At 42.4% G+C, this 115,343-nt stretch carries 66 protein-coding genes, 3 tRNA genes, 3 rRNA genes and 3 pseudogenes (2 of these 75 running past the window's edge); 18 read left to right on the top strand and 57 right to left on the bottom strand.

Annotated features, from left to right (window positions below; all coding sequences use genetic code 11):
- The 5 genes from H8744_RS08490 to H8744_RS08470 all read right to left on the bottom strand — a co-directional run.
- A protein-coding gene (locus H8744_RS08490) for a translocation/assembly module TamB domain-containing protein (RefSeq protein WP_262434422.1) crosses the window boundary here: on the bottom strand, nucleotides 1-2,156 show its beginning. It extends 2,449 nt beyond the left edge of the window; only the first 2,156 of its 4,605 coding nucleotides appear in the window; it begins with the start codon at nucleotides 2,154-2,156; its stop codon lies beyond the left edge, outside the window.
- A 66-nt stretch (nucleotides 2,157-2,222) separates the two neighbouring features.
- Nucleotides 2,223-4,559 carry a hybrid sensor histidine kinase/response regulator gene (locus H8744_RS08485; protein WP_262434421.1) on the bottom strand — a complete coding sequence of 779 codons (2,337 nt, stop codon included), beginning with the start codon at nucleotides 4,557-4,559 and terminating at the stop codon, nucleotides 2,223-2,225.
- Between the two features lie 17 nt (nucleotides 4,560-4,576).
- Complete coding sequence (locus H8744_RS08480; RefSeq protein ID WP_262434420.1) at nucleotides 4,577-5,929, bottom strand: MATE family efflux transporter; 1,353 nt, start codon at nucleotides 5,927-5,929, stop codon at nucleotides 4,577-4,579.
- A 46-nt stretch (nucleotides 5,930-5,975) separates the two neighbouring features.
- Nucleotides 5,976-7,214: a M16 family metallopeptidase gene (locus tag H8744_RS08475; RefSeq protein ID WP_262434419.1), complete on the bottom strand. Its 1,239-nt coding sequence runs from the start codon at nucleotides 7,212-7,214 to the stop codon at nucleotides 5,976-5,978.
- Nucleotides 7,215-7,258: 44 nt separating this feature from the next.
- A complete protein-coding gene (locus H8744_RS08470) occupies nucleotides 7,259-8,107 on the bottom strand; it encodes a peptidylprolyl isomerase (RefSeq protein WP_262434418.1) in 849 nt (282 codons plus the stop codon).
- 89 nt (nucleotides 8,108-8,196) lie between these two features.
- Here H8744_RS08470 and H8744_RS08465 point away from each other — a divergent pair, with 89 nt between their 5' ends.
- From H8744_RS08465 to H8744_RS08450, 4 genes are all read left to right on the top strand, one after another.
- Nucleotides 8,197-9,570: a sigma-54-dependent transcriptional regulator gene (locus H8744_RS08465; RefSeq protein ID WP_369411066.1), complete on the top strand. Its 1,374-nt coding sequence runs from the start codon at nucleotides 8,197-8,199 to the stop codon at nucleotides 9,568-9,570.
- A 744-nt stretch (nucleotides 9,571-10,314) separates the two neighbouring features.
- Entirely contained in the window at nucleotides 10,315-10,539 is a 225-nt protein-coding gene (locus H8744_RS08460; RefSeq protein ID WP_262434416.1) for a hypothetical protein, read from the top strand.
- A gap of 76 nt (nucleotides 10,540-10,615) precedes the next feature.
- Nucleotides 10,616-10,864, top strand: a complete 249-nt coding sequence (locus H8744_RS08455; RefSeq protein WP_262434415.1) for a hypothetical protein — start codon at nucleotides 10,616-10,618, stop codon at nucleotides 10,862-10,864.
- A 192-nt stretch (nucleotides 10,865-11,056) separates the two neighbouring features.
- Nucleotides 11,057-11,620, top strand: a complete 564-nt coding sequence (locus H8744_RS08450) for a hypothetical protein (protein ID WP_262434414.1) — start codon at nucleotides 11,057-11,059, stop codon at nucleotides 11,618-11,620.
- 106 nt (nucleotides 11,621-11,726) lie between these two features.
- Here H8744_RS08450 and H8744_RS08445 read toward each other — a convergent pair whose 3' ends face one another.
- From H8744_RS08445 to H8744_RS08435, 3 genes are read right to left on the bottom strand one after another with little or no spacing between them, the layout of a single operon-like run.
- The gene (locus tag H8744_RS08445; RefSeq protein ID WP_262434413.1) at nucleotides 11,727-12,398 is read right to left on the bottom strand and encodes an RluA family pseudouridine synthase; all 672 of its coding nucleotides are present in this window, start codon (nucleotides 12,396-12,398) and stop codon (nucleotides 11,727-11,729) included.
- 9 nt (nucleotides 12,399-12,407) lie between these two features.
- Nucleotides 12,408-13,154 carry a 3-oxoacyl-[acyl-carrier-protein] reductase gene (fabG, locus tag H8744_RS08440; protein ID WP_262434412.1) on the bottom strand — a complete coding sequence of 249 codons (747 nt, stop codon included), beginning with the start codon at nucleotides 13,152-13,154 and terminating at the stop codon, nucleotides 12,408-12,410.
- 15 nt (nucleotides 13,155-13,169) lie between these two features.
- Nucleotides 13,170-13,760, bottom strand: coding sequence for a TetR/AcrR family transcriptional regulator (locus H8744_RS08435; protein WP_262434411.1), 591 nt, complete (start codon nucleotides 13,758-13,760; stop codon nucleotides 13,170-13,172).
- Between the two features lie 239 nt (nucleotides 13,761-13,999).
- Between H8744_RS08435 and H8744_RS08430 the strand changes: the two genes are divergently transcribed.
- A tRNA-Met gene (locus H8744_RS08430) sits at nucleotides 14,000-14,072 on the top strand.
- 239 nt (nucleotides 14,073-14,311) lie between these two features.
- On the opposite strand, the gene H8744_RS08425 is transcribed toward H8744_RS08430, so the two are convergent.
- From H8744_RS08425 to H8744_RS08395, 7 genes are all read right to left on the bottom strand, one after another.
- A complete protein-coding gene (locus H8744_RS08425) occupies nucleotides 14,312-15,745 on the bottom strand; it encodes a tetratricopeptide repeat protein (protein WP_262434410.1) in 1,434 nt (477 codons plus the stop codon).
- A gap of 19 nt (nucleotides 15,746-15,764) precedes the next feature.
- Nucleotides 15,765-16,712, bottom strand: coding sequence for a PstS family phosphate ABC transporter substrate-binding protein (locus tag H8744_RS08420; RefSeq protein ID WP_262434409.1), 948 nt, complete (start codon nucleotides 16,710-16,712; stop codon nucleotides 15,765-15,767).
- Between the two features lies 1 nt (nucleotide 16,713).
- A complete protein-coding gene (locus tag H8744_RS08415) occupies nucleotides 16,714-17,529 on the bottom strand; it encodes an energy transducer TonB (RefSeq protein ID WP_262434408.1) in 816 nt (271 codons plus the stop codon).
- A gap of 30 nt (nucleotides 17,530-17,559) precedes the next feature.
- A complete protein-coding gene (locus tag H8744_RS08410) occupies nucleotides 17,560-18,210 on the bottom strand; it encodes an ExbD/TolR family protein (protein WP_262434407.1) in 651 nt (216 codons plus the stop codon).
- 12 nt (nucleotides 18,211-18,222) lie between these two features.
- Nucleotides 18,223-18,828 carry an ExbD/TolR family protein gene (locus tag H8744_RS08405; protein WP_262434406.1) on the bottom strand — a complete coding sequence of 202 codons (606 nt, stop codon included), beginning with the start codon at nucleotides 18,826-18,828 and terminating at the stop codon, nucleotides 18,223-18,225.
- Nucleotides 18,829-18,855: 27 nt separating this feature from the next.
- Nucleotides 18,856-19,668, bottom strand: coding sequence for a MotA/TolQ/ExbB proton channel family protein (locus H8744_RS08400; protein ID WP_262434405.1), 813 nt, complete (start codon nucleotides 19,666-19,668; stop codon nucleotides 18,856-18,858).
- Between the two features lie 147 nt (nucleotides 19,669-19,815).
- Complete coding sequence (locus H8744_RS08395; protein WP_262434404.1) at nucleotides 19,816-20,250, bottom strand: DUF8440 family protein; 435 nt, start codon at nucleotides 20,248-20,250, stop codon at nucleotides 19,816-19,818.
- 378 nt (nucleotides 20,251-20,628) lie between these two features.
- Here H8744_RS08395 and H8744_RS18870 point away from each other — a divergent pair.
- A pseudogene (locus tag H8744_RS18870) lies at nucleotides 20,629-20,977 on the top strand (ISAon1 family transposase N-terminal region protein).
- Nucleotides 20,978-20,988: 11 nt separating this feature from the next.
- On the opposite strand, the gene H8744_RS08390 reads toward H8744_RS18870, so the two are convergent.
- From H8744_RS08390 to H8744_RS08365, 6 genes are all read right to left on the bottom strand, one after another.
- Nucleotides 20,989-21,114 carry a hypothetical protein gene (locus H8744_RS08390; protein ID WP_262434403.1) on the bottom strand — a complete coding sequence of 42 codons (126 nt, stop codon included), beginning with the start codon at nucleotides 21,112-21,114 and terminating at the stop codon, nucleotides 20,989-20,991.
- A gap of 366 nt (nucleotides 21,115-21,480) precedes the next feature.
- Nucleotides 21,481-21,591 (bottom strand): 5S ribosomal RNA (rrf, locus tag H8744_RS08385).
- Nucleotides 21,592-21,658: 67 nt separating this feature from the next.
- A 23S ribosomal RNA gene (locus H8744_RS08380) occupies nucleotides 21,659-24,543 on the bottom strand.
- A gap of 127 nt (nucleotides 24,544-24,670) precedes the next feature.
- Nucleotides 24,671-24,744, bottom strand: a tRNA-Ala gene (locus tag H8744_RS08375).
- Between the two features lie 77 nt (nucleotides 24,745-24,821).
- A tRNA-Ile gene (locus H8744_RS08370) sits at nucleotides 24,822-24,895 on the bottom strand.
- A 152-nt stretch (nucleotides 24,896-25,047) separates the two neighbouring features.
- Nucleotides 25,048-26,570 (bottom strand): 16S ribosomal RNA (locus tag H8744_RS08365).
- The 16S, 23S and 5S rRNA genes sit together here with 2 tRNA genes alongside, the layout of an rRNA operon.
- A gap of 700 nt (nucleotides 26,571-27,270) precedes the next feature.
- On the opposite strand from H8744_RS08365, the pseudogene H8744_RS18865 reads away from it, so the two are divergent.
- Nucleotides 27,271-27,866 (top strand): annotated as a pseudogene (locus tag H8744_RS18865) (transposase); the annotation flags it as partial.
- 135 nt (nucleotides 27,867-28,001) lie between these two features.
- Here the strand turns inward: H8744_RS18865 and H8744_RS19030 are convergent.
- Nucleotides 28,002-29,693 (bottom strand): helix-turn-helix domain-containing protein, encoded by a 1,692-nt coding sequence (locus H8744_RS19030; RefSeq protein ID WP_262434401.1) that lies wholly within the window; start codon nucleotides 29,691-29,693, stop codon nucleotides 28,002-28,004.
- Nucleotides 29,694-29,863: 170 nt separating this feature from the next.
- Here H8744_RS19030 and H8744_RS08350 point away from each other — a divergent pair, with 170 nt between their 5' ends.
- Together H8744_RS08350 and H8744_RS08345 are read left to right on the top strand one after the other, a co-directional pair.
- Entirely contained in the window at nucleotides 29,864-32,152 is a 2,289-nt protein-coding gene (locus H8744_RS08350) for a M6 family metalloprotease domain-containing protein (RefSeq protein WP_262434400.1), read from the top strand.
- A 146-nt stretch (nucleotides 32,153-32,298) separates the two neighbouring features.
- The gene (locus tag H8744_RS08345) at nucleotides 32,299-38,361 is read left to right on the top strand and encodes an autotransporter outer membrane beta-barrel domain-containing protein (RefSeq protein WP_262434399.1); all 6,063 of its coding nucleotides are present in this window, start codon (nucleotides 32,299-32,301) and stop codon (nucleotides 38,359-38,361) included.
- 125 nt (nucleotides 38,362-38,486) lie between these two features.
- Here H8744_RS08345 and H8744_RS08340 read toward each other — a convergent pair whose 3' ends face one another.
- Together H8744_RS08340 and mdh are read right to left on the bottom strand one after the other, a co-directional pair.
- On the bottom strand, nucleotides 38,487-40,178 hold the full coding sequence (locus H8744_RS08340) for a helix-turn-helix domain-containing protein (RefSeq protein ID WP_262434398.1): 1,692 nt from the start codon (nucleotides 40,176-40,178) through the stop codon (nucleotides 38,487-38,489).
- A 160-nt stretch (nucleotides 40,179-40,338) separates the two neighbouring features.
- Nucleotides 40,339-41,280, bottom strand: coding sequence for a malate dehydrogenase (gene mdh / locus H8744_RS08335; protein ID WP_262434397.1), 942 nt, complete (start codon nucleotides 41,278-41,280; stop codon nucleotides 40,339-40,341).
- A 323-nt stretch (nucleotides 41,281-41,603) separates the two neighbouring features.
- Here mdh and H8744_RS08330 point away from each other — a divergent pair, with 323 nt between their 5' ends.
- The 5 genes from H8744_RS08330 (at nucleotide 41,604) to H8744_RS08310 (ending at nucleotide 48,082) form a co-directional block, all read left to right on the top strand.
- Nucleotides 41,604-42,476: a DUF8429 coiled-coil domain-containing protein gene (locus H8744_RS08330; RefSeq protein WP_262434396.1), complete on the top strand. Its 873-nt coding sequence runs from the start codon at nucleotides 41,604-41,606 to the stop codon at nucleotides 42,474-42,476.
- 670 nt (nucleotides 42,477-43,146) lie between these two features.
- Nucleotides 43,147-44,619: a TolC family protein gene (locus H8744_RS08325; RefSeq protein ID WP_262434395.1), complete on the top strand. Its 1,473-nt coding sequence runs from the start codon at nucleotides 43,147-43,149 to the stop codon at nucleotides 44,617-44,619.
- Nucleotides 44,620-44,660: 41 nt separating this feature from the next.
- The gene (locus H8744_RS08320; RefSeq protein ID WP_262434394.1) at nucleotides 44,661-45,653 is read left to right on the top strand and encodes an HlyD family secretion protein; all 993 of its coding nucleotides are present in this window, start codon (nucleotides 44,661-44,663) and stop codon (nucleotides 45,651-45,653) included.
- 9 nt (nucleotides 45,654-45,662) lie between these two features.
- On the top strand, nucleotides 45,663-46,844 hold the full coding sequence (locus H8744_RS08315; RefSeq protein ID WP_262434393.1) for an ABC transporter permease: 1,182 nt from the start codon (nucleotides 45,663-45,665) through the stop codon (nucleotides 46,842-46,844).
- Nucleotides 46,844-48,082, top strand: coding sequence for an ABC transporter permease (locus tag H8744_RS08310; RefSeq protein ID WP_262434392.1), 1,239 nt, complete (start codon nucleotides 46,844-46,846; stop codon nucleotides 48,080-48,082). The genes H8744_RS08315 and H8744_RS08310 overlap by 1 nt, the downstream gene beginning before the upstream one ends.
- A 153-nt stretch (nucleotides 48,083-48,235) precedes the next feature.
- Here H8744_RS08310 and H8744_RS08305 read toward each other — a convergent pair whose 3' ends face one another.
- The 5 genes and pseudogenes from H8744_RS08305 to H8744_RS08285 all read right to left on the bottom strand — a co-directional run.
- Nucleotides 48,236-51,427, bottom strand: a complete 3,192-nt coding sequence (locus H8744_RS08305) for a 3-keto-alpha-glucoside-1,2-lyase-like domain-containing protein (protein ID WP_262434391.1) — start codon at nucleotides 51,425-51,427, stop codon at nucleotides 48,236-48,238.
- A 304-nt stretch (nucleotides 51,428-51,731) separates the two neighbouring features.
- Nucleotides 51,732-52,856, bottom strand: a complete 1,125-nt coding sequence (locus H8744_RS08300) for an aldose epimerase family protein (protein WP_262434390.1) — start codon at nucleotides 52,854-52,856, stop codon at nucleotides 51,732-51,734.
- Between the two features lie 14 nt (nucleotides 52,857-52,870).
- Nucleotides 52,871-53,854: a DUF4973 domain-containing protein gene (locus H8744_RS08295; RefSeq protein WP_262434389.1), complete on the bottom strand. Its 984-nt coding sequence runs from the start codon at nucleotides 53,852-53,854 to the stop codon at nucleotides 52,871-52,873.
- Between the two features lie 13 nt (nucleotides 53,855-53,867).
- Nucleotides 53,868-55,883, bottom strand: a complete 2,016-nt coding sequence (locus H8744_RS08290; RefSeq protein WP_262434388.1) for a RagB/SusD family nutrient uptake outer membrane protein — start codon at nucleotides 55,881-55,883, stop codon at nucleotides 53,868-53,870.
- Nucleotides 55,884-55,896: 13 nt separating this feature from the next.
- Nucleotides 55,897-56,871, bottom strand: a pseudogene (locus tag H8744_RS08285) (SusC/RagA family TonB-linked outer membrane protein); the annotation flags it as partial.
- Between the two features lie 177 nt (nucleotides 56,872-57,048).
- On the opposite strand from H8744_RS08285, the gene H8744_RS08280 reads away from it, so the two are divergent.
- On the top strand, nucleotides 57,049-57,792 hold the full coding sequence (locus tag H8744_RS08280) for a T9SS type A sorting domain-containing protein (protein WP_262434387.1): 744 nt from the start codon (nucleotides 57,049-57,051) through the stop codon (nucleotides 57,790-57,792).
- 212 nt (nucleotides 57,793-58,004) lie between these two features.
- Here the strand turns inward: H8744_RS08280 and H8744_RS08275 are convergent, their stop codons facing one another.
- The 10 genes from H8744_RS08275 to H8744_RS08230 form a co-directional block, all read right to left on the bottom strand.
- Complete coding sequence (locus H8744_RS08275; protein WP_262434386.1) at nucleotides 58,005-64,685, bottom strand: rhamnogalacturonan endolyase family protein; 6,681 nt, start codon at nucleotides 64,683-64,685, stop codon at nucleotides 58,005-58,007.
- A 21-nt stretch (nucleotides 64,686-64,706) separates the two neighbouring features.
- Nucleotides 64,707-68,006 (bottom strand): M6 family metalloprotease domain-containing protein, encoded by a 3,300-nt coding sequence (locus tag H8744_RS08270; RefSeq protein WP_262434385.1) that lies wholly within the window; start codon nucleotides 68,004-68,006, stop codon nucleotides 64,707-64,709.
- A 110-nt stretch (nucleotides 68,007-68,116) separates the two neighbouring features.
- The gene (locus tag H8744_RS08265) at nucleotides 68,117-70,660 is read right to left on the bottom strand and encodes a T9SS type A sorting domain-containing protein (RefSeq protein ID WP_262434384.1); all 2,544 of its coding nucleotides are present in this window, start codon (nucleotides 70,658-70,660) and stop codon (nucleotides 68,117-68,119) included.
- 186 nt (nucleotides 70,661-70,846) lie between these two features.
- Nucleotides 70,847-72,415 (bottom strand): tetratricopeptide repeat protein, encoded by a 1,569-nt coding sequence (locus tag H8744_RS08260; protein WP_262434383.1) that lies wholly within the window; start codon nucleotides 72,413-72,415, stop codon nucleotides 70,847-70,849.
- 248 nt (nucleotides 72,416-72,663) lie between these two features.
- The gene (locus H8744_RS08255; protein WP_008777670.1) at nucleotides 72,664-73,725 is read right to left on the bottom strand and encodes an IS5-like element IS1169 family transposase; all 1,062 of its coding nucleotides are present in this window, start codon (nucleotides 73,723-73,725) and stop codon (nucleotides 72,664-72,666) included.
- Nucleotides 73,726-73,796: 71 nt separating this feature from the next.
- On the bottom strand, nucleotides 73,797-75,938 hold the full coding sequence (locus H8744_RS08250; RefSeq protein ID WP_262434382.1) for a SusC/RagA family TonB-linked outer membrane protein: 2,142 nt from the start codon (nucleotides 75,936-75,938) through the stop codon (nucleotides 73,797-73,799).
- 27 nt (nucleotides 75,939-75,965) lie between these two features.
- Complete coding sequence (locus H8744_RS08245; RefSeq protein WP_262434381.1) at nucleotides 75,966-77,360, bottom strand: IPT/TIG domain-containing protein; 1,395 nt, start codon at nucleotides 77,358-77,360, stop codon at nucleotides 75,966-75,968.
- 182 nt (nucleotides 77,361-77,542) lie between these two features.
- Nucleotides 77,543-79,990 (bottom strand): alpha-L-arabinofuranosidase family protein, encoded by a 2,448-nt coding sequence (locus tag H8744_RS08240; protein ID WP_262434380.1) that lies wholly within the window; start codon nucleotides 79,988-79,990, stop codon nucleotides 77,543-77,545.
- Between the two features lie 11 nt (nucleotides 79,991-80,001).
- A complete protein-coding gene (locus H8744_RS08235) occupies nucleotides 80,002-81,324 on the bottom strand; it encodes a sugar porter family MFS transporter (protein WP_262434379.1) in 1,323 nt (440 codons plus the stop codon).
- A gap of 13 nt (nucleotides 81,325-81,337) precedes the next feature.
- Entirely contained in the window at nucleotides 81,338-83,407 is a 2,070-nt protein-coding gene (locus tag H8744_RS08230; RefSeq protein ID WP_262434378.1) for a pyruvate formate lyase family protein, read from the bottom strand.
- A 197-nt stretch (nucleotides 83,408-83,604) separates the two neighbouring features.
- Here H8744_RS08230 and H8744_RS08225 point away from each other — a divergent pair, with 197 nt between their 5' ends.
- Nucleotides 83,605-84,582 carry a GntR family transcriptional regulator gene (locus H8744_RS08225; protein WP_262434377.1) on the top strand — a complete coding sequence of 326 codons (978 nt, stop codon included), beginning with the start codon at nucleotides 83,605-83,607 and terminating at the stop codon, nucleotides 84,580-84,582.
- A 379-nt stretch (nucleotides 84,583-84,961) separates the two neighbouring features.
- Here the strand turns inward: H8744_RS08225 and H8744_RS08220 are convergent, their stop codons facing one another.
- The 8 genes from H8744_RS08220 to mnmA form a co-directional block, all read right to left on the bottom strand.
- The gene (locus H8744_RS08220) at nucleotides 84,962-86,068 is read right to left on the bottom strand and encodes an Mrp/NBP35 family ATP-binding protein (protein ID WP_262434376.1); all 1,107 of its coding nucleotides are present in this window, start codon (nucleotides 86,066-86,068) and stop codon (nucleotides 84,962-84,964) included.
- A 19-nt stretch (nucleotides 86,069-86,087) separates the two neighbouring features.
- Entirely contained in the window at nucleotides 86,088-86,843 is a 756-nt protein-coding gene (gene trmB, locus H8744_RS08215; protein WP_262434375.1) for a tRNA (guanosine(46)-N7)-methyltransferase TrmB, read from the bottom strand.
- 123 nt (nucleotides 86,844-86,966) lie between these two features.
- Nucleotides 86,967-87,557: a DUF975 family protein gene (locus H8744_RS08210; RefSeq protein ID WP_262434374.1), complete on the bottom strand. Its 591-nt coding sequence runs from the start codon at nucleotides 87,555-87,557 to the stop codon at nucleotides 86,967-86,969.
- Between the two features lie 32 nt (nucleotides 87,558-87,589).
- Nucleotides 87,590-88,609, bottom strand: a complete 1,020-nt coding sequence (locus tag H8744_RS08205) for a branched-chain amino acid aminotransferase (RefSeq protein WP_262434373.1) — start codon at nucleotides 88,607-88,609, stop codon at nucleotides 87,590-87,592.
- A gap of 49 nt (nucleotides 88,610-88,658) precedes the next feature.
- Complete coding sequence (xseB, locus tag H8744_RS08200; RefSeq protein ID WP_262434372.1) at nucleotides 88,659-88,868, bottom strand: exodeoxyribonuclease VII small subunit; 210 nt, start codon at nucleotides 88,866-88,868, stop codon at nucleotides 88,659-88,661.
- A 3-nt stretch (nucleotides 88,869-88,871) separates the two neighbouring features.
- Nucleotides 88,872-90,128, bottom strand: a complete 1,257-nt coding sequence (gene xseA, locus H8744_RS08195; protein WP_262434371.1) for an exodeoxyribonuclease VII large subunit — start codon at nucleotides 90,126-90,128, stop codon at nucleotides 88,872-88,874.
- On the bottom strand, nucleotides 90,125-91,480 hold the full coding sequence (locus tag H8744_RS08190) for a S8 family peptidase (RefSeq protein WP_262434370.1): 1,356 nt from the start codon (nucleotides 91,478-91,480) through the stop codon (nucleotides 90,125-90,127). The genes xseA and H8744_RS08190 overlap by 4 nt, the downstream gene beginning before the upstream one ends.
- 33 nt (nucleotides 91,481-91,513) lie before the next feature.
- Entirely contained in the window at nucleotides 91,514-92,605 is a 1,092-nt protein-coding gene (gene mnmA / locus H8744_RS08185) for a tRNA 2-thiouridine(34) synthase MnmA (RefSeq protein ID WP_262434369.1), read from the bottom strand.
- A gap of 286 nt (nucleotides 92,606-92,891) precedes the next feature.
- Between mnmA and H8744_RS08180 the strand changes: the two genes are divergently transcribed.
- Nucleotides 92,892-93,416, top strand: a complete 525-nt coding sequence (locus tag H8744_RS08180; RefSeq protein WP_262434368.1) for a hypothetical protein — start codon at nucleotides 92,892-92,894, stop codon at nucleotides 93,414-93,416.
- Between the two features lie 72 nt (nucleotides 93,417-93,488).
- Here H8744_RS08180 and H8744_RS08175 read toward each other — a convergent pair whose 3' ends face one another.
- The 3 genes from H8744_RS08175 to H8744_RS08165 form a co-directional block, all read right to left on the bottom strand.
- The gene (locus tag H8744_RS08175; RefSeq protein ID WP_262434367.1) at nucleotides 93,489-97,988 is read right to left on the bottom strand and encodes a carboxypeptidase regulatory-like domain-containing protein; all 4,500 of its coding nucleotides are present in this window, start codon (nucleotides 97,986-97,988) and stop codon (nucleotides 93,489-93,491) included.
- Between the two features lie 132 nt (nucleotides 97,989-98,120).
- The gene (locus tag H8744_RS08170; RefSeq protein ID WP_262434366.1) at nucleotides 98,121-99,827 is read right to left on the bottom strand and encodes a helix-turn-helix domain-containing protein; all 1,707 of its coding nucleotides are present in this window, start codon (nucleotides 99,825-99,827) and stop codon (nucleotides 98,121-98,123) included.
- 407 nt (nucleotides 99,828-100,234) lie between these two features.
- Entirely contained in the window at nucleotides 100,235-101,017 is a 783-nt protein-coding gene (locus H8744_RS08165; RefSeq protein ID WP_262434365.1) for a class I SAM-dependent methyltransferase, read from the bottom strand.
- A 125-nt stretch (nucleotides 101,018-101,142) separates the two neighbouring features.
- Between H8744_RS08165 and H8744_RS08160 the strand changes: the two genes are divergently transcribed.
- Nucleotides 101,143-102,024: an exodeoxyribonuclease X C-terminal domain-containing protein gene (locus tag H8744_RS08160; RefSeq protein ID WP_262434364.1), complete on the top strand. Its 882-nt coding sequence runs from the start codon at nucleotides 101,143-101,145 to the stop codon at nucleotides 102,022-102,024.
- A gap of 3 nt (nucleotides 102,025-102,027) precedes the next feature.
- Here H8744_RS08160 and ispF read toward each other — a convergent pair whose 3' ends face one another.
- The 7 genes from ispF to H8744_RS08125 all read right to left on the bottom strand — a co-directional run.
- A complete protein-coding gene (gene ispF, locus H8744_RS08155) occupies nucleotides 102,028-102,507 on the bottom strand; it encodes a 2-C-methyl-D-erythritol 2,4-cyclodiphosphate synthase (RefSeq protein WP_262434363.1) in 480 nt (159 codons plus the stop codon).
- Between the two features lie 101 nt (nucleotides 102,508-102,608).
- Entirely contained in the window at nucleotides 102,609-103,799 is a 1,191-nt protein-coding gene (gene porV, locus H8744_RS08150) for a type IX secretion system outer membrane channel protein PorV (RefSeq protein WP_262434362.1), read from the bottom strand.
- A gap of 80 nt (nucleotides 103,800-103,879) precedes the next feature.
- Nucleotides 103,880-107,584 (bottom strand): type IX secretion system sortase PorU, encoded by a 3,705-nt coding sequence (porU, locus tag H8744_RS08145; RefSeq protein ID WP_262434361.1) that lies wholly within the window; start codon nucleotides 107,582-107,584, stop codon nucleotides 103,880-103,882.
- Between the two features lie 47 nt (nucleotides 107,585-107,631).
- Complete coding sequence (gene porU, locus H8744_RS08140; protein ID WP_262434360.1) at nucleotides 107,632-111,369, bottom strand: type IX secretion system sortase PorU; 3,738 nt, start codon at nucleotides 111,367-111,369, stop codon at nucleotides 107,632-107,634.
- Nucleotides 111,370-111,541: 172 nt separating this feature from the next.
- Nucleotides 111,542-112,156, bottom strand: a complete 615-nt coding sequence (locus H8744_RS08135; protein WP_262434359.1) for a fumarylacetoacetate hydrolase family protein — start codon at nucleotides 112,154-112,156, stop codon at nucleotides 111,542-111,544.
- A complete protein-coding gene (locus H8744_RS08130) occupies nucleotides 112,156-112,818 on the bottom strand; it encodes a redox-sensing transcriptional repressor Rex (protein WP_369411064.1) in 663 nt (220 codons plus the stop codon). The genes H8744_RS08135 and H8744_RS08130 overlap by 1 nt, the downstream gene beginning before the upstream one ends.
- Before the next feature lie 100 nt (nucleotides 112,819-112,918).
- Nucleotides 112,919-115,343 carry the 3' portion of a DUF5686 and carboxypeptidase regulatory-like domain-containing protein gene (locus H8744_RS08125; RefSeq protein WP_262434357.1) on the bottom strand. It continues 188 nt past the right edge of the window, so only the last 2,425 of its 2,613 coding nucleotides appear in the window; its start codon lies off the right edge, out of view; it ends in the stop codon at nucleotides 112,919-112,921.

Here is a 115,343-nt window from a genome sequence, read left to right as displayed (position 1 = left end):
TAAGAAATATTTTGAGTAGACAGATACCAAGCCATCGGATTATCTCGGCCGGCCGAGAAAGAAAATACAGCGGTGGGAAGTGCCTTACGCAATTCAACATGGTTGAGTTCTTTATCATCAATCTGCCTCATCAACACATCAGCAAAATGAGTCGATTCACGAATCAAAGGTTCTAATCCGGCACGGGCACTAAGATTCAATTTTAGGTCACCGGAAGTCAAATGAGTAAACACACGATTCTTACGGACTTCTCCGGAAAACAGGAATGCCAGTTGCCTTTCCACCTTTATATTGTCAGTTGTTTTGCCTACCTTGGAATTTGTATTTGCAGACGGTTTGTTAAAACCGATACCAAAGAGTTTTTCGGTATCCAGATACGTAACATCCATATCCACTTTACCATCAGGATAGTTATGAGCCAAGTTGTATTCGGCATCCAATTTCATCTTTAGCAAAGGATTATCACTGGTGAGTTGCGCTGTCGCAACTGCTCCTTTCAACGTTCCGCTTAGGTCAATGCCGGAAATATGATAATTGGCATAATCCAACTGTCCGACAGAAGCTTGTACAGTGGCATAAGAACGATAAGAAGTAAAGTCCAGTCCACGCCCCTTAGCCGTTAGAGACGCTGTAAACCCATATATAGAGTCTTTCGGCAAAAAATGGTCAATCTGCAAATCCTCAATCTTAAGGTCGGCATTGTATACTTCCGTACTACTATTAAGCGCAGCGGAAAGATTTAACAAGCCTTCCTTCTCCTTTAGTTTAAGACGGGCGGTATATTCAGGCCCTTCCATCCCGAGCCGGGCATCAAGCTGCATACTGTCAGGAATTACAAGAGGTGCCCCCGGTTGCATATCAGCCAATGTAGTAAGGAAATTCAGATTTCCAGTTCGCATCTTCAAGTCAAGTGAAGCGGAACGGGTAAGACTATCCGTTATATTATAAAGTTCGCCACCACCGTCTACCGAGAAAGCCCCTGGCAGATCTATCTTAAAACGGGAAATCTGCATTAATTTCAGGTTACCTTCGGTTCCCGCCTGTATAACAAGCGGACGGAACGGATAAGCTTCCTTGAAAGCTTCAGGAAGAGAACCGGCAAAAAGCATGACATCCTGTTTTCCGATAAGGGCATTAAAGCGAGCTGTCAACCGTCCTGTAGTCGGAATATTCACCAATTCCCAATAAGTCTGGGCAGTAAGACTCATTTCCGAGTGGGGGGTCAACAAACGAAAATCCGGTACACGGATTACCGTACTGTCAGCATATACACGACCGGTAAGAGATGTGATGCTCAGGCCGGAACGCTCATTCATGGAAAATTCACGGATAGCGGCATTTATATCACGTCCTTTATAAAGGACAGAATCTATTCCGATACGAATATCCCGTAATGCGACATGTGCTGGATCAAACCCAGAGGTGGGTTCAGTGTTGCCCGTATCATAATTAACGGAAGTACCGCTAAGCAAGAAAGACGCCAAACTATAATACTGATTCTTAAGATCGGCAGAAACATCCTTGACAGCTGCCTCACCGACATGGGTTGCCAACCGCATGGAATCGCCCGGAAGCTGCATACTGAACGATACATTATCTAAATTAAGTGCATGCAGATCAATCTTCCAATTTACAGGAGTAGAAGCAGTATCGGCTTTTTCGGTAGCGGTTGTATCATTTAGAATAAGGCTGATGTGCGTGTCGGATAATTCAGTCCGGTTAATTATTGCAGACTCATTCTTTAGATCAACGCCATGGCTCTCCAGAAAAAAACGTCCTAACACACCACGTATTTGCATGCCGTCAATCAAATGAGCAGAATTAACTGAAACACGCTGCAAAGTAATATCATCCACTTCGACACGTCCTTTGAAAAGGGGCATCGCCTGTACACTTACATTCAAACTGCCCAGAGTAAGCAAAGTATCAGGAGCCTGTATGACTTCTACATCCCGCACTAAAAGGTTCAAAGGGAAACGAAGATCGATGCGGCCAACGTTTATCTCCATACCGGTAGCTTTGGAAGCAAATTCAGTAGCTTGCTTCCGCAAAAAATTCTGTACGGGAGGCACATACAGCAATACCATAAGTATTACAAACAACAATATAGGGGTGAGTATAATCCAGATCACCCATCTTATCCATTTTCGTTTCATTAAAACGTGAATTCAGTACTTAGTATAATTGGTACAAAGTAAAACAATTTTTTGCACAAAAAAGATTTATAGAGTAGCTAAATACTTTCCTGCTTCTTCAACGACCTGTCTCAAAAGAGGTAAAACCGTCATTGTGGTCTGCTTTACCTCATCAGACCAAACTTTTCCACGGCAACCTTCAAGTTTGGTTAGTAATAAAACAATTTGTGACGCTCCCATCATTGTGAAAAGCGGAAGAAGTTTATGGGCCAAACCGGCAATCACCTCCGAATCTTCCATCTGCAAAGAGTGTTCCATCCGATTTATATTTTTCCCCGTTTCCTCAACAAAACTGGATAGAATGGAACGCGACGCATCCGGATCATCCTCCGAAAAAGCAATCAGTGACTTAAAGTCAAATGCTGCCAAACGGGGGACTCTTGTATCATTACATTGTATAGAAACAGGATGGTAGTTATCTCCAACCCCTACCTTTTCAATAAGTTCCGCCACCGTAAAAGGTTTGTGCAAACAACCGGCAAAACCATATTCAATAAAAGCCGGTTCATCCATATCACTACGAGCAGTAACGGCAATCACCGGGATCGTCTTAGCCTGAGGAATATTGGAAGCGCGAAGCAATTTAAGCAGATCGAATCCGTTAATGGCTGGCATCTGCACATCTGTAAGCAAAACATCGAAATGATCTTCACGAAGATATTCTGTCAACTCGTCCAACTGTTCACAACAAACTGCATCAATTCCATGTTGTTGAAGCATGGCAGCCGTAAGGGTTAGTTGAATCTTGTCATCATCGATCAGAAGAACCCGTATAGGATACGATACTTTCATATCTTCTGTCGATGCATCAACCTTGTTCTCAGCCCGATCTCGCTTGGACTCAGAACTTGACCCTTTCCCGGAGATATATTCTTGCCCGCCCACTGGGAAAAGCGGTAAAACGACCGTAAAAGTACTTCCTTCCTCCAATACACTATGCACATGAATATTTCCTTCAAGCAATACAACTAATTTATGCACTATCGATAGTCCCAAGCCAAACCCTTCTTCGCCCTGGGCACCCGGAAGGCGCGTGAATTCCTGAAAGATACGTTCTTGATCCTCCGGTGCCATTCCCTTTCCCGTATCTTTGACATCAATACGCATACTGGAAGAATTATAACTAGCAACAATGGTTATAGAACCTTCAGACGTGAATTTTACGGCATTGGATAAAAGGTTATTCACAATCTGGCGGATACGGAGCGGATCACTAACAAAACGCCCATCCAATGAGGAATCTATCTCACAACAAAGTGCAAGACCTTTATGAGATGTGAGGGGTTCGAAACTGACCCGGATTTCTTCAAAAAGTTGTGAAGGGTTGAAAGTTACCCGATGTATTTCAGCCTTATTAAGATCGAGGCGGTGAAAATCAAGCAAATCGCTCACCAACCTCAATAAATGTTGTGAAGAGCTTTTCATGTTATCAAGATAGAATCGCTGACGTTCATCTCCAGTGAGCCGGGTCAGCAGATCTGTATACCCAATGATAGAACCGAGAGGTGCCTTAAAATCGTGGGTAATAGCAAGCATCAGCTTTTCACGGGCTTCAAGAAGTTCCTGCGCACGCTGGTTGGCCTCTTCCAATTGATGTCGATACCGGTTACTACGAGTTATATCTCTCCAAATCAGCAACAAGAAAAAAGCAGATAATAACACAGCACCAATCGCTATGCCTCCAATGGTTTGGGCGGATCGCTGCCGGATGTCCTGTGCCTTTTCCGCTTCATCCTGAGCCCGCTGCATCTCATTTAATTCATAACTTTTCACCAGACTGTCGATTCGGGCTGTCAACTGTGTATCCAATCGACGGAACTGTGTATTTCTGTGCCGAATAACCGTTTTCTTACGTGCTTTTTTCTGTTCACTGGCAGCCCGAAGCTTCTGATGTAAGGAATCGGCTGGATTATAAGCTTCAAGAATGGTATCGGTGGCAAATTCCAACGAAGTATTGACCAAGACTGCCGTATCTTGTTTAGAAGGGACAAAAGCTTCGGCCAACCGTTTGAAGAAGCCTTTCTTCTTGGGTTTGGTAATCAACGAATCCCGTTTCGTAATTACCCGATGCTGAACACGTTGCTGAGTAACAACAGAATCTTGTTCGGCAATGATCTCTTCTATTTCCCTTGCAGAAAGAAGACTATCGTTCGCCTCACTCAGTACACGCAACATTTGAATCGTATTACGATCCTTTTCGCGGAGGAGGATCAACAAGCTATCTGTCATCAGATTCTGTTGGTCATCGGAAGCAGCAAGTGTATCCATTTCCCTACGTACAAATATGAGGGAGAAGAAAAGAATAGCTAACAAAAGAGAATATCCAGCCGCTATCTTGAACTTGGTAAAACGGGAAGGAGTCATAACTATAAAACGTGAAATCAAGAGTGCAAAGTCCGGGTTTTATACCGGAAACGCAACCACAACATAACGCCTGCACTGGTCAATCCGAAAGGAAAAGCCATCCAAACCCCGACAGCTCCCCAGTTCAAAACAAAACCACAGAAATAGCCCACCGGCAGGGAAATAATGAAGTAAGCAATAAAAGCAATCAGCATCATAGGCTTTACATCAGAGATACCTCGCAAAGCATTGGCAAAATTGATCTGAAGTCCATCGCCAAATTGATAGACCAACATCGGAATGATCAGCAAGGCTACCAAGGCAGACACTTCTTCGTTATCAGTGAACCATCCGCCAAGGTAATTACGGAACAGAAATACGATGCCCCCTAATACCAACGCCATCGCCATGATAAGTTGGAATCCGGCATAAGCAGAGCGGCGCACATTTACCATATCCTCCTGACCTTTAAAATTACTTACCCGAACAGCGACCGCAGCACCCATACCGTAAAACATCATAAACGTGAACTGTGAAATAGCGCACATGATTTGATGAGAAGCAAGCGCGATCGTACCCAACCAGCCAATCATTACCGCGCTTAAGCTGAAGGAAGCTGTTTCCATGCCCATTTGAAAAGCCACCGGCCAACCAAGTGCATTCAAACGCATAAACATCGGACGAGACCATCCCAACCTGAAAAAGCCCACTTTGTAACGAAGAAAACAGCGGCTACCGAAAAATACAAGAGCAAACACCAATACCATCACAATGCGCGAAAAGAGGGTACTGATACCTGCACCTAACAACCCCAGTTCGGGACACCCCAACTTACCGTTTATCAGAATATAATTTCCAACAATATTAAGCACATTACCCCCTAACAATATCCACATGGCAGTCTTAGTATCCGTAATGCCATCAGTGAACTGCTTGAATCCATTAAACAGTAAAACAAAAACAATAGAAATAAGTAAAACGATATAATAAGGTTTGATCAAAGGCATCAGTTCTGCCGGTTGACCCAGGTGTTCAACATTCAGATAGAGAATGCCCATTATCAGCGTAAGCAGCAACCCTACCAATAAATTAGCCAGCAAACTACACCGCAAGGCCTGACCTGCAGGAGCGAACTTACGATTTCCATAAAAGCTCCCTACCACCGGAGTCAGTCCGTAGGAAAAACCTGTGCTAAATATAATGACCAAATTAAATACATTGTTCACAAAAGAAGCCGCACCCAATTCACTGGTACTATGGTGACCGATCATCAACGTATCGGCAAATCCTAAAACAATGACTCCAACCTGACCGATAACAATGGGAAGTCCCAAAAGAAACAAAGCTTTATAATGCCCTTTATAGGTATTATAGAAGGTTCTCAAATTCATATTCTCACAGCTGTTATTTTGTGTATCTTATTCCTACTTTCCAAATTCAATTCTCTGCACGGTAATGCAACACCACGCTATTATCTTCAACAAAGGCTTTTTGAGCGACTGACTGCAACTGGTCTGAAGTGACAGACCGGTAATGCTCTACTTCCTTTTCCATATCTTCCGCCTGCCCATTCAGTTCGAACCAAGCAAGATTGGTGGCCACATTCAGGTAGTTTATATTACCGAATATCTGGGTAGATTCAAATTTATTTTTTACTTTCTCCAATTCTTGTTCTACAACGGCCTCACGTTGCAGCATCTCCAATTCCCGACGCACTGCATTTTCTGCTTCTTCCAAGGAAACGCCTGCTGCCGGTTTGCCGGCAATATGAAACAGCCCGGCATCCACCGAACCGGCAATATAAGCATCAATGCTTGAAAATATCTGCTTATCCTGCACCAAGTGCTGGTTCAACCGACTGGAACGACCATTGCTCAAAATGTCCGAAAGAATATCAAAGGCATAATAATCGGGATGCAAACGGTCGCACATGTGATATGCCATAAAGAGGGAATCAAGCGGGACATTACGTTCAACCGTCATACGCCGCCCTTCGGTTTGCAAAGGCTCTTGCGGCAATTGGCGCACAGGCACGTCGCGACGTGGAATCGCCCCGAACCATTTCTCCGTAAGCATCACTGTTTCTTCGAACGAAATATTTCCCGTTACGGCAAGTACGGCATTATTAGGCGCATAATAACGAAAGAAAAATTCTTTTACCTCTTCCAGCGTTGCATTGGCAATATGCGACAATTCTTTACCGATGGTAGGCCATTGATAGGGATGCACTTTATAGGCTAGAGGACGTAAGAGATGCCCCACATCCCCATAAGGCTGATTGAGGCATCTCTGTTTAAACTCTTCCATGACCACCCCCCGCTGTACCTCCAGGCTTCGCTCGTTGAAATCAAGGCTCAGCATACGGTCGGACTCAAGCCAGAAACCGATTTCCACGTTCTGACGGGGCACGGTAAGGTAATAATTAGTGATATCGTTATTTGTCCAGGCATTATTCTCTCCGCCAGCCAACTGTAAAGGTGCGTCATAATCGGGAATATTGACCGAGCCACCAAACATAAGATGCTCGAAAAGATGCGCAAACCCTGTATGTTCCGGATGTTCATCGCGGGCACCTACATTATATAATATATTCAATGCCACCATTTGTGTACTGTTGTCCTGCGAATGCACCAACCTTAGTCCATTGCCGAGTATATGCCTGTTTATTTTCAACATCTTAATTCTCCACTTTTCACTATACCTTCTTCACTTTTCTCTACTCACTTCTCCACTTCGACTTTAATGATCTTCACATCTTCTTCGGGACGGTCGTTACGGTCTGTTTTCACATTCTGTATCTTATCAACGATGTCCATACCTTCTACAACCTCGCCAAATACAGTATATTCACCATCCAAATGTGGCGTGCCTCCTACTGTGGTATATGCCTCTACCTGCTCTTTGGTGAAACGGAACTCCGGCTGCTTGGCTGCCTCTTCTTGCGCCTGCGCAAACAATTTTTCCTGCAAATCGTACAATCCTTCTTCATTGTTCTCCTTGCGCATCTTATAGATTTCCTTCATATGTTTTTGAGCCAATGCATTGAAGAGAGTCGTCAGTTTGTTTTCGTTCATCTGTTTCTCCATATTAAGTAAAGTAGAATCATTATACACCTTTCCGGTTACGATATAGAACTGACAGCCGGAGGACTCTTTCTTCGGATTCACATTATCTCCCTGACGGGCAGCCGACAATGCTCCTCTCTTATGGAAATACTTCGGATAAACAATCTCTGCCGGAATCGTATAACCTACGTCACCGGCACCCAGCATCTTGCCTTTCGGTGCATTTTTTGAATCGGGATCACCGGCCTGAACCATGAAATCCTTTATGACACGATGAAACAACGTACCGTCATACATTCCTTCCTTTGCCAGCTTAATAAAATTATCCCGATGCTTCGGTGTTTCATTATACAACTTGACTTTGATATCACCAAGCGTCGTTTCAATTTTCAACATTGTTTCTTTCTGATTTTCCATATCTGAATCTTTCTTTTGTCCTGACTTACAAGAAGCCATACCCACGTAAGCCAGCACGGTTAATAGTATTAATAAATTCCTCTTCATAACACTTTCATTTAATTTAAGTTTGCAAATATACGATTTTAGTATAAAACCCCTTACCTTTGTCACTCACAAAAATGGCTAAAGCTGAGATCATGAAATCTATACTGATAATCGAAGACGATATTACCTACGGCATGATGTTGAAAACATGGTTAGGAAAGAAAGGTTTTGAAGTATCCTCGGAAAGTAACATAGCCCGGGCGAAGAAACATATCGACACGGAAATGCCTGACCTGATCCTTTCCGACCTTCGATTGCCCGACCAGGACGGAATCCACTTGCTGTCGTGGATGAACGAACGTGGTATGGATATTCCTTTGATCATAATGACCGGATACGCAGATATTCAAACGGCCGTACAAGCCATCAAACTGGGTGCCCGTGATTACATTGCCAAACCGGTTAACCCGGAAGAACTTCTTAAGAAAATATCCGAAGCTTTACAGAACAAAGAAGGTCATGCAGCCGTTCCCAGCAAACCAAACTCAAATAAAATGACTCCTTCACCACTTAAAGTTTCAAACTCGCCAACAGACAATCCTGCGTATTTGGAAGGTGAAAGTGATGCAGCCAAGCAACTCTATAATTATGTCGGATTGGTAGCTCCGACAAATATGTCCGTACTGATCAACGGTGCGAGTGGAACAGGAAAAGAGTATGTAGCCCACCGTATCCATCAGCTAAGTAAGCGCGCGGACAAGCCCTTTATCGCCATCGACTGCGGCTCCATTCCAAAAGAACTGGCAGCTTCCGAATTCTTCGGTCACATCAAAGGCTCATTTACGGGGGCACTGACTGATAAAACGGGGGCCTTCGTTGCAGCCAACGGAGGCACGATCTTTTTGGATGAGATAGGGAACCTCAGTTATGAAGTGCAGATACAACTTCTCCGTGCCTTACAGGAACGAAGAATACGCCCTGTTGGTTCCACACAAGAGATCACTGTTGACATACGTCTTGTGTCCGCTACCAATGAGAATCTGGAACAAGCCATCGAAAAAGGAACTTTCCGTGAAGACCTCTACCATCGTATCAATGAGTTTACGCTACGTATGCCCACCTTAAAAGAACGCGGAGAGGACATTCTACTCTTTGCCAACTTCTTTCTAGACCAAGCAAACAAGGAGTTGGATAAACAATTAATAGGTTTTGATGCAAAAGCTTCCCGACTGTTACTTGACTATCATTGGCCGGGCAACCTCCGGCAAATGAAAAATATCATTAAACGTGCCACACTCCTTGCCCAAGGCAGTTTTATCACTCCAATGGAGTTGGGGAGCGAACTATCAGAAACGCCTGTGCCGAGCAATAATATGGCGTTGAAGAACGAAGAGATTGAAAAAGAGCATATACTGGAAGCACTCAGGCAGACCGGGAATAATAAAAGTAAAGCTGCACAACTACTGAATATTGATCGGAAAACACTTTATAATAAACTGAAATTGTATGGGATAGAACTTTAGACGGATGCTTCAACAACCAGCATTTACCTAATCACACAGAGCCTAACCTATTTTCTTCTTGCTCCTCATCGGGAATATAAAACAGTCAATTGTTTAAGAAGATCTCGCAGTAACATTAACCCATACTTTAGCCATTTGAGAATTGTATTATATCGATGAGGGAGAAGATTCCCCCATATATCCTTCAGTGCGGTGGCGGAAACGAGATTATCCGATCATCCTCTTGCGGTAACACTTAGAGAAAATTTGTGACACAATCTTACCCCCGGACTGAGGGCATTCCACCTCGGTGATGAACACCCCCTTGATCACCGATGAAGAGGTCCTTCATCACCGAGGAAGGGGGCGTTGATCACCGAGGTAGAAACAGAGACTATTGCGCATTGATTATCAATTATTTAATTTTATCTATTTGATATAACCATACAGACATGGGATAGTGGAATTTATTGACATGCTCCAAATAGATGCTTTTGTATACATCTACAAAGGACATGACGCTTTCCACAACCACTTTTTACTCGATAGGGTAAGAATTACCCATCAAATCGTAGAATAATTCCACACTATTTCCCACAGTTTCCACACTTTTCCACGATGACAGCAAAAGAAAGAAAATACTATTGCAATGATAATAAGCGCATTAAGTTTCGATTGATATTCTGGCATACCCTTTGAATTAATTCTCCTGTATGCGTTCAGCAACAATGCCAACGATACAATAATTTAAATAAATATATAGTCATGAAAAAGTTAGTAATAGTAGTAGCAATGTTTATGTTTGTTTGTAGTGGTTCATTCCTTGCAATGGCTCAGGACCCTGTTAAGACTCAGCCTGCAACTGAACAAACAGAAGGCACAGAAGATTCAACAACTTCTGAGCCAGCAAAGGAAGAACCTAAAACAGAAGAACCGGCTCAAGATGCTCCAGCTCAAGATGCCCCGGCAACAGAAACTCCTGCTAACTAATCAATTATAAAACCTGTCCACCTTAACGAGAGAGAATTGAAACTTATAGTCTTAAGATTTTTAAAGCAATGAAATTATGAAAAAGCTAGTATCAGTAGTAGCAATGTTTATGTTTGTTTGTGGTAGTTCAACCTTTGCAATGGCTCAGGATCCTGTTAAGACTCAGCCCGCAACTGAACAAACCAAAGGCACAGAGGATTCAACAACTTCTGAACCTGCAAAGGATGAACCGAAAGCAGAAGAGCCGAAATCTAATGAACCGGCTCAGGACGCTCCGGCCCAAAACAAGCCTGAAACAGAAGCTCCTGCTCAGTCTGCCGAATAATAGTAAGCATACTAAACATAAAAAGTCATCCCTACTTGTCTATTCAAGGGATGACTTTTTTGTTTTACAAATATTCTCTCCAATTCGTTTCCCGTCCAGAAATAAATATGTATCTTGCCGACCTTTTAAGGGAGCAATAACCCGTCCATCTGTTTTTGCTCCCATTCGCAAAGCAATCAAAATTATAAGACTATGAAATATTTTTGTAAACAGAACAGATTTGCCCATTTGGCAATAGTAGTGACTTTATGCTGCTTCATTTTCGGAGCATGTAGCAACGATGACGATGATACCGATAAAAATCCTCCGGCACCGGATAAGGGTACACCGACTTTTAGCTTCTCATACAGCATAGGAGATGCCGAATTACTAAAGTATATCGATGTGACTATCATCAGCATAGATGCTTCTGGAAATCAAAAGACGGAAAAAGTTTCCTCCTTCCCTTGGACACAAACCAGCACAACGGATAATTTGCCTTGCACTGCCGGATACAGAGTAAAACTATCATTGAAAGAAGGGGCCGATCTGACAAAAGCCACCTATCCTATCAGCCAAGTATTAAATATAAATAACAGATATGGCGTAGTAAAAGACAACAGTGAATTATCCGGATATAACAGCACAAGCAGTTTAGCTTTAAAAGATGCTGCTACAGCAAAGCTAATCCTAGAAAGACATGCCCAAAGCGATTTCTTCTACACGCTCAACGAAGATGGTAAAGGAGGAGCCGCAACAGAAATACCACTAAAATAGATAGAAAGTTTACCGATTACAATTACAGGTTGACTCATAATAAATAGATTTGCACAGTTCCTACGATATGTACAAACCTATTTCTATCTGACAGAAATGACTATGGTCAAATCATCTCGAAACCGTTCCATAAATTCCCCTCCGGCACAGGAGCATCGAGTTCAATCAATTTCTTAGATACCGGATGAATGAAGCTCACATGACGCGCATGGAGACAAATGCTACCATCCGGATTCGATCGTGGAAATCCATATTTCAGATCCCCTTTAATAGGACAACCTATCTTCGCCAACTGGCATCGGATCTGATGATGCCGCCCTGTTTTCAAGTCTACTTCCAGAAGAAAATAATTCTGTGAACGCCCGATGAGACGGTAGTTCAGAATAGCTTTTTTACTATTTGGCACCTCCCTATCAGATGCGTAACTCTTATTTTGCCTTTCATTGCGTACCAGATAATGCACCAACTCCCCTTCCGGTTCTTTTGGAGCATTTTTCACAATAGCCCAATAAGTCTTTTTCACCTCACCATTCTTGAACATTTCATTCAATCGCGGAAGTGCCTTACTGGTTTTAGCAAAAACAACAAGACCGCTTACGGGCCGATCCAGCCGGTGAGTGACACCGATAAAGACATTTCCGGCTTTTGCATACTTCTCTTTCAAATACAGCTTGACAGTTTCTGAGAGAGGAGTATCGCCCGTTTTGTCTCCCTGAACAATCTCGGAAGCAGTCTTATTGACTACAATTATATGATTGTCTTCGTATATGACGGTCATACCGAAGAATTACATATTCATACCGCCATCTACCTGAATCACCTGGCCGGATACATATGAAGACATGTCAGAAGCCAAGAATGTTGCAATGTTAGCCACATCTTCGGGCGTACCACCACGACGCAAAGGAATCTTTTTTGCCCATTCAGCTCTTACTTCATCAGATAGTGCAGCCGTCATGTCGGTAAGAATAAATCCCGGAGCAATGGCATTCGCACGAATACCACGTGAACCCAATTCCTGTGCAATGGATTTGGCCAATGCGATCATACCGGCTTTTGAAGCAGCATAGTTGGCTTGCCCTGCATTGCCATGAACGCCCACAACAGATGCCATATTAATAATACTACCTGCCTTCTGACGCATCATCACCGGAGTACAAGCATGAATAAAATTAAAAGCAGATTTCAGATTGACGTTGATAACCATATCCCACTGTTGTTCGCTCATACGCATCATCAACCCGTCACGTGTGATACCGGCGTTATTTACCAGAATATCAATACGACCAAAATCTTTATGGATTTCTTCTACCACTTTAGCAGTATCTTCAAAATTCGCCGCATTCGAAGCATATCCTTTGGCTTTTACGCCCATTGCTTCTAATTCTCTTGCTGTGTTTTGTGCATTTTCATCGATCACCAAGTCAGTAAAAGCAATGTTTGCTCCCTCAGAAGCGAATTTTAAAGCGATAGCTTTACCAATACCACGAGCAGCACCGGTTACGATAGCTGTCTTTCCGTCTAATAATCCCATAACAAATTGATTTAATTAAATTTCTGTTCTATGTAATGCACCAAACACTATGTTGGCCACATATTTCTTACGGGTTTCCATATCCAAATCAGCTCCTATCTGGCCCCGGATATAAGGAACCTCAATACCTTTCACACAATAATGCACCAAATTAGCCGTCATATCGATGTCATCAATATGAAAAACGCCTTTGTCGTTGCCTTCTTGCAAAACGCCTTTGAAAAGCAATACTTCTTTGGTATCAAACTTCTTACGAACCTTCTCCACTCTCCATATATCACGGAAGAAGTACGCACGCAATGTACCATTCCTGTATACCACCTCTTTCACCGCATCCAACCGCGTGTAGATCATCTCAATAATCTTCTTGTCCGGAGAAATATCCTTATCAGCCACCCGTTTCATCATATCCGACAATATGTCCAACTCAGATTCCACAACTGCCAGATAAATCTCGTCTTTACTTTTAAAATAAGTATAAAGTGTTCTTCTACCTTTCTTAGATGCAAGCGCGATATCATTCATCGTGGTATTCTCAACCCCCATCTTGGCAAATAATTGACGGGCGACATCTACTAATCTGGCTTTTGTTTTTGATACGGTCATAGGTTATAAATTGCACATTGCTGAATAATTTGAGCAAAAGTAACTCTTTTCTTTCGACCAAACAAGAAAAAGACAAGATTATTAACAATTGTATATTAAAATACAAAAAAGCTGAAGGGGATATCCATACTCTATTAGTAATCAGCTGAATAATCTATTATTAATATCTTTTTAGAAAAAAACTTAGAGAATAATTTGTTTTATTCCAGAAAAGCCGTACCTTTGCACCCGTTAAACATCGCGGAGTGGAGCAGTTGGTAGCTCGTTGGGCTCATAACCCAAAGGTCATTCGTTCGAGTCGGATCTCCGCAACACACAGAAAGAGAAGCTTTTGCTTCTCTTTTTTATTTCTACCAAATAAATCTCGGATCAATGCGAAACTCAAGGACTAACGTGAAATCCTGAAGGATTTCTGGAATTGACATAAAAAGACTGAGGTATTTTGCAATTATATACAAATCAACCACTCCCTTCAATTTAGCAATAATAAAAAGAGAGGAGCTAAGATCACTCTCCACTCCTCCCAACACGACAAACAACTAAAATTATTACTATTTGATGCCATCCAATGCCCTTTTTGCGGTAGCATTAGCGGGGTCTATAGCCAGGATTTTATTCCAGTACTCTTTGGATTCGGGCAGTTTGTTTGCTACCAGATAATAATATCCAAGATAACTGTAACATTCAATCAGTGCGGAATTGTAACGCGGGTCGTTCTTGTCGGTCAAAAATGTGACCACCTCTTCATAATAAGGTTTTGCAAGACCTTGCGTCGTTTCCGGATCAAGTGCCGAATTAGTACGTGCGCGCCAGAAATTTCCCAAATAACTATCCGGTGCAGCTGCCGCAATTATAGTAAATACAGAATCGGCTGCTGCAAGAGCAGCTTTTCTCTCATCAAAACTTACGGTAAGCGTATCACTTTGTGTACCCTTTCCGTAATAAAGTTTACCTACCTGAAACTGTAAATCGGGTGTCTGCTCATTGGCAGGTAGAGATTGATAGTATTTTTGATAGGCCAGAATAGCATTCGTATAATCATTCTTTTGCTCATAGGCATCGGATATTTCACGCCATAATTCTGTCTTAGTATTATCCAACTCAATCGCCTTCTGATATTGAACAACTGCTTCATCATATTTCTTCAGCGCACTAAGTAGATGTCCATAATACATATAATCTAAATAAGAGTAATCCACCTTATCAGCTTCAGTAAAAAACACATCCGCTGCCTTTTCTGCTTCATCGAAACGTTTCAGATCTGTATAATTATACATTGCCAAACGGTTGAAAGCGGCATGATGAGCATTTCGCTTCAATCCCATATTAACTATTTCAAGAGATCTTTCAAACTTATGATTCAGGAAAAGGGCAAAAGCATATCTGACCATATCATCCTCCGTTGCTTCCGGTGTATCGATGAAACGTGCATAGGCATCAGTAGCCTTGTCGAAATCATTATTCATATAATACACTTCTGCGAGTTTCTTATCGGCAAGTATGTTAGAAGGATCAACCGACTTCAATTGTTCCAATTTTTCTATCGCTTGCTGTGGATTGGCACCTTTATAAATATCTGCCAGCTTAAGATAAGCCTGCTCATTCTTAGGATTAAAGTAAATAGCTTGCTCATACATCTGACAAGCCACACCAGTCTCTTTTTTCGCCAAAGCGATGTCCCCTTCCAACAGCGAAACAGCTGCAGACTTATTGTCCGCCTTCTTAGCAAGCGCCAGATATTCTTCTGACTCCGCCAAGTTCCCCGCATCCAAAAAGACACGTGCAACTGCTATCACCAATTCAGGGTTTTTCTTATTCTTTCCTTTCAATAATTGTTCTGCTTCGTCCGACGCCTGCCCCGGATCGGTTTGAACCAGACTCTTCATTCTGGCAAGTCCCGCTTGCCATTCGGCATCACTCGATTGCGCAAAAAGCGAACCGGTTGCTATAAATGCCCCTGCTAAAAAGATTTGAATTCGTTTCATTGTAATTGAATTTTAGTCATTATTCGTCTTTTACATCCACTATCCTTACAGGTTGAGTGGCCGGAACAAGTCCGGATTTCAATATAATCCGCTGCCCTCTGTCGGAAGTTAAAAAAGAAGCAAATCCCCAAGGCAATGAGTTACGAGGATCGTTCAATAAAATATAAATAGGCCGTGCCAAAGGATAATTTCCATAATACAAATAAGCTTGATAAGGTCGATAGCTGTTCTCAAGAGTAGCCTTCTGCTCAGCACTGACAAACATTATCCTGATTTCATCACGAAAAGAAAAATTCGTTGTATCACTTCGATTACCCAACCAGTTGACCCCAATTACCCCAATTGCATCGGGAGTTTGAGCTACATAATCGATCACTTGCTGGTTCGTCCGCAATGCTTTCACCTCCGTGGTTGAAAGAGATTTACCACCACAGATAGAATCTGTAGCAAATCGCACGGTACTTGAATTCCGATTGTCGAAAACTACCCGAATCTCCTTTAACGGAGATTTCGGGTAGATTTCCTTCCAGTTTTTAACTTCTCCGGTCAGTATTCTACGGATATCGTTTACGCTAATTAATGAATCAGGATTTTGACGGTTCACAATCAAAGCCAACCCATCAGTGGCCAACTTTATTTCCCGCGGGTAGAATTTACGACTGTGGAAAGAGTTCATCTCTTCTGCTGTCAATGTGCGAGTAGTAATGGCTAAACGCACGCTATCTTTCAAAAGTAAATTAACAGCATCCACTTCCGTGGTATAAAGAGGTACAATTCCAGCTAAAGGAAATGTTCCTTCAAATACATCGATCTCTTCTTGTACAATCGGTTGGAAGCTTTCGTCCGCAGCTATTTCTATTACCCCAGACGTATATGTATCCGTCAATCCGTCTTTGGGTTTGCGATTGCAAGCAGCCAACATACCCAAAACACAAATACCAATTAGCCAAAACTGTTTCTTCATCATTTTACTGCAACTTAAACATTACCGGTACCGTATATTTCACTCTCACAGCCTTACCATTCTGCTTGCCTGGTATCCAGCGAGGCATGCTCTGGACAACACGAAGAGCTTCCTTGTCCAAATAAGGATCGACTCCACGGGCTACGTGGGCTTCAGCTATTGTACCATCTTTTTCAACCACGAACTGAACAATAACTCGTCCTTCCGTTCCATTCTCCTGTGCCATAACCGGATACTTAATATGCTCAGAAAGGTATTTCATCAATTCGGTATTTCCACCGGGGAATGTTGGCATCTGCTCAACCATATCGAATACTTTCTCCGGTTCAGGTTCCGCCTGAGTCACTACCTGCTTGAGATCAGCGATATCTTTACCGTTTGCTTCATCATTACCTTTGACATCAGCAATGGAGATTGCAACTTTGGTTTCCGTCAGTTCATTCTGGCTTTTAATTTCATCATCTTCATGCACTTCTTCGTCCTTTTTGATGACAGGTGCCGTAAACTTGATGGAACTTTTCAATGCCGGTGGAGGAGGAGCAACCGGTTCTACCCGCTTCATTTCCTCCTGTTTCACTTCCGGTTCTTCCAATTGCGAAAGCGTGGTAACTTCGGTCATTACCTCTTTTTGCTTAGGAGTAGCAATCTTCACAAGCGTCGGGATACTGAAACCAACCAACGCAATAATCAAAACGATTAACATCGCCAAATTATGGCGTTTAGGTGAATCCTCGCGCATCTTGAAAGCACCATACGCCTTATTCTTGCCTTTGAATATCAGCTCACACCATTCAGGAGAGGTCAAATCTATTTTTGCCATTATATATATTCTTTTTAGGTGTTAAACTTATCATTCGGCAATATTCTGTGACAATTCACCTTTCGACTCATAATTCTTCATCAGAAATTGGTCGGCTTCGGCGATATCTGTAATCACATACTTACCAATATTACATATCTGCATTTCATCGAGAGCATCAATCAGATTCTTATAAGAAGCTTCATCCGTAGCCTTAATAATGACCGTAGGCGTATTCTTTCCACTTTTTATCTCGGAAAGCCGCTTTTTAAAATCTTCATCTGATATTTTAAGTTCCAATTTTTGTTGTTTCAGATCGTTCACTTCGCGAACAGCCGCAGCATTTTTCTTTAATAGAACAGCCCGCAAACCATCAGGTTTATATGTCGTCTCTTTCAACGAGCTATAATCCTTATAGTTAGGTTCACCTTCATAATAATAAAGTTTGTCATCACTACCTAGTAACAGCGTAATAGCTTGTGAAGCTTTCACTTTACTTTGCTGTTCTTCAGTGATATTTTTGTCGTTACTCGGCATACTTATTTCCATCGTCTGAGGTTTACTCAGAGAGGTACAAAGCATAAAGAATGTAATCAGCAACATGTTCATATCGACCATCGGAGTAAAGTCTACTCTTACAGCCATCTTTTTCTGTTTGCTGCCCTTCTTCTTTTTACCGCTTTCTTGTACTTCAGCACTCATAGTTTTTCATTTTTAGTTTTCAGAAGTAGTTTTCAGAGAAGTGATAAGATTGTATCTATTTTCTCTGAGGTCCTGAAGCGAGTTCATTACTTTTTTAATCACAGCATACGGAGTATCCTGGTCAGCCTTAATTGCAATACGCAAATCAGAATTTACAGCACGTGCATTGCGCACCCATGCCTTAAATTGATTGTCAAGACTATCACAAGGAATCCCTTCATTCTTCAATATAGCATCTTGCTTATCGGACGGCAAATCGAGAAAAGTTTTCATACTCTTCATCGGTACCCCAAAAGTAGGCGAAAGTGCAAATTTCTTCTCTTGTTCGGGAGTGAAAGTTATTCCGTATTCCTTAGCCATATTTTCCAGTACCTCCTTCATATCCGATTGTTTATCCATACTCATAAAAATCTTTCCTTTAGGATCAACCAAGATAGAAAGAATATTCTTTTCAGGAATCTTAATGTCAGAAACAGAAGACGGAGTAGTCACCTGTACCGGTTCCTTTTTTACGAACGTAGAAGTCAGCATAAAAAAAGTCAACAGCAATACCGTAACGTCACTCATCGCCGTCATATCGATGAACGTACTTTTCTTTTTAATTTTTGCTCTACCCATGATCTTAATTTTTAAGGGTTAGCACATTTATTTATGAGTTGCAGCAAATGTCTGCACAATAGAGAAGCCAACTTCATCAAGGCTATAAGTCAACTTATCAATCTTATTCGTGAAATAATTGTAAGAAATTACAGCCAAAGCACCAGTAAGAATACCAAAAGCTGTATTGATCAAAGCTTCAGAAATACCTTGTGAAAGTGCCATAGAATCGGCAGAGCCACCGGCAGCCAAAGCTGCAAATGAACGGATCATACCAATTACCGTACCAAGCAATCCCATCAACGTTCCCAGAGTTGTAATCGTACCGATGATAGGTAGGTTCTGTTCCATCATTGGAAGTTCGAGAGCTGTAGCTTCCTCAAGTTCTTTCTGAATAGCAACCAATTTCTGATCTTTGGACAAAGAAGAATCTTTATCCATTTCGTCATACTTTCTTAGTGTCGCAGTTACTACATTAGCAACCGAACCTCTTTGGTTATCACAGATTTCCTGCGCTTTCTGAAGGCTTCCGGTAGCTAATGCATTCTTAATGTTAGCCACAAACTTCACCAATGAACCTTTACCAAATGCAGAACGGAGAGCAAAATACCGTTCGATACTCAGTGCAAGCACGGTTAGCAACAATGTCTGAATAACCGGCACAATTACACCACCTTTATAGATGGTTCCTAGAAAATTACCAGGCAACGGATGATTATTAGGATCGTTGTTCATAAAATTGGACGGATTCCCTAACAAGAAATGATAGATACAAACGGCTATTATAAAGCAACATATAATAACCAGTCCCGCAGATTTAATACCTTTAAAAGAGGCATTCTTTTTTTGAGTAGTTTCCATAATCAGTTTTTTGTTTTTAAAGAATTTGTTATTTGATTGAAATAAAAAAATTCAACTACGAAAAGACATAGCGCACTCTAGGCTCTACAGTCTCATCTAAGAATGTGAAACTGTACAGCAAATGTACGTTACAATCAAAATGTGGAATTAAATAATAATACGTCTCAATGCGAAAATATAGTATTCGCAACCTAATAGAGCGTAATAAGAATCCTTATCAGAAGGATGGGATTTACTTTTGTCCAGAACTAACAAATTCTCTCTTAAACAAAGTTTCTGCAAGACATCTTTTAAGAAGTCAGAGACCTCAATAGAGCGGCGCAGACGCTGAAAGGAAGAAAAGGTTTCAGATACAGGTTTCACTCCCAATTCAACATCAGAACATGAGAGTGCCTGAATTTTATCATTGTATGAAATATCTCCGTCAAAGGTAGTAGTAACTCCATTAGAGGATGAAAAAGAGGATATTTCACAAACACAATTAGAAGACGAAGCTTCTGCGCTATTCAATGCGTTGCCTTTAATGCTAAATGACAGCATCAGCAGAACAAAAAATAATATGAACTTTACAGAAGTTTTCATCGTTTTAAATGTATTAATTAGACTTCTTACGAAATCGGGCATAAATATAATGACTAAAAGAATATGATGTAGTTTTTTTTACATCTTTTAATCATGTAATTCCCGACTTTATATATGTAACATAATTCAAGGTATTTTTGTTTTAACTAAAAGATTGTTTCTTTTAAATTTCATCAATACATTTAAGTATCAATATGGATAATGAAATTATTTGATGGAAACATATGCTATTAGTTGACATATCCCAAAAGGAAATTTGAAGAATTTACAAATCGCCACGTGTATGTTAAGGCATAATAATATATGGAACCAACGTAAAACCCTGAAGGGTTATATCAGAAAACTATTAAGTTTGCTTTTTTATCAATGTTTTATGTCATGGAAACAAATGGTTGCCGCCTCTTTCTTTACTTAAGGTAATTTAGATTACTTTGATCTTGTAAACGTGCAGGAACACACTGATGAAGTTATTATTTATCTTGAAGAAAAGCATGTGGTTCCCGAACAGTATTCTGGTTAGAATATCGAAAGCAAAGACTTTTATGATCCTGTCGTTGTTCAAGACTTTCTTCTTCACAACATGAAGCTTTTCCTTAACATCCATCGCCCCCGCTGGATATCGAAAAAGAGTAATAAGTATCTCAACTACAACTGGCGTATGCCCGCTGAAGGTACTCGGATGGCACAGAATCTTGCTTTCTTTAAAAGAGCCATACTAATATATTGATCATTATCCGATTAGTTGTAACCTGTTAGGTATTCTGTATGGGGTTGACGGAGAGCTGCTGGGACATCATCACCGTAATCGTCTAAGCGGTTATCTTTGTTGGAAGTAACTGGTTCACGCACAAGACTGGCGGTCATTTGAGAAAAATATCAGTGATTACGTCTGGCCTACCTCTCCTGTGGTGAACTTTATACCATATTCACTAATCAGGTAGGCTGTGGTGGTAGAGGCAGTATTATCACTATTATAAATCATACAGTGAGTTTTGTCCTGCTCAAGCTCTCACACCACCACCGTTATTAGCTGCGTAAGATTACCTTGGATATAGTTCCCATTATTTAACAGATAGTCCGCCATTACTTCCCTGCCACCAGTGTGAACGAGCAGTTCATTCCGTCGCGCCTTCCGGGCGTCTCCGGCCTCCCGCGGGGGGGGGGGCGACGGCGGCCCGCGGCAAAAAGAAAAGCCCCCCCGCGTCCCTTCAGGGGCGGGGGGGGGCGGCAAGACGGCGGCTACCTACTCTCCCACTGTTACGCAGTACCATCGGCGTGGCCGGGCTTAACTTCTCTGTTCGGGATGGGAAGAGGTGGAACCCCGGCGCTGTAGCCACCTGAATGAGGCGGACATGACGGAAAAGCAAACGAAGGGCGAACCCGCAGGGCGGGGCGGAAAGCGCCGGGCGGACGGAAGTGGACGGGCAATTAGTAGGGCTCGGCTGTGGTATTGCTACCTGTACACCTGCCCCCTATCGACGTCATCGTCTATGACGACCCTAAGAAATCTAATCTTGTGGCTGGCTTCGTACTTAGATGCTTTCAGCACTTATCCAGTCCCGACTTAGATACCCAGCGATGCACCTGGCGGCACAACTGGCAGACCAGAGGTCGGTCCAACACGGTCCTCTCGTACTAGTGTCAGAGCCACGCAAATTTCATGCGCCCACGATAGATAGAGACCGAACTGTCTCACGACGTTCTGAACCCAGCTCGCGTGCCACTTTAATGGGCGAACAGCCCAACCCTTGGGACCTTCTCCAGCCCCAGGATGTGACGAGCCGACATCGAGGTGCCAAACCCCTCCGTCGATATGAGCTCTTGGGAGGGATCAGCCTGTTATCCCCGGAGTACCTTTTATCCTTTGAGCGATGTCCCTTCCATGCGGAAACACCGGATCACTATGCTCTAGTTTCCTACCTGATCGACTTGTGAGTCTCCCAGTCGAGCGCCCTTATGCCATTACACTCTGCGGACGGTTACCAATCGTCCTGAGGGCACCTTTAGAAGCCTCCGTTACACTTTTGGAGGCGACCACCCCAGTCAAACTACCCGCCAAACAGTGTCCTCGCAGCGCGAGTTAGAACTCAAATAACCGAAGGGCCGTATTTCAACAGCGACTCCGCGGATACTGGCGTACCCGCTTCAATGTCTCCGGCCTATCCTACACATCAATTACCCAAATTCAATGTTAAGCTATAGTAAAGGTTCACGGGGTCTTTTCGTCCCATCGCGGGTAATCGGCATCTTCACCGATACTACAATTTCACTGAGCTCACGGTTGAGACAGCGTCCAGATCATTACACCATTCGTGCAGGTCGGAACTTACCCGACAAGGAATTTCGCTACCTTAGGACCGTTATAGTTACGGCCGCCGTTTACTGGGGCTTCAATTCAATGCTTCCCTTGCGGTGACATCTCCTCTTAACCTTCCAGCACCGGGCAGGTGTCAGGCTGTATACGTGATCTTTCGATTTTGCACAGCCCTGTGTTTTTGTTAAACAGTTGCCTGGACCTATTCTCTGCGCCCCGCCTCGACGGCGGGGACCCTTTATCCCGAAGTTACAGGGTCAATTTGCCTAGTTCCTTAACCGTGATTCACTCAAGCGCCTCAGTATATTCAACCCGACTACGTGTGTCCGTTTGCGGTACGGGTACCTCGAAGATTAAGTTTAGCGGATTTTCTTGGGAGTATGCTTACGCGCACTATTGGATTGTCCGTAAGGACGCTCCATACTATCAGGTTCGACTCAGACCCCGGATTTGCCTGGGATCATCGGCATCTACACCCTTCAACCAGCTATTCCGTCAGCTGGCGGCGCTGTCACTCCTCCGTCTCCACGTCACTCTTCAAGGTAGTACAGGAATATTAACCTGTTCTGCCATCGGCCTCACCCTTCGGCTGAGCCTTAGGACCCGACTGACCCTGATCCGATTAGCGTTGATCAGGAAACCTTAGTCTTTCGGCGAGGGGGTTTCCCACCCCCTTTATCGTTACTTATACCTACATTTGCTTTTCCACACGCTCCAGCATGGCTCGCGCCAAGCCTTCGACGCCGAGTGGAATGCTCCCCTACCGATACTTGCGTATCCCACGGCTTCGGTAAAACGCTTGATGCCCGATTATTATCCACGCCAAACTCCTCGACTAGTGAGCTGTTACGCACTCTTTAAATGAATGGCTGCTTCCAAGCCAACATCCTAGCTGTCTTAGCAATCTGACTTCGTTAGTTCAACTTAGCGTTTATTTGGGGACCTTAGCCGGTGGTCTGGATTCTTCTCCTTTAGGACACGGACCTTAGCACCCATGCCCTCACTCCCGGGGTAAAACTAATGCGCATTCGGAGTTTATCAAGACTTGATAGGCGGTGAAGCCCTCGCATCTTATCAGTCGCTCTACCTCACATTAGTAACCCCCGAGGCTGCACCTAAATGCATTTCGGGGAGTACGAGCTATCTCCAAGTTTGATTAGCCTTTCACCCCCACCCTCAGCTCATCCGGAAGCTTTTCAACGCTTATCGGTTCGGTCCTCCAGTTAGTGTTACCTAACCTTCAACCTGGCCAAGGGTAGATCACTTGGTTTCGCGTCTACTCCTTCCGACTTGACGCCCTGTTCAGACTCGCTTTCGCTTCGGCTGCGCGTCTCGAGACGCTTAACCTTGCCGGAAAAAGTAACTCGTAGGTTCATTATGCAAAAGGCACGCCGTCACGGCCAAAGGCCGCTCCGACCGCTTGTAGGCGCATGGTTTCAGGGACTATTTCACTCTTCTGTTCGAAGTGCTTTTCACCTTTCCTTCACAGTACTGGTTCGCTATCGGTCTCTCGGGAGTATTTAGCCTTGCCGGATGGTCCCGGCAGATTCACGCAGGATTCCTCGTGTCCCGCGCTACTCAGGATGCCACTAGGGTTCAGTTGGGGTCGTGTACCGGATTATCACCGTCTATGATCTCACTTTCCAGAGAGTTCCACTCGCCAACTTTCGTCCCACAACGTGGTCCTACAACCCCATGCATGCCGTGACATGCATGGTTTGGGCTCTTCCCCGTTCGCTCGCCACTACTAGGGGAATCATTGTTTATTTTCTTTTCCTGCGGGTACTAAGATGTTTCAGTTCCCCGCGTTAGCCTCCATCGCAGGATGGATAGTATCCCTTCAGGATACTGGGTTGTCCCATTCGGAAATCCGCGGATCAGGGGTCATTTGCACCTACCCGCGGCTTATCGCAGCTTATCACGTCCTTCGTCGCCTCCGAGAGCCAAGGCATCCGCCATGCGCCCTTTATTACTTCTGTCCGCCGCCGCGGGAGCGAGGACGCGTTCGCACACGTCAGCGCCACCCCGGACGGCTAATACTTTCAGCTTTTCGCTTTTCGTTTACTTTTGTACATCATGTCAAAGATCGTGTCCCCTCAGGGAATGTGGAGAATAACGGATTCGAACCGTTGACCCTCTGCGTGCAAGGCAGATGCTCTAGCCAGCTGAGCTAATCCCCCTTCTCAGAAGACGGCCGGGCGGGGTTCCGGACGGGGCCGGAGAGGACCCGAGGGGAAGGGCGTCGGCCTTCTGGAAGTAGTCCCAGGCAGAGTTGAACTGCCGACCTCTACATTATCAGTGTAGCGCTCTAACCAACTGAGCTATAGGACTAGTTCAACCCGGTCTGCGTAGACCCGGCTTCTGTTTTCTCTTGTTCATCTATGCCCGCAAAGAACACGGGCGGTCGATCATATCTATAAATAAACAAGTACAAGCAGGACAGGTAAAGAACCGGAAAGAGATAAAACGCGGCACCGCTCCAGAAAGGAGGTGTTCCAGCCGCACCTTCCGGTACGGCTACCTTGTTACGACTTAGCCCCAGTCACCAGTTTTACCCTAGGGCGCTCCTCGCGGTTACGCACTTCAGGTACCCCCGGCTCCCATGGCTTGACGGGCGGTGTGTACAAGGCCCGGGAACGTATTCACCGCGCCGTGGCTGATGCGCGATTACTAGCGAATCCAGCTTCACGAAGTCGGGTTGCAGACTTCGATCCGAACTGAGAGGGGCTTTGGAGATTGGCATCCCGTCACCGGGTAGCGACCTGCTGTACCCCCCATTGTAACACGTGTGTGGCCCCGGACGTAAGGGCCGTGCTGATTTGACGTCATCCCCACCTTCCTCGCATCTTACGACGGCAGTCCCCCCAGAGTCCTCGGCGTGACCCGTTAGTAACTGGGGATGAGGGTTGCGCTCGTTATGGCACTTAAGCCGACACCTCACGGCACGAGCTGACGACAACCATGCAGCACCTTCGCAGACGCCTTGCGGCCGTCCCGTTTCCGGGACGCTCGTCTGCAATTCAAGCCCGGGTAAGGTTCCTCGCGTATCATCGAATTAAACCACATGTTCCTCCGCTTGTGCGGGCCCCCGTCAATTCCTTTGAGTTTCACCGTTGCCGGCGTACTCCCCAGGTGGAATACTTAACGCTTTCGCTTGGCCGCTTGCAGTGTATCGCAAACAGCGAGTATTCATCGTTTACTGTGTGGACTACCAGGGTATCTAATCCTGTTTGATACCCACACTTTCGAGCATCAGTGTCAGTAACAGTCCAGCGAGCTGCCTTCGCAATCGGAGTTCCTCGTGATATCTAAGCATTTCACCGCTACACCACGAATTCCGCCCACCTCTGCTGCACTCAAGGCCCGCAGTATCAACTGCAATTCCGCGGTTGAGCCGCGAACTTTCACAACTGACTTACGAGCCCACCTACGCTCCCTTTAAACCCAATAAATCCGGATAACGCTCGGATCCTCCGTATTACCGCGGCTGCTGGCACGGAGTTAGCCGATCCTTATTCGTGCGGTACATGCAAAACGCCACACGTGGCGAACTTTATTCCCGCAAAAAAGGAGTTTACGACCCATAGAGCCTTCGTCCTCCACGCTACTTGGCTGGTTCAGGCTCCCGCCCATTGACCAATATTCCTCACTGCTGCCTCCCGTAGGAGTTTGGACCGTGTCTCAGTTCCAATGTGGGGGACCTTCCTCTCAGAACCCCTATCCATCGAAGGCTTGGTGGGCCGTGACCCCGCCAACAACCTAATGGAACGCATCCCCATCGGCGGCCGAAATTCTTTAGCCCGGGGGCCATGCGGCCCCCGGGCGCCATCGGGTATTAATCTTTCTTTCGAAAGGCTATCCCCGGGCCGCCGGCAGGTTGGATACGTGTTACTCACCCGTGCGCCGGTCGCCATCTTCCCATTGCTGGGAAATGCTGCCCCTCGACTTGCATGTGTTAAGCCTGTAGCTAGCGTTCATCCTGAGCCAGGATCAAACTCTTCATTGTAAAAGTATTGTCGAGACCCGGGGCATAAGCCCCGGGCCGTTCTTGCTCTGTCATGGATGCCGCGATTTATCAAGAAAACCACCGGAACCGGGCCGAAAAAAAACGGCCCGGGCCGGAAATGACGGTTCTTTATCTTGGACCCGGCCCACCGCCCAAAAGGGCGGGGGCCGGGATGTACTACTTGTATTGTTTATCAATATTTCAAAGAACTAACTGTCTCCTGACGGCCCGGAGGCCTCGTTTCAGAAAGCGGATGCAAAGGTAGGGGTTTTGTTCGAAACCACCAAATCCTTTAAGGTTTTTTTGCTTTCCCCTTCCCCAACCGCCTCTCTCTGCGAAAGGGAGGAAAAAGAAAGAAGGAAAAAACCGGGGGCCGCCCACTGCAAGGATGTCAAGAAACGAACGCTTTACCTCTCGAAAGCGGGTGCAAAGATAGGGAAAGGGAGGACAACTCCAAAACATAAAGGGAACTTTTTTACACAAAATGAAAAACTTTTTCGCAAGGGGCTGGGAAACAGGGCGATGAAAGGAAGGGGGAAGAAAGCGAAAGGAAAGGGGGACACATTATTATATTACAAGGGGGGATTATATCATAAGGGGGGGGGCAAGAGGACGCGCGGGAACCGCGACGGAGGAGGACCGAGAAAAAAAGGAAGGGAAAGGAAGAAAGAAGGGGGAAAGGCACAAGAACATAAAAAAACAGGGGAAAGACACAAACTTTTGGTTAAACGTACTTACAGACCTACAGGGCCTAGTGTTCAAGATACCTTTATTGCTTATGTCGATAATAGTTTAAAAGGCTTCCCTGATGCCATTCAAAGCGTATCCCTGATACCATAGTACATCTTTGCATAGCCCATCAGATACACCACTCAATCAAATACGTTGGCAGTAAACACCAGAAGGAGTTTCTCAAAGAATTGAAACGGGGCTATGAGGCTGGCAATAAGGATGCAGCAAAAACAGAACGGCTTAATCCGGATGAGAAATGAGGCGAAAAATGCCCAATCGTTATCAAATCATGACAAGATAACTAGGAGAGGTTTACTAAATATTTCCAGCTTACACCGGATATACACCGCATGATTTATACCATAAATACGGTTGAAGATTATCACTGCCAAATACGGAAAGTAACCAAAACAAGGGGTATTCCCTAACGACACCACACTTGAAAAGCTTGTTTACCTAGCTTATCACAACCGACGAAAGAAATGAACCATGCCATTAGCCAATTGGGGATCTATTGCGCAACAACTGGCGATAAAGTTTGAAAATAGATTTAATTTGTTGTAACTTTACGCTCGTCGAGAGTGCTACACCCCTTGAAGCTAGACGTTCCCCGACCGATGAGTCTGAAAAACAGAACATGCCCCAGTTTACTTTACACACCCAAACGATATTATCTCCCAAATATAAAAACAAAGCCAATCATCCTTCCTCCTCTTCTTCAATAATTACTTCCTTACGAGCCATTTTCTGATAAAGAGACGGAGTGATCCCAACATTCCTTTTAAAGGATACCACAAAATTGGTTACAGACTTGAAGCCAACATCCTCGGCAATAGCTTGAATAGTAAGGCTTCCATATTTTTCCGTATTCAGAAGTCTCTTACTAGCTTCACGAATGCGGTATTCATTTATAAAAGTTCTGAAATTCTTATTGTACGTATCATTAATTACCCATGAAACATACTTCGTATTTGAATTAACAAGTTTTGCCAACTGATTCAAGCTAAAATCCGGATTGAATACATAGGTACCATCCTCCATCACCTTAAGAATATCTTCTAATAACTTTTCAGTATGTTCAGTACTCAATGCAGGAGACAATTTCTTATCACCCATGTTCTCCATCTCTTTGGTATCCATCGCGTGTACCTCCTTACTTTCTCTCGCTTCTTCCACTTGCCGGCACTTTTTCAGCAGTTCCACTACCGACAGATATTTCTTTTGCATCTGCTTGTACTTCTCATCCGAGTCGATCAATTCACTATTCCGGTTAAAGAGAGTATGATATGCACGTTGCAGCATTTTATTCTGCCGAACAATGAAGAAGATCAATACCAAAACAATACAAAAGCAGACAGATACGACAATAATAATCCAACGCTGAAGATTTATCCGATCGCTCAACTTACCGATATATGTATTATTTTGTTGTTCTTCATATCGCACCAATTTGTTCTTTACCTTATTATACTCCCTTTGATTGATGGAATCAGAAAAAGAAATATATAAAGCCTGATAATGGTTCGCCAAAACACTATCCGAATTTAACCCATATAATTGGGACAACAATTTATAACATTCCGCCATTTGCATGGTATATCCTTTTCGTGCGGCAATCTCCTCGCTTTTCCTCAGACACTCTATTGCCAGCATGATTTCCCCCTTTTCCCTATATACATTACTCAGTTCCCTATATTCGGCAGCCACGAAACGCTCATCCAAGACTCGCTGACAGGCATACTCCAAGGCTTGCTTATGAAAATAAATCGCTCCGGAATAGTTTTCCTCTGTCTGTGCAATAAGTGCTTGATTGATCAAATTATAAAATGTATGCATCTCTATATCCTTAACAGGGAGTTTGATAAGCTTCTGATGACACTCTTTCGCCTTGTCCGGCTGTAACATATAACAATAGGTACTGATCATATTGGTGAGAAATTTCACTTGCATATCAAAATCATTGTTAGCCACACAACGATTATATCCTTTGTCGTAATAGAGCAATGCTGTCTCATAATCTTTGAAGAGCATGTAAATATTGCCAATATTTCCCAAGCAACGGTCATACAAAGCTTCATTCTTCGCCCTTTCGGAAGCCTCCAAGCCGAGTATATAATAATCAAGCGCCTGAATATACTGCTCTTCAATCTGGCAAATATTCCCTGCCGAACTGAATCCTCGGGCAAAAAGATTCGGATCGTTTAAAGGCTCTTTTTTATAAATAGGAACCAGCTTACTATAATTATCCAATGCCTCAATCCAGTTACTATCACGGTAACAGGCTTCTCCTTTTTGGAACCATACTTGGGCGGGACTTATATCTGCATCGACTCCCATTCCCCAAATTTGTACATTCAATGAAAGAGCTAAAAGTATAAGAAATAGTTTCACTGACATCTTTTTAATCTGTTTTCTGCAAATATAACCATTAATTCAGGATATAAAACAGCATTTTACTTTCAAAAACAACACCTTATTCAAGAATCGGTTGATTTTCCATTTTCAAATATTGCAGGTATCCGCTACATTTGCTTTCGGATTAACAACTAATCAGTTCCACAATGAAAAGCTATCTCAAGATCTTTATTCTATCAGTTGTCTTTTTAAGCAGCCACCAATCAATAGGGGCAATACCAGCTTATCCGTATCCCGTCACCATCACACAACCGGATGGAAGTAGCATCACTTTACGTCAGCATGGAGATGAATTTATGAACTACGTCACAACGGAAGACGGATATACAGTCATAAAAAACAAGAAGGGCTTTTATGTATATGCACAAGAAGGGAACGGATCTCTGATACCTTCAAACTACACAGCCAGAGACGAACTTCAACGTTCGCCAACGGAAAAGAGCTTCCTGAATGGGATAAGTAAATACATACATCCACCTTTCACCCATATTTCAAAAGAAGCAGCGAATAAGGCCTATACACGGAACGGGCTGTTACAAAAAGATGTCGACTTCGATTACAGCAAATTCAAAGGGCTAATCATATTAGTCGAATTCTCGGACAGAAAGTTTGAGCATGAAGATGCAAAAGACAGATTTACGGCTATGGTGAATCAAAGAAACTACACTGACAACGGAAGCACCGGTAGTGTCAACGATTACTTCTACGATAACTCCATGGGAAAGTTCAGCCCCACTTTCAATGTAGTAGGTCCGGTAGGCATCAACTATAGACAGACGGATGCCCGGCAAACGGAAAATGCCCATCAACTTGCTCAAGCAGCCTGCATAGCAGCCGATGAATTGGTGAATTATAAAGACTACGACTTAAACGGGGACAATCAGGTTGATATGATCTACTTCATTTTTGCCGGAGCAGGCTCGAACTTCGCAGGAAACAATACGAATTATTTATGGCCTCATGCCTCATCACTGCCATCCAACTTCACATTAGATAACGTCACTTTCGGCAGATATGCCTGTTCGGTCGAACTAAACGGCCTTGAAGGGTCGCATGTGCAAGACGGAATAGGTACAATAGTCCACGAGTTCAGCCATGTGTTGGGATTAAAAGACTATTACGATACCGACTATAGCAGTTCGGGAGGTGAAAGCGAACACCCCAATACCTGGTCGGTCATGGCATCGGGCAGCTATTTCAATAAAAGCAAAACTCCCTGTGGCTATTCACTGTATGAACGGTATGCACTGGGATGGGCAACTCCCCGTATTATAAACGAAAAAGGTACGTATACATTGACCGCCTTGAATAGTTCGAATGAAGGATTTCGCATTAATACGCCCATCAAGGAAGAGTTCTTCCTTTTGGAAAACCGGCAACAAAGCAGATGGGACGAGTATCTACCAGGGCATGGGATGTTAGTATTCCGGGTAGATTCCACCAATATAGATGCTTGGACATCGAACAAAATCAATATCGACCCTAAACATATGTATTATGAAATGTTGAGGGCACAGAAAGCCGTCCAAGGAAATTATGTCATCAATACAGGAGGAGACCCTTTCCCGGGAACCGGGAATGTTACTTCACTGACAAACCAAAGTTCACCTTCCATTTCGTCCTGGAGCGGGCTACAAACAGAAGTCATCCTTACGGATATCAGCGAATCAAGCGAAGGAGTTATACAGTTCAAGACGCAAACAGACATGCTCCAAACCTTGACCGAAGACTTTGAAGAGATGGATGTTACAAGCGGAAATGCCCGAAATATACAAGGTAAATTCAGTAAATGGGATTTCTCGAAAGCATTGGTACAAGCTCCCGGAACAGATAAAGCTAACGGAACAAAATCAATCGGCATATATAAAGGAGGAGAAATCAAAACTACCACTCCCGCAGAAAACAACATTCATTCCGTATCCTTCCAAGTATGGAATCCGACAAACGTGACCACTACCCTGAGACTTTATTACTCCACAAACAACGGTGTGTCATGGGTCCCGGCAACAAGCTCATCGGGCTCAGTATTAATGAATATAGCCTCGGGGGAGAGCCAAAATGTACTTTTCAATATCCAAAGCGGACAACCTACGGTCTACAAGATAAATATGACAGCCGGAAGTTCTTCCGTGGATGATATGAATTACATAGACGACTTTACTTTAAAATACAAAAGTGATAATCCACCTCAATCGATCATCTATACTGAAGATAATACAGAGGAGAGACTACAAGTCACCTTGAACGGAAGACATCTTACCGTCATAAGCCGCATCAATACAAATAGCAACGAACCCATCGTGAAGCTCTTTACAAGTAACGGAACATTGATCGACAGCCGGAAGCCCATAAACGGACTATCAGAATTCGATCTTCCACAAAAGGGACTTTATATCCTGCAACAAGGCAAAATAAGTCGGAAAGTTATCTATTAAATAGCTTTGCGGACATATAAAGAACTAATTAATATTGAAAGATTTTCAATACGACAGATAAAGAGGTCTGCTGCCGTTCATTGGGAATCTTACTGGGTATTGACCAATCTGACCTCACCAATCGTTATATGAAACAAAGTACTACTATGTGGAAACTACTTTTATGGGTATGCATGCTGTTTCCAACTTATGTGGCAGCCCAAAGTCAAACGGTGGCAAAGAGTATCGCAACTCCTGAACTGCCTTCTATAAAAAGGTTGGTGCCTATCAGAACGAACGACTTGAGACCTACCTCTCAAATAGAAAAAGCTGACAGGCACTCTGCCAAAACCATCGAACAGGGAACATTAACAATGAACGACCTGTTAGGAGCTTGGATTGCGCAATATCCTTCCTTAGTGCCCAACCAACTACCCGATGCAGGCAACTCAGTCACCATAACTAAAGTTGATGACAACACCATCCTGCTCAAGAACTTCTGGGACACAGGTGTCGATTTGAAGGCCAAAGTCGACTTCTCGCAAAATACGATAGCTATCCCTTACCAGAAAGCATTTACCCATAAGACTTATGGCGATTGTGACATCCGCTGGGTTACCGTTGTCGAAAAGCAGATTCAGGGAAGTAAAACGAAAGACATCATGGGAACAATCTCAAAAGACGGAATCGAATTTACAGACTCTTGGGGAATATTTGTGACCGCAGGAGAAAATGCAAACGGAATTTTCGGTGTATACCACGATTGCACCTTGATCAGAGGGAATGCCACCATGAGCTGCGATGAACGTGACAACAGCCACATTGAATACCCGGTATTGCTGACACAGAAATCAGACAACTTGCTGTCTGTACTAAATTTTGCCGACCACGGTAAGTCTATCGAAGTCATACTTAATGAAGACCAGTCCTTCTCAATAGCTTCACAACTGGCTTTCAGAAACAATTCCAACGAAGATTATTATACCTATGCCGTTGATTGGAATGCCGGAACCACCGGTGTCTTCATCTACGGAAATGGAGACGATCACACCTTAAACTGGGGTCCCTGGACGATCCAATCAGAGAAATATTACATCGGCAATCACATCAATGGTAAAATTACCACCGACATCACCATCAAATATCCCAAATTGCCGGTCGACACATTCGAAGGGGAAGGTACCGAAAGTAACCCTTATTTGATCAAAGGTAAAGATGAACTCGTATTGCTTGCCTACAGAGTAAATAATGATAAAGAACTGATTTATGGCAGTGCTAATAAACACACTAAATCTTATCTGGGTAAATATTTCAAACTGGCCAACGACATCGATTTGGAGGATTTCAGACTCGACCCTATCGGAAATGCTTGGTCGCAATGCTTTGCCGGAACCTTTGACGGAGACGGAAAGACGATCACCGGATTGAATCAGTCGATTAACAGCGGCATAGCCGGCCTGTTCGGTCGTGTAGATACAGCAGGTATCATCAAGAATCTCAGATTAGAAAAAGCCGATATCAAATCCTATGTTAAATGGACGGGGAGCATTGCCGGCTGGTGTCTGGGCAGTATCCAAAACTGTCAGGTATCGGGTACCGTACAGAATCAAGCCCAGTCGGTAACAGGAGGTATTGCCGGCAGAGCCACTAATATAAGTAATTGTAACTTCTCAGGAACGGTTATCGGTTTGGAAGGTTGTGTAGGAGGAATCGCCGGACAGATAGACGGTGAACTCAGTAATTCCTTCTCCGATGCCACAGTTATAGCCGCCTCCAACTCCGCCAGCATCGAATCCTGCGGAGGTCTCGTTGGCGCCCTGTACCTGGAACAAGCTTCAGTAACCAACTGCTACTTCGCTGGGACAGCGACCGTCGTTGGAGGTACACTATACTTAGGTGGCATCGTGGGCGATTGTTACAAAGGAAACATCAGTCAATGTTATAATGTAGGCACAGTAGCAGGTATCGGGTTGCAAGGTTCCACGGGAGGTATTACCGGTTATCTGATCGGAAACATAACCAATTGTTACAACAGCGGATATGTCAGCCAACCAGCTGGCAAAGCGGTAGGTGGTATCACCGGAGGCATCAATGACAACCGAAACATCATGACCGGGGAACTCGTAGCGCACTCCACCATCCGCAATTGCTATACAGTTGGCACGGTAGTAGCAGAAACCGCCGGATACAAACCCGAAACAGAGACACGTGAAACGATCGGAGCTATACAGCAAACGGCAGCACCCGTGATCGAGAATGTATATTATGACAAACAAATGATCGATTTCGGTTCCCAGAAATATGGTATGCTCACCCGGCAACTAACTTCCGCCTCAGGTCCCGAAGGATTCCCTGAAAGTGCATGGATATTTGCCGAAGGCTTCTACCCACGTTTGAAAGGCCTGGAAACAGGTGCCATTGCAGACTTGAGCGTATCGGCCATCTTATTGGATGAAACCACTCCTGACAATGTATATAAAGTGACCAAAGACTTCACCTTGAAATTAGGTGGTGAAAGCACCGCTGGATTCTATCTGGACGCTGGAAACGGACAGGGCCAGTTGTACAGCAAAGGGCATGCTGCATCCTTACAAGACGCAACAACCGTCCACCTCACCGGAAACGGAAAAGACACCTTATTTATAGCCAATGGCAAATATACAAGATCGTATATCCTTACCATTACTTCTACTAGCGATTTTGAAGGAGAAGGAACCAAAGCAAACCCATTCCTCATCAAAACCAAAGCCGACCTGATAAAACTGTCCGAACTCACCAGCCCGGAAGTGAAACAGGCTTACCGGGATACTTATTTCAAGATGACCAATGACATCGATCTCGAATACGATGAAGCATTCAAAGGCATCAACGTCGATCCAAAAGATTCCAACCACCAGTTCTACGGGCATTTTGACGGAGGCGGATTCACTCTCCACCGGATGAAACTAACAGGGGTAATATGGAAAACAACTCCGGAAGATTCGGAAGACGGCTGGGGTGTACCGGATAATTCTAACAGTAATCCATTCCTCGGATTTATCGGACGGCTCGGAAATGGAGGGTCACTCAGCAATCTGAACATAGCCAGCGATTGCACATTTGAATACTGGGCACTATCAGGTGCTTTCGTCGGTTCAAACTACGGAGGATTGATAGAAAACTGTAAGAACTATGCCGACATAACAGCTTATAGCGGAACTATCGGTGCGATTTGCGGCACAAATTCCCAATTGGGTGAAGGAACCGTCCGCAACTGTTATAATGCCGGAACCATCAGAGCCGGTTATAATTGCGCAGCCGGTATCATAGGAACCAATGCCGGAACTGTAGAAAATTGCCAGAATGACGGAACCATTATCGTAGAAAAACTATCGGCTTTCATGCCGACCGCTGCACGTACCGTAGCCGGTGGCATTGTCGGAACAATGAATGCTTATGGCAAAATTGCCCTCCAGAATAACGTAAACACCGGGACAATACAAGCCGAGAAGCGTGTAGGAGGTATCTGCGGTTATGTCAGCATGTCCGGTTCGAACGGAGATGTAACGATAGCCAATAACATCAATTACGGTACAATCATTACGGAGGACGTAGCTTCCCGCGGAGCATTCAGCGGAGAATTCAGTGCATCCTGCCAGTACGTACTCGACAATAATTATTATGACGGACAATTGCTCCCCTATGGCGGCTCAAACAACACCCGTTTTGAAGGGATCAACAGTGTAGCAACTTCCATCCTGACAAAAGGCGAACTTAGCAACTTCCCGGCTGAAATCTGGGAAATGAACGAAAACCGCTACCCGATACTGAAACTATTCGCCAACGAGGAGAAAGCTCGAGACGCTTCACAAATCATCGTACAAATCGCAACGGGCGAGAATGCAGGCAATCTGCAATCGGACATCACTTTACATGCTCCGGAAGGCTTTAGTTGGTCATTGAAACAAGGGAGTGCCTTTACGCTTGACGGATCGACGGTAAAAGTACCCGAATCGGTTGAGAAAGTAACTTACGACACTCTGATCGCCACTTCAGCCCATTTGACCAAGGCCATTATCCTGACCAAACTTCCGGCTGTTCCATTAGAAGGAATGGGTACGGCTGAAGCTCCTTACCTCATAAAGAGTGCCGAGGACTGGAATGCACTGGCGGAATATATACCGGTGACTTATCAAAACATGGAGGGTAAACATATCCGTCTTGCCAACGACATCGACTTCAAAGATAAGGCATTCACCCCGATGGCAGGGGATGGCATTACCGCTTTCGAAGGTAGCATGGACGGAAATGAGAAGTCGCTGAATAATATCAGCTTCAAAGATGACACCCAAGGTTATCTCGGTGTTTTTGGCCGTATCGGGGCAAAAGGCATGGTTTCAGACTTAACCATCGGTGAAGGTAGTATCTCTTCCACCAAAGCGCATGTAGGCGGATTGGCAGGTGAAGTAGCAGGCACGCTGAACAACTGCGTCAACCGGGCTAACGTATCGACCACCAGCAATTATGCTACCGGAATCGCTGCCATCGTAAAAACATCTGGAAAGTTGACCGGCTGTATCAATTATGGTGAGATCAACGCGCAGACCGGATATGCCGCTGGTATAGCCGCTGAAAGCGAAGCCGGTGTTTCTTTCGAAGCCTGTGGAAATGAAGGTAACATCGAAGGAACAACTACTTTGGGCGGAATTGTAGCCAAAGCGAATGCCGTATCCTGTTATGAATGCTATAATAAAGGAACTATCACCGCAAGCAAAGCCACGGCCGGAGGCATCATCGGTACGACAACGGGAAAAGAAGATATCCGTCTGACCGGCTGTTTCAATACAGCAGATATATCGGCAACGAACAATGCAGCCGGAATCATAGGAGCTTCAAGTAGCACATTATGTACCATCGATAATTGCCATAATGCAGGTAATATCACCACCAACGCCACCGGAAGTTCAGCCGGTACGGCCGGTATCATCGGAGTGGTAGCCCCCGCATCCATCATCAGCAATTGTTATAATACCGGTAACATCACAGCCGAAAAATGTGCCAACGTAGGAGGCATCACCGGATTCGCAGGCGCAGCTAAAGAAGAGACCCGCATTCAGATAAAGCAGTGTTATAACGAAGGCACAATCTCCGCATTGGCCAACAATGGAGGAGGCATATGCGGCAACATGACCAACTTTATGACTATAGAGAATTGTTACAACACGGGAAGCGTAGAAGGCACTACCTATATCGGAGGTATCTCATCCAATCTCGGAGGAGCCAACAGCATTATCAGCAACAGTTGGAACGCCGGAGCGGTAACTGCCCAGAAAAATGCGGCAGGCGGACTGTTCGGAACGGGTAATTATCCGGCTACGATCACCGGTTGCTCCAACATGGGGACGATCTCCAGTACGGGCGATGATGAGAAAACGTCCTGTCAGGTAGGAGGATTGGCCGGAATGTCGAAAGCAAGCTTCGTCAACTGCTACAATAGCGGCAGAATAGATGGAAAGAGCCAGATAGGCGGTTTAGTAGGACAAGCATTCAACGGCAGCATTAACCAAACGACCGGAGTCATCACTTACGGTACTTGTTTCGACCACTGCTACAATTCGGGTGAAGTGACCCGCCTCGATACATTATCCGGTAATTTTGTAGGAGACGTGAATGGAAAGACGTGGCAATACAATCTTGCCGAAGAAGTGTATGCCCTGAACGAACAATCCATGGCAATCGATTCTATCGGCACTCTGATAAGCAATGCCGAAATGGGGAAACTGGATCTGGGAACAGGTTGGCTGAACGGAGACGATTACACCTATCCGATGCTTGAAGGCAGCGTCAATGATTTCGCAAAGATATCCGCAGCGGTTGTCGTTCTTACCGATGAAGATACTCCGTCCAATGTGACACAAGATTTCTTTGTCGGAACTCCCGAGGGCATAGTTTGGAACAGTAGTTCCGAAGCAATCACGATAGATGGAAATAAAATCAGCGTAAAACCCGGCAAGCTCGAAGAGATCATCCTGACGGCAACCATCGGTGATCTCTATAAAGATATCAATCTCAAGCTGAATACGCCTACCGGCATTGAAACTACTGCCGACGGGAAAGTCGTTATCAAAAAGGAATATTACACCGTATCGGGAATCAAATTGATAAAAGAACAGCCGGAACGTGGCAACATCTATATCGTAGTGAGGACTTATGATGACGGGACCACTGAAAATGTAAAAGAAAGATATTGATACCTTCCCGGACACAATACCGGAATGAATGATAAAGAAAAGGCTGTTTGAAAAGCCTCGATACTTTCAAATCACCCTTACTTCAATGCAGTGTAGCAGAGTAAGGGTGATTTCACATCAACGCCTCACCCCTCTTCCTCTTCTTCATCTGCAATCTCCTTACGCGCCATTTTCTGGTAAAGAGACGGAGTAATGCCGACATTCTTCTTAAAAGCAACCACAAAATTAGCTACGGATTTGAATCCTATCCCTTCCGCGATAGCCTGAATGGTAAAGCTACCATATTTCTCCGCATTCAACAACCGCTTGCTGGCCTCACGGATGCGGTATTCATTCAAGAAAGTCCTGAAGTTCTTATTGTAGGTTTCATTAATGACCCATGAAACATATTTGGTATTCGAATTCACTAACTTTGCCAACTGATTCAAGCCGAAATCAGGATCAAAGATGTATGTTTCATCTTCCATCACTTTGAGAACATCCTCCAGCAACTTTTCAGTAAGTTCCGAACTCAGTGCAAGCGGCAGTTTTTTGTCCACCGATTCCTCTTCTACCTCTTTTGCCTGAGTCGCGGGAACCGAAGGCGGAAAGTCCTCCCTGTATTTCTTAAACTGTTCCGCCAACATACGATATTTCTGTTGCATCTGCCTGTACATCTCGTCCGAATCGATCAGTTCACTGTTCCTATTGAATAAGGTATGATAGGCTCGTTGCAATTTCTTGTTTTGGCGGAAAATAAAGATTATCAGAATCAAAACGATAAAAAAGCAGATAGTAACAAACACGATTATCCATCGCTGCATATTTATTTGTCCGCTCAACTTCCCGATAATGGAACTATTCTGCTGTTCCTCATATTTCACAAGCTTATTCTTCACCTTATTATATTCCTGTTGATTGACCGAATCGGTAAACGAAACATAAAGAATGCGGTAATGACTTGCCAAACTACTATCCTGTTTCAGACTATAAAGTTCCGACAACAGTTTATAGCACTCGATCTTCTGTAACGTATATCCATACCTTCCGGCCACTTCCTCCCCCTTTTTCAAACAGTCGATCGCTTGAGCCAGTTCCCCTTTTTCCCGGTAGGTATTGCTTAACTCCCTGTATGCGGCCACAACAAAACGTTTATCCAAAACATTTCGGTCGGCATACTCCAACGCCTGCCTATGAAAATAGACCGCACCCGCATAGTTTTTCTCTGCCTGGGCAATGATGGCTTGATTATAAAGATTATGAAAGGTCTGCATTTTCATATCTTTCATGGGAAGCTTCATTAGTTTCTGGAAATATTCTTTTGCCTTGTCCGGCTGGTGCATGTAGCAATAGGTGCTGATCATGTTGGTCAGAAACGTAACCTGCCGATCAAAATCTTTCGCGGTCACACAACGATCATATCCTTTGTTGTAATAGAGCAATGCCGTATCATAATCGTTAAAGGCCAAATAAATGTTACCGATATTTCCCAAGCAACGGTTATACACGCCATCGTCCCGCGCTCTTTCGGATGCTTGCAAACCCAAAATATAAAAATCGAGCGCCTGGATATACCGTTCTTTGACCTGGCAGATATTCCCGGCAGAACAGAATCCCTTGGCAAAAAGTCCGGGATCAATTTCAGGGTGTTGTTTGTACAGAGGAATCAATTTTTCAAAATAGTCCAATGCTTCCATCCAATTACTATCCTTGAGACACGCTTCCCCTTTCTGCATTAATATCTGTGCTGAACTGACCTCGGTTTCTGCTTCCATAGCCCACAACGGAATGTTCGGTAGAAGGAGCAATATTATAAAAAACAGTTTTATCGGCATCATTTACCCCGGTTTTTTCGCAAATATAGTCATTTATTCCATACAATGCCGTCTCAATCACCACCCAAAAAGATATCTTCGAAAATACGCCCCCCTTGAATGCAAAAGTGGCGGCTCCCTTATTCAGAGAACCGCCACCTGCGTTACTTATCTATCGATTAAATTAAAGAGCGCCTACTTCTTTCAAGGCAGCGTTAGTCTTGCGAACAGCAGCAGCACTTGCTTTGAACTTAGCCATTTCTTCTTCGTTCAACGGAAGCTCAACGATCTTTTCGATGCCGTTCTTACCTAAAATCACAGGAACTCCACAGCAGATATCGCTTTCTCCGTATTCACCTTCAAGAGCTACAGAGCAAGGAATCATCTTCTTTTGGTTGTGGATGATAGATTCGACTACAAACGCTCCTGCCGCACCCGGTGCATACCATGCGGAAGTACCCAGCAATTTAGTCAACGTAGCACCACCTACCATGGTAGCGGCAGCCACTTCGTTCAGTTTCTCTTCTGAAAGGAAATTGCTTACAGGCAGACCTTTGTATGTAGCAAAACGAGTCAAAGGAATCATAGTCGTATCACCGTGACCACCGATAACCATACCTTCTACTTCGTTAGCGTTGCATCCCAAAGCCTGAGACAAGAAATATTTGAAACGTGAGCTATCCAAAGCACCACCCATACCGATGATACGGTTTTTCGGCAACCCCAAAGCCTTCAATGACAAATAAGTCATTGTATCCATCGGGTTAGAGATAACTACGATAATTGCGTTAGGAGAATATTTCAAAACGTTTTCGGCTACGGATTTTACGATACCGGCATTCACACCGATCAGTTCTTCGCGAGTCATACCCGGTTTGCGAGGAATACCTGAAGTGATAACAACAACGTCAGAGTTTGCAGTCTGAGCATAATCATTGGTGCAACCTACAAGGGTAGTGTCAAATCCCAACAGTTGAGCTGTCTGCATCATATCCATTGCTTTACCTTCGGAAACACCTTCCTTAACGTCAAGCATTACTACTTCGTCTGCTACTTCATTGAAAGCGAGTACATTTGCACATGTAGCACCTACGTTACCTGCGCCTACTACGGTTACTTTTGACATAATATCTATTTTTTAAAAGTTGATAATTAGTTTCATCTTTTGTGTGGACAAAAGTACAACGATAATCGTTATTAAAGAAATATTTCCGCAATAATTTTAGTTAAAGGCAACCTTCCTTTCGGGGGATCGAACAAAGCGGGAAGATTAAAAAGCGACCCCGACAGGAGAAAAATCTTCGCGTCCTCTATGCGCTATCTGCCGAAATGATTACTTTTGCAGCAATTATTCATGAGCATACGCCTAAAGCGACAGCTTTTGACACGCCCTCATGAAAGATGGATCGGTATGAATTGAAGTACGAATTATCATCTAAACTATAAAATATGAATAAGAAAACCCTGCTTATAGTCGCCGTATCGGTACTGGTGATAGCACTTGTCGGGCTCACCTATCTGTTGTTCAACGAGAAGCAAAGCAATCGTGAACTTGTCGAAGAGTTTGCTTTGGAAAAGGAGGATTTGGAAAATGAATACACCCGTTTCGCCCAACAATATGATGAACTAAAACTGACTGTTTCCAACGACTCACTGTCCGTCTTGCTGGAGCAGGAACAGATAAAGACACAACGATTGCTCGAAGAACTTCGCACGGTGAAAAGCAGCAATGCCACCGAAATACGCCGGTTAAAAAAAGAGCTGGCATCGTTGCGCAAGATCATGATAGGTTACATCAACCAGATAGATTCACTGAACAAACTGACCAACCAGCAAAAACAGGTAATAGCCGAAGTAACCAAGAAGTATAACGATGCTTCGCGCCAGATAAGCAACCTGTCGGAAGAAAAGAAAAACCTGAATAAAAAGGTAACGCTGGCTGCACAACTGGATGCCACGAACATCTGGATAGAGCCGAAGAACAAGCGTGATAAAAAAGCGAAGAAGATAAAAGACGTGGTCAAATTCGCCATAGGTTTCACCATCGTCAAGAATATCACGGCAGAAACCGGTGAGCGTACACTCTACATTAACATATATAAGCCGAACAACGAGGTATTGACCAAAAATGCCGCCAACACATTTGAATACGAGAACCGGACACTTCCCTACTCCATCAAGAAGTATATAGAATATAACGGGGAAGAGCAACCTATCACCGTATATTGGAATGTCGAAGAATATCTATCGGCAGGCAACTACCGGGTAGACATCTTCGCTGACGGAACGCTGATCGGTTCGCAACGGTTCACCATGGAGTAAGCTGAAGGAAACAAGATTCCCCCTACCATCACATAGAAAGGTCGCTACAATCTTCTTATAGCGGCCTTTTTTAGTACAATGTTGCTTTATTGCCTTTAAAGCGCTGTTTCATTACCGTTGCAGCATCACTGTATTATCTTTGCAGCATCACTGTATTATCTTTGCAGCACCACTGCATTACCGTTGCAGCATTACTGTATTACCTTTGCAGTGCCACTGCATTACTGTTGCAGCATCACTGCATTACCTTTGCAGTGCCATTGCATTACGGTTGCGGCAGAACGCCTTGCCCGGACAAAGCCGGGATAATTACCGTTGTAGCACAACTGCTGCCCCCATCTACCGGCTAGAAAAGACAGCCTCATCAGCGCAAAATAAAATCTTCTCCCGGAGAATAATGAGTATTTTTGCAAAAGACAGTGAAATTTTCCAAGGAAATAGTTCTGTTTTCCCGGTATTCTCTCCTAAACAAGAAGTCCCGTCTAATATTTACTCAAAAAAAGCTTAAATCATTTTGCAGATTCATTGAAAGCCTCTACTTTTGTTTCGTTGTTTATGCAATTATCTAGATTCGACTTGACAGGAAAAAGCAGAAGAGACACCATAAACAACGCCAGTCTATTTTAGATTGTAAAAAAAGAAGTATCACCTTTATAATACGCAAGATGCAATGAAAAAAGTATTCATTCTGACAATTCTGCTAAGTGCTGCGTTTTCATCAAAAGCACAGAACGTTCTCAGCTTAGATAGTTGCCGTGCATTAGCCTTGGCAAACAACAAGGAGTTGCTCATCAGCAATGAGAAAATAAATGCAGCGCATTATCAGCGTAAAGCTGCCTTCACCAACTATCTGCCCAACATCTCGGCAACCGGTGCCTACATGCGTAACCAAAAAGAGTTTTCATTGCTGAATGATGCACAAAAAGGGGCGCTATCCGGTTTGGGGAACAGCATCAGCGGTCCGCTGCAACAGGCAGGACAAGTGATAGCACAGATACATCCCGAATTGGCTCCGCTCATCTCACAACTAGGAGGCGAACTTGTCCCCACACTCAACGGAGTGGGTGAATCATTGGTAGACGCTTTCCGCACAGACACGAGGAATGTCTATGCCGGTGCCATCACCCTGACCCAACCTTTGTATATGGGAGGCAAAATCCGGGCTTACAACAAAATAACCAGATATGCCGAAGAACTGGCACGGCAACAACACCACTCCGGTATGCAGGAAGTCATCCTAAGCACAGACCAGGCTTACTGGCAGGTTATCTCACTGGTCAATAAAAAGAAATTGGCTGAGGGATACTTGGAACTGCTTCAAAAGCTGGACAGCGATGTGGAGAAGATGATAGCAGAAGGAGTGGCAACGAAAGCAGACGGGCTATCCGTACGAGTAAAAGTAAACGAAGCAGAGATGACGCTGACCAAAGTAGAGGACGGCCTGAGCCTTTCCCGAATGTTGCTTTGCCAGCTATGCGGGCTCGACCTCGGTACACCGATTGTACTGGCAGATGAACAGATGGAGAACCTTCCTTTAGCAGAGACGAACACGCAGTTCGATATAAATACGGCATATGCCAATCGGCCCGAAATACATAGTTTGGAACTGGCGACGCAAATCTACAAACAAAAGGTGAACGTAACACGTGCCGAACACCTACCGTCCGTAGCATTAATGGGAAATTACATGGTGACCAATCCTTCCGTATTCAACAGCTTCGAAAATAAGTTCAAAGGGATGTGGAATGTGGGAGTAATGGTACAATTACCCATATGGCATTGGGGAGAAGGAATGTATAAAGTAAAAGCTGCAAAAGCAGAAGCCCGCATCGCCCAATATCAATTGCAGGATGCCAAAGAAAAAATAGAATTGCAAGTCAACCAAGCAGCCTTCAAAGTACACGAGGCAACCAAAAAGCTGACTATGGCAGAAAAGAACCAAGAGAAAGCGAATGAGAACCTGCGCTACGCCACCCTCGGGTTCGAGGAAGGAGTCATTGCCACCAGCAATGTATTGGAAGCCCAGACCGCATGGCTCTCGGCACAATCGGAAAAGATAGATGCCCAAATCGATGTCAAACTGACGGAAATCTATCTGAAGAAATCACTGGGAACGCTTAGCGAAGGAAGAAGGGAGAACTAAGAATTATAATCGTAATAACAATATAAAATCATAAAAATAAGATGAGCGCACAAAAATCACAGAACAGCAATATGCTGCTTGCATTTCTCACCCTGACGGGAGTGATCGCACTGGTTGCAGTGGTTGGTTTCTTCATGCTACGCAAAGGACCCGAGATTATTCAGGGACAAGCCGAAGTGGACGAATATCGCGTATCGAGCAAAGTACCGGGACGTATCCTCGAATTCCGCGTGAAGGAGGGACAGACTGTCCAAAAAGGGGATACGCTAGCATTGCTTGAAGCACCGGACATTGCCGCAAAAATGGAACAAGCACGGGCTGCTGAGGCTGCCGCACAGGCACAGAACGAAAAAGCAATCAAAGGAGCCCGTCAGGAACAAATACAAGCTGCCTACGAAATGTGGCAAAAAGCACAAGCTGCCGTTGAGATTGCCGAAAAATCATATAAAAGGGTGAAAAACCTGTTCGACCAAGGAGTAATGCCCGCACAAAAGCTGGATGAAGTGACTGCACAACGTAATGCAGCCATTGCCACCGAAAAAGCAGCCAAAGCGCAATATACCATGGCCAAGAACGGAGCCGAACGTGAAGACAAACTGGCAGCAGCCGCTTTGGTGGACCGAGCCAAAGGCGCGGTTGCTGAGGTAGAATCCTACTTGAAGGAAACTTTCCTCATTGCACAGGCCGGTGGAGAAGTCTCCGAGATTTTCCCAAAAGTCGGTGAACTGGTAGGGACAGGAGCCCCCATCATGAACATTGCCATCCTGAAAGACATGTGGGTGACTTTCAACGTGCGTGAAGATCTGCTGAAGAATCTGACAATGGGAGCTGAATTCGATGCCATCGTTCCTGCACTGGACAACAAGACAATCCGGCTGAAGGTGGATTACATGAAAGATTTAGGCACTTACGCTGCTTGGAAAGCAACCAAGACAACAGGACAATTCGACTTGAAAACATTCGAAGTACGTGCCCGTCCTTTGGAAAAAGTAGAAGGACTTCGCCCCGGAATGTCGGTAATCATAAAAAAATAAGTACGCAAAATGAAGGAAAGAGAAAAGAAATACAAGTCCCTGTGGCTGGTTATGAAGCGGGAATGCCGTCGCCTCGTATCCCGTCCGCTTTATCTCTTTTGCATGGTCATCGCCCCCCTGTTTTGCTACCTGTTTTTCACTACACTGATGGGGTCGGGACTGCCAACCAACTTACCCGTAGGAGCAGTGGACATGGACCAATCCGCCATCTCGCGCAACCTAATACGCAATCTGGACGCTTTCGGGCAAACGGCCGTAGTAGCTCGCTACGGAAATGTGAACGATGCACGTATTGCCATGCAAGAGGGCAAGATATACGGATTTTTCTATATACCGAAGGGATTGTCGGCCGATGCGCAAAGCCAACGGCAGCCAAAGATTTCATTCTACACCAACAACTCCTATCTCATTGCCGGCTCATTACTCTTCAAAGACATGAAAATGATGAGTGAGCTAGCGTCAGGAGCCGTAAGCAGATCAGCCCTTTATGCCAAAGGAGCTACGGAAGATCAAGCCATGGCTTTTCTACAGCCGATCGTCATCGACACACATCCGTTGAACAACCCATGGTTGAACTATTCCGTCTACTTGTGTAATACATTGGTTCCCGGGGTGTTGATGTTGCTCATCTTCATGGTTACCGTTTACTCCATCGGTACGGAAATCAAAGACCGCACGGCCCGTGAATGGTTGCGCGTGAGTAACAATTCCATTTACATAGCGCTGGCAGGGAAATTATTGCCTCAGACGGTGGTCTTTTTCATTATGGGCATATTCTATAATGTATATCTGTACGGCTTCCTGCATTTCCCATGCAACAGCGGCATCCTGCCGATGTTGTTCGCCACCCTTTGCCTGGTATTGGCCTCACAATGCTGCGGAATCGTCATGATAGGAACATTGCCCACGCTTCGCCTGGGGTTGAGCTTTGCATCGCTATGGGGAGTAATCTCCTTCTCGATTTCAGGATTCTCTTTCCCCGTGATGGCTATGCATCCTGTTCTGCAAGCGTTAAGCAATCTGTTCCCGTTACGCCACTACTTCCTCATATATGTAGACCAGGCACTCAATGGTTATAGCATGATTTACTCATGGCCGAACTACATGGCATTACTGATATTCATGGTGCTTCCGTTCTTGGTTGTCCACCGGTTGAAAGAAGCATTGATCTATTATAAATACGTGCCCTGATGAAAGAGATAACATTTAAAGATAAGATAAGACAAGGCATCAACGACTTGTTCTATATCTGGCTCAGAGAATTCCGTACGACTTTCCGCGACCAAGGTGTATTGATATTCTTTGTCTTGGTACCTCTGGTCTATCCGCTCATTTACGGTTTCATTTATACAAATGAAGTGGTGAGGGAAGTTCCCGCTGTTGCAGTGGATGCTTCTCATAGTTCTTTGAGCCGGGAGTATCTGCGCAAAGTGGATGCCACTCCGGACATCAACATCGTGACGTATTGTGCCGATATGGAAGAGGCCAGACAAATGTTGAAAGACCGCCTGGCATACGGCATCATCTATATTCCGTCCGAATTCAGCCGGGACATCGCGCAAGGTAAACAGACACAGGTAAGCATTTACTGTGACATGAGCGGGCTGCTCTACTACAAAAGCATGTTGCTTGCAAATACAGCGGTATCCCTGGATATGAACCGGGACATCAAAATAGAACGTGCCGGTAATACTACCGCACGGCAGGATGAGATTACCGGTTATCCCATAGAATATGAAGATATTGCCTTGTTCAATCCGACAAACGGTTTTGCAGCATTCCTGATCCCGGCAGTACTCATCTTGCTAATCCAACAGACGCTTCTCTTGGGTATCGGCTTGTCGGCCGGAACTGCCCGTGAGAACAACCGTTTCAAAGATTTGGTACCCATCAACAGGCATTACAACGGGACCTTACGTATCGTTATGGGAAAAGGGCTGAGTTATTTCATGGTCTATTCACTGGTATCGGTATATGTGCTATGCGTCGTCCCACGCATCTTTAGCCTCAATCAGATCGGTCACCCCGGAACACTTGCTTTGTTTCTGATTCCCTATCTGTCGGCTTGCATCTTTTTTGCCATGACGGCTTCCATCGCCATCCGAAATCGTGAAACGTGCATGTTATTGTTCGTATTCACTTCCGTCCCCCTGTTGTTCATATCGGGAATCTCTTGGCCAGGTGCTTCCATACCGGCATTTTGGAAATATTTCTCTTATATCTTCCCGTCCACATTCGGCATTAATGGTTTCGTACGCATCAATAATATGGGAGGAACGCTGAGTGAGGTATCTTTTGAATACAAAGCGTTGTGGCTACAGGCAGGATTCTACTTCCTGACGACCTGCTTCGTGTATCGTAGACAGATATTAATGAGTCGCAAACATGTCATCGAGCAATACAAGAAAGTACACGACCGGATGAATTAGTTTGCATTAATTAACTTACCGAGAGTTGCCCTATTACGAGCATTTCGTAGATTTGCATCATAATTAAGCTCTCTCTTAATTATTATACTTTAACAAAAAGAAGCGCCCATGTTGAGAAACAGGGCGCTTCTTGCATATTATAAGAGGATTAGCTTATCGAACGATAACCTTATATACCTTTGTACCATCAACTGTCCGCAAAGCGACCAAATAAGCGCCTGCCTGACAGTTCACCGATGCTTCACCGGAAGCAGCAACTTTACCTTTAGCAATGCTGGCTCCTGCCAATGAGAACACTTCATACGGAGTATTTTCATTGCCAGCGGATCTTATTACAATCTGTTTGTCCGCAGAAACTACGAGATAACTATCTTCTGTAACATCGGAGATACCTACTGACTTATTATCAAAAATCATGATTGTATAAGAGTAAGGCTTGAATGAATAGTTAATGTTATCCACACCGTCCAACGTTTCAGCAACCGGTACAATTCTTTCCGGCTCGCTCGGTGTATTGACATCATTCAACTGACCAGACAAGGTAATAGTGCGCACTTGTTTCGTATCGTTCTTTCCGGCAACATTCACGTTGGCTTCAACAGCCTCAGCATTCTTGTTAACCACATACAGTACAACTTGATCACAGTTCTCGTCCGTAGCGGCAACTACATCCAAAGAAGCAGGTGCTTCACTCTGAACCAGCAATGGCTTGTGATTTTCGGAAGCCATCTTTTGTGCATAATATGTCGGCATGCCCCATACTTGAGAAGGAGTAAAGAATACGGTTCCCTGATCCCAACCATTGTCATTTTGCTTGTAAGGTTGCAATGCATTGGCAGCGCAAGTAGCCAATACGAAATCACCCATTCTGCGAGCCGCATTCTGAATAGTCACATGACCCAGGGCACGACGTATGTTATGGCTATTTCCGTTTTCTTCGAACAAAGCACACTTCATGGTCGTGTTCGGATTCCATTTCAGGAACATTTCCTGCATTTGCTTCATTTCGCGTTCAACGTGTCCGCCCAATTCATCACTGTCAGCCCAAGGATGATAATCCCAATAGTCGGCCATTCCATCCAAGCATTCGAATACGTCTCTCATATTATCTTCCGATTCCGGACGCCACCAAGCAGAACTGATAAACTTAATTGTCGGGTCAATGGAATGGATTGCCTGATAAATATCAGTGAAACGTCTTACATAGTCCATATATTGATCGGCATTGTCACCGCCAAGAACTTCCTCATTGCCGATTTCGATATAAGTCAGATGATAGGGTTCGGGATGACCGTTGTCTGCACGCATTTTGCCTTCGGGAGTAGAAACATCCCCTTTCAGGTATTTAATCATGAACGCCATATCTTCGGCTGTTTCAAAGCTGTTCACAGCAAATACTGGTTCAAAGCCGGACAATTCACAATAGTTCAGGAAGTCCTCAATACCAAACCCATGAGAGGCATAACCATAGAAACGACCGTTGTATACGGGACGATCTTCACGCGGACCGATCATGCTCTTGAAGCGGTATCCGTCACATTCGATCATCGTTCCGGCATAGCGTAGGAAGGTCAGTTTCTGTTCGACCATAGCTTCTGCGATATCTTTGCGGAAAGGTGCGCCGTGGAACTGGTCTTCTTCAGAAGACATCATGTTCACCATATCGATGCGGAACTGTCCCGGCTCTTTGATATACACAGCCAGACGTGAGTTTACATCTTCGGTATTGGAAGTCAACTCGAAGGTATATTTCTTCCAGTCGGACGTGATTCCGTCAATTTCCTGTACGGCATATTCCTTCGTGCCATCTACATTCTGAAGTGCAACGTATACTTTTCCACTGACCTCTCCTTTAAGGAAAAGGAAGCCCTTGAAAGTTTGGTTTTGCTTCACAGCGATGCCCCACTTATTAAGACTGCGGTTGGCAACACCTGCAACGCCTGTACCCGATACGAAGTCAACTTCCTGTGAGCAGTTCGTGTTATAAGCATCATCTGTGATATGAGCAAAATTGACAACCGCATCTTTGGAAACGATCGCATCCCACATGGAGCTGATCTTGAAATAAGCCGGGTTCTGCATCAGTTTAAGATCAGACTGTTTGCTTTCAGCACGCAAGGTGATTTCTTTCACATCCCCATCACGTTCTATCTTCAGGTTTCTGAAACTAACATCGGCATTCCAAGTACGGAATCCAACTCCACCTTCGAGAAGTGCCGTAGGATCCTCATAGGAAGTCGTTAGTTCATCATTGACATAAATCTCAAATTTCTTGCCTACCGTTTTTACTTTCAGTTTGTTCCACTCGGTCGGCACGATATCGATAGGAGTCTCGGAAATAGACTGCCAATTGTATTCATGTTTACCGAAGATCAGTTTTTTACCATCACGGGATATACCCACTTCATAACCATTGAAGTTATCTGCACCTTCCTTGGGATCGGTCACATGAATGGCAAAACCTGCGCTATCGCCACCATCTGTGGTGAACTTCATCTCCATTTCTACGGAAGAATCGCCCAAAGTCTCTTTATGCACCAATTTCGCACCGCCATGACGAGCAACGGACAATACACCGTCAGCAACCGTCCAGTTACCTCCATAAGCCTCGAAGTCAACGATGGAGTTTTCATCAGTCACCTTCATGTTTCTGAAGCTGGCATCCGAATGCCAGGTACGCAAGCCGGCATAACCGGACATGATAGGATCGTCATCCGTACAGGTAATGATAGAGGTACCATTTACCAGGATCTCAAGGGTTGCCCCGACGGTTTTAACAGCCAGTTTGTTCCATTCGTCCGGATTGATAGCAAGCTCTCCTTTGGCAAGTTCCCTGTAATTATTGTCATGCCGTCCCAGAATCAGTTGTTTTCCATCGCGTGAAATGCTAACTTCATATCCTCTGAAAGCATCGGCACCGTTACCGGCTTTCGTAACATGTATCACCAAACCGGCATTCTCACCCCCTTCGGTATTGAACTTCAATTCAACTTCCACATACGAATCACCCAAAGAAACGCTATTGTTGATCATCTTGGCACCACCGTGACGTGCCACAGAAACAACCCCATCTTCGCTCACACTCCAGTCACCTTCAAAAAAATCGAAATCCTTCAACGGGCTTCCCGTTACAGGTTCTTCAAAACTTTCTCCGAAGATACGTTGGTCATACAATCCTCCATAAATGGAGTGGTTCACATCTTCAATGTTTGCACCATAAAGATAGGGAGAGATTTTATTCTCCACCTTCAAGGCATTCACATTGATGCTTTCCTGCGCATACATCGCAAGAGGCAGACAGGCAACAAGTGCCGGTGCAATTTTCATGAGTAAATTCTTTCTCATAATATTAATAATTAGATCATTGATAATTAAGATCCAAAAAGGATCTTATTGGTTTTTAATTAGATTATACAGGTTGTTCGGCTATTTACAAATGTTTCCTCCTACGAAAAATCATTTCCCTCCTACGAAAAAGAAGTTTCCCAGGAAGAAACGAATGTTTCTGCCGATGAAAACAAACCGGTACCGTCATCCGCCCGGTTTAAATCACAGCTACTTCAATGAACAACAAGTCCGATAAAATGCAATCGTCATCCCAGCAAGCTATTAGCCCACCGGGATGTGATTGCGGTGATAGAAAACAGACTTATTTAGTAGCAAACTTATAGACACATACGTGGTGATAGGTTTCACCCGGCATCAGCACGGTTGAAGGGAACTCCGGATGATTCGGACTGTCCGGGAAGTGCTGTGTTTCTAAGGCTAAAGAAGCTCTGTACTCGTAACTTTTGCCTCCCTTTCCAATCATGGAGCCATCGAAGAAATTACCTCCGTAGAATTGAATCCCCGGTTCGGTAGTCCAGACTTCCAACAAACGACCGGACTGAGGCTCATATACAGTAGCGGCAAGTTCCAGATCATTAGCCGTCTTTCTCTTTAATATCCAGTTATGGTCATAACCATGTCCGAATTTCAACTGTTCGTAATCTTCGTTCACACGTTCACCGATCAAAGTAGGTTGTTGGAAGTCCATCGGTGTGCCGGCAACTGCAAGCTGTTCACCGGTAGGGATCAGCACTTCATTGACTGGCGTAAACTTATCAGCGTTGAGCATCAACTCATGATCGTTGACAGTCCCGTTGCCTGCGCCATGCAGATTGAAGAAAGAGTGATGCGTCAGGTTCAGTACTGTTTTTTTGTCGGTAGTGGCTGTATGAGTAATGATAAATTCATTATTATCAGTCAGTTCATACGTCATCTTTACATTCAGGTTACCCGGATATCCCTCTTCTCCATCTTTCGACAAATAAGAAAGCTCGAGTTTCTGCGGATCTTTCTGATCTACATCCCATACGACCATATCAAAACCTTTAGTCCCCCCGTGCAAGCTATTGGGAGTATCGTTAATCGGAAGCTGGTAACTTACGCTGTCCAAAACGAATTGTCCTTTATCGATGCGATTTCCGTAACGACCAATCGTGGCACCCAAAAAGCGTTCCCCCTTGAAGTGTATATATTTGTCCACATTGTCATGTCCCAATACGATATCTTCAAAATCACCATTTCTGTCGGGTGCCCATATTTCAACGACCCTCGCTCCGAAATTCGTTACTGTTATTTCTACACCGTTTTTATTTTTCAGGGTGTATAAATCAGTTGACTTCCCGTCTACTGTTGTCTGAAAATCTTCTCTTTTCATTTTTGAATACTGTGTTTCTTTAGTACAGCCACATACCAGAATGACCGCTAATATAAATAATGCATGTTTCATCTTCACTTATGTTTTTAATTCCATTCAATAGCTTGATCTTCATCCGGTATCTGAGTGTTGATCTTACGCTCCATAGTCATGATACCCTTTGCCCGGTATTTTACAGTGTAATCGGGAACTTCCAGCGTGTCGTCATATTCATATTCCAGGTTCAATGTAACATAGCGATGAATCAAGTAAGGCTGGTCAACGTCAGTAGTCTCTTCGATGTCATAAGTCGGAGTACCGATGACTTTCAGATTCAACTGCGGATCTTCCTGATCCAATGTCAGCGTACCGTCTTCATTGAACTTAACGAATATTTTAAAAGCGCGTCTGTCTTTTCGTTTTTCATCCGTTACACCGGCATAGAAGAATATGGTATTATCGTCCACCACATAAGCGGTACGATTGTTTACAACCATCGGGTCACTCGATCCTTCGCGGAAATAAACACTTGTCGTCGTGGTAGAATAGTTCCCCGAATAATCGTTGAACGGAGTCACATACAACAAAGCCTTCCGGTAGTGCTTACGCATATTGGGCTGGTAAGTATGATCGGGGTCTTCCAAAATGGTAAGGGGCAATACCCACTTGTCTACCATGTCCAGGTTCTCAAGTTTAAAGTCGATGTTCAGTAAACCCACACATTCACCGGCAGGAATATTCACAGTATAATCTGGAATCTCATAGTTCTCCGGCTTCAGCAGTTGGTAGAACAGATCATCGCGGGAATGGAAGCGTTCGACATTCAAAACATCCAGCGTATCCTTATCCAAACCGATATGAACGTTCAGGGGATTCGAAAGCATAGTAGAGCCGCTGACAATCACAGGCAATTGATAAGTCACTTTTCCCGCTTCTTTGTATTTCACGAAAATCTGCGATACACCTCCGTTATTGATAGGAGCTTTAAAAGAGATGTACTGAGCGTATTGTTCGTCCGTCCATTCATCATTACATGAAGTGAAAGTGAACAATGCTGCCATAAAAGCTAAAATAATATATTTTGTCTTCATCTTTACTCTATATTTAATCATTGTATGTCCATCCGGGGTTTTGAGTCAAACGTCTGTTGCGTTTCAATTCATCGTGCTTGATAGGCCAGAAATAAGTCTTTTCGGCAAAAGTTGTCGGAAGAGAAGGAACCTGAACCGGTACATGGAACATATCACGTTCGGACTTAGTCATCAAAGTGTTGCATCCATAGATAGGTAATGCTTCTTCTACAGCCGCATCTTTCCAACGACGCAAATCGAAATAGCGATGCCCCTCTCCCATCAGTTCAATCTGGCGTTCGCGCTTCAGGCATTTACGGAACTCGTTCACATCATCATAAGTTTCCTGAGAGAAATCGGGTACCCCTCCGCGAAGACGGACAGGGAGAATGCCTTCTCTCATTGCATTAACATCTCGCTGAATGGTATAATTCTCCGATCCATCCCATGAAGGTATGGTATACGTTCCGTTCAGTTCATTCAAAGCTTCAGCATAGATCAACAATACTTCAGCATAGCGAATAGCCGGTTCCGGTTTGGGGTCAATGGCTCCGTCTTTATCGTTCGTATCGGTAGGACGTACGAACTTCATGACACCAATTCCGGTACGAAGCCAAAACATTGTGTTGGTGCGTCCTTCACCGGTTCCTCTATAATACCAAGATGTATATTCCGTGTCCGTTTCCTTTTCAGCATTCCCAAGATGCCATACGACACCATTATAAGCAACTGAAGCGTAAAAGCGAGGTTCACGATTGACATATTGCAACGAAACTCCCGAAGTGGTTACGGGCAGATACTTTTTATCAAGACTATCCTTCTTTGTAGTAAATCCGGGCAAACGATCAGAACCGTCACCGCGGCCAATCTCTTTGTCCTTGCCCGGACAATCCTTGCCATCATTCATGTAATAAGCATCGCACTGCTTTTGCGTCATCCCATGCGTATTCCAACCTTTGGCAAAGCGGGGAAGCTGGTGAAGCACCATGGTAGCGACACTTTCCGATCCCTGATTCTGTCCACGTGTGAAAATCAATTCTGGATTGTCGGTTGCATTCAGTTCACCGTTGAACACTGCGCGATAAGATTCCATCGGATCAATGTCCTTCCATCCGTCCGGGTAATTCCTTTCCGAATATACCGGATGATAAGGGGGAACAACAGTAGCAGGATATTGCGCATCCCCCACAGGACGATAGTTGGCCGTATAAAGCCGGTATTGCTTCAATTTAATGACATCAAGGGCAGCCGCAGCAGCCTTCGCCCATTTAGATTCATCATACTCAGCAGCCAATAAGCGCTTTCCTTTATCATCGACCATCTGGGCGGCATAAGGATCTGTATTACCATTCATCAACGGACTGGCGGCAAACAGCAAGACTTTTGCACGCGCAGCCAATGCGGCTCCACGAGTCGGACGGGCAATAGAAAGCAATTCACGTTGAAGGGGTAAATCGCGAGCAGCCAACACCATTTCATTGCAGATATAATCAGCACATTCGTCATACGTGTTCCGAGGCAATGATAATGCATCATAACTTTCCGTATAATCCAATCCTTCTTCAGGCAACAAGGGTATCGGGCCGTATTTCTGCAACAATTTCCAATATAAATAAGCACGCACGAAACGAGCCTGCGCTTTCAGGTCATCACGCTCTTCTTGATTGAACTCCTGATTCATGTCTATATTTTGAAGGAATATAGATGCCTGCCGGATACCTTTGTAAGCTTCATCCCACGAATTCTGGTAAAAGCCTTCATCATATTCTACATTCTTCCATGTTTTATAACGATCCTCGCGGTCGCCAAAATACATATCGTCAGAGAAGCAGAAAGGTGTCCACTCTTTACTGGCCACATCAGCATTATAATCCATCAAATAATGATAGGCATTGGCCAACCATTCTTGTGTATAATCTCTGTTCGTGAAGACTTTTTCCAAAGTTATACGATCTTTGAACTTTTTATCATTATTCAAATAATCACTGCAGGAAGAGAAAGACAATCCCAAACATAAAGCAGCAGACAATATTGTATATTTCTTATTCATAATAACTACAGATTTATAAATTAACAGTTAATCCCAAAGTGACCGATTTGGATAATGGGTAAGCCGCACCATTGGTACTTTGCAATTCCGGATCCCACAATTTGAAACTTGAGAAAGTCAGTAAGTTTGTTCCGATACAGAAAATACGCACATTATTTAAACGTGCCTTATTTACTATTTTTTTAGGCAAAGTATATCCTAATTCCACTGTCTTCAGACGTAAATAGGCTCCATTGCGCATCCAGTATGTAGAAGGACGGTAGTTGTTGTTGTTCCAGCCATATGTCAAACGAGGATACTCCGCATTAACATCTTCCGTAGCAGGATCACCGGAAATATCGGCAGAAATCCAACGTGAAGACTTTACAACATCAGTCAAAACATTACCCCAGCCTCCATCAGCAAAAGGATAAACACCATTACCGCCAATGCAGAATGTCGACTTACCTGCACCCTGGAAATGTATATTAACATCCAAGCCATTCCAACTGGCAGAAGCACCAATACCATAAATCATGTTGGGGCGGCTAGTGGCACCAATCGCCACCTGGTCATTATCATCTACTACACCGTCACCATTGACATCCTTATACTTAATGTCACCCGGCTGGTAAGTTCCAAGGTTCTGTTTGGGGCTGTTTCTGATATCGTCATAATCTTTAAATAAGCCCAATGCAATGAAACCTCTGCTCTGATCAACACGGTGGCCTTTATTCATTTGATATTCATATACATTATAGCCCTCATCCTTTTCGAGAATCGTATTCTTGCTATAGGTAATGTTACCACGAATGGTAAGATCTACTTTTCCGATTCTTTGTCTATAAGCAAAGTTTCCATCAAAACCTTCAGACAAAACCGATCCAACATTAGCCTGCGGACTACTTGTCAAGCCAACCATAGAGGGCAAATATTCACGGGATGTGAAAATACCGTCACGTTGTTCATGGAAATAGTCGACAGTCATCGTGAACTTATCATTGAAGAGAAGATATACAAATCAATGAAGGCGAGTCCAAAGAAGTAACACATTCATATCAACTGGATGACAAATGGAAGCCGGAAAATATGTCAATAATAGCTTTTATTTATGACAATAACGGAGTTATGCAGACTACAACATGTGAAATTATAAACAACAATTATTAATAAAAAACATTTGATTATGAAAAAATTCAGTACACTTTTATTGTTTATGTTGATAGGATATTCAACAACTTATGCACAATCTATCGTATTCACCAACAATGATGAAGTTTTGGAAGATGCTACGACAGTTGTATTCCAAGCAGTAGAATATGAAGATTGGACAGGTGATATGGGCGTAAAAGCAGAAACTAATTTAAAAGACGAAGAGACACTGGAACCTATAGGAGACCAACTATATATTAAAAATCAAGGTGATTCGGATACAAAAATTTCAGTAACAGTAGAAAAATTGAATACATCCAAATTGACATGGTGTGGTGTTGATGATCAGTGTACTGAAATGAAAAATGATATCCTTACTAAAAGTACTGATCTTGGAGCAAATGCTTCAACAGTTGTACAATTAGATGCTGCTTTTACATACGGAGAGTCTGCAACCTATAAAACCAAAATTACAGTTAAAGTGGGATTGGAAGTAGTCAGAACAATATTTGTAAACTTCTTATATAACGCAGCAGGAATTTCATCTACAGAAAGCAACCATTCCATTAAAGTTGCAAATGGTGAATTCATTTATAGTTTCGACAATAACGCCAATTATCAACTCGACATTTATAATGTTACAGGCTTATTGGTTAAAAGTGAAATTCTCAACCAATCCGGTAATGTTTCGTTAAGTAACCTCTCAAAAGGTATCTATATTTACGAAGTGAAAGAGAATGGTAAACCTATCGCTTCCCACAAATGCGTAATCGAATAAAATTAAATTAAGTATAACTACTTCATCATGAAAAAGCTCCAATTCTTTGAAAAGAATTGGAGCTTTTTCATGATGTCTCTTTTGGAAATGAGCCAATAGTAAAATAGATATTCAACAGAAATCTATCCACCATATCCTCTCTCTTATTTACTTTAATGAAAAGAAACAAGTGCTTCCTGCACGCAAACACTTGTTTCTATTACCCCAAATTACTATTTGGTTATTACAACTTTCCCGACTACACTATCTACCTTTACCAAATATATACCTGTCGGTATGGCTGCGATGTTTATCCGGTAAGTTTCTTCATCATCGGTAATGCCTAAGAAAACAATCCTACCGTGGGTATCAATCAAACAAACTTCCATCTTGGCTTGCACACCTTCAATGATGAGATAAGAATCTTTAGTATGGAAACGTATTTCACCTTCGACTGCATATTCTTCAATACCAGTCGATAACAGACGTACGGTATTGGAAGTTACTTCACCACAGGCAGAATAAATAGCAGCTACTTGATATTCAAGATATTTCCCGTCATAAACTTTCTTATCTAAATAAAAAGTGGCATGCAACGGTTCCCCATTCACAAGTTCACTGTTACAATAAAGATTATAGCCCTCGAAGGTGTTGACAACAGAAGTGGTTACCCCAGACAGAGGAATACTCTGCAAACTTTCACCCGTAGCAGCCTTCGGAACAAATGCTTTTCCGTCTATAAATTCCGGTATACGCGCAGGAGTCTGTGCATACGCACGAAGACCAATTGTAATATTCCAGTTGCCGTTAATATCATTATTACTTAGAGTCTCCCAGCTTACACCATCGGAAGAATAAAGATCGCCCTTTCCAATTCTGGCAGGCCCTTCATCATATCCTAAAGGTACGGTGATCTCATTATGCTCTACATAAACAACTACTCTCAAAGATTTAGCCGTATTCACTGGAATAGGACGATCCAGAACTATTGTATTGAAACTACGTTGTCTCAACTCCGGTACATACTGCTGATAAACAAGACTGCTCCCCTCATATACCAGTAAAAACAAAGCATCCGGCACCTGATTGATATATACTTCAACCTCTGAAAGTGCCATATGGCCATAAGCTTGCAACTCTTCACCTGACCATTGAACTCCTGCAAAATAGCTCCCGCCACTAGGCATACCAGCTGAGCCATAAGCGGTTCCACTGTGCCATTTCAAATGTACAGCTTCGCCCAAAGAAGGCGCACTCCACTCCAACCGAATACCATCAGGAGTCTGTTCGCCAGAAAGTTGTCCCGGTTTCTGACAATTATTACTATACTTCACATCAATAACTGCTTTGTCACTGAAATCACTGATGCAAGAAGTCCTGTAATGAGCCTTCACCTGATAAGTGTATTCACCGGGCAACAGATTATGATCAGTATAACTAATACCACTTACCGCTTCATCATTTACCTTTTCTCCATCCCGGTAAATGTCATAACCATAAATGGCATCTATGGCATTTTCATTCAAGCTGATCGCATCTATCATGGAAGGAATAGCATCCGCATGCTGCCGAATCACAATATATTTAGTTTCAGCAGAGAATGGATAACTAAACTGTTTCCACTCTTCATTAGTAGTAATAGCGGCAACTTGAATAAAGTCGTCCAACCGATCGCCATGTGCAGAACTTAGTATCTGCAAAGTTCCATTACCATGATGATCGTCTTTGCTGCGAGCAACCAATGAGAATACGAAATTATCATCAAATCCACTTACCGGCAAAATCAGCCATGCAGTTCTTCTATTGTCCGCAGTTAAAGCCTTATTACCTTCATAAGCATCGTCCCCTGTAACTAACCAAGTATCCTCTACATTTTGCCAACCAGAAGAACTGAAAGGAGAACCGACTGTCCCCGATTCAGCACTTTCATACATCGAAGCTGTCGTAATTGCCGGATCGACAAATGACAAAATAACGTTGTACGGATAAGTAGACTGCTGTACCTTAAGCTGAATTGGAGCATCACAATTGCCTGCTTCAATAATCTCGATAGTAGCTTGTCTGGATTTGGCAGAAGTAGTACCATCTATGTAAACTGTCTCAACTTCATAAGTATATTCACCAGCCGTACTACGTACTTCTTCAAAGTAACGGAATTTCAACGGAGAATCATTCAACTTCTCTCCGTTACAGTAAATATTATATCCTTCTACTCCCTTTACTCCATCCAAATCGAGGAAAATAAAACGAGTATTAGACGGTTCCTGCAAGGCAAGTCCCAGCAAATGAAGTCCCTCTTTCGTCGTAATGACACTCATTCCTCCGGCAGATGCACCCAATTCCGGTTTGATCTCCAGATAATCCGCCAGATCAATACGCCCGGTCTGTGTACCGGTCCTATAATCATACATACATATGGAATATGGATTCTCATAACCCTGTTCAAAAGCATAAAGGACTCCATTATAATAGGCTGTTCCCGCCGCTCCTTTATAAACATTTGCACCACCCAATTTAGCTCCTTTCTTATTAACATATATACCTGTTTCCCAATCACCGACTTCAAATCCCCCACGTCCTTCATCCAGATCGGGTATATAAGTAAGGTGGCGTGCTATTTCGGAAATAGACAGGGTATCACTAAGAACCTTGTTCTCCATATCCACTTTATATATGAAACTATTGCAATCCGAAACATAAAAGTCCGTTCCGTCAAAAGCCAAATTACGTATCCCATTCAACTGGTTATTAACATCAAAGCTCTCGATAAAGTCTCCGTTCAATGAATATTTATTAATAGTACCTTTAGCCTTAAATAAAGATGTATAAATATATTCCCCATCAGAAGCAACAGCCATCTCACTGGGAAAATGCCCACGGAACATATGAACAAATTCAGGATAGTTTTCCTGACAAGTTACCGGTATGCGAGTAAGGTCAATAGGGAATGAGCTTTCTGTAGCCAACGGAAAATTCCAGCGTAAACGGATCGTGCGATTTAACTCTACATCCGCTTTCAATAATGAAGGAGCATGCGGCATTCCTATCTCGATAATCTCAGCTTCAGCAATATCACTTAAACCGGATTCGCCACCATTCTCATATAGAGTAGATACCTGATAAGCATAAATGCCAGCCTGTCTCACCTCATCCGAGAAAGTTCTTTCCTTCACAACACTACTATTGATCTTCGCACCATTACGGTATACATTATAACCGGCCGGAATTAAATCAGTCGATCCATTGGAAGGTGACAAGTGAATTGAAATATTGAAGTTGCCATCAATTCCTTCATAGTTAGCAGGATACCATTCTTTCCCATCCATCGAGATAATATTTCCTTTCCCATCAACCGATGCAGAAGCATCCATGCCTATCGGATGCATACCAGCTTCATGCATAACCAAGAAAGTTACTTTATAACTGTATCCCGCTTCTATATGAACCGGCTCATTCAATTTAACCATGTTGTACTCACCATACCGAATATCGGAACTTTTAATCTGCTGTGTCAAAATGCAATCATCATCCTTATACAGCTTCAAAGAAAGTGCCAGGCAACGTTCTTTTATAAATACGCTGACCTCATCAAGAGACATTCCCCGATAAGCGATCAAATCTTCATACTCCCATAAAGTTCCTGCCCAAAAGTATCCACCTTCACCAATTCCGAATGATTCCTCATTTGTACCACTATCCCATCGCAAATCTACCGGAGTCTTTGTTTTTTCATCAGGCAATTGCCACGAGAGAAACACCTGACGATTTTGCTTCACACTGGAAGTCAACCCGGTCGGTGAATAATAGGGAGCCCCGAATTTGATCGTAACAATCGCTTCATCCGAATGTACGGACTCTTTATTATTCGCATAAACAGCCGTTACGGTATATTTGTAATTTCCATGCAACAAGTTCCTATCCAAATATTCAGTAGCATTAATAACTGACTCATTCACTCTCTTTCCATTACGATATATATAAAAGCCAACCGGCTGTTTATTCGTACTTCCTTTTTCCCAGGTCAATTTCACATCCGTATTCCCCTCACCTGTTGCTGAAAGTCTAATAGGACGCGGAGTTTCGGAAGCTTCTGTAACAGTATATTTTACACTCAATTTTTTTATACCTATATCTGGAACAGAATATAGCGAAAGATCGGATGTATAGCTTTGTCCTACCTCACCGTTACGAGCATCTATAGCCACAGTCAGTTTTTGTTCCTCCCCAGCTTCCAATGTACCACTCTTAGGAGTGTAAGACAACCAGCTATTAACATCACAAAGGTTATAAGCAAAAATTCGTGATGGAGACTGCTGTAAAACTCCAAGCAAAGTCAACGTACCGTCTTTAAAACTTGTCGTAGCTTCCATTCCTGTCAGGTAATTCGGCCCTGTAACATAATTACCAACTTTATAACCGGGAATATCCATTGTAGAATGAGTGGAAACAATCTTGCGTGTATTAATATTATATTGTATGATCTGCGTCATATCCATACTATTATGCCCGGAAGTCTCTTGGCTACTAAACCAAAGATAAGGACCACCCGGAGTTATATTATCAAAGGCAGATCCGGAACTGCTGACTTCCATTTCCGTAGATATATTACGGAAACTTACCTTAATGTTCCCTTCACGGTCAACCCGGCCTATTGAATTGTATCCTCCTACCCAGAACTGATCATTGCGCGAATCATAACTACAATGGGTAATCTCCAAATCGGTTTGATCACTGATAACAATTTCTTTTATCAACCGTTTATTGCGCAAATCCAACTGGAACAGTGTATTGGTTCCATCACTTCCATAAAAATATTGTCCATCGAATGCCAAGTCATACAATTTATAATACATACCCGAAATAGAGAATTCTTCAATAAAGTTTCCTTCTTTATCATACTTAAAATATTTACCCAAATAAAACCAAGAAGCGGTATAAAAATTCTCACCGTCAAAGGCAATGGAAGACTGTAAGTCACTCGATGCATTAAAAGAATGCTGCACATCCCATCTGTGTTCAATACTACCTGAATTTGCTTCATATAAAGGTGCTAGATTCCATTTAACTTGTCCATCTCCGTCATTTTTCAGGGTAATCGAACGAGTTGTCGTTTGTTCAGCTTTCAATTCAACTGAAAGATCTGCATTATCGACCTTCAAATCGGGACGTGTCAATGTAGCAGTAAACCTGTTATCTGTATCATTTTGTACTTCCCATGTTTCTTTATAAGCGTTATAGCCGTCTTTCGAAATAACGACTTCGTATTTTCCCTTTTCTATTTTTGGGAAATTAATCACCCCATTGGCACTCGTCATCGCTTGGATAATTGCTCCATGATCGGCAGTCAATGTCACCAGACATCCGGAAACTGTAGCTCCTGATTGCTTGACTGTCATTTGAGCAGTAGTCCATTGCGGATTCCAAATCTTAATATCATCTACATACCAATAATCCAAATAAAAAGCCTCATCACCATGTGCCCTGAACCGTATACGGAACATTTCCCGTCCTTCTAAATAATCTTTCAAATCAAATTGTTCGGCACGCCAAGTGAAAGTTCCCTCCTCATTACAGAAGTATTTCACCCGTTTCCAGTTTTTATTATCCACAGACAACTCTACGGAAAGAGTATCACCGTCTATACTCCTATAATTAAGTAACCGCAATTCAAATCGCAAAAACGTATTATCAGGATCAACCGTTCTGAGTTCACGTGTAATGAGTGACTGAGAATAATTTTGAAGACGCGAATAGGCATATGTAGCCGCTGGATCTACCAAACCATAAGTAAAATAATCTATTTTCCAATTATTATCATTTCCCTCTTCATCAACAGGAGTACTCCACTTATCCGGATCCAATGTCCAATTGCTGAAATCATCTTCAAAAGGCAATAAGCGGGTATCGGGTACCTTAACATCAAGTAGTTCCGAATGTTCTGATTCACTATTATCCGAATAAACGCAACTGACCGCATACCGATAATCACCGAATTCAGGTACATTATCCGTATAAATAATCTGTTCTATCGGCATCTGATTCACTTTTTCCCCATTTCGATAAATATTGAACCCAATCAGTTGCTTATCTTCCGACTTGACCTTCGGACGTATTTTATTTGTTCCGATAAAGATGTCATCAATCAAAAGCATAAAAGCATCATCGGATACACAGTTGATCATCACATATTTAGCATTTTTAGGGATGGTATACTGCATAAGTGTCCATTCTACCGGAACCTCTTCATAAGGTAATTTAGTCACATAAGTAAAATCCGACGGACGCTTACCTGTAGTGGAGTAACCCACACGGACACGTTCCAAACCATCTCTATCACTATAAGTCTTTGCTTGAAAACTGATCTGAAAATCTTTTGAAAATTTCAATTCAGGCGAAATTATATAATCGTTATTTTGAGTCGTAGCACAAAATGCAACTAACATCTTCTTGCCCGAAAATGGTTGAATATTCGGCCAGTCACTTGTTGAAGGAGCCGTTTGTGAAGGATTCATGATAATAAATGCCATCTTCTGCCCTTGATTAGGAAACGAAGCTGCCGACCAAGTATAAGTGTTGGCATTATCCTGATCCAGATAATCCCAACCGATGCTTCCGGGCGAGTTTATAACAAAATCGGAATGTCCTTCAAAGTCATCAAAATAACCATCCATCGGTTCAGGATTATTCCACTGTATGGTCACCGCCTTCTCATCGACACTCACCGTATGAAGCCCATAAGGGATTCCATCCTCTGCTCCTGCCAATTGAATGGGTGTTGGAGCCGGTGCCCCCTGTTCAACCGGAGGCGTAGCCGGATGTTTAGGTAAAATCTTCAAATTCTCCGGTTCATTCGCAGCATAAGCTAAAAAACAGCCAACAGCTACTATAGGAAGTAAATATTTAATGTATTTCATAATCTTGTCCTCGTCTTTTTATTATTTAATAATGAGCTTGGTCGTACTACTACCCTCCTGTTTGATCAGACGGATCATAACAATCCCCTCATATCCATTAACTGGGAAAGATTGTTCAGTACCGTTTGCAACAGCATCATAAAGGATAAGCCCGGAAGTAGTTGTACAAATAATTCTGTCACCTGCATTCAAACCCTTAGCATAGATAACACTTCCATTTGTGGTAAAACGAACATCCGATTCGTGCATAGCATCTTCGATACCGGTTGACGTCGTCAAATAAACAGGATCGGATCCTCCATAAAACAACATTCCGTCACCGGCATATACTTGTACAACGTAAGTTTTACCTGCAGTAAATTCACCAGGTGTTGTCTCTTCGATAGGTATGGATGTTCCATTCACTGCGCCCGCAGCGAGTTGATTCCAGACCTTACCGTCATTGTATTCAAGTGTAAGATATTTCAAACGGATATTTCGACCTCCATATTGACAATTGAATCGTACTTTGAGATATTTTTTCCCTTTCATATAGTCGGTCAATATCATCTCAATCCCTTCACTATTGAATTCCGAAATTCTTTGAGTAGGTCCTATCTGTTCCCAAGTGGTACCGTCTAAAGTACCTTCTACATTGAAAACGGTAGTACCCGTAGGACCGGAAGAAGTAATGATAAACAAACAGTTAGTAATGCCATCAGCAAAATTTCTCGTCTCAGCGATTCCGCTCCCTGTAAAGTTCAACGAACCTGTATTAGCTTCTACTTGCCCCTCCAAACGGGTAAAATATGTGATAGGAACAAATACGGAAGTGGTATAAACTTCATCCGTCACTTCCGAAAATTCAAGAAAATATTTCTTAGCATCCGAAACAGATGTCCATTCTACATTTAATGTTCCTTCTCCAGCCTTCTCAAATTTAGTAATAGTAGGAGTACCCAACCTACTTGTCAAATAAATCTGCCATAACCAAAGATTATTCTGAAGTTTCTCAGAACGACAAACAAAAGCAATGTACACTTCTTTTCCAACATATTCACTCAAATCAATCTCCTCTGGAACCATTTCGCCAAACCTATCGGCAAACGAAAAATGCTTCAGTAAATGGAAATCTTTCAATTCACGGGAATGTGTAGAGATATATACATCCAATTTTTCTAAAGTAGTACTTTCTGTCACTCCACGCATAAAATAGAGACTTCCGTTTTCAGGTACCAGCATTCGGGTCGATATCAACCAATCATCTGCATTATTCCAATAATCAAACTGATAGACTATGCCACCGGAACTTTCATCAAAAATCCAAGTAGTACCGTCACCGTTATTATCAATGACCTTCCAACAATCAGGTTCACCGTTAGTCCATGACGTAAAATCACCGATATAAGGTGCAACAGCAACTTTGCATTCAGTAGTAAAAGGAATGGCAGCCCCATACACCACCGTTCCGTCGGCTTGCAGCATATATGCTCTTACATTATAAATGCTTCCCGGTTGTAGACCTGTTATAGTATAATTTATTTGATCTGCTACTTCCACCCTTTGATGAGTTCCTTGGATAGTGGGTTCTTCTTTTAAAGCCCAACAAAATCCCATTTCCGTAATATCCTGCGTTTTATTTTTTAATGTCGCTGTGACCTTTACAGAAGTATCCCTAATATCTTCCGGTACTTCTGTACGAATAACAGCCCAATTCTCTACACCACCTTTTACCTGAAAATAGACAATGCCTTCCTTTTCCAATATATTGGTAATAGGAGTATTTGTTTTTTCTCCTTTCCAGTTCAATGCATTGGGAACGGAAGTATCGGTAAATTCCGTATTTCCCGAACGCCCTGGATAAGTATCTCCATTACGTGTGTTTGTATCATCGATGCCATCTGCCGCTTTGATATACATACAACGATGAGTCGCGTTATTATTCGGTCCATTGACCGACCAATATTTTTCTACCATTTCCTGCGTATAATCATAATGGTAAATCAATAATCCGTGAGCCGGTAAATAGGTATCCCATCCCTTATTCTGCCTGTTCTCAAGTATAAACCATTCATGCCCGGTTCCTTCGGCACGTCCAGGTTGTGCATTGATATAACGTGCCACATTATCAGCAATGGACGACAATGCCACATCTTCGGGGGCATTCAATTCAACGGGTTCACACCATCCCATCTGCATCCGTTCGAATGCCATCAGACAAGGTGGTGTACGACTATCATTATTGTAACTACCGGAAGCATACAAACTATAATCTCCCGGATCAATGCCGTAGCCATTCAGGTATTCGTCGGTGTCGTACATGTCCTTTAACCCGAGAATATGCCCGAACTCATGAGTAAAAGTACCGATACCATCCATCTTGGTACCGCTGGCTCCTACTAATTCCGCAGAACAAGAATAGTTGTTAATTGTAATCCCGTCTATTATGACAGCTTCGTCTCTCAACGTCCAACTATGCGGCCACATATCATCACCGTTACCAGTACTCGCTTCACTATATCCGGCATAAATCACATATACATTATCCATATAACCGTCCTTATCATTGTCATATTTTGAAAAATCCATATTCGGATTATCCGCTTTTGCCATCTGACAAGCCTCCACAACCATACCTCGCGGATTTACATCTTCACCCGTTTCTTTGTCATTACCGGCATAATAGATTTGTTCATGTTCCAACGTATAAGGCCCTACGACAGAAAAATTCGGAATGAATTTACCCATAGAGTTATCGCGATAGTAGTCTTTCACACTGCCCGTACCACCATCAACAGAATAATTCTTTTCATTAAGCCATTTATCAAAATCGGTACTTTCAAAACTAAAAGCTTTATCTTTAAAATTCACAAGAATAACCAAATACTGGCTTTCTGCAGCTTCACCCGCTCTTGTACGTAAAACCGGATTTATAATATCTTTACCCAATATCTGAGCAGGGGCTTTCCTACTTCCTCTCGGAGATTGGAGTAAAGCATCCTTTAATTTTACGAGTGGAGTCAGGGTATTGACAAAATGGGTTTCACCACTCTCTCTTTTATCAAAATTGTGTACTATTTGTTTGGAGATCGTTCTCAGATTTCCGGCTTTTCCGGTATCGATATACTTAAAATATCCGTCTCTATCACGGCTTATCAGATATCCATCTATCGTTGTCACATAGTGGAAATTCTCATCTCCGTAAAGTCTAACGGTGAGAATCGTTCCATCCGGTTGCTCAATAGTTACCGGTCTTGGATTGGCCTTGATAGCAAATGCGTTTTGTGCCTGACACAACAAAAAGCAGAGGAGCAAGATGAAAAAGTACTTGTTTTTTCTCATGTCTTTGTTTTTTTAGGAATTAAAGAATCGTTTTTATGAAAATAAGGAATCAGAACAGGTTTACGGGGCAAATACTCCCCGTTCCTGTTCTTTTTTGTAGAATACCCGAATTAGTTTCTTACAATAACTTTTCGAATGTAATTGCCAATCTTAATAATGTAAAAACCTTCCGGTACAATAAACGATGTATAAGAAGATATGCATCGGGATTGAATTTTCTTTCCTGAAAAATCGTATATATCTATATTTACCGATTGATCCCCCGGATTAACAATAATTGCATTATTTTCTACCCGAACTGGATATTTACCTTCGGATATGGGATCCAAACCTGTCACAATAGCTGATCCGGAAACATTTACTATCGTATTTGCATAGCTCATTTCCAGCTTCAAGACATATGTTCCCGCAGCAGTAACTTCATATTCAAGCCTATATTCAGAATTACTTTCCCCTGTACTATCATAGTAATAATTGGATTGAGCCAATGGAGTGGTTTCATTACATTCTTTAAACAATGATAGCGTGAAATCATTTGCAGAAGCGACTTTAAAATCTCCGGGTTGCAAACTAATGGCATACCATACCGGATTACTCCGCGTAGCTTCCTGAAATGTCACTTCACCCGGAGTTAAAGCAATCGGAAGAGAACAAGCTTCACCGGGCAGCAAGTCACGAATAGCAAGAGTAAGCTTCTTATCTGCCTGTACCGAACAAGTTACTATGTTAATAAGCAGCACATCATCTTTCTCTACAACAAATTGTCCTTCAAACCATGTTCCATCACTGTTAGTTTGTGTAATATTGACCGGATAAGCCGAACAATCTCCCGATTTGACAAACACAGAAGAAGATTTACGGGAATCAGCAGATTGCTCGTAGAGAATGTCGGCAGTAACAGTAACCTTACCATCTTGTGTAGCCGTATATTTATACCAATGATTCAATACGTTTTCAGGAAGTGGAGTATCACCGGCCTCTACCGGAATTGCCATACTGCAAGATTCACCTTCCTTATAAACTTCCTCAGAAAGAGTGAAATGAGTAGCTTCTTCGATATTATCGAATTTAATGAGATAATCAACTCCGGTCGTAACTTCCATTTTAGTAATTGTACCGACTTTTACAGCATCATAATCTCCATATCCCTGACATGATTTCGGGAAGCTTACTCCTACTGTAATATCCGTATCAATCAGAAGCCAACCATCTTTAGTCGTTTTATATTGGCAATATTTCACAGCCCCTACTGACAAGTCATTTTGCCCAGTCTTTGCAGGCAAAGGGTTAGAACATATATCACCTTGAGCGATGTTTTCATACGAAATAGTAAAACTATACGAATTAAGCCCTTCGCTGCAACTCCAAACAATCATATAAGAAGTATTTCCTGCAACTTCATTTTTAATAAAATCTTTACCTTGAGCTATTGGAGTGTACAGATTATCCAATGTATACAGCTTCACACTCGTATTACTGTTCTGTAAATTAGCCGCTTTTGCATCAACAATAAGGAAGCGGGAATCTCCTTCAGGCACATTTACCTTATAATAATAGGTACCATCATATTGAGGTACTGTGTAAGAACCGGCTTCTATTATTATCGGGGATTCTGTCGAATCTCCCATCTTGGGATCTTCAACTGTAATATCGAACATCTCATCAGAACCCGTTTCGTCTGCCCTTTCTATACAGATCAAATAAGTAGCACCTGCATCAACTTTGCACCTGATCGCAAAATATCCATCTATACTGGCGTATGGCGAATAATCGGAACAAGTTTTATATATACTTATATTCCCTCCGGGCAAGCCATTATCAGATGCAAGGAGCATAAAACCATTCTTACCGACCGTATATTGATACCAATATTTGCCGGTTGCTTTGGGCAATACATTATTATTCTCTTTACCAATGAACGGCATATCGCAAGAAGTACCTTCAGTAGGATGAGTCAGCTTGAAACTTGCCATAGCAGGGGTGGAATACAATGACACTTCAACTATATAATTCTTGCCTGTTTCCACCGCATATTTAGCTACATATTTACTACCTATATTAGTGATGGCTAATGACTCGCTTGCACCTTCGCAGCCTTCATGCACCACCAAAGATGCAGGATAGCTTCCAAAGGTCATTTCCAATAGTCCTGAATCTATGCAAGCATAAGAAAGAAATGTAGGTTTAGTCTGATACGTTTTGCTATCATAATAAGAAGGAACAAAAAAATCCGACTCCGTGGCAGAAATAGCATCCCCACAAGTGGCTCCTCCTTCCACATCAGCATCTTTCAAAACCGCTGTAAAGTTGACGGTACTTTCATTATAAACACCAGCTGCAAGATATACTTTTTGCCCTTTTTTAATAGGGAATATACGAACATTTCCACTATTAATGCCACTGATCATAGTACTATAGGTTCCATCTTCAGACAGTGTAATGGTTGCAGAACCATTAGCTGTCTGCACAGTGAGCAATTTCCCTTGTTCGGCAGGTGCCGTATACACATAATATACGGTATTTTGACCCGTAGAACTTTCAAATGTAAATGAAACTGTCCCTTCTTCGAAAGGAAGTGCGGTCTCCACTGTCGTTTGAGCATAGATGCCAAACACAATGCATAACAAAATACTAGAAAGTAATAGTCTCTTCATAAACCTAGTGCTTTAAATTGTTAATAAGAAAGAGGTGAATTATATTATAGTTCGATAGTATTGTCCTCAAATATAGAAGATATTAAAAGAAAAAATGAATTTAAAAGGGGATAAAAAGGGGATGGTATATACGCATAAATAGGTATATTCCAACTATAGCACTCAGGTATACAGTATGTTATATAATTAAATCGAAATCAAGTAAGAATAAAGTGACTTTGTCCCATCCAAACCTAATTTATGGGTAATTTGTTGTTTCTTTTTTTTGCAATATTCAGGTGTAATGTTAAGTAATGAAGATATTTCTTTTGTACTCAAATTTATATAGACCAAAGACAAAAAACGTACCTCATTGGCTGTCAGTTCAGGATGCCTATCTATGAGAGAATTGATAAAAGTATCGTTTACTTGTTCAAAATAAGTCGTAAAATGTTTCCATTCTTCATTCTCCTCCAACTGTTTCCGTAGTTTCCGGATCGCTTCTTTTAATTTCACATCTTTCGACTTCTTAATCGTATCCGAAACAGAAAGTATATCCAAAATTTCTTGAATGAGACTGTTTCTATTGGCGACAACCAAAGCGTTTGAAACCAATTCCCTGCCTTTCATCTCTATCTCATGTTGAAATTGCCTTCGTTCCAGAAATGACTTTGCTTGCTCTTCATCTAACTGATTCTGTAACAATTGTTGATTTTTCTTTTCCTGATCCAATTCAAGTTCTACGATCTTTTTCTGTTGCTTGTTCTTGACAACCTGGTTGACCAAAGCCCATATCAATATGATTGCTATCACAACCGAGAGCCCCCAAAATATCAGTTCCGTCTTATGTTTAGTTTTGTATTCTTCAAATTCCTTTTCCTTTTTAAAAAACTCAAATTGAATACGGTTATTCTCAAATTGCTTCTTTCCTGTAATATTCCACAAAGAATCTACGGCAAAGATCATGGAATCTTTATAAGCAAAAGCCTTTTCATACCTGCTAATCGCATAATAGGCATCAGAAAGATTACGATAGAAAAAGTTACGTTCTTCTATATTAAGATTTCCTTTTAATGCATCCAATGAATAAAATATAGCAGACTGATAATCTTCCATCGCCATGCAAGCATTGATCAATGACATTTGAATATCAACCCATAACATACTATTTCTAATTTGTTTACCCGCTTTCCGATAGAGTTCCAGTGCCAAATCATACGCTTGCCTGTTTTTCCCTTTGTTGAGATAACAATTCACTTTCAAGGTATGTAGTTTGGTCAACTCAAGGGTATATTTCTTTAGCATATTTTCTGCAATATCCAAGAAATAATCTACTTGCACATAATCATTCAATCCCATGGAAACACTAACTAAATTCATAGCACACCCACCAATAAACAAGCTATCGGTAGTTCCCTTAACCGTGTCGTAGACTTTCATATAATATTCATTCGCTTTCTCCATCTTATTATCTTGCATGTAAAGTCCTGCAATATTATTCAGTATACTCATCTCTTGGCGTTTGTCCAGTTTGTCCACAGCTATTTTATAAGCCTCAAAAAAATTATTTAAGGCACCATTATAATCTAATAACTCTGCCTTATTAATTCCAATATTCTTCAGGATACGAAATAATTTTTCCGGTGATTTTTCATTGATAGCCAATTGCTTGGCTTGGGATAATAATTCTAAAGAATATTGATAATCTTTTTCTATTGATGCTTTGATTGCTATTTGAATCAAGCTGTCGCAACTCTCGCTTGCGGATGAGGTCATTGGACAACATAGACCTTTCAAAAACAGAATTATTATAAAAATATAGCGCATGATTTTCATATACACGATTATTTAAAGGTGAGTTCTATCAATTCAATTTATCCTCTTGTATCAGACAGCAGAACTCTTTAACTGCCCAATTTGTGAGCTTTAGTCTTGCAAATTTAGCGAATATTTTCTACCCCCCCCCCCGATTTTTACAATAATTAACTTGTGTTTGTTGTAAAAATTGGATGTGCAGGCATAATTCACCCCAACAACTCAGGTTTCAGCCTGATTATTTGCGTGTAACGACTGATGTTATACACAAGACTGGTGAATGCTACATTGGCTTTAGCACGAATAAGCCCTACTGTACGCACCACAAGTCCACGCATGGTTTGTTCCTCAAACCCGAATACATGCTCGACAAGGCAACGTGTCTTGGATTTTTTCCTATTGTCTGATTTCTGCTCCTTGGTAAGCGGACGGTTACGGTAGCCCTTTTCGCAAATTATCGGATTCATCTTATGCTGTTTTACAATCTCCTCTTGTCCGACATAACCGGCGTCCAAATACAAGTCCTTGCCTTCGTCTTTTTCATCCAGCAGTCCTTCAAAGCCTTTGGAATCATGCACTTCTGCCGACGTGGTATCATAAGAAAGTATGATCTTATTGCGTTTCTCAACTTTAGTATGCTGCTTGTAGCCGTAAAAAGTCTCATCACGCTTCTTTGTCCAGCGGGCATCTACATCCTTGTGGCACTTCTTGTGGGGATTGTCATTCCACAACTTATCACCCGCTCCCTGTTTTATCTGCTCATTTTCATCACGGGTGTTACGTTGGCGAGGGGCAATAACAAAACTGGCATCAATGATGCGACCCTCATTGAATTGCAGACCCTTACTTTCCATGAAACTATGAAATTCCGAAAAAAGCTTGTCATAAACGCCTGTATTTGTCAGGAGTTCGCGATACTTCCACACCGTCTTCTCGTCAGGAACATCGTCAACACATTCAATACCAAGAAACTTGCGGAAACTCGTACGGTCAACTATCTGATACTCTATCTGATGGTCACTCAAACCATAATAACGCTGAAGAAACAAGACCTTGAACATCAGCACACAGTCTATCGGCGGACGACCGGCATTACTTTTGCGCTCTCCGGTAAAAAGGGCTGATTCAAGAGTAGGACGAAAGATCTCAAAATCAACATACTGAGACAACACTTCAAGAGGATTGCCCATTTCATTCAAACGCAATTCACGATTCTCTGACTCAAATAGTTGATTATAACGAAGCTTACGGTATCGGGATAACTTGTTCATTATAAAATTCTTATTTTCTGCAAATTTACGCTCTTGGAACCATATAAACAACTGTACTACAATATTTTAATTTATAGAACTCCTCTGAACAATGATAAATCTAAACCAAGGTCATGCTTGGTTGCAACTTCCCATGTTACTCCTGTAGAAGCAACCCGACTATATTGTTTGCCTTTATACTCTTTACTAAAGTTGTAATCACCCCAGTTATAACCGGCATCTACTGTTGAGATATCATATAAGAAGGGGAAACGATCACCGCCTATATCATTACCGGCACGTCCCCAAGAGTAACGTACCTTAAACATGTTGATCCATTTCACATTATTCTTGATAAATGACTCTTCTGCAATGTTCCAAGCACCGGATACAGCAGGGAAGAAACCAAAACGATGACCAGTAGCGAAGTTCTCAGAACCTGTATAACCAAAATTAAAATTAGCGAAATAGCGATAGTTCCAATTATAAGACACCTGCCCTGACAATCCTTGATGGCGAATAGCGATACTATTCTTCAAATCGGTACCAATATCATAGGTTCTGATCTTAGAATCCTGAGAATATTTTACCACACCTCCCAAATGGTGGTTGGCAAAAGCACGGTCATAATGCAATTCCGCCTCAAAAAACTCACTGCGGTCACCGGAACCATTAGAAGATTGGCTCATCTCACCGGCAGGAGCTATACGTGTAAAAGTAATCTCACCATTAGCATCACGATGCCGTTCAGCTTTCCACTGTTCGGGCCATTTATGATGCTTTATCCAGTTCGTATTATAGGTATCAAAACCAAAGCGACCAATGAAGTTCAACCCTTTTGTGACAAAATCCAACTTTTGTTCCAACGTAACATTTGATTGCATCCGGTTAATCCATGTCTCTTCATAACCTGTCTGAGTAGCACCAACCCAAGGATTGGTTTTATCATTTTGACCTGAAGCGGGAACCAAACCATTAGAGTACATTACCGGAATACTCACAGGAGTCTGTCCTACCAACGCATTCCATATACCTGCCGTACCATGACCGGGGTTATTTTGCTTTTCCAGAGAACCTGAAATACCAACTTTCAATAAAGTAGTTTTTGTTATATCCACATCGGCATTCATACGATAATTCCAGCGTTTAGCATTCGAATTAGTATCGTAATCCTTCTTCAGATTCTCATCAGTATTATACATACCTTGATCTTCCACATAACTAGCAGATATAAAATAGCGGGCATTTGTACCACCACCATTCATATTTAATGATGCACGATAACTCATAGCCCCATCTTTCAAAAGCAAATCCATCCAGTCTACATTCGGAAGCAAATCCGGATCAAGGTTATGCTGTAGAATGAATAATTCGTCATCTGCAAAGATCGGTGCCAAATTACGGGTAACACGAGCCTCATTCATTAAATTAGCATACGTCACACCATCAACATATTCAGGGGTCATGGTACGGGTATTATAGGTAGTTTCTACTTTGGCATCGATGTTAATCTTACCTACTTTACCACGTTTTGTGGTTATCAAAACAACACCGTTAGCACCACGTGAACCATAAATGGCAGTTTCAGAAGCATCTTTTAATACCTGAAATGTTTCGATGTCCTCAATATTGAGATCTGTCAAATCGCGCTCGAAACCATCGACAAGTACCAAGGCGCTGCTACTCGCACCAAAAGTCGAAATACCACGAATCCAGAATTCAGAAACATTCTTACCCGGCTCACCAGTAGTTTGCATCGCCATGATACCGGCCACATTACCAGCCAAGGCATTCGTTATGTTATTGCTAGGGGTAGACTTCAAGTCATTCACATTTACTGAAGTTACAGCACCTGTTACTGTCAGTTTCTTTTGGCTACCAGTACCAGTAATCACCACCTCATCCAACACACTGGAAGTATCCTCTTTCATCTTGACATTAACCACTTTTTGTGTTTTAACCAACACCTCTTTTTTCTCATAACCGATATAAGAGAAAATCAAACGGTGGTACGCCTCCATCTTAATGCTATAACGACCGTTTATATCCGTTATAGCTCCTAAACCCGGTACATCTTTTACTACGACATTTGCACCAATCAGAGGTTCCCCCATCTCATCGGTTACAATACCTTTTACAACAATAACTTCCGTATCATCTTCCTGCTGCGCAGACAGATTATAAGAGAAACAGAACAAGAATAAACTTGTCAATATAATAAATAAATTTTTCATATATAATAGACGTGTTTGTGCATAATATTATTCAATTGCAATCATACGAATTCGATGATTCTTTAAGTCACCGATATAAAAGGTTCTTGTCACTTCATCAAATATAATACCGTTGGGTTCATGGAAACGAGCCTCTTCACGCAAGTCTCCATCAATAAAGCCCCAAACATCGTTATTCATACTCCGACTTCCGCGACCGGCAAACGTGGTCACCCTCCCTTCGGGAGTAATTTTACGAATACAATGATTGAAAACATCGGCCACATAAAAATCATATTCATCTTCTCTGCCGGCATACTCTTCATTCTTCACAAATGTACCTTGCTGAGGAATATTAAATCGCGCACTGTTACCGGTACCATCTACCCAGCCAGACTGTCCTACCTCACCACAGAATAAAGTCGGATTCTTCAAGCGATGATTCACCCAATCATATTCAGTTTTCAAGATATAATTACGGTTCACAACAATGATATATGCATAGTTGCCAGTGGGATGGAATACTACGTTATATTCCCATTCGCGATCCTGAATAGTAAACAGCTTTTCAGATAATCCTGTTTTCCAGTCATAACGATACATATCACCTGTAAGAAATGCATTATAATACAACTCACCGTTTACCGGATGAGTAGCAGACGTAGTACATTTTTCATTTGTATACATCAGCGGATAAGGCTTTTTAAACAATTCCCTACGATAAGCTATAGAGTTAGCAACTGTATGCTCTCCTCCCTTTTCATTGGCAATAATCATGGTATCTCCTCCAAGCGTCCAAGTAATAGTGCGAGGACGATCCCAATGTCCTTGACCTCTTGTCATCACAGTGGAAACTTCCTTTTTCTCCAAGTCTATTAAACGAACATTTGAATAGTATTCTACCAAATACAGGTGCCTGTTGTTCTTTGGATCAAATGAAAACCATTGAGGTCCTTCAAAACCACAATCATCAAAAGGACCATCCTTTACTTCATATTCTCCAGTCGGGCTGACATAACCACACAGGGTAGAAACCACTGTTTTATGTTCATACTGGAACTTTTCATCGGCAACTACAGTCGTTTTATTATCACCCGAACTGACCGTTAGTTCAATTGTACCTTCGCTTGAACGAGGTGGTACGATACAATAAATCGATCCACCGTCCGATCCAACAACCTTGGCTTTCTCGCCACCGATTGTTATTGAAATCTGGGATACATCCGTTCCAAAATTACTGCCAAGAATATACAAACGAGTACTGGCAGATCCTTTCTTCGGAGTAAAATCTGTAATCTCAACAGGCTTCGACGGATCATACGCTATCACTTCGCCCGTTTTGATAGCACTTTCCTCCGTACAACTGTAACAAATTGCCATGAATAAAGCACATAGCAGTAGCAGGGTTCTATCTTTTAGAACCCTAAATTTCTTACATTTCATAATAAATTAGAATTAGAATAACATTATTATAATCCTGAAAACCAATCTTTTTTTCTTAAGTAAAAGTAATACCTATTACCAATTTAGCGTACCTATTATCTATAAATAACAAAAAGAAAAAAATTATCATATACCTCTTTTTAACAGGTATCAAACTCACCCGTAGTAAGAAGCATTAAATATTATTTGCTGGAATATACAAATATGGTATAAGAATAAGGAGCTATCTCATAAACCTGATTTGATGTGTTTTTCATATTCTTCTCTTGTGGAATAATTTTCTCAGGTTCTTCCGGAGTATTCCGGTCTTTCAATCCTGCGGAAAGTGTGATTGATTTCACTTTCTTTATATTGTTAAGCCCTTTTATATCCAAATTTGTAGCGATCGGTTGATCACCTATATTAGCAACATGCAATACAATTTGCTTCCCATCTTCACTACGAGTAGCAGTAACATCCAGTTTTCCGCTCTGATCTGTCACCCGAGTGCTTACTAACAGTGGCATATGGTTTGCTGATGCCATTTGTTGAGCATAATAAGGCGGCATACCCCATACCTGAGAAGGAGTAAAGAATACTTGTCCTTGATCCCAGCCATTATCATTCTGTAAGTAAGGCTGCAAAGCATTGGCAGCACAAGATGTCAGAACAAAATCTCCCATACGACGAACAGCATTTTGCAGGGTAACATGCCCCAAAGTACGCTCCATATTATGAGTGTTTCCATTTTCTTCAAAAATAGCACACTTCATTGTAGTATTAGGATTCCATTTCAGGAATAAATCCTTCATTTGTTTCAATTCTGCTTCAACGCTCTTACCACTTGTCACAGCATCCGCCCATGGATGATAGTCCCAATAATCAGCTTTACCGTCCAAAGCTTTAAATACTCTTTCAACATTAGGTGATTCCGGACGCCACCAAGCGGTATTTACCAGTTTAATGGAAGCATCTTTGCTTTTTATAGCATCATACAACAGGTTAAACCGCTCTATATAATGATCGTATTCATCAGCTCTATCACCGTTAAATAATACTTCTTCATTTCCAATTCCGATATACTTAACATTATAAGGTGCCGGGTGACCATTTTGCGCACGTATTTTCCCCCACTTAGTAGTGACTGCTCCATTTAGATATTCCACCATATCTGCCATGTCTTCAGGAGTTTCTTCAATATTTACGGCAAAAGCAGCTGTAAATCCTGCAGCTTCACAGAATTTTAAGAAATCTTCTATACCGAATCCATTTGTTGAATAACGATACCAATGACCTCTATAAGGCGGACGTTGGTCGGGATCACCAATCATTTTTTTGAAGCGATACTCTCCGGCATTGATCATAGTACCACCATAACGAAGGAAAGTCAATTTTTGGTCAACCATAGCCTGACCGATATCATTCCTAAATGGTAATCCTTTGAACTGATCCTTTCCGGTAGTCATTAAAGTTACCTGATCCACAGATATTTTACCCGGTTGATCAATGTATATGACAAACCTTGCTTTTTTATCGCTAGCATTGGAAGTGAAGGTAAAAGGATATTTTTTCCATTGATTTGTTATCTTACCTATTTTCTGTTTCGAATATTCAGTCTTACCATCTTCACTTTGCAAAGCTACTGTAACATCGCCTTTGTAATCACCACTTTTCAGATAGAGCCGTCCCTGAAGTTTCTGCCCCTTGCGTACGACAATTCCCCAACGGTTCAGGCTAGAATTGGCAATACCTGCCACTCCTTGTCCTGATAACAACTCTATAATCTGTGAGTTATTTCCATTATAAGCATCCGCTGTGTTAAGTGCATAATTTGATTTTATATTTCCTTTTTCATATGCATCCCACTGGTAACTGATTTGCTTTGAAGGTAGAGTCTTGAACGACAATTCCTGAGAAATGTTATCCATCGAGATTTTCAAATTGCGAAATACCGGATTGGAATTCCAGACTCTCAATGCAGGATATCCGTTCTTCAACTCAGCATCATCGTCATTAAAAGCAAACACTTTTTTATCATTCAGATATATATCGATCTTCCGATTCTTCATTATTGCTTTTAGATTATTCCACTCGGACGAATTACATAGCACCGGAACGTCCTTTATATGCTCATAATTTTTCTTATGCTTACCAATAACTATTTTTTTACCATCAGCGGCTAAGCTAACTTCATACCCGTAGAAATTATCGGCTCCATTTCCTGGCTGAGATACACGTAACAATAAACCGGCATTCTCACCATTCCCGTTAAACTTGACATCAGTTTCAATGCACCCGTCGCCAAAACTTGTCTTGTCATAAACCAGTTTAGCTCCCGGATGAGAGGTTGCAAATACATTATTATCACGAACAGACCAATTCCCCTCATAGGCAGTAAAGTCTTCAAATTGAGGGTTCGGGACGGGTTCTTCAAAACTCTCCCCGAAAATTTTCTGATCATAAAGACCACCATAAATCTCGTGATTAACATCTTCAATGCATGCACCATATAAATATGGAGTCACATTTTGTTCCACAATTGTGGCATCTACTTGAATAGTAGCATTTGTCTTTTGTGCATAAGACTGAGAAAATGTAGCCATCAAAGCCGTTGAGGCTAAAATTAAAGTCCGTTTACTCAGATAAATCATAAATTGTGTTTTTATTTGGTTAGTAGTTCTTTTTGAATCTGCTCAAGTGATTTATTTTTTGTTTCAGGTAACTTCCATGCAAAGATGAAACTCAATGCCATCATAACAGCAAAGAAGCTGAATATAAAGGTTCCTCCGGTGCTGATAAACACAGGGAACATCCAAGATAATAAAGCAGACCATACCCAATGGGTGGTGCTACCGAATACTTGGCCTTTGGAACGGATATTATTAGGAAATATTTCGGAAATCAATACCCAGATTACGGCACCCAAGGAAATAGCAAAAAATGCAATGAAGGACATCAGGCATATCAGCATATAATAGCCGGTGACAACTTCCAAATAAAACCCTCGTGCCACCAAAGCCAAAGAAATGGTCATTCCTATTGAACCGACATATAGCAGCTTTTTGCGACCTACTTTATCAATAAGAATCATACCGATCATAGTAAATACAAGGTTCGTTACACCAATGATAATTGACTGAACCATAGCTGAATCCCGGAACAATCCAGACATTTCAAATATACGTGGGGCATAATACAAAATGGCATTGATACCTGATAACTGATTGAAAGTTGCAATTAGAAAAGCATATAAAATAGGCTTCCAATACTCTCTTTGAAAAAGTTTGTCCCCGCTGCCTTCCGTAGCAATCAATGAATTTTTGATTTCTTGCAACTCTTTTGATACATTCTTCTCTCCCACTTCGGTCAACACCTTACCAGCGTCTTTCTCTCTACCTTGGGTCATCAGCCACCTAGGACTTTCCGGCACCGTATACAAAAGGATACCGAATATCAAAGCCGGGATTGCCAAAACCCCCAACATCCATCTCCAGTCATTGGGAATACCATGGATAAGATAGTTTGACAAATAAGCAATAACAATACCTAATACGATGTTGAACTGAAAGAATGCGACAAAACGTCCCCTCCAATGAGAAGGTGAAATCTCCGCGATATACATAGGCCCTACCACCGAAGAAGCTCCAACGGCAAGGCCACCAATAAAGCGGAAAAAGATAAAAGAGTACCAGTTTACGATAGCGGCACTGCCTAACGCTGAGATAAAATAAATCAACGCAATAACGCGCAATGCTTTCAACCGGCCGTATTTCTCAACCGGTTTACTACATACAAGCGCACCCACAATCGTCCCGATCAAGGCAATGGCAATTGTAAATCCATGCGTAAAGTCCGACAGCTCATAAATCTGCTGAATCGACTTTTCCGCACCCGAAATTACCGCTGTGTCAAATCCAAACAATAATCCACCTAATGATGCGACAAACGCAACATAAAACATAAATCCTTTAACTGTGCTTCCCATGTTTTTCTAAATTTTAAAGTCCAAATTCTATTCGATTAATTACATGATCTTGATAACATTCATCCAGTTCAACAAAGTATCCACTCCATCCCCAGACCCGAACAATCAGATTCCGATATTTCTCGGGATGCTTCTTGGCATCTAGAAGTTTCTCTCTGCTCACGGTGTTAAGCTGTAACTGATGCCCTCCAAAAATGATATACATCTTTACAAGTGATGCCAATTTCTTCACACTTTCTTCGTTACGGAAGATCGACTGGTCAAATTCCAGCGTAAGGGGGCCACCATTGATTACATTCACCAAATGCGGTTTTGTGAAAGATTTGATGACCGAGATCGGCCCTTTCTGATCGATAAATAAACTGGGGGAATAATTGGCCGGAATCATTTCTTCAGCAGTACGTCCATCAGGAGTTGCCCCTAAAGTGTTGGCATGGAAGATGTAATACATAGCTGTCCCCGTTCCGGCACGATAAATTCCACCTCTTTCATTGACCTTATCTTTCAGCGCATTGTCGAACGAATCTAATAAAGCAACACAGATAGAGTCTACATAATCGTTATCCTGGCCCATCTTCGGGCTCTCTTTACGAAGCAGTTCCTTCAATTCTGCTTCTCCCTTAAAATCATCTTCTATAGCATCGATATATGTTTTATAATCAATGCGTTTTTCTTCAAAATAATACTTCTTAATGGCTGCCAAAGAATCAGCAGCAGTAGCGACCCCCGTCCCATGAAGTCCATAATTATTGTATTTGGCTCCTAACGAAATATCCGTTGCTCTTTCAATAGTGCCAGCCATCAATAATGACATCATGGGAGAAGGTATCATATAAAGATTTTTGTGTTTGTTGCAAATCGTGTCAACATTGTGTTGTATTTCCTGTTCCACCAGTTTGTAGAATGAATCATAATCGGGACATTCACTCAATTTGTCCAAGCAACTCCTTACACAACCAATCAAAGAGACCGCATCGATGTTTGGAATATCCATGGCATATTTCGGAATAATAAACTCCCAACAAGCAGCCACTACATAATTGTATGCATCTTCCGCATCGTAACCTTTTCTCAATAATCCCGGAATAATTATATCATCATTACTATATTGCGGAAAGCCTAACCCCTTTTTGGTCAATTGAGAGCCTTTTTCAAAGATCTCATCCGGTGTATCCTTGTCTACACGAATATTAATCTTAGGGTCGATCAATTCCAATTCATAACTTGCCTTAAGACACATCTCGGAGAGTTCATTGAACAAATACTCACCGTCAGCATTCCGACCACCAAGCACCATGCTCTGACCATTATCACCTTGTTGCATGCCGGGATATAAATCACTATCCTTATTACACATCAGGAAAAACTCTTCCAACAGATCGAATGCCTCTTCTTTTGTCAATACGCCATTGTCGATATCGTTTTTGAAATACGGATACATGTATTGATCAAAACGTCCCAAGGTATTGTGATAGTCGGAGGCCTCCCAAATGGCGAAATGCAGAATGCGCAATAATTGCAAAGCCTCTCTGAAAGATTTTGCACCGTCTGTCTGTATGGCTTTTAAAACATCGGCAGTTTCCGTCTCACCTATCGAACGGGTATAATTTTCATATTTACCGATAAAACTTTGAAGTGAGGTTATGCATAAAAGAACAGATTCCAAGAATCGGACATTCTCTTGGGAAAGATTTTCATCCTTGAGACGATCCATAACCTCATTCTTGCGATTTTCCAGACCTTGTCTGATTGTAGTTTCATAGTCGGGAGATATGTTGCATACCGTCCCACGTTCGTGTATATAATGTGTTGCTTTTATCTCATCCCATTCTTCCGGTGTATAAATATCCGGTATTTCACTGATAGTCCTCGTTACCACAATCTTTTCGCCCGGCAGGATCACCGGTGTTTCTGACTCTAATAATGTAGACAAACAAAGTGCTGCTCTTTTCTCCGGTGCAATACTTGCTTCCGCAAAAGACCGGCTCATTTCACTAAGGCCAAGCTCCTCTGCTCCGCGTCTGAATGAATGATGTTGCTTACTTAAAATGTACTCCCTAAGTGAGTCAATTCTTTGATTCATAGCATTACTGTTTTATATATTATTATGTATAGTAGTTTCTCTCGTGTTGTATTTAACAGCCGCAAATATAGACATAAGTTTCATATACTGGTACGTACTGGTCTGATTTTTATTTATGTTATAAAACATAGACCAGTTCGTACCAGTATGTCGATAAAAGCTCTACCTTTGTATTCAAAATAAAAATGGGATAACCTATGAAGCTTAACGAATCTAAATATAAATTAGTGGTCAACCATGTTATAGAAAGTATAAATGAAGGTAAATTTAAAAAAGGAGACTGGATTCCATCGATTAATGAATTCCGAAAGAAATATAATCTTTCAAGAGATACTGTCTTTGCCGGGATCAGCGAACTAAAGTCAAGAGGGATCATTGATTCCACCCCCGGTATCGGTTATTACGTAACGAGTACAAGATTTACTTTAAAACATAACATTTTCCTTTTATTCAATGAATTCAATGAGTTTAAAGAAGAACTGTATAACTCATTTATCGAAAACATTGATAAAAACAGCACGGTAGACATATACTTCCATAATTACAACCGTAAAGTTTTCGAGACTTTGGTCAATGATGCCAATGGCAAGTATACCACTTACATCCTAATGCCGGGAAAATTCCAGGGATTAGACCCGTTGTTACAGTCCATATCAGGCAAGGTATTTCTACTCGACCATTATCACCCGGAACTGAAAGGCAAGTATCCTTCAGTAGCACAAAATTTCGAGAATGACACCTATGAAGCCCTCAAATTCGGATTGGAACATATAAAAAAGTATCACCGCATATTGATGGTTCAAAGCGAAGCCAAAGAGCCTTACGAACGATATGACGGACTACAGAAGTTCTGCAAAGAATACAATTTCGACCATAAGTATCTTAACAGTCTAGTCAATAGAAAAATCAAAGAAGGAGATTTGTTTATACTGGTAAACGACAGGGATTTGGTCGATGTGCTAAAACAAGCGGAAAAGCAAGAATTTACTCCGGGAAAAGAATTCGGAATCATCTCATACAACGATACTCCTCTAAAAGAAATCCTTGCAGGAGGGATAACTACATTGTCGACTGACTTTAAACTGATGGGCAAGACAATGGCTTCACTTATCAGTAGGAAAGGAATAGAAACAATCGACAACTCTTGGATACTCAATATAAGAAAGTCTTTATAAAAATATCAACATTATTTCACCGTAATACCGGAAAATAATGTATACTTAATCGTACAATGACGGGGGTCGCTTATACATCCGTTCCATTGCCATCCTTGATATTGATGTAAATACATCAAAAAGCAGAGAGTCTACACTGCTGACATCCAACCTGTTAGCGTTCAGTTTTTACCTCACCGACCAAGGGATTGCTCCTCGGTGATGAAGAGGGTCTTCCTCACCGAGGAACACCCCCTTCATCGGTGATCTCCGAGGAGTTCCCCGGTGAGGAAAAACCATCGCAGTCGGGGCTCAAAAATCTTTTTGACAAAAGGGCTGAGTCCATCCTATCTCTTTTAGTAATTAAAAACGACAATTGAGATCAATGTCAAGTACTACTTCATTTATGCAGTTCTACAATCTGCGTGGGAGCCATTTCTATATTCCGACGATCCACCTGACGAACCACAGCGGCAGCCAACGATAAGAAAGCACGCCCCGTCACCGTATTTTCGTCCAAAGCGGCAGGTGTTCCTCTATCGCCATTTTCACAAATACTCTGCACGATAGGTATCTGTCCCAGCAGAGGCACATTCATTTCCTCCGCCAATCTCTTTGCACCTTCACGCCCGAAAATATAATATTTATTCTCCGGAAGCTCAGCGGGTGTAAACCAAGCCATGTTCTCCACGAGACCGAGAATAGGGACATTTATCTTATCATTCGTAAACATATTAATACCTTTACGAGCATCGGCCAATGCTACAGCCTGTGGAGTACTTACCACAATAGCACCTGTCATTGCCAAAGTCTGCACCACAGTCAAATGTATGTCGCTCGTTCCCGGTGGAAGGTCGATCAGAAAATAATCGAGTTCACCCCAATCCGCATCACCGATCAACTGTTTCAAAGCATTACTTGCCATTCCTCCCCGCCACAAGGTGGCCTGGTCGGGATCGACAAAAAAGCCGATAGACAACAATTTCACCCCATACTTTTCTACAGGAATAATCATCTCGCGGCCTTCTTTAGTCTCGGCATACGGACGAGCGTCCTCCACCTGAAACATTTTCGGCATGGAAGGGCCAAAAATATCGGCATCCAGCAAACCCACCTTGTGACCTAATTTAGCCAAAGCCACAGCCAAGTTGGCAGCTACGGTAGATTTTCCCACTCCCCCTTTTCCGGAAGATATACCTATGATATTTTTCACTTGGGGTAATAACTTTCCTACTTCAGGACGAGCTGCCTGAAGAGTCTTCACGCTGATATTACCCTCTATTTCCACTTCCTTGCTTACATGAACCTGTATAGCTTTCTCGGCAGCTTTTATTACCGATTTCATGAACGGGTCGGTCGGCTTCTCAAAGATGAGGGAGAAAGAAACCTTCATTCCTTCGATGCGGATGTTGTCTTCCACCATCCCCGCTTCAACAATATTCTTGCCACTGCCCGGATAACGCACCGTTGTCAGCGCATCAAGTATCAATTTTGGATAAAGAGTCATTATATTTATGATTTATAGTTTATTTGCTTGTTTGCAATCCGCTTCGTTTACTCCGGTTATAACTACGATAAGAGTCCAACTCTATTTCTACATTAGGCTCTATAAGTTCACCCTCTTGCGGAAGTAAAAATTTGAGATATTTTATATTCAAACCACGGTCGAGCCATTGTTGTTCGTAATAGGTCCTGATGCCCAGAACACCATCCGCCATATCGGTGTTATAAAGATCTTCCACGACAAGCTTGACGGGAAACTTATTCATTATCACCATATAAAGGGTGTAGGCAAACAGAAAAGCGCTGTCCGTCTTCAAATGGACAATGCCGTCCGGTTTGAGAAACCGGCGATAGCGTTCCATAAAATAAGTGGAAGTCAATCGTTTGGTAACTTTCTTCATCTGCGGATCGGAAAAAGTAAGCCATATCTCGCTTACTTCACCGGGAGCAAAGAAACAATCGATGATTTCAATATTGGTCCGGAGGAATGCCACATTCTTCATTCCCGCCTGTAGAGCCTCGGTAGCTCCGGTCCACATGCGCGCACCTTTGATATCTACACCGATGAAATTCTTATCGGGAAACATTTTTCCCATACCTACCGTGTACTCTCCCCGGCCACATCCCAATTCAAGAACGATTGGGTGATCATTTCCAAAGAATTCATTCCACTTGCCTTTCCCTTCAAAAGCCACATTGCCTACCACAGCGTAAGGATACTCGAACACGTGCGGATAATTCGCCATATCGGCAAATTTCTCTAATTTTCCTTTTCCCATTTTATTAAAATCCGGTTTGTTCGCAAAGTTACTGACTTTCGACGGAAACGGCAAAAATAAATGGGGCACAGATTGCTCCATGCCCCATATATTTCATATATCAGTATTGATATTTGCTTCTTTCTAAAATTCCTTTTCGGCAGCCTGTGCTTTCAAATCTTCATAGAAAGCCACGTGCGAAGCCTCCACATACGGTTGCAGGAACAAATATCCGATACCTAAAGTAAACATACACAATATAGCCCAACCAATGAAACTAAGATCAAGCATGAATAATTTCATCTTGTTGCCATCCATCATAGACATGCTTTTTTCTATAGCGGCATTATTTGCAAGTTGTGGCTCATCTCTCAGAATATAGTCAGTCATGGCATATGAGTACATTTTGACAATGCCCGGTATTACAAGCAACAACGACCATAGAAAGGTGTAAATTGCCTTTAATAATTTTGTACCCACAATACGACCGAAATCATTGAACCCGACAAATAGGGTTCCGATATTCACGTCATTACCCCCTCTCACAACATCCAACAGCGTCATGGCATACCCATAACCCAAAGGCAATGCTACAAGAATAAAACCAACAAGAGGAATATAAGAAGCTGCACCTGCAACCGCTGTAAAAACAAGAGTAGCAACAGCCGCCATCACCCATTTGCCGCCAAGAGCAGCACGTGCTTCAGCACGTAATTCAGCATTTTGTTTCATCATAAGACTATATATTTAAATATTAAAAAAAGAGTCTACTCCACTATAGTCACCCAGTTATGGACATCAGGCTCGTCTCCATACTGGATTGCACGCAATTTATTATAAAGTTTTGTACATACCGGTCCGGGCTTTCCATCCTTTGAGATGACATAAGACCGATCGTTTTCCGGGTCATCGATGCGCTGGATAGGACTGATCACCGCAGCAGTACCGCAAGCTCCTGCCTCTTCCAAAGTAGCCAGTTCTTCTTCCGGGATAGGACGGCGTTCTACTTTAAGTCCCATATCTTCTGCCAACTGCATCAGACTCTTATTGGTAATAGAAGGCAGAATGGAGGTTGACAGCGGAGTGATGTATGTATTGTCCTTAATGCCAAAGAAATTGGCGGCACCGCATTCATCCATATATTTCTTTTCCTTGGCATCCAGATAGAACTCTGCTGAATAACCTGCCTGGTGAGCTTCCTGACTGGCACGCAGACTGGCAGCATAGTTACCACCCACCTTGAACGTACCTGTCCCCAACGGAGCCGCACGGTCATACTTGCGGGTGATGGCATACGGAGTCGTAGAGAAGCCACCCTTAAAGTACGGTCCTACCGGTGTTACAAAAATCACAAACAGATATTCGTTAGCCGGCTTCACGCCAACCTGTGCGCCGGTACCGATCAGCAACGGACGAATATAAAGAGAAGCTCCTGTTTCATAAGGCGGAATAAAACGTTCATTCAATTTCACCACTTTCAACACAGCTTCTTTGAAGCGTTCCGTAGAAAGTTCGGGCATGAGAATTCCTCTACATGTAGACTGAAGACGCGCTGCATTTTCTTCAAGGCGGAAAATACGGATCTTACCATCCTTACCACGGAAAGCTTTCAGACCTTCAAATGCTTCCTGACCATAATGCAGGCAAGTGGCAGCCATATGCAGGTTGATGTTCTCACTACTGCTTATTTCCAATTCACCCCATGCACCATTACGATGATAAATTCTCACGTTGTAATCTGTCTTCATATAACCGAATGACAAATTGGACCAATCAATTTCGTTCATGTTCTTAAATATTAGTTAATGTTTCCAGTTGGAGCAACAAAAATAACTTTTATTCTTCAATTTGCCGCTTTTCTTGCAACAATTTTTCTACCTCAAGGTCTGCTTTTTTTAGTTTCTCCGTACAAAACGATATTATATCATTAGCTTCTTTGATTTTCTCGGCTAATACATCTATCTCAAGTTCATTATTGTCTATCTGACGGACAATTTTTTCCAAGCGTTCCATTGCTTGGGAGTAGGTTTCTTTTTTGGCGGCCATCTCTTATTTTTGATTTAAAGATTTACGATTCACAATTGAAATAAATTCTCCCCGATACAACCGGGTGGTGATTTCATCCCCTTCGGATATCCGGGAAGCGTCCGATACCGGCTTCCCGTCTTTTAGCGTTATGCTATATCCCCGCGCCAGCAATTTTTCAGGCGAAGCATCTGCCACACGCTGTTGCAACAGTTCCAAACGGTGCTTCTTCCGGGATAGCAATGCGGCCGAAGCACGCAAAAGATCTTTATGAGCAGCAACCACTCTGAAACGTGCATCCGACAGCCAGCGGATGACTAAAGAAGGAATACGTGTCCGGCAATCGACCAATCTGCGTTGTTCCCTTTCTAAAAATGCAGAAGCACTCTCGCGGAGACGGGAGGCTAAATAGGCTAGTTCATCGGCAGCCTCATCCATGCGGCTAATCAACAGTTCAGCCGCAGCCGTCGGAGTTTTCACCCGGGTATGGGCTACCGAATCAAGCACGGTATCGTCTCGTTCGTGCCCGATGCCTGTTATTACAGGCAGGGGAAACTGCGCACAGGCAGCCGCTAACAGATAGGTGTCAAACCCTGACAAGTCGGAAGTTGCTCCTCCCCCACGGATGATAACGACCACATCAAAATCTTTAGACCTTGCATTTATTTTGTCTAAAGCCGACAAGACCGACTCTTCAACCTGGTGCCCTTGCATCAGGGCAGGAAAGAGTTCCGCATAAAAATAATATCCGCGGGGATTATTCTGCAACTGATGACAAAAGTCTCCGTATCCAGCCGCTGTAGCTGATGAAATAACAGCAACCCGTTGAGGTAACAAAGGGAACTCAAGCTCTTTATTCAGCGTCAATACTCCTTCCTCCTCCAGTTGTTGCAGAATCTCCCGCCGTCTGCGAGCTATGTCACCCAAAGTATAAGTCGGATCGACATCCAAAACAGTCAGGCTATAACCATACAATTCATGAAATTGCACGGTGACCTTTACCAACACTTTAATCCCGGAAGCAAACGACTGTCCGGTAGTCTCTTCAAAATAAGGTTTCAACAGGCGAAACACATTACTCCAGATCATACCGCGTGCTTTAGCTACCAAATTGTCGCTACGCGGATCTTTTTGAATAAATTCCAAATAACAGTGACCGGTCGTATTGGACCGTACATCACTCAGCTCTGCCTGTATCCAGTATTCATCCGGTAAACATTCTTCCAAGCTACGTCGCACCAGAGCGTTGAGGTCGAACAATGTCAATGCATCTTGTTTCATCGGGCCGACTGGTAAGCTTTCCACATATCCGGTATACCGTAACCATAAATATTATCCGGACAATCCGCCCGGTCACCGGAACTACGTACAAGTTCTATAATCTGCTTTGCCGTAAGCTTCGGGAGAGCCTGCCATAAGCAAGCCACCATGCCACACATGATGGGCGATGAAAAAGAAGTACCGTTCGCTGTACCTACCGTCCCGTCTGTACCCATGACGAAAGCCTTACGCCCTAAAGCCATTACATCCGGCTTCACACGACCGTCAGCCGTATTTCCTACGGCAGAAAAGACAGCCAATACGCCTTCTTTATCCACAGCACCTACAGTCAGCACATTTTCCGCATCTCCCGGAGGAGTAATCTTCTTCCAAGTACCTGTGCCGGTATTCCCGGCACTGCACACCAAAATCATTCCTTTATCAGCAGACCTTGCAGCCTGCCGGGACATCAAAGCGAAACGGCCGTTCAAATCTCTGTAACGATAGTTCTTTGTCGAATCGTCAAACTGATGATATCCCAAAGAGGTGTTTACTACATCCACCCCTACGCTATCGGCAAATTCAAGTGCAGCCGCCCAGTAATCCTGCTCGACCAAATGTTCCGAAAGATCGTCTTCACTGCGCAACAGCCAGTACGAAGCTTCGGGAGCAGTACCGATCATGACATAAGGTTGGTTCATGCCCATGCAAGAGAGGACTTTCATGCCATGATTGCCTTCTGCGTAAATATCAGTAGTCTCCGGACGCACAAAATCTTTTGTACCCAATATATGTATATTCTCCATCGCGGTAATACGGTCGGCATTATGGAAACCGACATCGATCACTGCTATGGTCATGCCTTGTCCCTTGAAACCGGCTTCATGCAACAAATGTCCGTTGCTCATCTCAATCTGCCTAGCGGCAGGACCATAAATGCTATCCGTCCGGACCGGTTCATTTTTCAATGAATCACGCTTGACAGACACCGGAGCAGCCGAAAGATCGGGAGCCATCCAAACCTTTTCCGTAGAAAGAACGAACGGAAGTCGAGCAATGTCATCAATCAACGTCGAATCGTTACAGGACACGGTAACGAAATTATCCCATTTCCCTGTCATCACGATGTTTACGCCCTCCTTACGAATGGCATCCACATATTTCCGACAAACGGGCAAATCCGTTGAATCTACCGATAAGCCCTGTTTCTGCCTGCGCTGAATGGATTTCTCGGAAAGAAATTCTTCCGGCCGATCCAGCGAATAAGTGGTTGCAGCTTTATCTCTCAGACTGATGCGATACTTCAACGTATCTTGTTGTGCTGATGCTCCTACTGCAACAAAGAGCAAAGCAACCAGAATTTGCTTTTTCATACGTTTTAATCCAATAGCTATTTCAATTATTAATTATTCCATCCATTCTTTGTTTTGTTCGATCACCAAACCTATTCCGCGCTGCGAAGCAATAAAAGCCCCGCCCAATACCCAGCGGTTATCATAAAATACAGCCGATTGTCCGGGAGTAATGGCAGATGCTTCCGCCCGGAACCCGACAAACAATCTGCCGTCTTCCAGTCTTTTCACCTGACAGGGTATAGGGCGGCTACGGTAACGAATACGAACCGCCAAATCTTTACAGTTCAACACTTCCTGCTCATCTACCAAACAGTCTTGCTCAAGCAACATATATTTCGTCCGCAACTGTTCGGCATCTCCTAACATAACAGTATTTTTCTGCGGATTGATTTTCAACACATATGCCGGCTTTCCTAAAGCGATCTCAAGCCCTTTCCGTTGCCCGATGGTATAGTATGGGAAACCCTTGTGCTGCCCCAATTTCACTCCTTCGGAGTTCACAAAGCATCCCGGACCTACTTCCCTATCCAACTCCGGATACTGTTCACGCAGAAAATCTCTGTAATCTCCTTTGATAAAACAGACTTCCATGCTTTCCCCTTCTTTTGACTTCGCCTCATACCCATGCTCATGAAGATATTCACGCACCTTCAGCTTCGTATAATCGCCCAAAGGAAAAATACATCGCCTTAACACATCCTGCCCTAAACGCCAAAGGAAATAGGACTGATCTTTCTTGTCATCATCTCCGGCCACAATATATATTTTATTATTTTTCTCCTCCAAACGCGAATAATGACCGGTGGCAATCCAGGCACAATCCAACTTATCAGCCCACTCTGTCAATATCCTGAATTTAAACAGCGGATTGCACATCACACATGGGTTCGGAGTACGCCCCTGCCTGTATTCATCAATGAAGTTTTTTACGATGGTATCTTTGAAAGGTATCCGTTCATCTGCCACATAATGTTCTATTCCCATTCGTTCAGCCAGTTCCCGGGCATCCTGAGGTTCATCCCCCCACACTCTCATGGTAACCCCTATAATTTCATAACCCTGTTCTTGTAACATCAGGCAAGTAGCAGTACTGTCAATACCGCCACTCATCCCTACTAATACCCGCTTATTTCTATCTTTCATCCGACAACTCATTATATCATGATATGCAAATGTACATGATTCTTATCAGATAACCATGAAGGATAGGGAATTTGATTCTTATCCTTATACAATCGACCGGAAATTAGTCTTTTCTCACTTTGCTACATATTTATGCACAAACCTGACAAAAAGAGCATTTTATTATGCTAAAAAAGTAAATAAACGGGCAATAGTTTGTTTTTTCCATTCATTATCTGTAACTTTAGAGAAACTTAATTGTTTAAGGAGGGAATTAAAAAAAGTCCTGACCCAACAGGCAAGCACCATGAGAATACAGTTTGAAATTAGAGAGAATTTGCCGGAGATCATTGAAGAAATCATGAATTCCCCTAAATGGCAGACTTCCGTGAAGGAAGAGATCAGTGGTCGAACTACTGTAGTGATCCGCGACCAAGCGTACGATTCTGAGGCTACGGTTGAAATCTATGCCAAAGAAATTGATATAAGAACTGCATGGTCGAAATATTATTATCGCATATTCATCATCAACGATGTCGTATGGTGCGAATATAACGGTGCCTACCGAGGATTGTTAGAGCAAATTCTTTTGCCGACTATCACGCCCAGAGAGAGTTTGCTCGAATCGGAAGTAACCGAAAGTTCCCTTTATGGGAATGAACGGAAGACATTAAGAAAATATGCTGAGGATAACTTGAAACTGAAACAATTCCGTCGTGAGAACTTCAATGAGAATATGAACGGTACGGCTCCTTTCGATCATCCCAAGCGTGTATATGATGAATTTATAAAAGAAGATTATGTGGTGATACCCAAAAATGAAAAGAAATAAAGAAATGTCCGAAAAGCCTCGATTTTCGTTTAAGAGGCTGATCGGACATTTGAAATGAACAGAAATACCTTTTTATTTCACCGGGACTTTCAAAGTGACCGTCTCGGTACCTTTCTTCAATATCAGATAATACATGCCTGCAGGATATTTCCCCATCTGTATCACCGGAGTATAATCCGTACGCAATATCACCTGACCGGAAGAGTTAACAAGCTCGGCTTCGTCATATATTCCTTCAATATTCAAGACTTCGCGAACCGGAAGTGGATAAAGAACAAACCCGTGACCAGCAACTTCTTCCCGGATACCAACTCCTTCTTCCACATTGAACGTAATAACAGACATCTCGGTTGCACCCGAAGCATATATGTTTTTTACTCCCGCTGAATGATCGCCTTTGGAAAGGTTCTCAAAAGTATAGGAGGTTTCTGTTGTAGAGGTAACTTTTTCCCCATCGAGATATACCTCATAAGAAGTCGGTTGCCCCGCAATACGTTTTGTGCTTCCTGAGATTTGCACCTGTTGAGGGGCCCCAATGTAGATGTCGTCCAACATAAGAATATAGCGATCATTCGAAATACAATTGATAGTCACAAACTTAGCATCCTTCGGAATGTTTATAATGTATTCTGTCCACACAGCCGGTACGATCTGATTCTCACCTATCCAGATAAAATCGTCTTTCTCCTTACCTGTTGTCGAATATCCTATTCGTATTTCTTCCTTGTAGCTACTACTATAAGAAGAAGCCCAGAAGCGAATGACAAAATCATCATCCATCTCCAATTCGGGCGAAACGATATAATCATCGTTTTGAACACCTCCCGTACAAGCAAAACAACAAAGCAATTTATCTCCACTGTGAGGTGTCATCTCCTCCAGCATGCTCGGAGAAGTAGCTGAGGGATTAAATACGATAAAGGACATCGGTTCGTTCATGTGCGGGAATTCATAGCTGGAAGAGGCGTAAGTAGGTGCGCCATCACCGTCAATATAGCTCCAGCCCAATTCTCCCGGTGAATTAATTGTAAAATCATTATGTCCTTCGAAGTCATCTTCCCATTTCTGTACAATATTCCAACGTAATAAACGGCTGCCTGCCACTCCATTCGTCTCTATCTTCAGATTATAAGGAGCTTGGGTGGATTCCAATAAAGTATACTCTTTCGATATATCTTTTCCGCCTTCTACCAATAGCTCGCAAGAAAGAGACTGGAAACCTTTTTTCTCTATAACCACCGTGTATGCACCTTCCCATACTGCGTATAGAACTACATTTCCATCCTCATCGGCTACGCCAGTATAACTATGTATCTCATCTTTATTGATTAAAGTCACTGTAGCACCTTCAGGGCTTTCACCGGTGGCATTTGTCAACAACGTCAACGTGACATCCCCAGTCATCAACCTTGGAATCATTTCTGTAATAACCGGATACGAATACTCGTTGTCCGTATATACAGCTTTCACCGCATATTTATAAGTGCCTTTCTCAACCTCTTTCCATGCAACATCCAGATATTCCGTAGCATCAATTGGCTCAGCAGTCAGTTCTGTCCAGTTTGATACATTCGTTTCGTCCTCTTCCGCCAATCTCCATACTTTATATTTGGGCTGTGGAGCCGGAGCTTTCAGCAGATCGGAATGGGGAGCCCCTAGTGCCAAACCTTCAGCTCGTATCAACAAATTCCGTTTCATGCCTTTTTCTTCCAAATAAATGAATTCTTTCGATGTATAATCAAAATTCAGGCAAGACCTCTTTTCCACAAAAGGCCATTCGGTAGATTCACCATAATCCATACACAGATGCGCGTCTCCCTTCAAAGCGATCAATGCTCCATGAGGAGCCACCACCGGATAAGGCAATTGATAGGAACTCCAATAAGAATCTGTACTTGGAACACCCTTTTGCTCAAAAAGCACGGTATTGGTAGGATGACCATTCTCGTCCAAATCCAAAATGATGACATCGACTGTTGTTTTCGGATTGGAATTATCAGCTACTTGCCAACTTACACTTGTCAACATGGCGGGAGTGTCATAAATACAACCGGATACCGTATTCTCCGTAGCGTCAAACTGCATATTCAAGACAAAAAGCGGGGCTTCCCCATCGTCATACCGGAACTGCAACGCTTTATCCTCCGGTTTATCCCAAGTCAGACGCACTTCGGTACGGGTTACATCGGCAGAAAGATGCGCTGGCGACAATAACTTCTCTCTTAGCAACACATCATCCACCGTTACATTTTCTGTAAATGCCGGAATAGCAACGGATACTTTCTCATAGTTTAAAGCATATGCTTCCAATGTATAATCACCTTTACAATACACATCTTTCAGCATATACAGACCATCCTTATCCGTTTTTGTCGTATAATTATCATATCCATGAACGTATACGGCTGCATTCGGTATAACCTCACCTTTATCCGTTTTCACACATCCGCAGATATCAGCTTTAGGAAGCATTGTCATCCGGATGTCTCCCACTTTATTCTCCAATACATCAAAAGTATATTCTTCGGTATACAACTGATAGCCGAAAAGGGATACTGACAGCGTGTACGTACCGGGATGAATTTCCTGAATATAGAAACCACCTTCTTTATCGGTAACATATTCACTTTCAGAGTTACTCAATGTCACTTTAGCCCCTGCCAATGGAGTTTCGCCAGACAAAACTTTGCCCTTGAAGGTTGCTGAAGTATTCTCTAGGACTTCGACATTCGACAGGTACAACGTAGACATATCCTTTTCTGAACAAGCTTGAAAAGCTATATACCAATTTCCTTCTTCAAGGTTGCCGGGTAAATAAATGATTTGTGGATTTAATCCATATTCCGTCAACTCATAAGAAGCCAAAACGACTGTTTGCTCTTCAGCGGTTTTGCCCAATCCCATAGTAACTTTCAGTCGCTCCGGATATCGAGGGTTTTGCACACCACAGGCTAACTTCAACTTATAAGCTTGTCCGGCTTTCAATCTCAAAGCAGGAGTAAACAACCAATCATCGGCATCATTCTCACTTGAGTAACGATATTCCATAACAGGATCCCCTTCGTTATTTTTAGAGAGGTTCCAGGTAATGCCATCCGCATTATGATCCTGAATCGTCCACAGTTTGAACTTTATTTCATCATCAAACTTACATGTAAAAGGCAAATCATAAGCCTCGCCAATAACCTGCCATTCCGAACGTACTTTTTCTCCCACGCCTTTCTGCGTAGAAGGTACTACTTCATACGCATATACATCCATTTTATCCGGTTGATCGGTGAATGTAGTTTCACGAATGTTCTCAGCAACTGTTACCCCTTCGGGAAAACGGACAACCTTATATACCAAAGAAGCCATGTCGATATTTCCGCCATCTTGCCCCGTGGTCACGGCATCCCATGTAAGCGTAGCATGATCTCCGTCCACGATGACTTTCAAATTTTGCGGTGCGGCAGGGATATCCTCACCGATGTAGTTCTTTATAGACACCGGTAATCCGTTACCAGCCTCATTTGTCACATAAACCTTGAAAGCGTGTAACCCAGCAGGTATTTCCAGTTCAACGCTTATTTTTTCACCGGCAGCCCAACTGAGGTCTACCCCATTTACATACTTCTTTAACAGTACTCCATCACATTCTACTGTGACATCCGTCATCGATGTAAGCACTTCACCGGATACAGTCATTGAAGGAAATATCCAACTAAGCCGGACTGCATCTTTTCCCGGTACCATCTCGGCCTTTAAATCCGTTACAGCTTCCGGTGCGCCCGGTTCTGCCAGTTTGAAAGGAATATACAAACCAGTCATTTCACCCCCGTCACCTAAACTGCTCACACGGGTCTTCTCCAAAGTTTCAATATTAATCGCATAAAGAGCCGAATTATAATCATTGCAAGCCGCCCAATAAAGCACCTTTGTTTCATGATCAAATTCCATGCTTTGTATATAGCTCAATGAAAAATCCAAATCAACAAGGGTTTTTACTTTACCCGTATTCTTATCAATCCAACACAATGCACCATTTGCAGTAATGCTATATAATTCACCATCGTAAGAACAAGCCACCGTCATCAGCTGTAAATCCATATCCGCAACTTTGGTTTTGATCCCGTTATCCAGATTAATTGTCAGAAGTTCGGTCGTTTCCGAAGTCGGGTGCGAGATCGCATACATTGTACCTGATGAATAATCATAACTCATATCCGTGTACATTTTACCGCTCAACGCAGCCAATTCCGTCATCTCTCCTGTTTCCATATCCACCTTACACCAAGCAATAGGGCCGTCCGCATTATAGGTTGCCGCATAGTAACCCAACTTTGTCATAGCCCCGGCACTGACCTTATTGGTTTCTTTGATGATACTCAATTCAGTAGCATTGTCTACTGGAAATGAATATAACCCGACCGGCTTTTCATAATCAGAGATTAAAAATCCCAATGCAGTTTTGATCTCCGTTCTTTCTTCATCTGTCTGATGAAGACCGTCAATCGACATTGCCCGGACAGAACCGAACAAAGTAAGACTAATACATGCAAGTACAATAAAAAAGAGGTAATTCTTGTTCATGTTGATCCAATCTTTAAATTAGTATTCAAGTAACTCGTTCACATGGATACAAAATTGAGGAAAAATCATCCTAATATCAAATTATCAGGCTTTCAATAAAAGCAATTTGTCGAAATTGAAAAAGAAAAGTGGCTATTTGTCAGTATCCAGTCCAAGCATGGTTTTTCTGTAAGTAGAAGGTGTCATACCTACAGTTGCCGAGAAAAGTTTATAAAAAGTAGTCATAGAGCTGAATCCCAAATCGGAACATAGCGCCTTCAACGGATAAGTGTTATGCTCTTTATCCGAAAGTACCCGTATGGCCTCTTTAATACGGTAATCATTGATGAATTGCGAATAACCCATTCCGGCCTTTTCATTAATCACCTGCGAAAGATAAGTCCGGTTAGTATTAAGAATTTCGGCAAGACGCTCACGAGTGAGATTGTTGTCCGTATATAAACGCTTTTCATCCATCAACTCACAAATCTGTTCATATAGTTGAGCCATTTTTTCGTCATTAAGTGTCACCGAAGGTTTGATTTGTGGCTGTGATGAATTTACCGCAATCGAATCTTTCAGCTTTTTCTTCAGAAGCTCCTCCCTAAACAAAGCGTCCCTGTTTTGCAATACGATCTTTTTATACAAACGATTCTGTTTATAATAAAAATAGTAAAGTATACACAGGAAAAATAACACGAACCCCAATGTCAGATACAAAATGGTAGTCTTTTTCATTTCCCGGTCTAACAGCAACTTCTGATAGCTTGCTTCCCGCTCCCGTTTGTCTATATCATAGTTCACCCGAAGTTCGTTGACCGAACGTTCTTTCTCCACATTATATATTGTATCGCAAGCTTCCTTATATTTTTTAAAGATAGCAAGAGCTTTCTTGTAATCACCCGTCAATTCATAGTTTTGTGCAGCCAATTCGTAAAACCCGGCAAGAGAAGAGGTAATAGACTTTTCATGTGCGATCTCAAGCCCTTTTGCAATCAAGCGGTTCGATTCGGCATACAAATTCTGTGCTGCACGTACTTTTGCATAACACAAATATACTTCAGGCAAAGTGGACGCCTGTGCATTATCTATTTCCTTAATGGCTTTCTCCAGATAATTAATCGCTTCATCGTATTTCTGGAGTGACAAGAAAATAGCAGCGTATAACTTGTAAACAGTGCAACGTTCGGCATATTTCTCATGTTGTGACACCTCGTCCGCTATTCGAAGATAGCTTAAGGCCCTATCATATTTCCCCATCATCTGAAGAAGATTTGCACAATGATAAGCTCCTACAAAAATCATCTGTTTATTACTATTCTCCCGAGCCCATTCATAACAATCAAGTGCATATTTCAGCCCTGTCGAATCTTTACGTATATAAGCTATTTCAGCAAGATTACTCTCTATCTTTGCTTGTCTCAACCTATCATTGACCTTTATCGCATACTCCAGACTTCTAAAGAAATATTGCTGGGCCATTACATAATTAGCATGCACATTGGCTTCATACACCCCGTAACCATTATAGATGGCAATGATCAACGTGTCATTATTTATCTGATGTGAAAGTTCTTCTGCTTTGGCTAGCTGCCTTCTCCCGTCTTCTCCGTTACCTAAAAGTACATTGGAAATTCCTTCAAAATAATAGGCGTAAGCCAATGAACGATCATTGTTTTCTTTTTCAGCTACCTTTTTCAATTCGATAGCGATTTCTAATGCCCGCCGATGGTCGGAAACTTTGGTGGCTTGTTCACAAATCAATTGCAGAGAATCACGATTTGCAGACTTTTCCGAATAAGCAAACAATGAAAAGATTAATAGATATAGCAATAATATATAACGAGTCCTTACAAGCATAAACTAATATTCCACGAGTGTCGTTACAAAAATAAGAATTTATTCCTACCGCCTACAAATAAAGAGGGCTTAAATCAAAATATTTCTTCTATAATCGACCGTAGTCTTCCGAAAAAGCAAGAAAGCGAGAAAGAACTAATTAACAGTCGCAAAAAACATCCCTTTCAATAGATACTAAAGTACGTACATTTACCATCTAAAAGAAGCATCTTTTACAACCACAAAAAGGTATTTAACACGCTGTTAATTACATCCCTTCATCAAGCATAAACATTTTAATATAGATACATGTATTTCATGTAGTTACATAAAACACAAGACCATTAATCATGAAAAAGATTAATAATATGTCGTATCATAACAAATGAAGTAATTGCTATTCTGGCAATCTCATCTAATTTAAGGTCTCAATCCACTGTCTGAAGGATATAAAAGCAAGAGGTAGTAAAAAAATTCCGGACATAAGGTATATGTGCTAAAACCGGGAATAGCACACGCGGGCGGAGATGAAACTTAACTTCATAATGGGGATTAATAAACCAGAATTTACGATGACAAATAGCATAACCCGTTCTTACAGCTAAATCTTCGAACATCTCAATAGTTGTGGCACAAGATTTAATATCAAGCAATTCATTAATGCAAGAATCACTTTCACCACATATTTTCAGGACTCTACGGTATAACCAGCATGGCAAAAGATGAAGAAAAGGCCAATGTGAGGCAGCCTTGCTATGACAGATCTGCTGATGGCCACCGAAGGGCATTTGCCAAGCCGGAAAGCCTATGAATACCACTCCACCGGGAGCCAAAAATCTCCGAACATGTCGTAACATCTGGGCTTTATCACCTATATGCTCTATAACATCGTGAATGAGTATAACGTCATATAATTCATCTCCGACCGTCATATCGAAAACATTTAAAGAACTAAAACGAGCCTGACAACCTGATTCTTCAAAAAATTCACGTGCTTGCTGAATCCGCTTCTCCGACAAATCGATTCCCATAACGGAACACTGACGCTCAGCAAACGGTAACAAATTTCCTCCATCTCCACAACCTATTTCAAGAATACGTGTAGATGCATCTATCTTAAAGAAACTTTCAAGATACGGAAGAAAATATTTCCTACTACTGTGAGCCAGTTCGTCAAAATATCGTTTGCGGTTGATGTGTCTGTCCTGCATTGGAATCTGTATTCGGGATTTATGTCGCAAAGCTACGTATTTTCCTATGATAACACAAAATTACCTTCACAGATTTTGATTATCCGGAATAATTTCTTATATTTGAAAATAAGAAATCTCATAATATGGCTAATCCAAGATTACCGGGAGTACCCGTCACTGAAGAAAACCTCTTGTACGCCAAACTGAATGAGTACAACCGGGGCAGGACATCTTTTAAAGAGACTGGCGCTTATCTTGTGGTCTTACCTAGACCGGGACACGATAGCTATTCACTTTGGATCTTTTCACCTGAACTTAAAAAACAATCCATACTCTTCATTCACGACCTCTCACCGGACATTCATGAATCACTGCGAATGGCAAGCACCATGTTATACTTTTCAAGACGCTGCCTTCTCATCGTAGAATACAACTTTAAAAGAATGCAAAGTAATGGTGATGATATAATTCCTTACGGCAAGTATAGGGGACATTATTTACATGAAATACTCAAAGTAGATCCAAGTTATCTAAGCTGGATAGCGTATAAATTCATCCCGAAAATTCAAAAACAAGAACGTTTCGTTCATATAGCGAAAGTATATCATTCGGTTCATATGGACTTACAACTGCGAAAAACAATGCAAAAGCGGGAAACCGGACGATTCTTAGGAAACATAGGAGATAAAGTTACGGATTTAACGTTGAAGGTAATCAAAGTCCGCCTCGAAGACGACCCGTACAAAACCCGGATTAATGGAGATACCGTACATTTTTATGTACGGCAAGTTGTCACTCTCACCGACCCGGCAGGAAATTTGGTTGTTATTCGATTTCCCTCCAAAACACCTAGTCCGGTCTCATGTCAACTACCGGCATTGGAACATGAATACCGAGCCAATGAGTTAGTACATATCGGTTCGGCAAAAGTTGCGAGGATATATGAAATACGTGGCTCAAAATATACACGTTTGAGCCACGTTAAACTATTATTGGAAGTGAAGGCTTATGCCAATCCACTTTAGTTATCAATATTTCTCGATCAGAACAGTGGCATAAGCGGAAATCCCTTCCTCCCGACCGGTAAAGCCTAATTTTTCAGTAGTAGTAGCCTTGATAGAAACACTATCGGGATCGATATCCATCACTTCTGCCATTTTTTCCTGCATTGCAGGAATATGAGATTTCAATTTCGGACGTTCTGCACAAATAGTGGCATCGATATTTCCCACGCGATAACCTTTCGTAGCAATCAATTCCACAGTCCTCTTCAGTAATATTTTGCTATCAACATCTTTAAACTCACCAGCTGTATCGGGAAAATGATAACCTATATCACGCATATTTGCTGCTCCCAAAAGGGCATCGCAAACAGCATGTATCAAAACATCGGCATCAGAATGCCCTAAAAGACCTTTTTCATGTTCCAAGCGAACACCACCCAACCAAAGTTCACGCCCTTCGACCAATTGATGTACATCGAAACCAAATCCTACACGTATCTTCATAATTTTACTTTCTAACATCAATAAGAAATGAATTCAGATTCGAAACTATCCATTTCCTACGGAACAACCGTTTTTTCGGAATACTTTTTTAGAATTTTTACTTATCTACGACGACCGAAAAGATCGCGAATGCCGTCCATGTCGAAACCAAGCGTAAAACGCAAAGTCTGGTCGAGCGGATTACTTTGAGCAGTAGACACCAAATACGCTGCATCCAATGAGAATACACTCATACGAAATCCTGCACCAAAAGAGAAATATTTACGATTACCTTTATTCTCATGCTCATAATGATAACCACCACGAACAGAGAACTGATTATGATAGGTATATTCCACGCCCAAAGACCATTGGATTTCCTGCAGTTCTTCCTTAAACCCACCGGGCGCATCACTGAACGACTTGAAAATACCTTTTATCGGAGATATATCACTATAACCTTCTCCGCGTATCCAATCGTTATATTCACTTTCGGTCTTATCCTCGCCAAACTTCTCCTTATACTGGCTGAAAGTAGGGCGCGTAGGAACCATCAACTTATTCAAATCGAGACTGAATGCAATCGTATTGTAATCATCAATCGGAGCAAGCAAAGAACCTCCCAATCGAAAATTAGTAGGTAGAAACTGGCTGTCCTCACCACCGGTATAAGATATCTTCGTACCAATATTAGACAGGTTCAATCCGAAAGAAAGCATACACTCACGTTGCGCGAGCATAATGTAATTAGTATAATAAAAGGCTATATCGGCTGCAAAAGCAGAAGCTGGAGAAACTTCTTCATCCTTCTTATAAGCCAAATCCGAGTAAATATAGCGAAGTGCTACCGCAGCAGAAAAACGTTCGGACAACATACGGGAATATGCTACGTCTACAGCCATTTCGTAAGGATTGATCGTATAACCGTTATTAGTCTCCGTCTGATCTACCGGGACTTCTCCCAAAGAAAAATAACGGAGTGAAGCGCTGACTGCCTGATAGTCTCCTATACGATAATAGCCTGCCATATAAGCAAGGTCGATATCATTAACTAATTTACGCAACCAAGGAGTATAAGAAATAGAAACTCCTGCACGACTAATGGTAAAAGGGTACTTTGCCGGATTCCAATACTGTGAATTTATATCCGGATCGGTAGCTGCTCCCACATCACCCATACCACCGCCACGTGAATCGGGAGCGATATTAAGTGAGTTGACACCTGTATTAATAGGATTGAACAAGTCTTTCTGTCCCCATGAAGTAACAGAAAAAGAGAGTAACAGCAAAAACAAGATAAATATTTTCTTCATAATCTAATCAAACTATAGGAGTAGATGAGAGTAAATGGGTAAAGTAATAACTTGTAATATTAAACCCGATTTTCATGGTTTTATTGTGCCAGAATGACTATTTTCTCGGTTTTAGTACTCTCCTTACTACCTTCGGAAGTAATAGAGGCCCGGAACAGATAAACACCGGGAGCAAGGCGTTGCCCTTCACTACTACATAAATTCCAATCCACATAATAATAACTTTCATCCGACACTCCTTCCTCATTATGCACCCAAAGTTCACGTCCTGAAAAGTCACAAACAGCAATTCGTATACCAAGTATCGATCCGGGACGATCGTGTGAAAGTATAAATGTAGTTTCTCCACGAGCCGGACTGTTTGAGCAAATAATCGAGAAAAGATCGGGACGTAATCCCTTAACGACTTCAAAATCCAACTGTTTCACAGATGAATTATTCTTAATGTCCCATGCACGGAAAGTCAGAGTATGCCTACCTTCAGACAATTCGGGAATGGAAAAAGCAACTTTCCCTTCAGTATAACTACCCGAGACAGGAATATAATAATCATTCAAAGGATAAGTAATTTTTCCATCAATGCAGAGAGAAAGGTCATGTCCTATTCCGCTACCGACAGTATTGATGCCATCTTCATCTTTCAATTCTGCCACAAAATAGGGGGTTTCATTTACCTGTCCACCCCACGGAAAATCCGGAGTATTCAAATACAGCCTGATTGCCGGACCATCCGTATCGGATGGATCCAGATCACTGGCCGTACCCCCCACCAGAAAACCATCAAATGTTCCACCCGCTTCCCGATTATTGGAATCACAGGCATAAATATTCAATAACCCGGATTTATCGGAATAATTAATATCCAACGGCATAGGGAAAGTAAACTCAAAATGCCCGTTACGTACCGAATCGGTGCCTGAGAATAAAGTCTTTGTCCTGGCCTCATATGCAAAAACACCGAATTGAGTATTCCCTAAAGTAGCCATACTCTCTTCACTATCCAACACCAACGGATGTATCGTTCCGGTAAAATCATCAGCCAATTCTCCATCAGGAGTAAGAATATGACCTTTTACTTTTACTTTTCCTCCGGCATTCGCAAAAGGCACCTCTTCGGTTAACGGACCGTCAAACTCTTCTATTTGCACTTCATAATCCGGATAATTCAAAGTCAAAGCCGGATCACCGATCAAAGTGAAATTAAGCTTATTACTTCCCGAGCCATAATCACGTTTCGCTAATCGAACGGCATCACCCAACCGCCTCCGTTTCCCTTCCGATTGATCAAATAATGATTTAATAAAAGCCTGATTTAATCTCGGGTCATTCGATACGGAACGCGTGGTAGTAAACAAAGCGATAGCCCCACCTTTTTCGTTCAGTAATGCAAACTCGCCTGCTGATGTGCCAACCGCATCAAAACGGGTAAATTCGCAGGAAGCCGTTACCCATAAAGGCAAACGGGGAGATGAGAGTTTAACTATGTCATCAGAAGTTAGCAGATTGGTTTCCGACCATACAGTCGGACTGCTATGCCCTATATAATTCACAACTAACATTCCCTGTTCGAAAAGCTGAGACAGACGCTTGATAGCTTGCGGATAAACAATACCGGTAGCAGAACTTTCCTGTTTATAGGCATCCGGAAAGACACGCTCCACATGGATGAAAGGTGCTATTTTTGTAACTTGATCAATCAGTTCCACTGCATTGTCCATAAATGTCAACCCAAACTTAGGCTCAGGATGATCGGTGACAACGCCCATTATACGCTTCCAGGCTCCGGTCTCTTTATTTTCCATATACCGGATCGTTTTATCAACAACTCCCCTTGCTTCGGCAACCGTACGAACAGGTATGCGCCCGATGCCAATATCCAACTTACCGGATCCCAATGCAGCACCTTCTTCATCGTCCAGAAAGCCCAAATAATCATCTGTACATACTGTCACACCATCGTGTACCGAATTCTCGGATTCATAGACCAATAAGAAATCTTCCGGTTTAAATTTACTCCAAGTGGGAGTAACCAGCCGATTATCATAACTGGCATCTCCAAAGAGTAGCAAGTATTTCGGACGATCTTTATCCGAAGAGCCCCGGTCAAAAAGCATCTTCATTAATCGACGGTATGCCGTTACATCCGGAGTACCGGAAGAGAACTCATTATAGACCTCCGTAGCAGTTGCCACTTGGACGTTCAATCTGTCTTTTTCCCGATGGAACTGAGCTAACCTTTCTGCTTCATTTTGTAATCCCGGTTTGTCCGATACGATAATCACCATATCAATTCCTTCCAAGCTATGGAGATTCTGGTTAGGCACTTCTCCCCTATTCTCAACTCTCGCAAAAGTAGCATCCGTATTGACAGCAACGAATTCACGCAATACGGAAGAAGCCGGAATAGTAAACATGTAAGTATCTCCTGTCAATTTCCCTTTTATCTGCTTATAAGAAACGGGAGAAGTTACATCCCAAATAACAGTAGAAGAATTGGCACCGGAAAGCACAAAAGTAGTCTCTTTATCGACAGAAGCCAATGAACGAAAACTCAGATATGCCCCGCTCATCCGTAAACGTCGCTGATAGTTAAGTGCCAAATAATTCAATCGGCCGGAAACTCCTGCCGAACGTTCGTGTGTCAATGTCACAGTGACTGATTCTTTATCACTTCCTGTCCAAAGATAATGTCCTATTGCTTCTTTCGCCTTTATTTCGTAATCACTGCCTGTACCTTCTATTTTCAATCGTCCAAGGTTCTTTCCGTCTACTGCTATTCCTAAAAAGGTATCTTCTGTCGGTGACTTTGCACTAAAGTCGACTGTCACCATTCCCGTTTCTGCTACAATATCAGGCACCTTGAAATTATAATTCTGTGTATTTCCTGCTATAAAGTCATATCCATCATACAATTCACGTCCCGCATCCGCCCATGAATAAACATCCTTTTCATAAAGTGCGAACTCATTGAAAGTATTTATTCGATTCGCACTTTGCCCGTTTGCCTCTTCTTCTTGGAATCTGGCAGGAGCGTCTTCACTTTGTGTCAGAAAATAATAGCCATAATCCGAGTAGAAGTTTTGTTCACGAATAAAATATGTTTCTTTGGGTATCCAGTTCAATACGCCCCGGGCATAAAACAAAACGGTTTCTCCCTTTCGATAAAGAGGCACTTCCGGCAAATCATCTGCCGGATGTTTAACGAACTCCTGAGACAATAAATAACCACCATACCCATAAAGTCGAACCTTATCAGGATTTGTAAATCCCATATTTTTCAGTTCAGCATGAGTTATCTGATAAATACCTGAATCATGGACTCGTATTTTAACAAATCTACCGGAAGAAAGAATTGATTTTTTAGTAGACGGGACATTCATTGCACGTGTATGAGGTATGGCCTCACCACGTGCTAAAGCTAACTTAAAAGATTGAATGCGCTGATAAACACCATCCCGAAAAACTACAGGAATAAAACTGACACTCAAATAACCTTTATTGTCGGCAATGCCGATATGCGTAGTCAAACAAGGGGTTTCAGGCAATTCAACTTTTTTCTTTGTAAACTCATCTACTGTCTCTTGATCAATAGCTGCAAATTCCGGAAATTCCAGTTTCACATCGTATGAATAGAAACGGAAATCATCGGGTAAAGGTACATCCTCAGTAATCATCGGAAGAGTTCTGACAGGGGGCAGTTCCTGCCAATCCAGAGTGACAAAACTATCCTGAGCAGAGAGAGGAAGTACAACAAAAAGTACAATTGAACAGATTACTCGGTACATGGTTTTAGCAATATAGGTTTATTGATATAAACCTGATTCCCATCCATTTATTGTGCTAAAATAACGATCTTTTCTGTTTTAGTACTCTCCTTACTATTTTCAGAGATTATTGAAGCCCGGAACAAGTATACGCCTGGAGAAAGTCGCTGACCTGCATTACTGCATAAATCCCAATCAACATAGTAATATCCTCCATTAGATATTCCCTGCTCATTGTGTACCCAGAGTTCACGTCCGGAAAAATCGCAAACAGCAATACGTACGGAAAGTTCCGATCCGGGGCGATCATGAGAAAGTACAAAAGTAGTCTCTTCACGAGCCGGACTCTTAGTGCAATTAATAGACAAAAGGTCAGGGCGCAGACCTTTCACAACTTCAAAATCAAGTTGCTTCACAGAAGAATTGTTCTTTATGTCCCATGCACGGAAAGTCAGACTATGTTTGCCCTCAGATAATGCGGGTATGGAAAAGGCCACTTTACCTTCGGTATAACTTCCCGCAACCGGAGTATAATAATCATTCAGAGAATAGGTAGTTCTTCCGTCAATACAGAGCGACAAATCATGTCCAACGCCATTACCTACCGTATTAATACCGTCCTCGTCCTTTATTTCTGCGACAAAATAGGGTGTTTCATTGACTTGCCCACCCCAAGGAAAATCCGGAGTATTCAGATAAAGCATAATTTCAGGGCCATCCGTATCCGATGGATCAAGGTCATCAGCAGTCCCTCCCACCAAGAAACGGTCAAAAGCACCTCCCGCCTCTTGCTTTTCTTCATTGCATGCATATAAACTAAGCATTCCACTTGCATTGGAATAATTGATATCCAATGGTACAGGGAACGTAAATTCAAAACGTCCGTTACGAACAGAATCTGTTCCAGAGAAAAGTATTTTACTACGCTCTTTATAAGTAAAAGCACCTTCACCAGCATTATCGAGTGTCGTGACAGTCTCTTCACTATCAAAAACCAACGGATGTACCGTACCCATAAAATCATCGGCAGGGGTACCGTCCGGGGTAAGTATGTGTCCTTTAACCGTCACCTTCCCCCCCGCTTTCACATAAGGCATTTCATCTGTCAATGGACCACTAAATTCATCTACTTCGATTTGATAATCCGGATATGTTAATGCCAAGGCAGGATCTCCTATCAGAGTAAAATTAAGTTTGTTACTATCACCGCTCAAAGTAGGATCACACTTGGCCAGTCGCATGATATCTCCTAAAGTCAAACGTTTTCCGTTTTGGCGTGAAAAAAGATACTTAGTAAATGCGGTATTCAACGTCGAGTTTTGATAAGAGTAAACCACACGTGAAGTAGAGAATAATGCTATTGCCCCCCCATTTGCATTCAAAAAAGCCAATTCGCCAGCCGAAGTCGCTATGTCATCAAAACGGGTAAAATCACAAGTTGCGGTTATCCAAAGAGGTAAACGCGCAGAGGAAAGTTTAGTTATATGATCAGCCGTCAGGATATTCTCTGCAGACCAAGCGGTAGTACTCCCATGACCGGTATAGTTTACAACCAACATTCCCTGATCGAACATTTTTAATAAGCGCGATGTGGCCTGCGGATAGGAAGCTCCTGTAGCTGACGATTCCAAACGGAAAGCGTCTGCATATATACGTTCGATCTGAAATTCCGGATAATCTTTTTGAACCATCGCAGCAAGTTTATCCGCTTGGGACATATGGGTATTGCTATCGCCATCATCTGCCACATAACAAAGAGTGCGCTTCCAAGGACCAACTTCCTTATTATCCATGTAGGCGATTGTCTTGTCAACAGCTATTTTAGCTTCTTCTGTCGTACGAACTGGAAAACGCCCGATACCGATATCAAGACTACCGGATGCTAAAGAGTTTCCTTCCTTATTGTCCAGAAAACCAAAATAGTCATCGGTTACATAGGAAGTCGTTTCTTGCACAGAATTTTCTGACTGGTAACAAAGCAGAAAATCTGCTGGTTTATATTTAGACCATGTAGAAGTAATCATGCGGTTGTCATAACTACAATCTCCAAAAAGTAACAGATATTTGGGCCTATCAGCATCTGAGGACGAACGATCATAAAGCATTTTCATCAAACGACGATACGCTGTAGCGTCAGGAGTACCGGAAGAAAATTCATTGTAGACTTGCGGAGCCGTGACGATTTGGACAGTCATTCCATCGTGATCACGGTGTGCTTGCGCCAACCGTTCAGCTTCGCGCAATAACCCCGCTTTATCCGGAACAATAATTACCATATCGACTCCCGTCAATGCATGAAGGTTCTGGTTAGGCACCTCCCCCACAGTCTCTACTCCATTAAAAGCACCTGAAGTATTTACTGCTACAAATTCACGTAATGTATTGCTGGCTGGTATGGAAAACGAGTAAGTATCTCCGGAAAGGACTCCATTCATCCGTTTATAATTCGAAGGAGAAGTAACATCCCATACGACTGTAGATGAATTTGCCCCTGAAATCACAAAAGTCGTCTCTTTGCCAACAGAAGCTAAAGAACGAAAAGAGAGCCATGAATTATTCATGCGCAGTGCTTGCTGATAATTGAGAACAATATAATTCAAACGTCCGGATACTCCTGCAGGACGGGAGTGGGTTAATGTGACCGTAACTTTCTCCGTCTTATTACCAGTCCAAGAGTCGTTAAAAGTCGTCTCAGTAGCCTTGGTATAATAAGAATTACTCGATGAAATTCCACTAATCGTCTGGGTACCAACTTTCACTCCATTGATAGAAGCAGAAAGCGAAGTAGTCGCATCGGACGCGGACAACCCAACTGACCTAGCAGCAAAAACAACGGTTATATGACCGGGATCGTTCGTGATTCCAGGTAATTCAAAAGAATAATTCTGTGTATTTCCTGCCACATAATCGTACCCATCATATAATTCCCTACCGGTTTTTCCCCATGTATATGAATCCTCTTCGTGTAGAGCAAACGCATTAAAAGTTTCTATTTTATTCTCACTAATAGCCACCGCTTCTTCCGTAGGGAATTCTGCAGGTGTGCCTCCATTTTCCGTAAGAAAATAGTAACCAAAATCCGAATAGAAATTCCTTTCACGTGTAAAGTAAGTACCTGTAGGCTTCCAACTGATCGGACCACGGGCATAAAACAGAACAGCGTCTCCTCCACGATACATCGGAACCTCCGGAAGATCGTCTGCGGGATGTTCATCAAAAATACGTGAAAGCAAATAGCCACCATAACCATAAAGACGCACTTTACTTGGGTCCGAAAATCCCATTCGTTTTAGTTCGGAATAAGTTATACGATAAACGCCCGATGCAGAAACACGTATTTTCACAAATTTACCGGATGCCAACACTGAATTGGCAACAGTGGGGATTGTTGAAGAACCTGCTCGTGATTCAATAACTCGAATAGGAACTATTGAATATTTAAATGAATTAACACGTTGATACCTACCGTTCCGATAAACAACGGGAATAAAACTGACATTCAAGATACCTTTGTGTGCCGAAACCTGAACCGTACTCTCCACCTGGGGATAAGCCGGTAGTGTGACCTTACTTGTGGCAAGAACTTTGGCAGATTCCTCATCAACATCCTCAAATTCGGGGAATTCAATATCTACTTTATAAGTATAGGAACGATAATCATCAGGCAGAGGGAAATGTTCGACAACAGACGGAAGCGTCTGTACAGGAGGGAGTTCCTGCCAATCAAGCGTAACAAAACGGTTCTGCGCTGAAGCGGAAAACAAAAATAATACAAAAACAAACAGTGATAATAGATATCGTTTCATAGGCAAATTCATCCTTGTTTTCCTCATCGGTGCCGAGGACATTCCTCATCGGTGAGGAAGGGCACCTTCATCGGTGAGGAAGGGCACCTTGATCGGTGAGGAAGAGGCTCTTCATCGGTGAGGAAGAAATAGCCTCTCCAAGGCATCCCGGACGGGAGCTTGTTTTATCAAATCAACGAATATAAAAGTCGAGCAATTTCTCTCCTTCAAGGTATCCCTGCAAATGTTGCCCCATACTAACGGGACCTACCCCTGCAGGAGTTCCCGTAAACAATAAATCACCTATTTTCAGCGTTACAAATCGGCTTACATAGGCTATAATATCATCCACACTAAATAACATTTCCGATGTACATCCTGATTGCACGTCCTGACCATCGATGGTCAGATTAAAATGCAACTGCTGTATATCGGCATAACGTTCTACGGGGACAAAGGTTCCGATGGCCGCTGAACTATCAAAACCTTTACATAACTCCCAAGGATTACCTGCTTCACGAAAACGGTGCTGCAAATCTCTAGCTGTAAAGTCGATCCCCACAGTCACGGCATCGTAATAGCGGTGAGCAAAGCGCGTTGCTATATTCTTTCCTAAACGGTTGATGCGTACCACCAGCTCGGTTTCATAATGTACTTCATCCGAAAAATCGGGAATAAAAAACGGTTTGCCGTCTTTCAATATCGCCGAATCGGGTTTCATGAAGATAACCGGCTCTTTATTTATTAACGTATGGCCCAACTCTTTATTGTGCCGGTCATAGTTCATACCTACAGCTATAATCTTCATTATTTAAATTCGTTAAAGTTCAATCGATTAAACATAACAGCCAGATGGGCATAAAGAGAAGTATTCTGAACAACGATATTCTCGGGCACACGAATCCGAAAAGGAGTAAAATTCCAGACAGCTTTAATTCCTCCGGATATCATCGTATCAGTAATGCATTGTGCAATCTCGATCGGCACGGTCAATACACCGATATGCACATCGTATTCGTGCATCTTCTGCACAAAATCGTCCGAATGGAAAATGGGAATACCATTCAAGCTAGTGCCCACAAGAGCAGGATTCACGTCAAATGCAGCGACAATCTCTAAACCAAAATGTTTCAGACCAGAATCCTGCAGCAAAGCCCCCCCAAGACTACCGACTCCAAACAGGAATGCTTTGTGAATATCCGTAAAACCAAGGAACTGTTCTAGTACTGTAATCAACGTATCTACCTCATACCCCACGCGGGTACGACCAGAAATATCGACGTACGAAAGGTCTTTCGCAATCTGCGAAGCGTCTATGTTGGTTTCTCTGGATATCTGTGTAGAAGAGACATAACGTTCTCCCTTCTGTTTCAGCAATTTGACATTCGATAAATACCAGGGCAACCTACGTAAAGTAGGCTCCGGTACTCTCATGCTGTCTTTTGGCTGTATCTGATGATCCATTGTCACTTCTTTCATGCTTTTAGATTAGAGACCGACAAATTTACACTATTTTTCCGAAAAGCAGCCGAGTTGTAACAGAAGGTTAACATAATTTCTACATAGAGTACTAATCTCCCGAAAACAGTGACAAAGGGATACTCACGGAAACACCGGCTGAACGGAATTTAAAAGAATCAAATCCAGCAAAGACACCAACGCGGGCTATATCAGAAAAGCCTATTGAATACCCCAATTCGGAATAGGGCCTATATTCATAGACCACGAGTGAACGAAAATGCAAAGCTTCATCAAAGTTTTTCTTTTTCAAGAAAGGAAGATACTTCAATAATAAATAAGGTGTATACCATGATACATTCGCTTGCATCCAACGTGTATTCGTTGAATAAGCATAATTTCCTAATAGCGAAAAACCTGTATTGAAGCTACGTCCCGTCAAGGGGAAACTACTCGTAGCAAAATGTTTAAAATCAGGAAACTGCATATTCTTTTTATCCCAAAACATCCCTGTATTCACATACCAATACAGACTGTTGAACATACCGAACTCTATATTCTGCCGAACAGTAAACTGTGCAAAATTATAAATTGATGAAAGCTTTGCGTCATTGACAGGAAAACCGCGATCGTATTGAACAGAAAATGTAGGGAACTTCGAAGTCTCGTATATTTTCTGCCCTTGTATCATCCGATAATAATGTGCAGGAGTATACTCTAAACCAAAAGAGGCTTTCAACAGTTCATTCTCGGGCATAGGCTTAAAAGAACTAACAGGTGGAATATTCGGTTCGGCCTCTCGCTTGAACCAACTCTTCGAAATATGATTATCAAGCATCTTACGCTGCTGCCAAGTCAATGAAGCAGAAAACAGCAATCCATTCACTAATTCGATAGCATGATCGACCGAGAGGAAGCGTTTATCATATAATTTCATATCATTACGTCCAAACAATGATGTAGCCAAAGCATTCACCAAACGCGCCTCACCACTTTCTCCATTATAATCAGCAGACAACACTCCTCCGGAAAGACTCAACTTTCCCCGATGACGCGGAGCATAGTCAAGTGTTATGATTCCTTGGCCTACTATAGCTTTTCGAGCAGTAGTATAATATAGAGAAGGCGTTATACGAAGCTGAGTTGCATCAGACAATTTCACACCCGTTTCCAATTTTATCCCCAGCCAAAATCCGTCAACAAAATTGTATTCGGGTATATATGAAGGTAGCCCATCAAGACTCAACCATATTTTTTTGTTTTTTGTACGATATGTGTCTCCTACAAATATCGCTTGAAATATTTTACCACCAATCGATTGTTCCCGTATACTATCGTGCCGAAGCGAATCCCTACTTGCCACTATTTTTTCTTTATTCAAATAGCTTTGTAACTCTTCCGGCTTCAATGGGACACTACGGATTGCCGCCCAATAAAGAGAGTCTTTTTTATCGGCCAGTGAATCAGTAGTTAATGTCCGATTACCTACCTCCGAGGCGCGTTCGTATTTATGCACAGGCCTTAAAGTATCTGCAAGCTCCGAAGCTTTCTCTATCAATTTTGAAAGTTTATAAGCCTCCCGTATCGTAATATCTTTTTTAGAGGACAAGAGATCAATTTGCTGCTGAATCTTCTGCTGTTTTTTCGACTGCACAGCGATCGTAGGCAATGGAACGTCTTCTTCTTTCTCCTGTCCTACAATTTGCTTGGCAATATTAACATGAGTGTAATGAATGGAAGCCAGATAAGAGGCTTCAGCCTTAAACCCCATCATATTAATGGCAGTCTCCATACTGGTAGAAGTAATCAAAAAAGCGGAAGGCTGTACTTCTTTACAAATAATCTTGACCGTAGCCTTCAATCCACTCATCCGAATGTACAGATCGGCCGCTGATACGCACCACAGATCCTCAATAATATACAAATCACCTGCCACCAAACGCGGATTATCATTTCGAGGAATGACCTTTATCTTATTAACCAGATAACCACCTTCCGCATAACACCCCTCAAGCTGAAAACGATAATAAGTAAACGCCCCAGCACTTAGCGGAGATACCTTGCCAAAGATAGTAGGTTCATAAAGATTAATGGTAGTAAGTCCTATTTGTACGCTTATCTCTTCCGGGAATGTATTGTTATAAGCCTTAACATGCCCTTCCCAGGTATCGGGAGCCCTAAAAGTCACATCACGTTCTTCTTCCAACAAAAACAACTTTCCCATATATTTTTTCGATTCTGTCCTGACTTCTTTTGACAGCTTTAGCACCGCTGGAATACTCGTCATTTTACCAGAACCTTTCAGATATGTATTTGCCTCAAACCCCTGCACTTGCTTTCGATAATATGGTGCATTTGCTATTGCTTTCCGCATCACAGCATAAGCAGGATCCTCTGCCCCTTTTTTTACATTCACTTCATCAAGGGAGTAAATCCGTTCGACAAGCACCACGTTCTTTTCCAATCCCTTTGCCGGAACCTTTATTAGTAAAGTTTGTCCCATATACCCCAATGAAGAAACTTCACACGTATAATTC

The organism is Jilunia laotingensis, from assembly GCF_014385165.1.
Classification (GTDB): Bacteria; Bacteroidota; Bacteroidia; order Bacteroidales; family Bacteroidaceae; genus Bacteroides; species Bacteroides laotingensis.
Note: the sequence above shows the minus strand (reverse complement) of the source record. Positions and strands in the feature narration are given on the sequence as shown.

What these genes read in the sequence shown, in the direction of transcription:
- H8744_RS08165 (WP_262434365.1), bottom strand. Translation starts at nt 101,017, where the DNA reads ATGCAGGACAGACACATCAACCGCAAACGATATTTTGACGAACTGGCT.
- porU (WP_262434361.1), bottom strand. Translation starts at nt 107,584, where the DNA reads ATGTACCGAGTAATCTGTTCAATTGTACTTTTTGTTGTACTTCCTCTC.
- fabG (WP_262434412.1), bottom strand. Translation starts at nt 13,154, where the DNA reads ATGGGATTATTAGACGGAAAGACAGCTATCGTAACCGGTGCTGCTCGT.
- trmB (WP_262434375.1), bottom strand. Translation starts at nt 86,843, where the DNA reads ATGGGAAAAGGAAAATTAGAGAAATTTGCCGATATGGCGAATTATCCG.
- H8744_RS08160 (WP_262434364.1), top strand. Translation starts at nt 101,143, where the DNA reads ATGGCTAATCCAAGATTACCGGGAGTACCCGTCACTGAAGAAAACCTC.
- H8744_RS08265 (WP_262434384.1), bottom strand. Translation starts at nt 70,660, where the DNA reads ATGAAGAGACTATTACTTTCTAGTATTTTGTTATGCATTGTGTTTGGC.
- H8744_RS08240 (WP_262434380.1), bottom strand. Translation starts at nt 79,990, where the DNA reads ATGATTTATCTGAGTAAACGGACTTTAATTTTAGCCTCAACGGCTTTG.
- xseA (WP_262434371.1), bottom strand. Translation starts at nt 90,128, where the DNA reads ATGAAACAAGATGCATTGACATTGTTCGACCTCAACGCTCTGGTGCGA.
- H8744_RS08135 (WP_262434359.1), bottom strand. Translation starts at nt 112,156, where the DNA reads ATGAAGATTATAGCTGTAGGTATGAACTATGACCGGCACAATAAAGAG.
- H8744_RS08180 (WP_262434368.1), top strand. Translation starts at nt 92,892, where the DNA reads ATGAGAATACAGTTTGAAATTAGAGAGAATTTGCCGGAGATCATTGAA.
- H8744_RS08450 (WP_262434414.1), top strand. Translation starts at nt 11,057, where the DNA reads ATGAAATATTTTTGTAAACAGAACAGATTTGCCCATTTGGCAATAGTA.
- H8744_RS08235 (WP_262434379.1), bottom strand. Translation starts at nt 81,324, where the DNA reads ATGGGAAGCACAGTTAAAGGATTTATGTTTTATGTTGCGTTTGTCGCA.
- H8744_RS08445 (WP_262434413.1), bottom strand. Translation starts at nt 12,398, where the DNA reads ATGACCGTCATATACGAAGACAATCATATAATTGTAGTCAATAAGACT.
- H8744_RS08205 (WP_262434373.1), bottom strand. Translation starts at nt 88,609, where the DNA reads ATGAACGAAATTGATTGGTCCAATTTGTCATTCGGTTATATGAAGACA.
- H8744_RS08460 (WP_262434416.1), top strand. Translation starts at nt 10,315, where the DNA reads ATGAAAAAGTTAGTAATAGTAGTAGCAATGTTTATGTTTGTTTGTAGT.
- H8744_RS08480 (WP_262434420.1), bottom strand. Translation starts at nt 5,929, where the DNA reads ATGAATTTGAGAACCTTCTATAATACCTATAAAGGGCATTATAAAGCT.
- H8744_RS08350 (WP_262434400.1), top strand. Translation starts at nt 29,864, where the DNA reads ATGAAAAGCTATCTCAAGATCTTTATTCTATCAGTTGTCTTTTTAAGC.
- H8744_RS08400 (WP_262434405.1), bottom strand. Translation starts at nt 19,668, where the DNA reads ATGGAAACTACTCAAAAAAAGAATGCCTCTTTTAAAGGTATTAAATCT.
- porV (WP_262434362.1), bottom strand. Translation starts at nt 103,799, where the DNA reads ATGAAGAAAATATTTATCTTGTTTTTGCTGTTACTCTCTTTTTCTGTT.
- H8744_RS08255 (WP_008777670.1), bottom strand. Translation starts at nt 73,725, where the DNA reads ATGAACAAGTTATCCCGATACCGTAAGCTTCGTTATAATCAACTATTT.
- H8744_RS08275 (WP_262434386.1), bottom strand. Translation starts at nt 64,685, where the DNA reads ATGAAATACATTAAATATTTACTTCCTATAGTAGCTGTTGGCTGTTTT.
- H8744_RS08320 (WP_262434394.1), top strand. Translation starts at nt 44,661, where the DNA reads ATGAGCGCACAAAAATCACAGAACAGCAATATGCTGCTTGCATTTCTC.
- xseB (WP_262434372.1), bottom strand. Translation starts at nt 88,868, where the DNA reads ATGGCCGCCAAAAAAGAAACCTACTCCCAAGCAATGGAACGCTTGGAA.
- H8744_RS08280 (WP_262434387.1), top strand. Translation starts at nt 57,049, where the DNA reads ATGAAAAAATTCAGTACACTTTTATTGTTTATGTTGATAGGATATTCA.
- H8744_RS08190 (WP_262434370.1), bottom strand. Translation starts at nt 91,480, where the DNA reads ATGAAAAAGCAAATTCTGGTTGCTTTGCTCTTTGTTGCAGTAGGAGCA.
- porU (WP_262434360.1), bottom strand. Translation starts at nt 111,369, where the DNA reads ATGAAACGATATCTATTATCACTGTTTGTTTTTGTATTATTTTTGTTT.
- mdh (WP_262434397.1), bottom strand. Translation starts at nt 41,280, where the DNA reads ATGTCAAAAGTAACCGTAGTAGGCGCAGGTAACGTAGGTGCTACATGT.
- H8744_RS08225 (WP_262434377.1), top strand. Translation starts at nt 83,605, where the DNA reads ATGAAGCTTAACGAATCTAAATATAAATTAGTGGTCAACCATGTTATA.
- H8744_RS08245 (WP_262434381.1), bottom strand. Translation starts at nt 77,360, where the DNA reads ATGAAATGTAAGAAATTTAGGGTTCTAAAAGATAGAACCCTGCTACTG.
- H8744_RS08270 (WP_262434385.1), bottom strand. Translation starts at nt 68,006, where the DNA reads ATGAGAAAAAACAAGTACTTTTTCATCTTGCTCCTCTGCTTTTTGTTG.
- ispF (WP_262434363.1), bottom strand. Translation starts at nt 102,507, where the DNA reads ATGAAGATACGTGTAGGATTTGGTTTCGATGTACATCAATTGGTCGAA.
- H8744_RS08330 (WP_262434396.1), top strand. Translation starts at nt 41,604, where the DNA reads ATGAATAAGAAAACCCTGCTTATAGTCGCCGTATCGGTACTGGTGATA.
- H8744_RS08485 (WP_262434421.1), bottom strand. Translation starts at nt 4,559, where the DNA reads ATGACTCCTTCCCGTTTTACCAAGTTCAAGATAGCGGCTGGATATTCT.
- H8744_RS08420 (WP_262434409.1), bottom strand. Translation starts at nt 16,712, where the DNA reads ATGATGAAGAAACAGTTTTGGCTAATTGGTATTTGTGTTTTGGGTATG.
- H8744_RS08300 (WP_262434390.1), bottom strand. Translation starts at nt 52,856, where the DNA reads ATGAAACATGCATTATTTATATTAGCGGTCATTCTGGTATGTGGCTGT.
- H8744_RS08415 (WP_262434408.1), bottom strand. Translation starts at nt 17,529, where the DNA reads ATGGCAAAAATAGATTTGACCTCTCCTGAATGGTGTGAGCTGATATTC.
- H8744_RS08175 (WP_262434367.1), bottom strand. Translation starts at nt 97,988, where the DNA reads ATGAACAAGAATTACCTCTTTTTTATTGTACTTGCATGTATTAGTCTT.
- H8744_RS08220 (WP_262434376.1), bottom strand. Translation starts at nt 86,068, where the DNA reads ATGACTCTTTATCCAAAATTGATACTTGATGCGCTGACAACGGTGCGT.
- H8744_RS08410 (WP_262434407.1), bottom strand. Translation starts at nt 18,210, where the DNA reads ATGAGTGCTGAAGTACAAGAAAGCGGTAAAAAGAAGAAGGGCAGCAAA.
- H8744_RS08345 (WP_262434399.1), top strand. Translation starts at nt 32,299, where the DNA reads ATGTGGAAACTACTTTTATGGGTATGCATGCTGTTTCCAACTTATGTG.
- H8744_RS08390 (WP_262434403.1), bottom strand. Translation starts at nt 21,114, where the DNA reads ATGACCGCCAGTCTTGTGCGTGAACCAGTTACTTCCAACAAAGATAAC.
- H8744_RS08425 (WP_262434410.1), bottom strand. Translation starts at nt 15,745, where the DNA reads ATGAAACGAATTCAAATCTTTTTAGCAGGGGCATTTATAGCAACCGGT.
- H8744_RS08290 (WP_262434388.1), bottom strand. Translation starts at nt 55,883, where the DNA reads ATGAATAAGAAATATACAATATTGTCTGCTGCTTTATGTTTGGGATTG.
- H8744_RS08315 (WP_262434393.1), top strand. Translation starts at nt 45,663, where the DNA reads ATGAAGGAAAGAGAAAAGAAATACAAGTCCCTGTGGCTGGTTATGAAG.
- H8744_RS08310 (WP_262434392.1), top strand. Translation starts at nt 46,844, where the DNA reads ATGAAAGAGATAACATTTAAAGATAAGATAAGACAAGGCATCAACGAC.
- H8744_RS08250 (WP_262434382.1), bottom strand. Translation starts at nt 75,938, where the DNA reads ATGAAAAATTTATTTATTATATTGACAAGTTTATTCTTGTTCTGTTTC.
- H8744_RS08405 (WP_262434406.1), bottom strand. Translation starts at nt 18,828, where the DNA reads ATGGGTAGAGCAAAAATTAAAAAGAAAAGTACGTTCATCGATATGACG.
- H8744_RS08475 (WP_262434419.1), bottom strand. Translation starts at nt 7,214, where the DNA reads ATGTTGAAAATAAACAGGCATATACTCGGCAATGGACTAAGGTTGGTG.
- H8744_RS08305 (WP_262434391.1), bottom strand. Translation starts at nt 51,427, where the DNA reads ATGAGAAAGAATTTACTCATGAAAATTGCACCGGCACTTGTTGCCTGT.
- H8744_RS08340 (WP_262434398.1), bottom strand. Translation starts at nt 40,178, where the DNA reads ATGATGCCGATAAAACTGTTTTTTATAATATTGCTCCTTCTACCGAAC.
- H8744_RS08230 (WP_262434378.1), bottom strand. Translation starts at nt 83,407, where the DNA reads ATGAATCAAAGAATTGACTCACTTAGGGAGTACATTTTAAGTAAGCAA.
- H8744_RS08325 (WP_262434395.1), top strand. Translation starts at nt 43,147, where the DNA reads ATGAAAAAAGTATTCATTCTGACAATTCTGCTAAGTGCTGCGTTTTCA.
- H8744_RS08395 (WP_262434404.1), bottom strand. Translation starts at nt 20,250, where the DNA reads ATGAAAACTTCTGTAAAGTTCATATTATTTTTTGTTCTGCTGATGCTG.
- H8744_RS08470 (WP_262434418.1), bottom strand. Translation starts at nt 8,107, where the DNA reads ATGAAGAGGAATTTATTAATACTATTAACCGTGCTGGCTTACGTGGGT.
- H8744_RS08210 (WP_262434374.1), bottom strand. Translation starts at nt 87,557, where the DNA reads ATGATGAAACAAAATGCTGAATTACGTGCTGAAGCACGTGCTGCTCTT.
- mnmA (WP_262434369.1), bottom strand. Translation starts at nt 92,605, where the DNA reads ATGAAAGATAGAAATAAGCGGGTATTAGTAGGGATGAGTGGCGGTATT.
- H8744_RS08260 (WP_262434383.1), bottom strand. Translation starts at nt 72,415, where the DNA reads ATGACCTCATCCGCAAGCGAGAGTTGCGACAGCTTGATTCAAATAGCA.
- H8744_RS08435 (WP_262434411.1), bottom strand. Translation starts at nt 13,760, where the DNA reads ATGACCGTATCAAAAACAAAAGCCAGATTAGTAGATGTCGCCCGTCAA.
- H8744_RS08295 (WP_262434389.1), bottom strand. Translation starts at nt 53,854, where the DNA reads ATGAAGACAAAATATATTATTTTAGCTTTTATGGCAGCATTGTTCACT.
- H8744_RS08170 (WP_262434366.1), bottom strand. Translation starts at nt 99,827, where the DNA reads ATGCTTGTAAGGACTCGTTATATATTATTGCTATATCTATTAATCTTT.
- H8744_RS08455 (WP_262434415.1), top strand. Translation starts at nt 10,616, where the DNA reads ATGAAAAAGCTAGTATCAGTAGTAGCAATGTTTATGTTTGTTTGTGGT.